At 62.2% G+C, this 109,240-nt stretch carries 96 protein-coding genes, 3 tRNA genes and 1 riboswitch; of the genes, 25 read left to right on the top strand and 74 right to left on the bottom strand.

What is annotated here, in order from left to right:
- Positions 1-642: 642 nt before the first annotated feature.
- The 3 genes from VJ923_RS08525 (at position 643) to VJ923_RS08535 (ending at position 3,295) form a co-directional block, all read left to right on the top strand.
- Positions 643-719: transfer RNA gene (locus VJ923_RS08525), tRNA-Pro, on the top strand.
- 52 nt (positions 720-771) lie between these two features.
- Entirely contained in the window at positions 772-2,067 is a 1,296-nt protein-coding gene (locus VJ923_RS08530) for a hypothetical protein (RefSeq protein ID WP_326440518.1), read from the top strand.
- Between the two features lie 79 nt (positions 2,068-2,146).
- Positions 2,147-3,295, top strand: a complete 1,149-nt coding sequence (locus VJ923_RS08535; protein WP_326440520.1) for a DUF3810 domain-containing protein — start codon at positions 2,147-2,149, stop codon at positions 3,293-3,295.
- Between the two features lie 140 nt (positions 3,296-3,435).
- Here VJ923_RS08535 and cimA read toward each other — a convergent pair whose 3' ends face one another.
- Positions 3,436-5,025 carry a citramalate synthase gene (gene cimA / locus VJ923_RS08540; protein ID WP_326440522.1) on the bottom strand — a complete coding sequence of 530 codons (1,590 nt, stop codon included), beginning with the start codon at positions 5,023-5,025 and terminating at the stop codon, positions 3,436-3,438.
- A gap of 134 nt (positions 5,026-5,159) precedes the next feature.
- Here cimA and VJ923_RS08545 point away from each other — a divergent pair, with 134 nt between their 5' ends.
- The 3 genes from VJ923_RS08545 to VJ923_RS08555 all read left to right on the top strand — a co-directional run bounded on the left by VJ923_RS08545 (position 5,160) and on the right by VJ923_RS08555 (position 8,961).
- Positions 5,160-6,620 (top strand): helix-turn-helix transcriptional regulator, encoded by a 1,461-nt coding sequence (locus VJ923_RS08545; protein WP_326440524.1) that lies wholly within the window; start codon positions 5,160-5,162, stop codon positions 6,618-6,620.
- Between the two features lie 159 nt (positions 6,621-6,779).
- Complete coding sequence (locus tag VJ923_RS08550) at positions 6,780-8,339, top strand: flavocytochrome c (RefSeq protein WP_326440526.1); 1,560 nt, start codon at positions 6,780-6,782, stop codon at positions 8,337-8,339.
- Between the two features lie 337 nt (positions 8,340-8,676).
- Positions 8,677-8,961 (top strand): hypothetical protein, encoded by a 285-nt coding sequence (locus VJ923_RS08555; RefSeq protein WP_326440529.1) that lies wholly within the window; start codon positions 8,677-8,679, stop codon positions 8,959-8,961.
- A 63-nt stretch (positions 8,962-9,024) separates the two neighbouring features.
- On the opposite strand, the gene VJ923_RS08560 is transcribed toward VJ923_RS08555, so the two are convergent.
- The 3 genes from VJ923_RS08560 to VJ923_RS08570 all read right to left on the bottom strand — a co-directional run bounded on the left by VJ923_RS08560 (position 9,025) and on the right by VJ923_RS08570 (position 11,964).
- On the bottom strand, positions 9,025-9,540 hold the full coding sequence (locus VJ923_RS08560; RefSeq protein WP_326440531.1) for a GNAT family N-acetyltransferase: 516 nt from the start codon (positions 9,538-9,540) through the stop codon (positions 9,025-9,027).
- A gap of 60 nt (positions 9,541-9,600) precedes the next feature.
- Positions 9,601-11,073 (bottom strand): RNA-binding domain-containing protein, encoded by a 1,473-nt coding sequence (locus VJ923_RS08565; RefSeq protein WP_326440533.1) that lies wholly within the window; start codon positions 11,071-11,073, stop codon positions 9,601-9,603.
- Positions 11,074-11,301: 228 nt separating this feature from the next.
- Positions 11,302-11,964 carry a TetR family transcriptional regulator gene (locus tag VJ923_RS08570; protein WP_326440535.1) on the bottom strand — a complete coding sequence of 221 codons (663 nt, stop codon included), beginning with the start codon at positions 11,962-11,964 and terminating at the stop codon, positions 11,302-11,304.
- Between the two features lie 108 nt (positions 11,965-12,072).
- On the opposite strand from VJ923_RS08570, the gene VJ923_RS08575 reads away from it, so the two are divergent.
- Both VJ923_RS08575 and VJ923_RS08580 read left to right on the top strand, forming a co-directional pair.
- Positions 12,073-13,260, top strand: coding sequence for an aldo/keto reductase (locus VJ923_RS08575; protein ID WP_326440537.1), 1,188 nt, complete (start codon positions 12,073-12,075; stop codon positions 13,258-13,260).
- A gap of 132 nt (positions 13,261-13,392) precedes the next feature.
- Positions 13,393-13,466: transfer RNA gene (locus tag VJ923_RS08580), tRNA-Gly, on the top strand.
- A gap of 62 nt (positions 13,467-13,528) precedes the next feature.
- Here VJ923_RS08580 and VJ923_RS08585 read toward each other — a convergent pair.
- The 22 genes from VJ923_RS08585 to dnaE all read right to left on the bottom strand — a co-directional run bounded on the left by VJ923_RS08585 (position 13,529) and on the right by dnaE (position 36,284).
- Complete coding sequence (locus VJ923_RS08585; protein WP_326440539.1) at positions 13,529-13,951, bottom strand: HI0074 family nucleotidyltransferase substrate-binding subunit; 423 nt, start codon at positions 13,949-13,951, stop codon at positions 13,529-13,531.
- On the bottom strand, positions 13,929-14,228 hold the full coding sequence (locus tag VJ923_RS08590) for a nucleotidyltransferase domain-containing protein (RefSeq protein WP_326440540.1): 300 nt from the start codon (positions 14,226-14,228) through the stop codon (positions 13,929-13,931). The genes VJ923_RS08585 and VJ923_RS08590 overlap by 23 nt, the downstream gene beginning before the upstream one ends.
- A 55-nt stretch (positions 14,229-14,283) precedes the next feature.
- A tRNA-Arg gene (locus VJ923_RS08595) sits at positions 14,284-14,359 on the bottom strand.
- A gap of 62 nt (positions 14,360-14,421) precedes the next feature.
- Positions 14,422-15,357, bottom strand: a complete 936-nt coding sequence (locus VJ923_RS08600) for a thiamine pyrophosphate-dependent enzyme (RefSeq protein WP_326440542.1) — start codon at positions 15,355-15,357, stop codon at positions 14,422-14,424.
- The gene (gene porA / locus VJ923_RS08605; RefSeq protein ID WP_326440544.1) at positions 15,354-16,550 is read right to left on the bottom strand and encodes a pyruvate ferredoxin oxidoreductase; all 1,197 of its coding nucleotides are present in this window, start codon (positions 16,548-16,550) and stop codon (positions 15,354-15,356) included. Before porA ends, VJ923_RS08600 begins: the two co-directional genes overlap by 4 nt.
- On the bottom strand, positions 16,547-17,023 hold the full coding sequence (locus VJ923_RS08610) for a 4Fe-4S dicluster-binding protein (protein ID WP_326440545.1): 477 nt from the start codon (positions 17,021-17,023) through the stop codon (positions 16,547-16,549). Before VJ923_RS08610 ends, porA begins: the two co-directional genes overlap by 4 nt.
- Positions 17,020-17,655 (bottom strand): 2-oxoacid:acceptor oxidoreductase family protein, encoded by a 636-nt coding sequence (locus VJ923_RS08615; protein WP_326440546.1) that lies wholly within the window; start codon positions 17,653-17,655, stop codon positions 17,020-17,022. The genes VJ923_RS08610 and VJ923_RS08615 overlap by 4 nt, the downstream gene beginning before the upstream one ends.
- Before the next feature lie 92 nt (positions 17,656-17,747).
- Positions 17,748-18,404, bottom strand: a complete 657-nt coding sequence (locus tag VJ923_RS08620; protein ID WP_326440547.1) for a LysR substrate-binding domain-containing protein — start codon at positions 18,402-18,404, stop codon at positions 17,748-17,750.
- A 99-nt stretch (positions 18,405-18,503) separates the two neighbouring features.
- Entirely contained in the window at positions 18,504-19,847 is a 1,344-nt protein-coding gene (locus VJ923_RS08625; protein ID WP_326440549.1) for a phenylacetate--CoA ligase family protein, read from the bottom strand.
- Positions 19,848-20,183: 336 nt separating this feature from the next.
- Positions 20,184-20,492, bottom strand: a complete 309-nt coding sequence (locus VJ923_RS08630; protein ID WP_326440551.1) for a holotricin-3 — start codon at positions 20,490-20,492, stop codon at positions 20,184-20,186.
- Positions 20,493-20,501: 9 nt separating this feature from the next.
- Positions 20,502-22,082 (bottom strand): Asp-tRNA(Asn)/Glu-tRNA(Gln) amidotransferase subunit GatB, encoded by a 1,581-nt coding sequence (gene gatB, locus VJ923_RS08635; protein ID WP_326440553.1) that lies wholly within the window; start codon positions 22,080-22,082, stop codon positions 20,502-20,504.
- A gap of 2 nt (positions 22,083-22,084) precedes the next feature.
- Complete coding sequence (gene gatA / locus VJ923_RS08640) at positions 22,085-23,578, bottom strand: Asp-tRNA(Asn)/Glu-tRNA(Gln) amidotransferase subunit GatA (RefSeq protein WP_326440555.1); 1,494 nt, start codon at positions 23,576-23,578, stop codon at positions 22,085-22,087.
- Entirely contained in the window at positions 23,578-23,889 is a 312-nt protein-coding gene (gene gatC / locus VJ923_RS08645; RefSeq protein WP_326440557.1) for an Asp-tRNA(Asn)/Glu-tRNA(Gln) amidotransferase subunit GatC, read from the bottom strand. Before gatC ends, gatA begins: the two co-directional genes overlap by 1 nt.
- Positions 23,890-24,230: 341 nt before the next feature.
- Positions 24,231-24,902, bottom strand: coding sequence for an asparagine synthase-related protein (locus VJ923_RS08650; protein ID WP_326440559.1), 672 nt, complete (start codon positions 24,900-24,902; stop codon positions 24,231-24,233).
- Positions 24,903-24,907: 5 nt separating this feature from the next.
- Positions 24,908-25,951, bottom strand: a complete 1,044-nt coding sequence (locus VJ923_RS08655; RefSeq protein ID WP_326440561.1) for a TIGR02452 family protein — start codon at positions 25,949-25,951, stop codon at positions 24,908-24,910.
- A gap of 252 nt (positions 25,952-26,203) precedes the next feature.
- A complete protein-coding gene (gene crcB, locus VJ923_RS08660) occupies positions 26,204-26,581 on the bottom strand; it encodes a fluoride efflux transporter CrcB (protein WP_326440563.1) in 378 nt (125 codons plus the stop codon).
- Entirely contained in the window at positions 26,575-27,804 is a 1,230-nt protein-coding gene (locus VJ923_RS08665; protein ID WP_326440565.1) for an MFS transporter, read from the bottom strand. The genes crcB and VJ923_RS08665 overlap by 7 nt, the downstream gene beginning before the upstream one ends.
- A 20-nt stretch (positions 27,805-27,824) precedes the next feature.
- Positions 27,825-28,898 carry a redox-regulated ATPase YchF gene (gene ychF / locus VJ923_RS08670; protein WP_326440567.1) on the bottom strand — a complete coding sequence of 358 codons (1,074 nt, stop codon included), beginning with the start codon at positions 28,896-28,898 and terminating at the stop codon, positions 27,825-27,827.
- 238 nt (positions 28,899-29,136) lie between these two features.
- Positions 29,137-30,504 carry a sodium-dependent transporter gene (locus tag VJ923_RS08675; protein ID WP_326440569.1) on the bottom strand — a complete coding sequence of 456 codons (1,368 nt, stop codon included), beginning with the start codon at positions 30,502-30,504 and terminating at the stop codon, positions 29,137-29,139.
- A gap of 324 nt (positions 30,505-30,828) precedes the next feature.
- The gene (locus VJ923_RS08680; protein WP_326440571.1) at positions 30,829-31,950 is read right to left on the bottom strand and encodes an aldo/keto reductase; all 1,122 of its coding nucleotides are present in this window, start codon (positions 31,948-31,950) and stop codon (positions 30,829-30,831) included.
- 63 nt (positions 31,951-32,013) lie between these two features.
- A complete protein-coding gene (truA, locus tag VJ923_RS08685) occupies positions 32,014-32,826 on the bottom strand; it encodes a tRNA pseudouridine(38-40) synthase TruA (protein ID WP_326440573.1) in 813 nt (270 codons plus the stop codon).
- Complete coding sequence (gene dnaE, locus VJ923_RS08690; protein WP_326440575.1) at positions 32,826-36,284, bottom strand: DNA polymerase III subunit alpha; 3,459 nt, start codon at positions 36,282-36,284, stop codon at positions 32,826-32,828. The genes truA and dnaE overlap by 1 nt, the downstream gene beginning before the upstream one ends.
- A gap of 358 nt (positions 36,285-36,642) precedes the next feature.
- Here dnaE and VJ923_RS08695 point away from each other — a divergent pair, with 358 nt between their 5' ends.
- The 3 genes from VJ923_RS08695 to VJ923_RS08705 all read left to right on the top strand — a co-directional run bounded on the left by VJ923_RS08695 (position 36,643) and on the right by VJ923_RS08705 (position 37,557).
- Positions 36,643-36,900 (top strand): DUF4160 domain-containing protein, encoded by a 258-nt coding sequence (locus VJ923_RS08695; RefSeq protein ID WP_326440577.1) that lies wholly within the window; start codon positions 36,643-36,645, stop codon positions 36,898-36,900.
- An 8-nt stretch (positions 36,901-36,908) separates the two neighbouring features.
- Positions 36,909-37,208: a DUF2442 domain-containing protein gene (locus VJ923_RS08700; RefSeq protein ID WP_326440579.1), complete on the top strand. Its 300-nt coding sequence runs from the start codon at positions 36,909-36,911 to the stop codon at positions 37,206-37,208.
- 145 nt (positions 37,209-37,353) lie between these two features.
- Positions 37,354-37,557, top strand: a complete 204-nt coding sequence (locus VJ923_RS08705; RefSeq protein WP_326440580.1) for a hypothetical protein — start codon at positions 37,354-37,356, stop codon at positions 37,555-37,557.
- Between the two features lie 46 nt (positions 37,558-37,603).
- Here the strand turns inward: VJ923_RS08705 and VJ923_RS08710 are convergent, their stop codons facing one another.
- The 16 genes from VJ923_RS08710 to VJ923_RS08785 form a co-directional block, all read right to left on the bottom strand.
- A complete protein-coding gene (locus tag VJ923_RS08710; protein WP_326440582.1) occupies positions 37,604-38,068 on the bottom strand; it encodes a type II toxin-antitoxin system VapC family toxin in 465 nt (154 codons plus the stop codon).
- Between the two features lies 1 nt (position 38,069).
- The gene (locus VJ923_RS08715) at positions 38,070-38,366 is read right to left on the bottom strand and encodes a RelB/DinJ family addiction module antitoxin (protein WP_326440584.1); all 297 of its coding nucleotides are present in this window, start codon (positions 38,364-38,366) and stop codon (positions 38,070-38,072) included.
- Between the two features lie 196 nt (positions 38,367-38,562).
- Positions 38,563-38,994: an ATP synthase F1 subunit epsilon gene (gene atpC, locus VJ923_RS08720; protein ID WP_326440586.1), complete on the bottom strand. Its 432-nt coding sequence runs from the start codon at positions 38,992-38,994 to the stop codon at positions 38,563-38,565.
- Entirely contained in the window at positions 38,994-40,439 is a 1,446-nt protein-coding gene (gene atpD / locus VJ923_RS08725; RefSeq protein ID WP_326440588.1) for a F0F1 ATP synthase subunit beta, read from the bottom strand. Before atpD ends, atpC begins: the two co-directional genes overlap by 1 nt.
- The gene (gene atpG, locus VJ923_RS08730) at positions 40,440-41,369 is read right to left on the bottom strand and encodes an ATP synthase F1 subunit gamma (protein ID WP_326440590.1); all 930 of its coding nucleotides are present in this window, start codon (positions 41,367-41,369) and stop codon (positions 40,440-40,442) included.
- A gap of 12 nt (positions 41,370-41,381) precedes the next feature.
- The gene (gene atpA / locus VJ923_RS08735; RefSeq protein ID WP_326440592.1) at positions 41,382-42,953 is read right to left on the bottom strand and encodes a F0F1 ATP synthase subunit alpha; all 1,572 of its coding nucleotides are present in this window, start codon (positions 42,951-42,953) and stop codon (positions 41,382-41,384) included.
- On the bottom strand, positions 42,947-43,525 hold the full coding sequence (gene atpH / locus VJ923_RS08740; protein WP_326440594.1) for an ATP synthase F1 subunit delta: 579 nt from the start codon (positions 43,523-43,525) through the stop codon (positions 42,947-42,949). The genes atpA and atpH overlap by 7 nt, the downstream gene beginning before the upstream one ends.
- Positions 43,515-44,126 (bottom strand): F0F1 ATP synthase subunit B, encoded by a 612-nt coding sequence (gene atpF / locus VJ923_RS08745; protein ID WP_326440596.1) that lies wholly within the window; start codon positions 44,124-44,126, stop codon positions 43,515-43,517. The genes atpH and atpF overlap by 11 nt, the downstream gene beginning before the upstream one ends.
- A gap of 54 nt (positions 44,127-44,180) precedes the next feature.
- Complete coding sequence (gene atpE, locus VJ923_RS08750) at positions 44,181-44,399, bottom strand: ATP synthase F0 subunit C (RefSeq protein WP_022739598.1); 219 nt, start codon at positions 44,397-44,399, stop codon at positions 44,181-44,183.
- Positions 44,400-44,545: 146 nt separating this feature from the next.
- The gene (atpB, locus tag VJ923_RS08755) at positions 44,546-45,319 is read right to left on the bottom strand and encodes a F0F1 ATP synthase subunit A (RefSeq protein ID WP_326440602.1); all 774 of its coding nucleotides are present in this window, start codon (positions 45,317-45,319) and stop codon (positions 44,546-44,548) included.
- 13 nt (positions 45,320-45,332) lie between these two features.
- Complete coding sequence (locus VJ923_RS08760; RefSeq protein ID WP_326440604.1) at positions 45,333-45,617, bottom strand: hypothetical protein; 285 nt, start codon at positions 45,615-45,617, stop codon at positions 45,333-45,335.
- 224 nt (positions 45,618-45,841) lie between these two features.
- Complete coding sequence (locus VJ923_RS08765) at positions 45,842-46,300, bottom strand: deoxycytidylate deaminase (protein ID WP_326440606.1); 459 nt, start codon at positions 46,298-46,300, stop codon at positions 45,842-45,844.
- A 185-nt stretch (positions 46,301-46,485) separates the two neighbouring features.
- The gene (gene upp / locus VJ923_RS08770) at positions 46,486-47,127 is read right to left on the bottom strand and encodes a uracil phosphoribosyltransferase (RefSeq protein WP_326440608.1); all 642 of its coding nucleotides are present in this window, start codon (positions 47,125-47,127) and stop codon (positions 46,486-46,488) included.
- Positions 47,128-47,282: 155 nt separating this feature from the next.
- The gene (gene glyA / locus VJ923_RS08775) at positions 47,283-48,539 is read right to left on the bottom strand and encodes a serine hydroxymethyltransferase (protein ID WP_326440610.1); all 1,257 of its coding nucleotides are present in this window, start codon (positions 48,537-48,539) and stop codon (positions 47,283-47,285) included.
- A 15-nt stretch (positions 48,540-48,554) separates the two neighbouring features.
- Positions 48,555-48,989, bottom strand: a complete 435-nt coding sequence (gene rpiB / locus VJ923_RS08780) for a ribose 5-phosphate isomerase B (RefSeq protein ID WP_326440612.1) — start codon at positions 48,987-48,989, stop codon at positions 48,555-48,557.
- A 160-nt stretch (positions 48,990-49,149) separates the two neighbouring features.
- On the bottom strand, positions 49,150-50,076 hold the full coding sequence (locus VJ923_RS08785) for a LysR family transcriptional regulator (RefSeq protein WP_326440614.1): 927 nt from the start codon (positions 50,074-50,076) through the stop codon (positions 49,150-49,152).
- Between the two features lie 194 nt (positions 50,077-50,270).
- Between VJ923_RS08785 and VJ923_RS08790 the strand changes: the two genes are divergently transcribed.
- The 3 genes from VJ923_RS08790 to VJ923_RS08800 all read left to right on the top strand — a co-directional run bounded on the left by VJ923_RS08790 (position 50,271) and on the right by VJ923_RS08800 (position 54,358).
- Positions 50,271-52,955 (top strand): molybdopterin-containing oxidoreductase family protein, encoded by a 2,685-nt coding sequence (locus VJ923_RS08790; RefSeq protein ID WP_326440616.1) that lies wholly within the window; start codon positions 50,271-50,273, stop codon positions 52,953-52,955.
- Positions 52,956-52,968: 13 nt separating this feature from the next.
- The gene (locus VJ923_RS08795) at positions 52,969-53,544 is read left to right on the top strand and encodes a 4Fe-4S dicluster domain-containing protein (RefSeq protein ID WP_326440618.1); all 576 of its coding nucleotides are present in this window, start codon (positions 52,969-52,971) and stop codon (positions 53,542-53,544) included.
- Positions 53,545-53,656: 112 nt separating this feature from the next.
- On the top strand, positions 53,657-54,358 hold the full coding sequence (locus VJ923_RS08800; protein WP_326440620.1) for a TorD/DmsD family molecular chaperone: 702 nt from the start codon (positions 53,657-53,659) through the stop codon (positions 54,356-54,358).
- Here the strand turns inward: VJ923_RS08800 and glpK are convergent.
- The 12 genes from glpK to VJ923_RS08860 all read right to left on the bottom strand — a co-directional run bounded on the left by glpK (position 54,355) and on the right by VJ923_RS08860 (position 67,893).
- Positions 54,355-55,845: a glycerol kinase GlpK gene (gene glpK / locus VJ923_RS08805; RefSeq protein ID WP_326440621.1), complete on the bottom strand. Its 1,491-nt coding sequence runs from the start codon at positions 55,843-55,845 to the stop codon at positions 54,355-54,357. The genes VJ923_RS08800 and glpK overlap by 4 nt on opposite strands.
- A 164-nt stretch (positions 55,846-56,009) precedes the next feature.
- Positions 56,010-57,026, bottom strand: coding sequence for an alpha/beta hydrolase (locus VJ923_RS08810; protein WP_326440623.1), 1,017 nt, complete (start codon positions 57,024-57,026; stop codon positions 56,010-56,012).
- Entirely contained in the window at positions 57,023-57,661 is a 639-nt protein-coding gene (locus VJ923_RS08815; protein ID WP_326440625.1) for an L-threonylcarbamoyladenylate synthase, read from the bottom strand. Before VJ923_RS08815 ends, VJ923_RS08810 begins: the two co-directional genes overlap by 4 nt.
- A complete protein-coding gene (locus tag VJ923_RS08820; protein ID WP_326440627.1) occupies positions 57,639-59,372 on the bottom strand; it encodes an NAD(P)/FAD-dependent oxidoreductase in 1,734 nt (577 codons plus the stop codon). The genes VJ923_RS08815 and VJ923_RS08820 overlap by 23 nt, the downstream gene beginning before the upstream one ends.
- The gene (locus VJ923_RS08825) at positions 59,369-60,616 is read right to left on the bottom strand and encodes an aminoacetone oxidase family FAD-binding enzyme (RefSeq protein ID WP_326440629.1); all 1,248 of its coding nucleotides are present in this window, start codon (positions 60,614-60,616) and stop codon (positions 59,369-59,371) included. Before VJ923_RS08825 ends, VJ923_RS08820 begins: the two co-directional genes overlap by 4 nt.
- 84 nt (positions 60,617-60,700) lie before the next feature.
- Positions 60,701-62,131 carry an alanine/glycine:cation symporter family protein gene (locus VJ923_RS08830; RefSeq protein WP_326440631.1) on the bottom strand — a complete coding sequence of 477 codons (1,431 nt, stop codon included), beginning with the start codon at positions 62,129-62,131 and terminating at the stop codon, positions 60,701-60,703.
- A gap of 348 nt (positions 62,132-62,479) precedes the next feature.
- A complete protein-coding gene (locus VJ923_RS08835) occupies positions 62,480-63,910 on the bottom strand; it encodes an alanine/glycine:cation symporter family protein (protein WP_326440633.1) in 1,431 nt (476 codons plus the stop codon).
- Positions 63,911-64,112: 202 nt separating this feature from the next.
- Positions 64,113-64,538 (bottom strand): pyridoxamine 5'-phosphate oxidase family protein, encoded by a 426-nt coding sequence (locus VJ923_RS08840; RefSeq protein WP_326440635.1) that lies wholly within the window; start codon positions 64,536-64,538, stop codon positions 64,113-64,115.
- Between the two features lie 185 nt (positions 64,539-64,723).
- Positions 64,724-65,536 (bottom strand): energy-coupling factor transporter transmembrane component T family protein, encoded by an 813-nt coding sequence (locus tag VJ923_RS08845; RefSeq protein WP_326440637.1) that lies wholly within the window; start codon positions 65,534-65,536, stop codon positions 64,724-64,726.
- The gene (locus VJ923_RS08850) at positions 65,529-66,443 is read right to left on the bottom strand and encodes an energy-coupling factor transporter ATPase (protein ID WP_326440639.1); all 915 of its coding nucleotides are present in this window, start codon (positions 66,441-66,443) and stop codon (positions 65,529-65,531) included. The genes VJ923_RS08845 and VJ923_RS08850 overlap by 8 nt, the downstream gene beginning before the upstream one ends.
- Positions 66,419-67,252, bottom strand: coding sequence for an energy-coupling factor transporter ATPase (locus VJ923_RS08855; RefSeq protein ID WP_326440641.1), 834 nt, complete (start codon positions 67,250-67,252; stop codon positions 66,419-66,421). The genes VJ923_RS08850 and VJ923_RS08855 overlap by 25 nt, the downstream gene beginning before the upstream one ends.
- Entirely contained in the window at positions 67,252-67,893 is a 642-nt protein-coding gene (locus tag VJ923_RS08860) for an ECF transporter S component (RefSeq protein WP_326440643.1), read from the bottom strand. The genes VJ923_RS08855 and VJ923_RS08860 overlap by 1 nt, the downstream gene beginning before the upstream one ends.
- A 158-nt stretch (positions 67,894-68,051) precedes the next feature.
- A riboswitch (FMN riboswitch) is annotated at positions 68,052-68,218 on the bottom strand.
- A 639-nt stretch (positions 68,219-68,857) separates the two neighbouring features.
- Between VJ923_RS08860 and VJ923_RS08865 the strand changes: the two genes are divergently transcribed.
- The 5 genes from VJ923_RS08865 (at position 68,858) to VJ923_RS08885 (ending at position 74,662) form a co-directional block, all read left to right on the top strand.
- Positions 68,858-70,912, top strand: a complete 2,055-nt coding sequence (locus VJ923_RS08865; RefSeq protein WP_326440646.1) for an LPXTG cell wall anchor domain-containing protein — start codon at positions 68,858-68,860, stop codon at positions 70,910-70,912.
- 66 nt (positions 70,913-70,978) lie between these two features.
- Positions 70,979-71,971 (top strand): heme-binding Shp domain-containing protein, encoded by a 993-nt coding sequence (locus VJ923_RS08870; RefSeq protein ID WP_326440648.1) that lies wholly within the window; start codon positions 70,979-70,981, stop codon positions 71,969-71,971.
- A complete protein-coding gene (gene isdE, locus VJ923_RS08875; protein ID WP_326440650.1) occupies positions 71,964-72,902 on the top strand; it encodes a heme ABC transporter substrate-binding protein IsdE in 939 nt (312 codons plus the stop codon). Before VJ923_RS08870 ends, isdE begins: the two co-directional genes overlap by 8 nt.
- A 1-nt stretch (position 72,903) precedes the next feature.
- Positions 72,904-73,896: a FecCD family ABC transporter permease gene (locus VJ923_RS08880; RefSeq protein WP_326440652.1), complete on the top strand. Its 993-nt coding sequence runs from the start codon at positions 72,904-72,906 to the stop codon at positions 73,894-73,896.
- On the top strand, positions 73,886-74,662 hold the full coding sequence (locus tag VJ923_RS08885) for an ABC transporter ATP-binding protein (RefSeq protein WP_326440654.1): 777 nt from the start codon (positions 73,886-73,888) through the stop codon (positions 74,660-74,662). Before VJ923_RS08880 ends, VJ923_RS08885 begins: the two co-directional genes overlap by 11 nt.
- 72 nt (positions 74,663-74,734) lie before the next feature.
- Here VJ923_RS08885 and VJ923_RS08890 read toward each other — a convergent pair whose 3' ends face one another.
- The 5 genes from VJ923_RS08890 to secD all read right to left on the bottom strand — a co-directional run bounded on the left by VJ923_RS08890 (position 74,735) and on the right by secD (position 80,291).
- Positions 74,735-75,796: a glutamyl-tRNA reductase gene (locus tag VJ923_RS08890; RefSeq protein ID WP_326440656.1), complete on the bottom strand. Its 1,062-nt coding sequence runs from the start codon at positions 75,794-75,796 to the stop codon at positions 74,735-74,737.
- A gap of 3 nt (positions 75,797-75,799) precedes the next feature.
- Positions 75,800-76,633, bottom strand: coding sequence for a hypothetical protein (locus VJ923_RS08895; protein ID WP_326440658.1), 834 nt, complete (start codon positions 76,631-76,633; stop codon positions 75,800-75,802).
- A 132-nt stretch (positions 76,634-76,765) separates the two neighbouring features.
- Positions 76,766-77,008, bottom strand: coding sequence for a response regulator transcription factor (locus VJ923_RS08900; protein WP_326440660.1), 243 nt, complete (start codon positions 77,006-77,008; stop codon positions 76,766-76,768).
- 69 nt (positions 77,009-77,077) lie between these two features.
- Positions 77,078-77,401, bottom strand: coding sequence for a DUF1292 domain-containing protein (locus tag VJ923_RS08905; protein WP_326440662.1), 324 nt, complete (start codon positions 77,399-77,401; stop codon positions 77,078-77,080).
- A 205-nt stretch (positions 77,402-77,606) separates the two neighbouring features.
- Positions 77,607-80,291 (bottom strand): protein translocase subunit SecD, encoded by a 2,685-nt coding sequence (secD, locus tag VJ923_RS08910; RefSeq protein WP_326440664.1) that lies wholly within the window; start codon positions 80,289-80,291, stop codon positions 77,607-77,609.
- Positions 80,292-80,790: 499 nt separating this feature from the next.
- Between secD and VJ923_RS08915 the strand changes: the two genes are divergently transcribed.
- On the top strand, positions 80,791-81,936 hold the full coding sequence (locus VJ923_RS08915) for a hypothetical protein (protein WP_326440666.1): 1,146 nt from the start codon (positions 80,791-80,793) through the stop codon (positions 81,934-81,936).
- Positions 81,937-82,141: 205 nt separating this feature from the next.
- On the top strand, positions 82,142-83,281 hold the full coding sequence (locus VJ923_RS08920; protein WP_326440668.1) for a DNA-deoxyinosine glycosylase: 1,140 nt from the start codon (positions 82,142-82,144) through the stop codon (positions 83,279-83,281).
- A 543-nt stretch (positions 83,282-83,824) separates the two neighbouring features.
- Here VJ923_RS08920 and queA read toward each other — a convergent pair.
- A complete protein-coding gene (gene queA, locus VJ923_RS08925; RefSeq protein ID WP_326440669.1) occupies positions 83,825-84,922 on the bottom strand; it encodes a tRNA preQ1(34) S-adenosylmethionine ribosyltransferase-isomerase QueA in 1,098 nt (365 codons plus the stop codon).
- Positions 84,923-85,202: 280 nt separating this feature from the next.
- Here queA and tgt point away from each other — a divergent pair, with 280 nt between their 5' ends.
- Both tgt and VJ923_RS08935 read left to right on the top strand, forming a co-directional pair.
- Positions 85,203-86,348 carry a tRNA guanosine(34) transglycosylase Tgt gene (gene tgt, locus VJ923_RS08930; protein WP_326440671.1) on the top strand — a complete coding sequence of 382 codons (1,146 nt, stop codon included), beginning with the start codon at positions 85,203-85,205 and terminating at the stop codon, positions 86,346-86,348.
- 359 nt (positions 86,349-86,707) lie between these two features.
- The gene (locus VJ923_RS08935) at positions 86,708-87,076 is read left to right on the top strand and encodes an Hpt domain-containing protein (protein ID WP_326440673.1); all 369 of its coding nucleotides are present in this window, start codon (positions 86,708-86,710) and stop codon (positions 87,074-87,076) included.
- 64 nt (positions 87,077-87,140) lie between these two features.
- On the opposite strand, the gene VJ923_RS08940 is transcribed toward VJ923_RS08935, so the two are convergent.
- Positions 87,141-88,292: an LCP family protein gene (locus VJ923_RS08940; RefSeq protein ID WP_326440675.1), complete on the bottom strand. Its 1,152-nt coding sequence runs from the start codon at positions 88,290-88,292 to the stop codon at positions 87,141-87,143.
- A gap of 9 nt (positions 88,293-88,301) precedes the next feature.
- Positions 88,302-88,994 carry a flavin reductase gene (locus VJ923_RS08945; protein WP_326440676.1) on the bottom strand — a complete coding sequence of 231 codons (693 nt, stop codon included), beginning with the start codon at positions 88,992-88,994 and terminating at the stop codon, positions 88,302-88,304.
- 91 nt (positions 88,995-89,085) lie between these two features.
- Between VJ923_RS08945 and VJ923_RS08950 the strand changes: the two genes are divergently transcribed.
- Positions 89,086-90,153: an acyltransferase gene (locus VJ923_RS08950; protein WP_326440678.1), complete on the top strand. Its 1,068-nt coding sequence runs from the start codon at positions 89,086-89,088 to the stop codon at positions 90,151-90,153.
- On the opposite strand, the gene VJ923_RS08955 is transcribed toward VJ923_RS08950, so the two are convergent.
- The 9 genes from VJ923_RS08955 to rfbB all read right to left on the bottom strand — a co-directional run bounded on the left by VJ923_RS08955 (position 90,150) and on the right by rfbB (position 102,607).
- On the bottom strand, positions 90,150-92,879 hold the full coding sequence (locus tag VJ923_RS08955; protein ID WP_326440680.1) for a transglutaminase domain-containing protein: 2,730 nt from the start codon (positions 92,877-92,879) through the stop codon (positions 90,150-90,152). The genes VJ923_RS08950 and VJ923_RS08955 overlap by 4 nt on opposite strands.
- A 187-nt stretch (positions 92,880-93,066) precedes the next feature.
- A complete protein-coding gene (locus VJ923_RS08960; protein ID WP_326440682.1) occupies positions 93,067-96,198 on the bottom strand; it encodes a S8 family serine peptidase in 3,132 nt (1,043 codons plus the stop codon).
- Between the two features lie 103 nt (positions 96,199-96,301).
- Entirely contained in the window at positions 96,302-97,513 is a 1,212-nt protein-coding gene (locus VJ923_RS08965) for a hypothetical protein (RefSeq protein ID WP_326440684.1), read from the bottom strand.
- 30 nt (positions 97,514-97,543) lie between these two features.
- Positions 97,544-97,897: a DMT family transporter gene (locus VJ923_RS08970; RefSeq protein ID WP_326440686.1), complete on the bottom strand. Its 354-nt coding sequence runs from the start codon at positions 97,895-97,897 to the stop codon at positions 97,544-97,546.
- Positions 97,890-98,261, bottom strand: a complete 372-nt coding sequence (locus VJ923_RS08975) for a transporter (protein ID WP_326440687.1) — start codon at positions 98,259-98,261, stop codon at positions 97,890-97,892. Before VJ923_RS08975 ends, VJ923_RS08970 begins: the two co-directional genes overlap by 8 nt.
- Before the next feature lie 84 nt (positions 98,262-98,345).
- Positions 98,346-99,539, bottom strand: a complete 1,194-nt coding sequence (locus tag VJ923_RS08980) for an ATP-grasp domain-containing protein (protein WP_326440689.1) — start codon at positions 99,537-99,539, stop codon at positions 98,346-98,348.
- An 11-nt stretch (positions 99,540-99,550) separates the two neighbouring features.
- On the bottom strand, positions 99,551-100,567 hold the full coding sequence (locus VJ923_RS08985) for an NAD-dependent epimerase/dehydratase family protein (protein WP_326440691.1): 1,017 nt from the start codon (positions 100,565-100,567) through the stop codon (positions 99,551-99,553).
- A gap of 46 nt (positions 100,568-100,613) precedes the next feature.
- Entirely contained in the window at positions 100,614-101,588 is a 975-nt protein-coding gene (locus VJ923_RS08990) for a glycosyltransferase family 2 protein (protein WP_326440693.1), read from the bottom strand.
- Positions 101,589-101,605: 17 nt separating this feature from the next.
- Positions 101,606-102,607: a dTDP-glucose 4,6-dehydratase gene (rfbB, locus tag VJ923_RS08995; RefSeq protein WP_326440695.1), complete on the bottom strand. Its 1,002-nt coding sequence runs from the start codon at positions 102,605-102,607 to the stop codon at positions 101,606-101,608.
- A gap of 36 nt (positions 102,608-102,643) precedes the next feature.
- Here rfbB and VJ923_RS09000 point away from each other — a divergent pair, with 36 nt between their 5' ends.
- Positions 102,644-104,650, top strand: a complete 2,007-nt coding sequence (locus tag VJ923_RS09000) for a hypothetical protein (RefSeq protein ID WP_326440697.1) — start codon at positions 102,644-102,646, stop codon at positions 104,648-104,650.
- Between the two features lie 66 nt (positions 104,651-104,716).
- Here VJ923_RS09000 and rffA read toward each other — a convergent pair whose 3' ends face one another.
- The 3 genes from rffA to VJ923_RS09015 all read right to left on the bottom strand — a co-directional run.
- Positions 104,717-105,856: a dTDP-4-amino-4,6-dideoxygalactose transaminase gene (rffA, locus tag VJ923_RS09005; protein ID WP_326440699.1), complete on the bottom strand. Its 1,140-nt coding sequence runs from the start codon at positions 105,854-105,856 to the stop codon at positions 104,717-104,719.
- 12 nt (positions 105,857-105,868) lie between these two features.
- Entirely contained in the window at positions 105,869-108,781 is a 2,913-nt protein-coding gene (locus VJ923_RS09010; protein WP_326440701.1) for a YfhO family protein, read from the bottom strand.
- 49 nt (positions 108,782-108,830) lie between these two features.
- Positions 108,831-109,240, bottom strand: a 410-nt coding sequence (locus VJ923_RS09015) for a sugar phosphate nucleotidyltransferase (protein ID WP_326440703.1), incomplete at its 5' end; no start/stop codon positions are given.

A 109,240-nucleotide genomic window follows, 5' to 3' on the forward strand; every position in this document is an offset into this window, starting at 1 on the left:
TCCTCCAGGGTGTTGGGGGTGAGGTTCAGCAGCTCGTCGCCGGGGCGGTGAAGGATGACCTTCTTGAGCTCGCCGATCTCGCTCTTGACGTTTACTCCTTGCATAAAAGCTCTCCTATCTTGGTAGCGGATAGAACTTTTCGCCAGCCACAGAAGATCTCAAGCGCCCTGAAGTTGTTGCCCCAAGTCGTATCAAGGTCTGTTGTGTTTGGACAAGGCCAACTTTGCCACAACTTGTGGTGGGCTTCAGGAAACAGGAGGTTTGGTTGTCGCGGCGGTATCGAGATGACATCAAGCTGTCACTTAAAGCTGAGTTCAAAAGTCTTCTTTTGCCCTGAGCGTTTCACTTTGAGATCATCTTATTGATCAACGATGAGGCGTTTCATCTGGAAAAGGAGCGGGCACTGTTGTGCATCTGGGCATCGAGGGCCACCCAGGGCGCCTCCCCCTCCCAATGTCGATCCCGTAGAAAAGGCGATAGCGCGCCGTTTTCGTTCTGCTATAATCTACGGCGCCGTTTTCGAAGGCAGAACGTCTTCGGAAGACGGGGTTTGCCCCCTGTTTATGCTGGGGCAGATTTCGTCCCTCGCAGGGGCGCAGGCGGGCTTTGCCCTGCGCCGCGATGGGCGACATGTTGAAGCGTCGGGATGTGGCGCAGTCTGGTAGCGCGCCTGCTTTGGGAGCAGGATGTCGCAGGTTCGAATCCTGTCATCCCGACCATTTCCCTATTCCCCTTTTACTCCTTCGCCTCACGCAGCAACATTGTCAGATTTTGCGCAAATCGCACGATAGCGGTGCATCGGCCCGCACTAACCTACCCGTTCATGCAGTTGGAGCGAAATTATCCTGTGCTAAACTGTCGGGCATGGCAGATGGGCGGACATATCAGATCAAGGTTTACGACACACCGTTGGCGCAGTTTCAGTTTGAGAAAACGCTGACAGGATTTCGTGCGCGCAACCTTGAGGTTGACGAGAATCTCGCTCACTTGCTGCCCCTGAACATCATGCAATCCCCCGACGACGTTGAGCTTGCACGTTTTCTCAACAGTCGCCGCATTCCGAAAGGACGCGCCTACCTCGAAGAGGTGCTTCGGCCCTACGGGCTGTCCTCCAACGACACCAAGGGAATCATCGACTTGTCGCGCGGCGTATCCGTCAACGATGCGTACTCCGTCGTCCCCGTCGAAGATGATATCCCCTGGAGCGACTACAACCTTTTCGACAACGACTTCGATGAGGTGCTGCAGGTTATCGCCTACACGGGCGCCATTCCCGAAGGCGTTGTGGGAACGGGCCGCCCCTCGGATTTGACGCCTTCGGGAGCCTTCCCCAAAACGTGGCGCAAAATTGACGGTGAGCTGATTCTGTACAAGGCGGGCTCGGTCATGGCCGCCCCCCATTACGGGCGCGAGCCCTATTCGGAAGCCCTTGCCTGGCAAGTCGCGCAAGCGGGCATGTTCAACGCGGTGCCCTACCATCTGGAAGAATGGCATGACAAGCTGTGCTCGACGTGCGCGCTCTTCAACACAGCCGACGTCTCGTTTGTGCCCTTCGATTTATGCTTGCCATCAGCAACGATGCAGCTTTGCGATTTGGAACTGGCGCTGGCCTACTTCGGGGATATAAGCGAAGAAGCAGCTGATGAGCTCCGCTCGATGGCCGTCTTCGATGCGATTATCGCCAATAGCGACCGGCACACGGGAAACTTCGGCGTGCTACGCGACAACGCAACGGGGCGCGTCTTCGACATGGCGCCCATCTTCGACAACAACGTCTCACTTTTCGCACGCGATTTCGACGAGAGCCTCCAGCTGGACGCCATGCTGTCCCGTGTTGTCGAAGCTCCTGGCATTCTTGACGCTACCCTCGACAAGCAAGCCGCAGTGCTCTTGGGCGAAACGCAGCGCTCGCAACTTGAACGCTTGGAGGACTTCCGTTTCGACGGAAGCGGGTTCATCGACGAATACCGCCACACCCATCCTGCGGGTAAAACCATCGGCGAAGCGCGCCTTGTGGCGCTTGGCGAGTTCGTGCGCGCTCGCGCCCGGCAATTCCTCGCTCAGTAGCACTTGGTCGCCATAGGGCAGATTCGTCAGCACTGCAACAGAACCGTTTGGGGCCTTCGGGTTCTGCCATAATGCGGGTATGGAACGATTTCGGCTGAAAAGACTGTGGCTTTTAGTGCCCGGCGCGGTGGCGCTGGTGCTGACGTGGCTTGCTCAGGGAAACCCGGGGGCGGCCGATGCTATGTTCAGCCGGGGCATCTACCCGTGGATTTCCTCGGCCTGGGGCTTTCTGCCGTCGCTGGCACCGTTTTCGGTAGCGCAGTGGGCGGTAGTCGCGTTTCTGGTTTTCTGCATTGGATGGCTTGCCTTCTACGTTATCGCTTTCGTGCGCGGCAAAGGCGAGCGCGGGCTCGTGGTTTGGAAGGCGCTCGCGACGCTTCTGGCCGTCGTCTCGGTTGGCTACTTCACCTTTGCGCTCATGTGCGGGCTGAACTACTATCGGCACACCTTCGCGGAAGAGGCCGGCTTCACCTTGCAGGAATCGACCACCGATGAGCTGACGACGCTCTGCGAGAGCCTGGCCGAAAACGTGAACGAGACGCGGGATGAAGTTGCCGAGGCCGTCGAGGGCCCTGACAGCGCGAGCAAGGCAGACGGCGTCGCCAACGCGCAGGTGCCCGACGTCTACGCCGAATCCCGCGGCGGCTTCTGGACGTACTCCCACGAAACCGTGGCGAACATGCAGGTGCTGGCCGAGAAGTACCCGGCGCTTTCGCGCCCGCTGTACTCCCCGCCCAAGCCCGTGCTTTTCTCCGAGCTTTTGAGCTATGCCGACATCGCCGGCATGTACTTCCCCTTCACCGTAGAGTCGAACATCAACACCGACGGACCGTTCTTCACCATTCCGGCCACCATGGGCCACGAGATGGCCCACCAGTGCGGTTTCATGCGCGAAGACGAGGCGAACTTTATCGGCTACCTCGTCTGCAAGGACGCCGCCGACCCGCTGACGCGCTACAGCGGCTACTCGCTTGCCTACGACTACGCCATCGGAGCGCTGAACCGCGTCGACCACGAGCGTGCGGTCGCCATCAACGACAGGCTGTCCGAAGCCGTGAAGGCCGATCGCCGGGCCCGCTCGGAATACCTGGAGCAATTCGAAGGGCCCGTGGCTGAAGCATCAAACGCCGCGAACAACGCCTACCTGAAAGCCAACCAGCAAACCGACGGCACCCGCAGCTACGGCCGCATGGTAGACCTGCTGCTCGCCGAGCAGCGTGCCCGATAACATCGAAGCACTTAGAAGTGTCTATTAGCGTTTTTAGCAACTTTAGCGTTTTTAGCAACTTTAGCGTTTTTAGCAACTTTAGCGTTTTTAGTCAGCGCTACCAACGAAGAAGTTCTTGACTCGAAAAGGCGAAGCGGTACCTACTGTTGTCGAGCGCGGTAGAGGCCGTATTCGAGGGAATCGACGAGGGCGTTCCACGAGGCTTCGATGACGTTTTCGGAGACACCGACCGAGCCCCAGGTGTCGCGACCGTTGGTGGTGGTGATGGTCACGCGGGTGATGGCGTCGGTACCCTGGCTCTCGTCCAGCAGACGCACCTTGTAGTCGGTCAGCTCAAGTGCGGCCACCTGCGGATAGGACGGCGCGATGGCCAGGCGCAGCGCCGCATCCAAAGCGCCCACGGGGCCGGTGCTCTCACCGGTGGCCACGAAGCGCTCCTTCCCCACGTGAATCTTCACCGTGGCCTCGGACAGCGCATCCTTCGCCAGGGCGCCGGTATCCTCGCGGTCGTCCACGATGACGCGGAAGCTCTCCAACGTGAACGAGGGCTCGTACAGGCCAAGATGGCGCATGAGCAGAAGCGCCAGCGACCCGTCGGCCACCTCGTAGGTGAAGCCGGCCGCCTCGCGCTCCTTAATGCCGTCGAGCACCGCCTGCACATCGATTCCCGCCGCCTCCAAATCGAACCCGAGGAAGGCCGCCTTCTGCAACAGGGACGCCTTGCCCGCCAGCTCGCTCACGAGCATGCGGTTTGCGTTGCCCACCGCATCGGGCCTCACGTGCTCGTAGGCCTCGGGGAACCGCGCGATGGCGCTCGCGTGCAAGCCGCCCTTGTGGGCGAAGGCGCTCGCACCGGTATAGGGATGGTGGGCCGATACCGACATATTGCACAGCTCGGCCACGTACTGAGACACGCTTGTGAGCTGCGCCAGGCTGCGCTCCCCTACGCACACGTCCCCCATCTTCAGCTCCAAATCGGCGATGACCGTGAGCAGATCGGCGTTGCCGACGCGCTCGCCGATGCCGTTCACCGTGCCCTGCACCTGGCTCGCCCCGCCGCGCACGGCGGCGAGCGTGTTGGCAACGGCGCATCCCGAATCGTTGTGGCAGTGGATGCCGAAGCTCGCATCGGGAAACGCCACGGCGGCCGCCGCGACAATTTCCTCCACTTCGAAGGGCAGCGCGCCGCCGTTGGTCTCGCAGAGGTCCACCGAAGCCGCGCCGGCCTCGAGGGCGGCGCCGATGCAGGCAAGGGCGTAGTCGGGGTTGGCCTTGTAGCCGTCGAAGAAGTGCTCGGCGTCGAACACCACGCGCCGCCCGGCGGCGGCCAGATAGGCCACCGAGTCGGCAATCATGCGCAGGTTCTCGTCAAGGGTCGTTTGCAGGGCCCGTTCCACCTGGGCGTCCCAAGTCTTCCCCACGATGGTCACCACCGGCGCCCCGCAGGCGAGCAAGTCGGCCAACCCCGCGTCCTCGGCGGCGGCGACCCCCTTCTTGCACGTGGAACCGAACGCGGCGATCTGCGCGTGGCGCAAATCCATAGCCGCCACGTTCCGGAAAAAGGCCACGTCTTTGGGGTTCGACGCAGGAAAGCCGCCCTCTATGAAATCGATGCCGAACTCGTCGAGGCGCCGTACAATGGCGAGCTTGTCCTCGAGCGAAAGCGTCACGCCCTCGCACTGCTCCCCATCTCGCAACGTCGTATCGTAGGTGTAGATGTGCCTGCCCATGGCGACTCCCTTCGCTTGGCGAAATCGCAACCATTATAGGGCAACGAGCCATCAAGCCCTTTCTGCGAGCACGACTCTTCGATGCTTGTCTATAATGATGGGCTCTGCCACGAGCCGTGATATGGGAGGGGACCATGGCAACCGGAACCGCACATCTAAACGCCGACGAGAAGCGCCGTTTCGCTCTAGCCTCTCTGGGCTTTGCGCTGTTCTACGCGGTATGCGTCTCTTTCTTCTACTCCACATCGCTCCTAGGACGCGAAGGTTTTGACGTACAGCATTTCGACAACGTGCTCAATCCGACCATGTTTGTCGTAGCCGCTATCTTTTCAGCTCTTGCCGGACGAGCGGCCGCAACCCGCCAGAAAATCTTCGCTTATGCCGGATACGTGCTTCTTGCGGCGGCGCTATGCTTCGCTCTCTGGCACGCATCCGCCGCGCCGGCCGCTTCGCTCTTCGGGATTGCAGCTTTTTGCGCAGGCGCGGGCATGAGCCTAACCGCGCCCTTCTTCTTCGCTTCGCTCGCGGCGTTCCCCCGACGCTTAATCGCCCTCGCTTGCGGCATCATGGCTCTTCTCGGCATGCTCCTCGACATCGGGTGGAGCCTTCTGCCTGCGACGTTTTCGCTCATCGCGCAGCTCGCGGTCTTAGGCGCGTCGGCCTTCTGCCTGAAAGCGTCCACGAACATCAGTTTCGCCCGCGCGCCAAAATCGAGCGAGTCGTCTCCCGCCTCCACGAGGATGGACGCGCGGAGCTTCCTCAACACCTTTCTTGTTTCAGGTGTGGGCACATTCGCTTTGTCCATTGCTTACGGCGTCATAGACATCGCAGCCAGCGGGGCGGGTTCTTCGGTTGAATTCACTACCGGTATTTCGAAATTCGGCGGCGTCTTCGCAGCTATCGCCTTTACGCTCTATTTCGCTGCAGCGAAGCAGTCGTCCGCAACCATGCTATTCAACGTTGTCTTCGGCTTCCTCGCTGCTGCCATGCTTTTTCTTCCGTTTCTTCCTGCAGCCTACGCCGTGGCGCTCAACTCGCTCATTGCCGCTGGCTGGAAGCTCGTCATGCTCTCGCTTTTCTACCTCGTTGTCATCACTTTTGCGCACAATCGCACTCGGCTGCTATCTTCCATTGCTTTGGCCTACGCCCTTCCACGCTTCGGCCTTTTCCTCGGCATGAATATCGCAATTGCCTTCCAGATAGACGGAAGCGCAGATTTCGTCCGCACGACAGCAGTGGCTTTCTTCCTCCTCTACATCATCTTGATGGCCGCTTGGCTCGTAAATGCCCACGAAAGACGCAAGGCCCTTAAAGAAGCAAAAGCCGCTTATGAGCAGCTCGGCCGCTATGCGCAAAATCAGGGGGACCTCAAGAAAACGCGCTGCCAAGATTTGTCTGCGGAATATGGGCTCACCGATCGCGAAGCCGGTATCTTGCTCCTGCTCGCCCAAGGACGTGATGCAGCCTTTATCAGCGAGCATCTCTTCCTGTCCCGCAACACGGTCAAGAGCTACCAAAAGAGCATCTACGCTAAACTCGGCGTCCATTCCAAACAAGAAATTATCGATCTCGCAAGCTCTCTTCCTGTTCGCTAGGTCAAGCCTCTATTTCACGTTTCTCCTGGTCGGACACCCCACCAAAAGGGGGGTATTGGCAAAACCCTCCCAAAGCGGGGTGCATCCAGAGCACCTTTCCTCTACGGTGGTGTCACCGAAAGCAATCGGAGCCATCACAAAGATGAGAAGGAGAGATTCATGAAGGAAACAACAGAAACCGTATCCCGCCGTTCGTTTGTCGCAGGGGCAGCCGCTGCTGGCGCCTTGGCCGCTCTTGGCTTGAGCGGATGCGCCCCTAAGAGCACCCAGGAAAAGGAACTTGCGGCTTCGGGAAATCAAGGAAGCGAGCTGAATTGGGATGAGGAGTGCGAAGTGCTCGTCGTCGGAAGCGGATACGCCGGACTCGCTGCAGCGCTTGAGGCCAAGTCCGCAGGAGCGGATGTCAAGATTATCGAGAAGATGAACCGCATTGGGGGCAACTCCGCCTTCGCTGCGGGAGATATGGCCGTCTGCGGCTCCAGCGTGCAAGAGCGCGAGGGCATCAGCGACTCCATCGATGCCTTTGTGGAGGACATGCTCATTGCCGGGCTTTACCTGAACGACAAGGACAAGTGCCGACTCATCGCAGAGAAGTCCAACGAGACGTGGGAGTGGTCCAATGAAATGGGCGCCACGTGGGATCAGGACGAAAACGGGGAGCCCTACCTGTACCCTTATGGAGGCCATTCCATCATGCGCACCATCTGCCAGGGGGTCGGCGGCGGATCGAACGTAACCACCCCGCTTGCCGCGAAGCTAGGCGAAATGGGCGTCGAAGTTGAAACAGAGCGCATGTTGACGGAGCTAGTCCAGGATGAAAGCGGTCGAGTAGTCGGCGCCAAAGTGCGCGAGGGCGCCATCGATAACGACCCCGAAAGCGGCAAACCACTCGCCATACACGCATCGCGCGCCGTCGTGCTGGCCACGGGCGGATTTGGTCGCGATTTGGAATTTCGCATGGCCCAGGACCCGCGCTTGAACGACACGGTCGATTGCACCAACCAGGAAGGCGCTACCGCGGAGTCGCTCAAAGCCTCTGTTGCGGCCGGCGCTATGGCCGTGCACACCGACTGGATCCAGCTACTCCCCTTCATGAGCCCCGACGAGCAGGGTTACGGCGTTGCCGCCTTCTATACCGATGGGCAGGCCAGCTATGCCCCCACGCTTTGTAAAGCCACAGGAAAGCGCATTGTCAACGAACTCACCGATCGCAAGCGCTACGCTGACGCCATTCTGGAAACCGGAGAGCCCTGCATTCAAATTACTTGCAACAAGGCACTTTACGGCACAGGGCTCCAGAACGCCATTGACGCGGGCATAACCCACGAGTTCAGCACTCTTGAAGAAGCTGCCGAGTTCTACGACATGCCGGCCGACGCTGTCGTTGAGGAGATTGCACGCTACAACACCTTCGTCAAGGATAAGGTTGATGCCGATTTCGAAAAGCCTATTCCCGATGACGCGCAGCCCATCGACGAGGCCCCGTACTACGGTGTCCGCCTTTGGCCCAAAGTGCACCATTGCATGGGTGGTGTCAAGACGGACCTGGACTGCCATGTTCTGGACATGAACTTGTCCCCTATTCTCGGCCTGTTCGCCGCCGGAGAGGCCGCAGGCGGCGTTCACGGCGCATGTCGCCTAGGCTCCTGCGCAACTACCGACTGCCTCGTCAATGGCCGTATCGCCGGCCAGAATGCCGCCGCAGAGCCGATTGACTAAGACCCCCTAACGACTTCTAGCCCTCCCCATGCCCCATGCGCCGCAAGTGCATGGGGCATTATACTTTCCGCTTCTTCGGCGCCGGGTCGGTAAGACCCTCTATGACGCCGTGAGAGACCAGAGCGCCTCGATGGCCTTCGCATAGGACATGGCCTCCACCGCCTGAAGAAGGTCATCCTAAAGCTCGCGCCGGCACAAAGCAAAAGGCCTCTGCTTGACAGTTCAGCCAAAACCGGCGGAGGGACACGCCGAGCCCGAAGATCGCAGCATAGAATGACTGAGAAAGCGCCCTGGATGCAGGCGATGGCGTAAACCCACGGCGATAAGGAGACATGCGGTGAAACTCGTTCCCGTGAAGCAGGCGCAGGCGAAGCTCTTCAACGCCCGGGCCGACAAGGGGCTGCAATCACTAACCCTGCTCACATTCAAAAAGGACCGCTCCCTCACGCTCAAGCGGGACGAGGGCGGTGAAGGCTGGACACTCGCAGAAGACGGATTCCTCACCGAGAGCACGGCCGTGCCCGCAGGTGCGGCTGGCAAGCGCCTGCTGAAAAACGCGTTCAACCGCGAGTTTCCCCGCAGCGCCAACGCCTATCTGACCGAAGTGCGCCGAAGCGCCTAATCGATCACATCAGCAGCCCCAACCAGCATCTTCGCGTAGGGAGACGCCGGCCAACTCGCCCAGCTAAGCGAGAACCTTCTCGAAGGCGATGCGCATAGCGCCGGCCTCCGGACCCTCCGTCAACGTGATGTCGCCGCAGAAAGTGAAGCCGAACTTCTCCGCCGCACGGCGCATGGGAGCGTTGTCGCTGTGGGTGTCGATGCGCACCGAGACCATGCCGTCAGCGGCAGCTTTCTCGCAGGCGAAGGCGAAGAGCTCACCGATGATGCCCCGACCCCGGCAGGCCGGGTCCACGGCGCACCGGTGAATAGTGGCATAGGGGCCGTCGGTCAGCCACGTCCCCTCCAGAGTTTCGTAGGCCGCCTCGGACTCATCGGCATAGCGGAACACGGCCACGACGCGGCCTTCGTCCAAGCCGACGTAGGCCATGCCGGCGGCCACATCGGCCTCCCACGTGCCCCGGTCGGGATAGCCGCACTGCCACTGGTCGATGCCCATGGCGGCCATGTTCGCGCAAGCCTGATCTGTTATGGCGGTCACGGCATCCACATGCTCGGCCTGCGCGACGACGATTTCCATAAGAGCCTCCCTTGGAATGTATCGAAGAGATATTCAAAAAACTTTCTCACTTGTAGGTACTCACTGAATCACCCAATACCCCCTGGTGCCTCCTTCACGCACGATGTAGCTTTTATCACGAAGAGAGCTTAACGTCCTCTCGGCTTGCCGCTTGCTTATGCCAAGACTCTCAGATATAGCCTGCGCGCTGGCCTTGGGATTCTCCTCAATGATCCTCAAGGCATTCGCCTCGGTCTTGCTCAGAACAGTAATGGCATCTCGAATGCTATTGCCGACATCATTACCGACATCATTACCGACATTGCCGACGGGCCCAATTGCGAGCGGCAGGAAAATGCTCGACCGCTCGGGGTTCACACGCTCGCTAAGTACGGGTCTTCCGTAGCCGGCGGAAGTCCACTTCTTCACCATGTCGGGGATGCCACCACCAGCGCGCTCGCCGATGTTGATGAGCGTGAACATCTTCATCATCGTCTCGTTGCGCGGGTCGGAATTGCCGCCGATGTAGGCGTCCTTCAGGCCAACGCGAAAGCCGCCAGGGTTGGAGAAGTGCAGTCCGTCTTCCTTCCAGAGGAAGACCACGCCGCGCCGCTCGTTGTAGTCCGCGTTCGTGAGGCAGTTCGCGATGGCCTCGCGCAGAGCATCGTGCGCCTCGGTCTCGTCGATGCGCTCGCTGTTCTCGTCCAGCTTGAAGGGAACGTTAATGGCCTGCTTCATGTTGTTGAAGACGCGCCGGAAGAAATCGAAGACGTTCCCCGACCAGCTGTCGTCCTGGGAGGTGATCCGAGCCTGCCACCTCTCGTCAACGCCAAGCTCCTGGCGGTAGTCCAGAAAGTAATGCGGGAACTCCGCCATGATCCGCCATTCCTCGCCGAACATGAGCAGGCCGGCACTCGTCGGGTGAACCGCGCCGTCACTTCCGACCTTTGCCGCGCCTATCCGGCAAAGGAACTCCTCATCGGGCAGCTCGGTCCACACATGGGCGCTATGATGAAGCTCGTAGCTTCTGCGGTACGAGCCGATCGTCTCCGCCGACAAGTCGGCTACCGTCAGATTCTCGTGGACGCGAGTGTCGACGGATTCGTCCGAGGCATCCCGGTACATCGCCTGAATCTCGTTTACGGCACAGCGGTAATCGCCCTTGTGGTCGCGCCGATATGTTCCCGTGACGGGGTTGCCGTTCACATACACCGGTCTCAAGCGCCTGCCAGCGCGCGGCACCTCGATGACGATCAGCTCCTTGCCATCGACGCCCTCGATGCGGACATCCCTGTCGGACGTTACGCAATAAGACAGCTTATCGGGGCTGTGCGCGGCATTCCAGAAATCGTCGAGCATCTTGTCCGCATCGCCAAGGCCCGCAATTTCCAAGGTACCGTCTTTGCGCTCCTTGGCCCCAAGCACAATGACTCCGCCTTCGGTGTTGGCGAAAGCGGAAACCGTCTCCCAGACACTTCTCGGCAGGCCTCCTTGGGCGGCCTTGGCCTCGAAACGATTGTTCTCCTTATAGGTTTCAAGCTGAGCGAAATCCATATAGCAACCCTTCTCCGTCTTTCACATTCTAGCGTCCGACATCGCGTCCCGAAACCGTCTATTTCCGAAAATGGAATACTGCCGCAACGGGGCAACTTCCCCCGGCACCATGCCTTTCCGCTTGCATGGCATCACCACATCGAGCGGTTCGGGCCTGTCGTTGCGCTTCGACCTCCTTGCCGTATCCTCGCCTTGGCGGTCCTCTGCGTTAACTGCCAGGGACTACAATCAGCCCCTCCCCTTCTTCAGCGCTCTGTAGCCGACGAGCTGGACGGTCAGGAAGTCGCGTAGCGATTCCTCGTAGGACGAAACAGGGTAGCCCGTCTCCGTACAGGCGGCACGCTGTATGGGAAGCGGGTGGGTTGCGGGATAGAGGCCGGAAACGTAGTTCGACAGATCGAAGAGGAACCCCGCCGCGTCATCTGCATTACCGAACAGGCCGCATGCGACGAGCAGGCCCGACCCCTCGGCCATCATGGCGATGATCTCGCGCTTGCACTCGATAAGACATTCCAAGCTCACATTGGTCTCTATGATGCTCGCGAGAAGCGCCCCGAGCCTCCCGAAGTTCCTATGTGAGGAGAGCATCGACGCCAGCACGGCAGCAGCATCTTTGAGGCCGTCTGCGGAAGACGCATCCAGAGTCGTCGGATCGATCCCCCTCATGTCTTCCAGAATTTCCCCCAGGGACCGAATGTACAGAAGCAGGAGGATCTCCTCCTTCGATTTGACGTAGTGCGACAAGTTGGCGCGCGAGTAGCCCACCCTCTCGGCTATGGCGCTGAGCGTGACGTCGTGGTACGACCCCCTATCCAGGATGGATTCCGTCGCATCCAGAATGTCGTCAAGCCTTTGGTCCTTCTGCTCCTGCGTCCGCGCGCGTCGATACATCTGGTCCCCCTCGGCCACCCTCGCCTCTGTTCCTTGTTGACAAGTTGCACCTTGCAACTTATATTTTAGTTACATCGTGCAACTAATTCTACGCAAGGAGCGACTGCCGTGCAATTCAGAACCGATGCCAAAAACGGAAACGAGCTGTCGGCACTGGGCTTCGGCTGCATGAGATTCCCGTCCACAGCGGGACGCATCGACATAGACGCATCCGAGCGCCTTATCGTCGAAGCCGTTGAGCGAGGCATCAACTACCTCGACACGGCCTACCTGTACAGCGGAAACGAGGCTGCCCTCGGAGAAATATTCGCACGAAACCCCGGCCTGCGAGACAAGGTGCACATCGCCACCAAACTGCCCATGGCAAGATGCGAGGCGGCGACGGATTTCGACAAGTACTTGGAGCGCTCCCTCGAGAGGCTGAGCGCCGACCATATCGACTACTACCTCGTCCACAACGTAACGAGCGCGGCAGCATGGAGCCAGCTGAGCTCCCTGGGTTTCGAAGAGTGGGTGAAGGAGCAGAAGGAAGTGCGCCGCATCTTGAATGTGGGCTTCTCCTACCATGGGCCGAAAGCCGACTTCCCCCTGCTGCTCGACTCCTTCGACTGGGACTTCTGTCAGATCCAGTACAACTACATGAACGAGGAATACCAGGCAGGCACGGCCGGTCTGATGGCAGCGGCGCAGCGCGGCCTTCCCGTTATCGTCATGGAGCCTCTCCTGGGAGGCAAGTTGGCAGGAGAGCTGCCAACCGCGGCGCGAAGCATCCTCTCCGACGCCGGCATCGGCGACGATCCGGCAAGGCTCGCCCTTCGCTGGGTGTGGAACCACCCGGAAGTGACCGTTGTGCTGTCGGGCATGAACACGCAGGAGCAGCTGCTGCAGAACATCGAGACGGCCGACGAGGCGTTTCCGGGATCGTTCGACAGCGCCGAGGCCATGGCCGTGGAGAAGGCGCGGGAGAATATCGCGAAGAGCTATCGGGTCCCCTGCACGGGATGCGGGTACTGCCTGCCTTGCCCCAAGGGGGTGAACATCCCCATGTGCTTCGCCGCGTACAACACATCCTTCGCCCATGGCTGGTACCAGGGCATGCACCAGTACATCACGGCATCGGGGGCCATGGTGGGCAATGCGCGTTTCGCAAGCGACTGCGTCGGGTGCGGGGCCTGCCTCGGGAAATGCCCTCAGCACATCGATATCCCGAACGAGCTGGCGTCGGTGAAAAAACGTCTTCAGGTTCCCGGCCTTCCGACCCTGGTGCGGCTCGGCGTAGGGATGATGAGCCGTTAGCGCGATGACAGGAGCAAACAAGCTCATCGAGCCGTGAGCCTTCTTCGACCCGAGGTCTCGGCCGCTTAATGGATTATTCATCGGAATTGCGTCGAAGGATGAGGCAATTAGGGTATAATCCCTTCTGCTTTTGCGGGCGTAGTTCATTGGTAGAACCTCAGCCTTCCAAGCTGATGAGGCGGGTTCGATTCCCGTCGCCCGCTCCACGAAACACCACGGCCCCGCCATTGACGGGGCCGTTCTTCTTCCATCGATGCGCCGCAGCGGACTACTCTTCGTCCATCTCCTCAATCTGGTCGGCGATTGTCGTCTTCAGCGCGTCCATCAGGGGAAGGTACTCTCGCTTGATAAGGTTGCAGTAATGCTCCTGGTTCACACTCATATAGTCATGGGTGCTCAGATTCCGGTTCTTGAGCATGGCCAGCCAGAGCTCTTGATCGGAGATAAGCCCCACCGCCCCCGATTGCTTGACAACATCGCGAGGAGAAGGCTTCACGTCGGCGAGCCCGTAGAACTCGGAAAGCGAGTCCTTCATGAGCTTCCAAGCGATATCGAATAGGCTGTTGAACGCGTAGATGATTGCGGCACCATCGCGCTTGCGGTACTCGGGCATCTCGTCGATGAACTCGTTCGTGTCGGCGAGAAGGCGCAAGAGCGACTTGAATCGGTCACGCAATGCTAACCCAGGCATTTTCGATTCCTCTCTCGTAGGGAAGCGTGAGGTCGACAAGGTCGATTGGGAAGATCGTGTCCAAGGACTCCACCTCTTCTTCGATCGCATCAAAGTCGTCGCTCAGAACCGCCACGTCGATGTCACTGCCGCAGCGTGCCCTTTGCCGGGCCTGGGAGCCGAAGAGCCACGCCCGCGAGTCGCGCGTCCGGCAGATATCGGCGACCGCCCTCACGGTTTCATCTACGGTGGTGAGAATCGTTGACGGTCGCATTGCTATGTCGCAGTACTCGTACATGGCGCATTCGCTCTCAAAGAAAGAGCCGGGGAGGCACCCCGGCTCGAACCATTTCTGGTGCGCCCAGTAGGAATCGAACCTACAACCTACGGATTAGAAGTCCGTTGCTCTATCCGTTGAGCCATGGGCGCAAGCGTCGAGCCATCTCGACAGTCAGCCCATTATAGCGTAACTTCGCGAAAGGCGAAGAGGGTCATTCCGAGTCGCGTCCCTTCCCCCACTTCTCGCGCATGTAGGACCAGCGGGCGTCGCGGGCGGCTTCGATGGCGGCGAGGTCGGCCGCGTCGTCGGCGCCGAAGCGCTTCTGGCGGCGCAGATAGGGCTCGATGGGCGCGAACCGCTTGGGATTGCGGGTCAGGCGGAAGGCGCCGCCCGGCGCGCCCGTGAGCGCCGGTCCCTCGTACTCGGCCAGATACCACAGACCCGTGTCCACGATCTCACGCGCCACGTCCACCATGTCGGCCGAGGGGAAGCCCCAGCCCACGGGGCACGGCGCCATCACGTGGATGAAGCGGGTGCCCTTGATATCCCGGGCGCGCTCCACCTTCTTGATGAAGTCGTTCAGATACCCCACCGACGCCGTGGCCGCATAGGGAATGCGATGGGCCGCCACAATGTCGAACAGGCTCTTCTTACTTGTGAGGCAACCATGTTCGCGCTTGCCGGCCGGTGTTGTGGTGGTAGAGGCGCCGAAGGGCGTCAGGCTCGACTTCTGGATGCCCGTGTTCATGTAGGCCTCGTTGTCGTAGCAGATGTAGAGCACGTCGTCGTTGCGGTCGATAGCGCCCGAGAGCGCCTGCAAGCCGATGTCGGCCGTGCCGCCGTCGCCGGCGAACCCCACCACGGTGCAGTCGCCGGGCTTGATGCCCTGGGCGCGCAGCCCCGCCTCGATGCCCGAGAGCACCGCGGCCGTACCGCCGAAGGGCGTGATCATGGCGTTGTTACCGAAGGCCAGCTGCGGGAAGTTGAAGCCCGTGGCGCTCATGCAGCCGGCCGGCAGCGCAGATACCGCATGGGGCCCGAGCACCTTGAGCGCCGCTCGCACGGCCAGCGCGCCGCCGCAGCCGGGGCACGCCTTGTGGCCGTAGAAGAACTCCTCGTCGGTGATGGTGCGCACGTTCACGCTCATCGGTCGCCCCCTTCCACGCCGTCCACATCCAGGAACACGACGGGGTTCGCGACTGCGTCGCCTTCCCCTGCCGCCAGGGCCGCCAGGCGCCCGTACATCCCGCGCATTTGGGCGCGGGAAATGTCGGCGCCACCCAGGCCTCCGATGAAGTTCAGCGCCGGCGGAACCGAGCCCGTGCGGGCCAGCGCGCTCATCACGTTCGCGAACACCGTGCCCTCGAAGCCGAAGGAGATGTCCTGCTCCAGCACGCCCACCGCGAGCACGCCCGCCAGGGCCCGGGCCACCTGGCGCGCCGGCATGGGCCGCAGGTAGCGGATGCGCAGAAGCCCCGCCCGTGTGCCGGCGGCGCGCAGCTCGTCCACCACGTCGCGGGCAAGTCCCGCCACCGAGCCCAAGGTGACCAGCACGACATCGGCGTCCTCGGTGCGGTAGGCCTCCACCATACCCGGGTAGGTGCGGCCGCACACCTCGGCGAAGCGCGCCTCCACCTCGCCGATCACCGCCTCGGCGGCCAGCATGTCGCGATGGTGCCAGTACTGATAGTGGCTGTTGTAGTCGGGACCTGCCGAGTACCCGATGCTCACCGGGCGCTCGAAGCTGAACCGGTTCTCCGTGGCGTAGGGCGGCAGGAAGGCGTCGGCCTCATCGGCAGTGGGAATCTCCACCGACTCATAGGTGTGGGTGAGCGCGAAGCCGTCCACGTTCACCATGACGGGCAGGCTCACCCGCGCGTCCTCGGCAACCGCGTAGGCCATGAGCGCCAGATCGAGCGCCTCCTGGTTGTCCTGGGCGTACACCTGGATCCAGCCGTGATCAAGCAGCGACAGCGAGTCGCGCTGATCGCCGTAGATGTTCCACGGCAGCGCAAGGGCGCGGTTCGCGTTCATCATCACGATGGGGAACCGCCCGCCCGAGGCGTAGGTGAGGCACTCGGCCATGTACAGCAGGCCCTGGGACGAGGTAGCCGTGAACGTACGCGCGCCCGTGGCCGCGGCGCCGATGGCAGCCGCCAGCGCCGTGTGCTCGCTTTCCACGTGCAGGTACTCGGCAGTCAGGCTCCCCTCCTCCACCATGGAGGCCAGCGCCTCAACCACAGTGGTCTGGGGCGTGATGGGATAGGCGGAAATCACCTGGGGCCGCGCCAGGCGCACACCCTCGGCGAAAGCCTCGTTGCCCGAGAGGAACTTCCTCATGCGGCACCTCCTTCCGACGCATTGGGGCCTTCGGGCATCTCGATTCGCTCAGACAGTCCTCGCTTGGGGGAACAGGACGTTGCGTCCTGTTCCCGTCGCTGCGGAACTCGCTCGGTCGAGACGCCCGAAGGCCCCTCCACCGTCTCCTCGGCCGCCTGCTCGTCCACCATAGCGATGCAGGGCACGGGACACACCTTCGCGCACACGCCGCAGCCCTTGCAGAAATCGTAGTCCACCGCCAGCGACGTGAGCGTGCCCTCATCGTCGCGCACCTTGAAGACGGTGCCGTCGGGGCAGTACATATAGCAGCTCAGGCACAGCGTGCACTGCGCAGCATCGATGACGGGGCGCACGCTGCGCCAACCGGCGTTCACCGAGGTGAGGTGCCCCGCCTCAAAGCAGGTGGAGCGGGCGAACCGCTCGGGCGCGGAGGCCAGGCCGTCGCGCAGATACGGGGTGAAGTCGCGACTCACAGCGCACCCCCTCCTTCCCCTTCCAGAAGCACGGCGGCGGCCAGGTCGAACAGCCCTGTGCCCGACTCCCCCGCGCGCTCGCCCAAACCGCCCACGTGCGGCAGGCCATCACGCGAGGAAAGCTCCTCGAAGGCCGCATCCACGATGGCGATGTTACGCTCGTGCAGTTTCTCCGGCATAGTGGCGCGGATACCCTCGTGCACGTCGTGCAGGCTCACGGCATCGCAGAGCGCAGGGATCGCACCGAGAAGCACCGTGTTGGGAATGGGCCGCCCCAGCACCGCGGCCGAGATGCCGTCGGCGTCGATGGCCACCACGCGCGGGTCGTCGGCGCCGTGACGGCTGTTCAGCAGCATGAGACCGCCCGGGGCCAGTTCTGCATCCCATCCCTCGGCAAGCAGCGTCTCGTCCAGGTACACCAGAAGCTGGGCGCGGGCCACCGCGCTGCGGTCGCCGATGGGCTCGTGAGATATCTTGGTGAACGCGCGCATGGGGGCGCCCCGCCGCTCGGGCCCGAACGTGGGAAAGGCGAGCGCGCACTTCCCGGCCGACAGCGCCGCCGCGGCCCCCAGGCACCGGGCCGCGGTAAAGGCCCCCTGCCCACCGCGCGCATGCCAAATGACTTCCAACATGATGGTTCCTTACGTGAAACGAAAAAGGGACGGGCCTCTCGCCCGTCCCCTCATTATACCTGTCGCCACCTCACTGGCAGCATCGCTACTCCCTATCGGTTGGCGTAGTAGTCCAAGCTGCGCGCGAGGTGGCTGACGAAGCGCTCGCCCATCACCGACAGCTCGCGGTTGTCGGCGGTCACGTAGCCCAGGTGCAGCTTGATGTCGGTCTCCAGCGGAATGGTGGTAAGGGCGCTGCCGTCGGTGATACCCACCAGAATGCCGCTCGTCACCGTGTAGCCGTTGATGGCCATGATGAGCTCGGTCAGCGACGCGCGGTCGGTGCAGGCCACCTTCTTGGCGCGCGGCACCTCCGACAGAGCCTCCTCGAAAAACGCGATGGGCGCGTCCTCGCCCTGGTCGAAGTACACGTAGGGGTAGTCGGCCAACTGCTCGAGCGTGAGGCTCTTCGCGTTCACGAAGGGGTGGCTCGCCGGCAGCGCCACCAGGGGCGCCGACACGGCCAGCTCGTGGAAGGCCAGGCCCGCCTCGGCCAAAGCCGCGTTCAGCGCGTCCTCGGTCGCGGAGGTCTGCATGATGACGCCCAGCTCGGACGCGCCCGAGGCCACGTCGTCGATAACGCCCTGGGTGGTGCGGTCCAGAAGCGCGTAGGAGTAGGCGTCGCCGCCCGCCGCAAGGATGGTGTGGGCGAAGGACTGCACGTCGAACAGGTAGTGCTGCCCGGAGATGGAGAAGTCGTAAGAGGTCATGTAGGTTCCCTTCTTCGGTGGGATCTCTTCATTTCGAATGGTACGCGATAGCCGGGCGGAACGGCGCCCGCCCGGCCTGGAATTTGCGAATCTGTCGCCTTACTTCGCGCTGGCGCGCTCGTCGATGAAGCGGCTGGCCTTGTGCTCGGAAGAGGTGCCGAGCTTCCCGGCGTCGTACACGATCACGCGGGCCGGCTTCACGCCGGTGTGGGCCTTCAGGGCCGCCGTCACGCGGGCCGCCACGGCGTCGAAGGGCTCATCAGATCCCTGGGCGCGCTCCACGGATACCTCGTAGCGCGTGGAGAAGTTCTCGTCGCACACACGGATGAGGTACTCGCCGGTGAGTCCCTCCTCGGCGCGCACCACATACTCAACATCGGAGGGGAACACGTTCACGGCGCCCACGATGAACATCTCGTCCTTGCGGCCGGTGATGTGGATGCGGCCGAGGGTGCGCCCGCAGGAGCACTTCTCCGTGGAGAAGTACCCGATGTCGCCGGTGCGGAAGCGGATCATGGGGCGGGCCTTCTTCATGAGCGTGGTGTACACCAGCTCGCCCACCTCGCCGGGCGCGAGCACCTCGCCCGTGGCCGGGTCCACCGTCTCCACGAGAATCTGGTCCTCCACGATGTGCAGGCCGTCCTTCGCCTCGCACATGGCCGCGCACGCGCCGTAGATGTCGGACAGGCCGAAGAAGTCGACCACCTTGGCATCCCACAGGTTCTCGATGGCCTCGCGGGTGCTCTTGATGGAACCGCCCGGCTCGCCGGCCACGATGATGGTATGGATGGAGAAGTCGGTGCGCGGGTCGAGGCCCTTTTCCTTGATCTTCTCGCCCAAAGTCCACGCATAGGACGGGCTCGTCCAGATGATGGTGGGCTGGTACTGCTGCAGCACGAAGATGAGGCGATCGGAGGGCACCGCGCCCACCCAGATGGCCAGCGCGCCCAGACGCTGGGCGCCGATGACGTCGGGGCCGCCCACGTACAGGGCGAAGTTCAGGCCGTGCACGTAGCGGTCGGTCGGGCGCATGCCGGCCTGCCAGAACAGGCGCGCCTCGGTGTCCTGCCACAGGTCGAAGTCCTCCTGGGTAAAGGGGCTTACCGTGGGCACGCCGGTGGAGCCGGACGAGGTGGCCATGAAGATGACGTCCTCCTCGGGCACCGAGCACATCTCGCCGAAAAACGTTCCCACGTGCTGGGTCTCGCGCTCGGTCTTCTTGTCGATGAAGGGGAACTTCTCCAGGTCCTTCAGCGTCTTGATATCGGAAGGCTTCACGCCGGCCTCGTCGAAGGAGCGCTTGTAGTACACCGTGTTGTCGTAGGCGTACTGGACCATCTCCTGCAAGCGCTCGAGCTGCATGGCCTCCAGCTCGGGGCGCGGCATGCACTCGATTTCCGGATCGTAGTACTTCTGGTCGTAAGGGATGTTCTTCTTCGCCATCACTGCTCCTTGCTCGCAGGTATCGGGGATTGTTTTCGTAAGCCAGTATGAAACCAGAAGCCCGCCCCCGAGGCAAGACAAAACGGCATACGGAAAGCAGGAAGCCCGCCATCGCCGATTTCGATGACAGGCTTCATCTGGGAAAACGTAGCGACGAGGGACGCCGGGGCCGTTGGCGGCTTTCTCTGAACACCGCCTAATCCGCAGCCGTAGGCTGCCCATAAAAGCATGAAGGAGCGCAGCGCCTGAGCGAAGCGAATAGCGAAGCGAATAGCGAAGCGGGTAAGCCGACAATGGCCCCGGCGCCCCTCGCCGCGGACGGGCCCGAACCCTTGTCTAGCTGAGCGTCCCTTGAGCCGCCAGCACCGCCTGGGACATCTGGTAGGACAGCATCGCCATAAACAATAGCACGATGGTGACGACGACCTTCACCGCCACGTGCCACGTGCAGGCGCGCCGCCACATAAGCACGAGTCCCACGGGCCAGAAGATGACCAAGAAGAAGATGATCCAGAATGTCTGGTCATACCACTTCTTCTCGTCGCCGCTGCTCACGATATCGTTGGCGTTCTCGCGGGTGCGCCCCTGGCCGCGGTGGGTCCAATCGCCGTAGCTGTTGCCGCTCTCGTCCTTGAAGATGCCCATGACGTCCTCCTAGCCGAGCTTCTTCGCCAGAAGCTCGTTGATGATCTTGGGGTTGCCCTGGCCGCGCATGGCTTTCATGCACTGGCCCACGAAAAAGCCGATGAGCTTGTCGTTGCCCTCGCGGTAGCGGGCCACCTCGTCGGGGTTGGCGGCGATGACCTCGTCCACCACAGCCTCGATGGCGCCGGTGTCGGAGACCTGCTTCATGCCGCGCTCCTCCACGATGGCCTCGGGGTCTTTGTCCTCGTCCATGATGGCGGAGAACACTTCTTTGGCCTGCTTGGAGGAGATAACGTCGCCGGAAAGCAGCTTCACGAGCGCCACGGCGCGGGCGGCCGAAAGCGGCGTATCGGCAAGCGAGGCGCCCTCATGGGCGTTCAAGTAGGCTGTCACGTCGTTGATGATGAGATTCGCGAGCGGCTTGGCGAACTTGCCGCCATCAGCCTCGGCCGCGGCCAGGGCCATGCACTCGTCGAAGAAGTCGGCCGTGGCGCGGTGGTCCACCAGATGCCGCGCGTCGTAGGCAGACAGCCCGAAGTCGGCGGCGTAGCGGCGCGCCTTCTGGTCGGGCAGCTCGGGCAGCTTCGCGCGCACGCCCTCGATGAACTCGTCGGAAAGGTCGTAGGGCGCCAGGTCGGGCTCGGGGAACAGGCGGTAGTCGTCGGCCGTCTCCTTCACGCGCATGACGATGGTGCGCTTGGCGCTGGGATCCCAATGGCGCGTCTCCTGGTAGATGACGCCGCCCTCCTCCAGCACCTCGGCCTGACGGCAGATTTCGTAGGCCAGGCCGTCGTGCAGGTTCTTGAAGGAGTTCATGTTCTTCAGCTCGGTCTTGGTGCCGAAGGCCTCGGTGCCGCGGCGGCGCAGCGATACGTTGCCGTCGCAGCGCAGGGAGCCCTCTTCCATGGAGCAGTCGGAGATGCCGATGGCCAGATAGATCTGGCGCAGCTTCTGCATGAACAGGCGCGCCTCCTCGGGCGTGCGCAGATCGGGCTCGGTCACCAGCTCGATGAGCGGCGTGCCGGCGCGGTTGTAGTCCACGAGCGATTGCGTGGCGCCGGCGATGCGGCCCTCGCCGCCGCCGAGGTGCACCATCTTGCCCGCGTCCTCTTCCATATGGATGCGCGTGATGCCCACGTGGGCCACGTACCCGTCCTCGGTGCGCGTGATGTTGCCGTCACACTCGCCGGGCTTCAAATCGTCCAGGCGGTAGCGCTCGGAGGCTCCGCGGCCGTCCACGTCCAAATCCAGATGCCCGCGCATGCAGAAGGCGATGGGGCCCTGGGTGGTCTGGAAGTTCTTGGCCATGTCGGGGTACATGTAGTTCTTGCGGTAGAACATCGAGTGCTTCTCGATATCGCAGTTGGTGGCAAGACCCGCCAGCACGATGGACTCGATGGCCGCGCGGTTGGGCACGGGAAGCGCACCCGGCAGGCCGAGGCACACCGGGCAGGTATGGGTGTTGGGGGCCGCGCCGAACTCCAGCTTGCAGCCGCAGAACATCTTGGTTTCCAGCGTGGTCAGCTCGGCGTGAATCTCCAGGCCGATGACGGCCTCCCAGGTCTCGAATACCTCTTCGAGGGTCTTCATCTTTACGCACCTGCCTTTCCGTCGGCGAAATCCGGTGCGACAGGGGCCGCTCCGTAGACCGTCTCCAAAGCCGCGGCCGCGCGCAGCATGTTCGCGTCCTTGAACGGAGGCGCGATGAGCTGCACGCCCACGGGCAGGTGCGTATCAGCGCCCAGGCCCACGGGCACCGACATGCCGCCGTTGCCCGCGATGTTGATGGAGATGGTGAACATGTCGGAGAGGTACATCTCCGTGGGGTCGCCGATCTCGCCGAACTTGAAGGCCGTGCGCGGGGCGACGGGCGACAAAATCACATCCACCTTCTCGTAGGCGGCGGCGTAATCGCGCGTGATGAGGGTGCGCACCTGCTGGGCCGGATAGTAGTACTTCTCGTACACGCCGGCAGACAACAGGTAGCTGCCGAGCATGATGCGGCGACGCGCCTCGGCACCGAAGCCCTCATGACGGCTGGCCTCGTACTGGCTGCCGAGGTCCTTGTGACCCGGGTCGCAATAGCCGTAGCGCACCGAGTCGAAACGGGCGAGGTTGCTGAAGGCCTCACAGGGGCCGAGCACGTAGTAGGCGCTCATAGCTGCCTGGGCATGGGGAAGATCAACTTCCACCAGCTCCGCGCCCATCTTCTCCAGCGCGGCGGCGGCCTCTTCCACCTTCGCGCGCACCTCGGAGGTAAGGCCCTGGGCGTTCATGAAGGCGGGCACGATGCCGATCTTCATGCCGGCCACACCCTCGGCGAGGTTCGCCGTGAAGTCCACATCGCTCGGCTGGCTCGTGCAGTCCAGCTCGTCGCGACCGGCCAGCGCGTTCAGCGCAAGGGCCGCATCCTCCACCGAGCGGGCGAAGGGGCCCACCTGGTCAAGCGAACTGCCGAAGGCCACCACGCCATAGCGGGACACCACGCCGTAGGTGGGCTTCACGGCCACCAAGCCGCAGAAGGCGCCGGGCTGGCGGATGGAGCCGCCGGTGTCGGAGCCGAGCGTCACAGGCACGAGCCCCGCCGCCACGGCCGCCGCGCTGCCGCCGGACGAGCCGCCGGGCACGCGCTCGATATCCCACGGGTTGCGCGTGGGGCCGAAGGCCGAGGTCTCGGTAGAAGAGCCGAAGGCGAACTCGTCCATGTTCAGCTTGCCGATGGGCAGAGCGCCCGCACGCAGCGTGTTCTCAACGCAGGTGGCGGTATAGGGCGAGACATAGTTGCGCAGCATATTCGACGAGCAGGTGGTGTGGGTGCCCGTGAGGTTCATGTTGTCCTTGTAGCCCACCGGCACACCGGCAAGCGGGCCCATCTCGGCCAAGCGCCCCTCGGCGATGGCTTTATCGATGCGGGCCGCGGCGTCTGCCGCCAGCTCCTCGGTGGTTTCCAAAAACGAGTGCACCACCTCGTCGGCAGCGGCGATGCGCTCAAAGGTGCCGCGGGCCACTTCGGCGGCCGAGAACTCCTTGGCGGCGAGACCGGCCTGGATCTCGCGGATGGACATCTCTCCGAAAGCGCGAACCATTAGCGGTCACCCCCCTCGCCCAAGATGGACGGGATAAGGAAGCTGCCGTCCTCCTGCTTCGGCGCGTTGGAAAGCGCCACCTCCTGAGTGAAGCTGCCGCGAACCGCATCGTCGCGCATCACGTTGGACAGATCGCCGATGGGATGGAACGTGGGCTCCACGCCCTCAAGATCGAACTCCGTGATGGGCGCGAGGCTGTCGATAATGGCGTTGAGGTCGGCGGTCATGGCGACCACCTCCTCGGCGGTGAGTCCGATGCGCGCGTATTCGGCGATGCCCCGCACGTCGGCCTCGGAAAGATGCTGCGTCATAGACACGGGCTCCTTCGAAAGATTCAGTAAGTTAACTGCCCCATGATAGCAAAAAGGCGCGCCCGTCAGACCTATTCGGCCCTCTCTCTGACGGAAAAGCACGATAGCGGTGCAAATCCCGCATGCCGCAGCGCCTTCTCGGCTTCCAAATGCGCGAAAAGAACGATAGCGGTGCGCCGTTCGCTCATTCTGGCTTAGCCGTCGCTCTTTCGTGCACCGATACCGTCGTTTAAGTGCAATTTGAGCCGAAAAAACGCGCCACCTCCCTCCACGATGCACCACTATCGTCGTTTTGATGCAGTAACCTCGAATTCCGTGCGCAAGCCGTCGTTTTGACGCCCCTAAAGTCCACGGGCTGCGGCGGCTTTCGAGAGCGATTCCGCGGTGATGGGCTCGCCGGTCGGCACGTAGACGGCCAAGCAGGGGAAGCTTGGTTTGTCGGACATGAGCGCGCCGGGCGCCAGGCCAAACGATTGCTCGAGGGACGCCAACTGGTGACGCACGTTGGCCTTGGTCATGCCCGCGCGGCGCAACGGCGACACGACACCGCAATCTTCCAGAGACTTGTAGCCGGGCCGACGCGCCGGGTCGTCGGTGGCGTTGGTGCCGTCGACGAGCACCGTATAGCCGTCAGCCGCAGCAGCCTCGCGAATGGTATCGAAGATGAAGCGCTTGCAGAGCCGGCAGCGGTCCTCCGGATTGGCGCAGATGGCGCCCTCGGCGAGCACGTCGGCCTCGATGATGGTGAGCGGCATCTCGAGCGCATCGGCCACGCGTCGGGCATCGCGCAATTCGAAATCGGGTTGGAAGGCGGTCTTCACCAGATAGGCATGAGCGTCGTTGCCGGCGAGTTTGGCGGCCGCCAGCAGCAGCGACGAGTCGCACCCGCCGGAAAACGCCACGGCGAACTTCGGCTCGCGGGACAGATACATCTCCAACGGCTCGACAGCCAAACGCTGTCCCGGACCCACGTCCTCGGTGTCTTCGGCGATAAATGTCTCGAAGTCTTCCATAGTCGTTAGCGCAACGTGATGCCTTCGGGAAGCTCGATGTCGCGCCAGTCCTCGCGCTCGTCATCGTCTTCCTCTTCCACCACCTCAACCGGCTCTTCCACGATGGGCTGGCCAAAGGCCTCCTGAAAGGCGTCGAAGCTGAAGCGCGGCACAGCGAAGACGATGTTCGGAACAGCACCGGGATGCTGGGAAATCCAGGTTTTGATGAGCTCGATCACCTGGGCGACGGGGTAGCCGTTGCGCCCGCAGCCGAAGGCGCCCATGATGAGCGTCTCGATGCCATTGGCCGCGGCGATGCGGAAGATGGTCTCCAGGCGATCGGCCAAAGCCTTGTCGCACTCGCGCTCGGAGCGATGGTTTTCCAGGGCGAAGGCGCGAATGGGCTCGGCGATGGCGAGCACGTCGGCGCGGCGCGTGTCACCCCCACGGGAGAACAGCACGTCGGGCACATAGAGCGCGCGGTCGGTAAACAGCGAGCCGCGGCGGTAATCGCGGTTCTTATCGTAGAAGTCGCGCTTGTGAGCGCAGAGCACCGGATACAGGTTGCTCTCGGAGCAGAGAATCTGCTCGGGGCCGAAGGCGCCGTCCTCGTAGGCGCCGCCGGGACGCGTGAAGGCGGCCGGGTCCACGATCATCGTCTTGCCTGCAGCATCGCGGTAGAGCGCCTCGGGGGCAAAGGACGTCACGACCTCGGTGGTCGTCTCGGCGGCGGGTCCTGCGGCACCTGCGGCCTCTTCAGCCCCTTCAGCTTCCGCAGCCTCGGCAGCCTCTTCGACAAGCTCGGCCTCTTCGCGGGCTTCCTCGTTGCCAGCCTGGGCGCCGTCGGCGTCAGCCTGGGCAGCTTCCGCCGCCGCCTTCGCAGCCTCGGCCTCAGCGCCCCAAAGCAGCGCGCGGCCCTCCCCCTCCTCGTAGATGCGCGCGTTTTCGATAGCCTCGTCGGTCTCCTTGCCGAACGCGGCCTTCATCAGTCCCGTATGGCGCACCGCCTCGCGACGACGCTCCTCGCGCTGCTCCCCTCGATTCGGACGCCTATCGTTGAAACCCGCCATGCCGCACTCCTTCCGTTCGAATGTTCCGCTCGCCATAATAATGCAACTCCGCAAAATAAGGGCCCGATTTTGTCACGAGATTGCGATTGTGCGAGCTTGCACGGCGGCGCATCGCCGCGCATTCGCCCTCTCGCAAGCAAATTGGACGCGAAAATGCGTTTGTGCGAGTTTTTTAGAAGCGCCGGCCATCCGACACGAACTCCGCAACTCGCACAAACGCATTTTCATGTCAAAAAAGCCGATGATTTGTCTCTAAACCTCAAGTAGACGCAGGGCAACCAAACGGCCGCAAAGAACGCCGGCGACGCAGCAGATAAGACTCGCAGCGGCATAGGCGCCGCCGAGCAGCCACGCGCCTTTTTCGAACAAGCCGAGCGTTTCTAACGAGAAGGTGGAAAACGTGGTAAAGCCGCCGCACAGGCCCGTCTTCAGAAATAGCACCGCATTGGGCGACAGCAGGCCGGGGCGCGCGTCAACGGCGCCGACCACGAGCCCGATAACAAACGACCCCAATACGTTCACCACGAACGTCGCCACAGGAAACGCGCTCTCGGGCACCGCAAAGCTCGCCCCGTATCGAAGCACCGCCCCCACAAATCCTCCAGCCCCAACGCACAACGCGCTCAGCATGGCCCTTCCCCATCTTCTCCTCGAAGGACACGATTACCCCGCATGCACCACCTAAGGGCGATGGCGAAGGTGCCGGCAGCGGGAATGAGCATCACAAGCCACATGGTGCTGTAGGCGGCACCGAGACCGCCCAATGTCGGCGCGAGCGCCTCAGCCACCGCACCGCCCACAACAGGACCGACAAGCATGCCCAAATCGAGTCCCGTGAACATGGTATTCGAGGCAGCGCCGCGGCGCGGCACGTCCACCGAAGCGAGACCCATCGACTGCAACAGCGGCGCGCAGCAGCCGAAACCGGCCGAGCCGATAACGGCCGCCAGCAGAAAGCCCGGCAAGTTATGGGCCTGAGACAGCGCCCCATAGGACGCCGCGAAACAGAGGATGCCGAAAACAATCACTTTCGGCGCTCCGACGCGATCGGCCAAACCGCCGAGCACCGGGCGCGTCACCACCAGGCACAACGCATACACCACGAAGAACAGCCCCATGTCCGCAACACCCCGCTCGTAGCCGTAAAGCACCACATAGGACGTCATGCAGGAAAACGATACGGCGATGAGCATGAGCGCGAAGGCCTTGCCCGCCGCTTCGCGCGCGAACATGCGGGAAAGCTTCAGCTGATAGGGCAGCCGCTCGTGATAGGGCTCGCGAATGGCAAAGATGCCACCCATGGCCACCACCAGCAACGCCGCGGCCAGAAAGTACGCCGCAGAGAAACCCACCGCGTCGATCAGATAGAGCCCCGTTGCGGGCCCGATTACCTGGGCGAAAGACTGGGCCAACGCGTAGATGCTGATGCCGCTGGCGAACTTAGAAGCCGGCAGATACTCGGATACGAGCGACATGGCCAAAGGCCCGCTGCACCCGATACCGACGCCATGGAAAAGTCGGATGGCGACGAGCACGCCGAGCGAATCAACGAACCCGTAGGCGAAAAACGACAGGCAGATGACCGCCTGCGAGGCCAGAAGCATCCGCTTGCGCGAGAAGCTGTCGAAGGCGGGGCCGGCGAAGGGACGAACGAGAATAGACGAGAGCGTAAACGAGCTCACCACCACGCCCACCATGGCCGCCGTCGCCCCAAGCGAATCGGCGAATACCGGCAACGTCGCATTGGCCATGAACGCCGCCGTCGACTGAAAGAAGTTCACCGCCATAAGAAAGACGAAAGGCGCGCTCCAAATGGAATCGCGCCCCTTCCGTTGTTCAGTTTCAACCCGCATCGCTTCTCGAACGCAGCGTCTTACACGTTGAACTTGAAGTGCATGACGTCGCCGTCCTGGACGACGTAGTCCTTGCCCTCCTGGCGGAGCTTGCCGGCATCGCGGCAGCCCTTCTCGCCGCCGAGGGCGACGTAGTCCTCGAAGGAGGCCGTCTCGGCCTTGATGAAGCCGCGCTCGAAGTCGGTGTGGATGACGCCGGCGGCCTGGGGGGCCTTGGCGCCCACGGGAATGGTCCAGGCGCGGGTCTCGGTCTCGCCGCTCGTGAAGTAGCTCTGCAGGCCCAAAAGCGCGTAGGCCTCGCGGATGAGGCGGGCCAGGCCACTGTCAGTTAGACCGAGGGCCTCCATGTACTCTTTGGCCTCGTCGGGATCCATCTCGGCCAGCTCGGCGATATCGGCCTCTACCTTCGCGGAGATGGGCACCGGGGTGCAGCCATCGATCTCGGGCAGCTCGGCATCCACAGCGTCCTCGTCCACGTTCGCGATGTAGAGCATCGGCTTCATGGTCAGCAGATGCAGCTCGTAGATGGCCGCCACCTCGTCGTCGGAAAGTCCCAGGGTGCGGGCGCGATGGCCCTCGTTCAGGCCTGCGAGCACCTTCTTCGCAGCCTCCAGCTTCGCCACGCCGGCCTTGTCGCGCTTGGCCTCTTTCTCGAGACGCGGGATGGCCTTCTCCACGGTGGCGATATCGGCCAAGATGAGCTCGGTCTTGATGGTGTCCACGTCAGATGCCGGGTCCACTTTGCCGGCCACATGGGTCACATCCGGGTCGCCGAAGAAGCGCACCACCTCGGCGATGGCGTCGGTCTCGCGGATGTTGGCGAGGAACTGGTTGCCGAGGCCCTCGCCCTGGGAGGCGCCGGCCACCAGGCCCGCGATGTCCACGAACTCCACCGTGGCGGGCACGATCTTCGCCGGATGGTCGATCTCGGCCAGAGCCGCCAGGCGGTCATCGGGAACCGGCACGATGCCGACATTGGGCTCGATGGTGGCAAAGGGATAGTTGGCGGCCAGGCCGCCCTTGTTGGTCATCGCCGTGAACAACGTGGACTTGCCCACATTGGGCAGTCCCACGATACCGATTGAGAGAGCCATTCAAATTCCTAACCTGAAGCCAATTTCGCAGTCGAACCATTATAAGACTTAATTACCAGATTCACAGGTTCGCCCAAGGAAGACAGCGAGGGTCCGACAGGCACCTGCAATTGCCCCGCCTTTCGCCCAAGCGTACTCAGGTACGCGCCGAGGCGAAAACGAGGGGCAAGGACAGGTGCCTGTCGGACCCGCAGCATCGAGCGGTCCGCCCGTCCCGAAGGGCGGGCGGACCAAAAGCTTACATGCTGAAGAAGCCGAACTGCGCGGCGACGTAGGCCACGAGAATCACGATCACGAGCACGGGAGCAATGTACTTGATCATGATGGTCCAGGCGCCGGCGGCCGAGAACTTCGAGGAGACGCGCACCTCGTCGATGATGGTCTTGGGCTTCACGATCCAGCCGACGAAGATGCAGGTGAGCAACGCCACGATGGGCATCATCACCGAGTTGGAGATGAAGTCAGCGAAGTCGAGCATCGACGTTCCCGCGCCAAGCGGCTCGATGAACGCCAGACCGTTGTAGCCGGCGTTGACGAGGGAACCCACGATGACCACGAAAGCGATGACGATGCCGAGCGCCTTGGCGCGCGTGCACTTCAGGCCGTCCTGCACGATGGACACGAGCGTCTCAGTGAGCGAGATGGCGCTCGTGAGCGCGGCGAACAGCACAAGCAGGAAGAACACGAAGCCGATGACGGCAGCCATGCCCTCCATGTCGACGAACACGCTGGGCAGCGTGATGAACATGAGCGAGGGGCCGGCGCTGCCCGCCACCGCCTCGCCCGAGCCCATGGCCACGAAGGCGGCGGGCACGATCATGAGGCCGGCGAGGAACGACACGCCAATGTCGAAGCCGCCGATGCGCACCACCGAGGAGGTGAGGCTGTCCTGCTTGCGCATGTAGGAGCCGTAAGTGATCATGATGCCCATAGCCAGCGACAAGCTGTAGAACATCTGGCCCAACGCACTGATGACCAGCTCGGGCGAGAACTTGCTGAAGTCCGGCGTGAGATAGTACAGCGCACCGTCGATGGCGCCGGGCATGGTCAGCGTGTAGATGGCGATGGCGATGGCCATCACAATGAGCGCGGGCATCATGACGAGGTTCGCCTTCTCGATGCCGCCCTTAACGCCCAGGCCCACGACCACGAACACGAGAACCATGAACACGAGCATCCAGATATAGCTCTCCACGTTGGAGGTGATGAACCCGGTGAAGAACTCGCCGCCGTCGGCCAAAGCCTCGGGGCCGGCGCCCAGGTAAGACACCATGTACTTCGTCACCCAGCCGCCGATGATGCAGTAATAGGGCGTGATGATGAAGGGAACCGCCGAAGCGAGCACGCCGATGAACGTGTACTTCTTGCCGAAGCTGGAAAACGCGCCGATGGCGGACTGGCCGGTCTTGCGGCCGAGTGCCGTCTCAAGCAGAAGCAGCGATACGCCGAAGGTGAACACCAACACCAGATAAGTGATGAGGAAGGTGCCGCCGCCGTACTTCGCCGCCAGATAGGGGAAGCGCCACATATTGCCCAGGCCCACGGCCGAGGCTGCGGCAGCCAGAATAAAGGCCCACTTGCCGGACCAGGAGGCTCTTTTCTCCATACTAGAACCCTTTCTTTCCCATTTCCGAGGCGCCCCCGCGCCTCTGCCCAAGTACAAGGAACGGGCGGCTGCATCGCGCTCGCGGTGCAGCCGCCCGTCGAAACTGTGTGATTATATCGTGAAACCTGCCGCTCGACCCTGCTTTTTTGGGAAAAGGTGTCGAGAGGCTTCCGGAGCGAGGATGCGGGGCGCCCTGATTCGCTCAGACAGTCCTCGCTTTGCGAAACAGCCCACTGGGCTGTTTCGGTCGCTGCGGAACTCGCTCGGTCAGAGCACCCCGCATCCTCGCTCGACTCAACCTCGGCTGATGCGCGGCGCGCAGCGCTACTCGAACAGCTCGGCGGCGCGCTCGAGCTCGCTCACGATGGCGATGTGCTGGGGGCATACGCTCTCGCAGGCACCGCACTGGATGCAGGCGCTCGCCTTGCCGTCGCCGGTGTTCCAGTTGTAGTTCTCGCTCGCGCGGTAGGCATCGCCCATCTGGTCGTAGATGTTGAGCGACTGCATGATGGTGTTGATGCGCACGCCCTCGGGGCAGCCCTTCATGCAGTAGCGGCAGTCGGTGCAGGGCACGCCGGGCAGCGCCGCCAGCGCCGCGCGGGCCGCGTCGATCACCTCGTACTCCCCTTCCGTCAACGGCACGCCGTCGCGCATGATGGCGGCGTTTTCGGCCACCATCTCGGGCGTGTTCATGCCGGAGAGCACCGCGATCACGTTCGGTAGCGACCCGGCAAAGCGCAGCGCCCATGAGGCAATGGGCGCGCCGGGCTCGGCCGCGCGCAGAATATCGGCCACCGTATCGGGCAGCTTCACGAGCGTGCCGCCCTTCACCGGCTCCATGATGACCACGGGAAGGCCGCGTTCCTGGCACACCTCGAAGCAGCGGCGCGACTGGATGATGTCGCTCTCCCAGTCGACGTAGTTGACCTGCAGCTGCACGAAATCCACCTCGGGGTGCGCATCGAGCACCTTCTCCAATTCCTCGGCGTTGTCGTGGATGGAGAAGCCGAACTTCTTGATCTTGCCCTCGGCCTTCTTCTCGGCGCAGAACTCCCACAGGCCGTACTCCTCGAAGCCGGGCGTGAGGCTCTCCCCCAAGTTGTGCAGCAGATAGTAGTCGAAGTAGTCGACGCCGCACTCCTCAAGGGAGATGTCGAACATGGCCCGGGCCTCCTCGGCGTTCTTGGCAAGCCAAGCCGGCAGCTTCGTGGCAATCGTGAACGATTCGCGCGGATAGCGCTCCACCAGGGCTTTCTTCAGAGCCCACTCCGAGCGGCAGCCGTGATAGCCGCGGGCGGAGTCGAAGTAGGTGAAGCCGGCATCCATGAAGATGTCCACCAGCTCGCAGCACTTGTCGATGTCGATGGACGTCGGATCGTCCGAATTGGTCAACGGCAACCTCATGAAGCCGAACCCGAGCGGTGCCAGTTTTTCGGCAGTTTCCATCAGAACCCCCTAGTTTGTGCGCGTGCGCAAATTATCAATGGGGTCATCATAGCAGGTTGGGAATCAGTAGGCTACCGACCAGAAGATAAGGCCCTGGGCGGGAGCGTTTTCCCCGGCGGCCTGGCGATCGCGCGCCGCGAGCACCTCGGCGACCCAATCGGAGGTGCGCTGGCCGCGGCCCACCATGACAAGGGTGCCCACGATAGTGCGCACCATGGAATGCAAGAAGGCGTTGCCCCGCACCGTGATGACGCGATGGGGCTCGCCGAGAATCTCCTCGGAGGCGATGGAAATCTCGCTTACGTTGCGGCACGTGGGCTTGCCGACGGCCGAGGCCGCCATGCAGAAGCTCTTGAAGTCATGCTCGCCGATGAGGTGCGCCGCGCCCCGCTCCATGGCGGCGATATCCAAATCGGGCCCCACGTACCAGGCGGCATGGCTGGTGAACACCGGCGGCGTATCGCCCGTGGCCAGATAGTACTTGTACTCGCGCCACTGGGCATCGAAACGGGCAGAGAACCCGCGCGGCCGCTCGTCCACCGAACGCACCACGATACCCTCGTGGGTAAGCGCGTTCAGCGAGCGGCGCAGGTTGTACAAGCTACGCCCGCGCAGCTCAGCTTCGTCGATATCGAAGGAGACCACCTGGCCGCGAGCATGCACGCCGGCATCGGTTCGGCCGGCACAAACCACATCCACCGAACGCCGGAACAGAAGCTCGAGCGCTTGCTCCAATTCCCCTTGCACCGTCAGCTGCCCCGGCTGCTTCGCAAACCCCGCGAAAGGCGCCCCATCATAGGCCACCGTGCACGAGAGCGTCCGCTCCCGCTCGCACTCCGCCGCCCGCTGCTCCAATGTCGGTCGCGAGATGTCCATTAGGCAATCATGGCCTCGGGGCCGAACAGGTCGCGGATCTCGGATTTCAGCACCGACGACTGGGCGTCCACCGATACCGGCAGTTCGGCGCGGAAGCGGCGCCCGTCAGCCTGCTGCACGAGCAGCACCACGCCGTCGCGGCCGGGGTAGGACTGCAGGATGCGGTTGAGGCGCGCCGAGCGGTTCTGGTCGAAGGAGCGCGAGGGCACCCGCAGCTCCAGGTGGCTCGGGCGCGCGTCCGCATCGGTTAGCTCCAGCGCCTCCAGCTCGAAAGCCATGATCTGGTTGCCGCGGTCGCCGCTCTCGAACTTGCCCTTGATCTTCGCGATGACGTCCTCCTGGATGACCTCGGCGAAGTCGTCGTACTTGAAGCAGATGCACTCGATGGAGCCCGTCGTGTCCTCCAGGGTGAACGTGGCCATCTTCGTGCCGCGCTTCGTGAGCTTCGTCGCCACATTCGAGATCATGCCCACGAACACCGCGCTCTTGATCTCCTTGGTCTGCTCGGAGAGCATGCCCATGTCGTAGCGGGACAGGCGGCGCAGCGTGCCCTCATAGGGAGCCAACGGGTGCTCGCTTACGTAGATCTTCATGATCTCCTTCTCGTAGGCGAGCTTGGTGCGCTTGTCCCATTCCACGCCATCAGGGGCGGGCACGTCCTCCTGGAAGCCGGAGTCGGCGTCATCGGCGAACATGTCGAACATCGACACCTGGCCGGCGTCGCGGTCCTTCTGGCGCTTGGCCGCGCCCTCAAGCAGCGGCGTCTCCTCCACGAAGTACATGAGCTGCTTGCGGGTGTAGCCGGTAGAGTCGAAGGCGCCGCCCTTGATGAGGGCCTCGAGCGTCTTGCGGTTGTAGCACTTTGCGTCGAGCCGGTTCACGAAATCGTGCAGCGACGTAAAGGGGCCGCCTCGCTCACGCTCGGCGATGATCTCGTCGGCGACGTTCTTGCCCACGCCGCGCACGCCCACCAGACCGAAGCGGATGCCGCCCTCGACCGGCGTGAACTCGGCACGGGAGGCGTTGATGTCGGGCGGCAGCACCGGCGTGCCGTTCTTGTTGCAGCTGGCAATGTAGCGGATGAGGCGGTCGGTGTTGCCCATGTAGCTGGTGAGCACGGCGGCCATGAAGTCGTTCGGGTAGTGCGCCTTCAGGTAGGCCGTGCGCATCACCAGGATGGCGTAGGCCGCCGAGTGCGATTTGTTGAAGGCGTACTTCGCGAACTTCTCGGCGTCGTTCCAAATCTGCTGGGCCACCTCCAGGGGATAGCCGTTCTCAACGGCGCCCGCGTCCCAGTCGGCCTGCAGCTGACGCATGATGTCGAGCTTCTTCTTGCCCATGGCCTTGCGCAGCTTGTCGGACTTGCCGGCGGAAAAGCCGCTCATGGCCATGGAGATCTGCATGATCTGCTCTTGGTAGACCATGGTGCCGTGGGTCTCCTCCAGAATGGGGCGCAGACGGTCGTCGTAGTAGTGCACGGCCGCCGGGTTCTTCGCGGCAGCCACGTAGTCGTCCACCATGCCGGACTCCAACGGACCGGGGCGGTTCAGGGCGATGGAGGCCACGACGTCGGAGAACTGCTTGGGGGGAAGGCGCTTGAACAGGCTCACATACAGCGCGCCCTCCACCTGGAACAGGCCGTCCATATTGCCGGACTGCATAAGCTTGAAGGAGAGCTCGTCGTCGATGGGAATCTCCTCGGGGAGGATCTTCACGCCGGTGCGCTCCTCAACGTTGCGGCAGGCGATGGAGAGCACGTCCAGGGTGCGCAGACCCAGAAAGTCCATCTTGAGCAGTCCCAAGTCCGGGGTGTAGTGGCCGTCGTACTGGGTGATGATGCCGCCGCCTTTGGTGTCGCGCTTCATGGGCACGTGATCGCTCATAGGGTCGCGGCAGATGATAGTGGCGCAGGCATGGACGCCCTCGCCGCGCACGTGGCCCTCGATGGACTTCGCCGCATCAATAACGCGCTTGACGTCCTCTTCGGTATCGTAGGCCTTCTTCAGGTCGGGGTTCGTCTCCAGGGCCTTGTCGATGGTGATGCCCAGCTCGTCGCCGATCATCTTGCAGATGCGGTCGCCCACGCCATAGGGGTAATCAAGCACGCGGGCCGAGTCGCGCACGGCGTTTTTGGCCTGCAGCGTGCCGAAGGTGATCACCTGGGAGACATGGTCTTCGCCGTAGACGTCCTTGATGTGGTTGATGACCTCTTCGCGGCGACCCTGCTCGAAGTCGACGTCGATATCGGGCATCTCCACGCGCTCGGGCGAGAGGAATCGCTCGAACATGAGGCCGTTGGGAAGCGGGTCCAAATCGGTAATGCCCATGGCATAGGCCACGATGGCGCCAGCGGCCGAGCCACGGCCCGGACCCACGCCGATGCCCTGGTTGCGGGCCCATTCGATGTACTCCTGCACGATGAGGAAGTAGGCCGGGAAGCCCTGTTGGATGATGATGCCCATCTCGTAGTCGGCCTGCTGCTGCACATTCTCGGGCACCGGGTCGCCGTAGCGCTTAACGAGGCCCTCCTGCACGCGCTTGCGGAACCACGACTCCTCGGTCTCGCCCTCGGGCAGGGGGAACTTCGGCAGAATAGGCTCGCGCTCGAGCACCACGTGGCACTTCTCAGCGACTTCCACGGTATTGTCGCAGGCCTCGGGGAAGTCCTTCATGGCCTCGCGCATTTCCTCTTCGGTCTTCATGTAGAACTGGTCGTTCTCGAACTTCATGCGGTTCGTCTGGTTGACCGTGGAACCAGTGCCGATGCACAGCATGATGTCCTGAGCCTCGGCGTCTTCTTTCAGAAGATAGTGGAAGTCGTTGGTGGCGATGGTCTTGAGCCCTGCGGCCTGAGCCACGCGGGTAAGCTCGTGATTCAGCTCGGTCTGGGTGAAGCCGGCATCGGTGCGAATGCCCTGGTTCTGCAGCTCGATGTAGAAGTCGCCCTCATCGAAGCAGCTGGCGAACTTTTTCGCCCACTCTACTGCGTCATCGAAGCGGCGCTCGTCGAGCAGCTTCGGGATAACGCCGGCGATGCAGGCCGACGAGCCGATGATGCCGTGGCCGTACTTCTGCAGCATGGAGAAGGTGGTGCGCGGCTTGTAGTAGAAGTTGTCCACATGGGACTCGCTGACGAGCTTCAGCAGGTTGTGGTAGCCCTCGTTGTTCTTCGCCAGAAGCAGCAGGTGGTACAGCTTCGGCTTCACGTCCTTGCGCAGGGACTCGTCGGGAGTGAAGTACACCTCGCAGCCGAAGATGGGCTTGACGCGCTTGCCCGTCTCCTTCTCGATGGCGTCGCAGGCGTCGGAAAGCTCCACCATGCCGGACATGACGCCGTGGTCGGTAACGGCCACCGCCGGCATATCCAACTCGGCGGCGCGGCGTACCATGTCCTTGATGTGCGTGAGGCCGTCAAGCAGCGAGTATTCCGTATGGTTGTGCAGATGTACGAATGCCATAGGGTGTCCGCCCCTTCAATCGGGTATCGGCGCACGGGTTCGGTTGTGGTGTGATATGCGCGCGTGTCGTGTCATGCTGGGCCGCGGGAGCTCGACCGCCGCGGGCACTGCCCCGCCGCACCGCTTCCCTTCCGGCCGCTCTCAAGTTCCGTCAATTTCTCGGCTGCCATGATACCAGCCCGCCGCCCCGCGGTGTGCGAACAAACGGTGGGTTTTGGATGGAATGCCCTCCGCGCGGCAAATCGCCGAACGCCTCATCTAGCACGCTGATTTGCGGACAAGGCCCTCGAGCGTTTGCGAAAACCACAAATCTTCGTGGTATCATGCCGGCAGAACGCCGCAAGAAACGAGGTACAACATGCCTGAAATTTCCCTCTTCCGAGGCATTCGCGTAACCATGTACTACACCGACAACAATCCTCCGCACTTCCATGCGGAATACGGCGGGTATAAGTGCCTCGTGGACATCGTGTCGGGCTGCGTCCTCAACGGTTCCCTTCCCGCAAGACAACTGAAGCTCATACTCGCTTGGAACGAGCTGCATCGCGATGAACTCATGCAGAACTGGGAGCTCGCAAAGGAGAACCGCGAACTCAACCAAATCACGCCGCTCTAGGAGGCTCTATGCAATCTGGATACTTCCCCACCGTTGTGCAGGCCATTGCGGGGCCGGACAAGACGGTGTATGCATATTTTTCCGATGGCCGCATCACACAGTTTGATATGAAAGAGATCATCGCTAACGGCGGAGTTTTTGAGCGCTTGGCAGACAATTCGTTCTTCGAGACAGCGCTTACCGTCCTCAACGACACTGTCGCGTGGGATGTAAGCGGACACTACGATCCCGCAACCTGCATCGACGTAGACCCATTTGTCGTCTACGAGGCCAAAAGAGTTTCCGATCCACTCGAGGATGCCGCCTAAGCGCCTAGGAGCGCCGCGCTCGCCCGAATTCGCCGATTACCTCGAAAGCTATCAGGCAAAGCGCACGCATCAATAGGGAGCCGCGCCCCTGCACTTCTCGAGATCGAAATACACGAGCGGCGTCCAGTGCTCGAAGAACTACTGGATGCAGCGGCACATTCCCGAGCAGTTCAACCATCGTCTCGAGGGCATCCACAACGGCGGGGAGGCTTCCAACGCCTTCCAGCATATGGCCGAGTATGCGCCGACCGAGCAGGCCCTCATCCGGGAGCAGCTCCTGCGCTACTGCGAGCTCGACACCCTCGCCATGGTCCGCATCTGGGAGAAGCTACGCGAGGCGGCCGAGTAAGGCCGCAACGTTTGTAGATTTTCAGCCATGGACGCACCCGAGGCCTCTAAAGCTCGACCTCGTCGTAATCGAGGCCGTGCGCATCCCGCATCCATTGGAAGAACTCGTCGCAGTCCATGACGGGGACGAGGCCCTGGGGGAAATCATGCTGGCTTCGCGTGATGAGAGCGTCAGCCCTCAGCGCCAGGGCGATCTCGTAGAGGAGGTAGTCCTCCGGATCGCGCCACGAGGCGGCGAGCGTCAGATCGACCTCCCTCTCGCTCGCCGCGAACACGTTTACGAAGGTACGCAAACCTCGTAGCCGCTCCATGGCAGTATCGATCTCGTTCGCTCGCCCTCCGTTGGAGAGAATGTACACAAGATCGGTTACCTGCGACGAGGAGATCCACAACTCGAACTCTCCCACACGGCCGCCGATCATCAGCAACCGCGCCTTCCCGTAATGCGGTTCGCGCTCGTTCAGATAGTCGATGACCACATTGGTGTCGAGAAGCAGCTTGGCCTGGGCCATGTCACACCAGCCCCTTGGCGGCAAGGCGATCGAGCTTGATCTCCGCCTTCGTCATGGTGCCGAAGCGCGTGACGCGCTTGCGAGGGAGACTGTCGACAAAACGTGCCGCCGATGCCCACCGCTCGTCCGCGGACACATCGTCATCTTGCAGAAGAAAGTCGGCGTTCCCCTCCTCAATCAACCGATCGAACAAGAGGTTCACCGCTTGAGAGGCATTCATGCCTCGGCGCTTGAGCACGCGAAGCCCCTGCTGCTTCTTCCGTTCCGGCATCCGTCCCGTCACCATCACATCAGCCACGACAACCTCCCTTCCACGTTGTACAACATTCTAAGTACAACAGTGGAAATGTCAAGGGCAGGAGCCGGGGGAACTCTCTTTCGCCCTGTCGCGTTGCCTCCAAACGACGAGAGGCGCCCGGGTGGGCGCCTCTCGAAACAGGCTCAAAACGTGGGGCTGCGCGTATCACGGCTCCCCTTCTTGGCTAGACTACGCTTTAGGCGGCAGCTCCGCTGACGTGCTTCAGCTGAGCCTCGCACCAGTCGAGCTTCTTCTGGCTGGTCATGAGCGCCGCCTGGTCCTGCGGGTCGTTCTTCTGCTCGAACTCCGCGATGGCCTTCTTGCACTCTTCGGCCTCGGCGCGCACGGCCTCGGCGTCGATGTCCTCGACGGCCACGCCGAAACGGGCCAGCACCGTCACCTTGTCGTCGAGCACGGAGGTGGCACCGCCCATCACGAGGAACTCGCGCTTCTCGTTCTCATCGATGGTCAGCGTCACCAGGCCGCCCTCGCGGTTCAGCGACACCGTCAGCTCATGCCCGGGCAGCACGCCGAAATAGCCGTCGGTGCCCGGGATGTTGGCGTAGGTGATCTCGCCCTGGAACAGGGCCTTATCGGGAAGAGCCACGACACAGCCCATGGAGGCCATTAGTTACCTTCCTTCTGCATGGCATCGTAGGCCTCGTACACCTGCTCGATGGCGCCCTTGTTCACGAAGCACTGCTCGGGAATGTGGTCGCACTTGCCATCGAGAATCTCCTTGAAGGAGCGCACGGTGTCCTCGACCTTGACGTACACGCCGGGCAGGCCCGTGAAGACCTCGGCCACGTGGAACGGCTGGCCCAGGAACTTCTGCACCTTACGGGCGCGGTTCACGGTCAGCTTCTGGTCCTCGGAAAGCTCGTCCATGCCCAGAATGGCGATGATGTCCTGCAGGTCCTTGTACTGCTGCAGGATCTGCTGCACGCCCATGGCCACGTCGTAGTGCTCCTGGCCGACGATCTCGGGATCGAGAGCGCGGGAGGTGGACTCCAGCGGGTCCACGGCCGGGTAGATGCCGAGCTCGGCGATGGAGCGGGACAGAACGGTCTTCGCGTCCAAGTGGGTGAACGTCGTGGCCGGGGCCGGGTCGGTCAGGTCGTCGGCGGGCACGTAGACGGCCTGCACCGACGTAATGGAGCCGGTCTGCGTGGAGCAGATGCGCTCCTGCAAGTCGCCCATCTCGGTAGCCAGCGTCGGCTGGTAGCCTACGGCGGAGGGCATACGGCCGAGAAGCGCGGACACCTCGGAACCCGCCTGGGTGAAACGGAAGATGTTGTCGATGAACAGCAGCACGTCCTGGCCCTGATCGCGGAAGTACTCCGCCTCGGTGAGTCCCGCCAGACCCACGCGCAGACGCGCTCCGGGAGGCTCATTCATCTGGCCGTAGACCAAGCAGGTCTTCTCGATAACGCCGGAGTCGGTCATCTCGAGATAGAGGTCGGTACCCTCGCGGGTACGCTCGCCTACGCCGGTGAACACGGAGGTACCACCATGCTCCTGGGCCAGGTTGTTGATGAGCTCCTGGATGCAGACGGTCTTGCCGACGCCAGCGCCGCCGAACAGACCGGTCTTGCCGCCCTTAACGTAGGGCTCGATAAGGTCGACGACCTTGATGCCGGTCTCGAAGGTCTCGGTGGTGGTGACCAGCGTGTCGAACGGCGGGGCCGGATGATGGATCGGGCGCCACTCGACGTCTTCGGGCATGGGCTTGCCGTCAACGGGCTCGCCCAGCACGTTCCAGATGCGGCCGAGGGTCTCTTTGCCCACGGGCATCATGATCGGAGCGCCCGTGTCCTGGGCCTCCAGGCCGCGCACCATGCCGTCGGTGGACGTCATAGCGACGGTGCGGACGATGTCACCGGGGAGGTGCGTCTGCACCTCGAGCACGGTCGACACTTCGCCCGAAGGGGTTTGTGCCTTCACGGTAAGGGCGTTGTAGATGGCCGGCATGGCGTCTGCCGGGAACTCCACATCCACAACGGCGCCGACGATTCGGACGATGCGTCCGGTGGCGCCTCCCTTGGCCGCTTCAGTAGAAGTGTTATCAGCCATTTAATCCTCCAAAGCTGCGGCACCGCCGACGATCTCGGTGATCTCCGTGGTAATAGCGCCCTGGCGCACCGTGTTGTAAATGCGCTCCAGGGTGGAGACCATCTCGTTCGCGTTGTCGGTAGCCGATTTCATCGCGTTGCGGCGGGCGCCTTGTTCGCCCGCTGCGGAATCGAGCATCGCGTAGTAGAACGCGTTGTTCAGGTAGGCGTTCATCATGTAGGACATGACCGACTCCGTGCTCGGCTCGAAGTCGATGTCGCCCGGGACGCTGGAATCGTCGCGCTCGCGGAAGGACTTGAACACGTCCTCCTCCTTGGCCTTAAGACCCAGAAGGTCCGCGTAGGACTCCTCCTTGACCGGCAGCACCTGCTGCTCCACCAAGGTCTGCTCGGCGGCGTTCTTCGCGTGGTTGTACACGATGAACACCTCGTCGAGCGAGCCTTCGGCGTAAGCTTGCATCACGTAGCCGGACAGCTCGGCCGCCTGAGCGAACTCAGGGTCAGCCGAATATCCCGCAAAGGAGAACACCGGCTCGATGCCGCGGTAGGTGAAGTACCCGATGGCCTTCTTGCCACAGGCAGCCACCTCCACCTCGGCACCTTCGCGCTGCTTCTCCTTCGAGAGCTTCTCCACATAGCGAAGCACGTTGGTGTTGAAGCCGCCGGCAAGACCGCGGTCGGAGGTGACGGCTACGATGAGCACCCGCTTCACCTCGTCGTGGACCTGCAGCAGCGGCTCATTGTCCAGATGAGCGTACTTGGCCGTGCTGATGAGCATGTCTGAGATGGCGACCGCCCAAGGAAGCGCGCTTTCGACGCGCTCCGAAGCACGGCGAATCTTGGCAGCGGCGACCATTTCCATGGTGCGCGTAATCTGCTTCGTCGAGGAGACGGATTTGATTCGCCGTTCGATGTCATGTAGGTTGGGCATGGTCTACCTACCTTACGCTGCGGCGTCGAAGGACTGCTTGAAGGCGGCGATGGCCTCCTTCAGAGCGGCCTTGGTCTCGTCGGACAGCTTCTTCTCCGTGTTGATCGTCTCGATGATCTCCGGCTTGGAGGCGCGAAGCGAGGCGAGCATCTCGGTGCGGAAACGGACGACGCTGGTCAGCGGCAGATCGTCGAGGAAGCCCTCGTTGCCTGCGAAGATGGCGATAACCTGCTCGGCCACGGGCATCGGGTTGTAGCGGCCCTGCTTGAGCAGCTCGGTCATGTGGGAGCCGCGGGTCAGCTGGTCCTGGGTCGCCTTGTCCAAATCGCTTCCGAACTGGGTGAACGCCTGCAACTCGCGGTAGGACGCCAGATCCAGACGCAGGGAGCCGGCCACCTGCTTCATGGCCTTGATCTGCGCGGAGCCGCCGACTCGGGACACGGAAATGCCCACGTCGACAGCCGGGCGCTGGCCCTGGAAGAACAGGTCGGTCTGCAGGAAGATCTGACCGTCGGTGATGGAGATCACGTTGGTCGGAATGTAGGCAGACACGTCGCCGGCCTGGGTCTCGATGATCGGCAGAGCCGTCATGGAGCCGCCGCCGTTCTCGTCGGACATCTTGACCGCGCGCTCCAGCAGGCGGGAATGCAGGTAGAACACGTCGCCGGGGTAGGCCTCGCGTCCCGGAGGACGACGCAGGGTCAGCGACATCTGGCGGTAGGCCACGGCCTGCTTGGACAGGTCATCGTAGACGATGAGCACGGCACGGCCGCGGTTCTCGGCGGAGGCGGGCTGGCCATCCTCGCCGTTGTAGACGAAGTACTCGCCCATAGCGGCACCGGCCATCGGGGCGATGTACTGCAGCGGAGCGGAGTCGGACGCGGTAGCGGCCACGATGATGGTGTTCTTCATGGCGCCGTGGCGCTCGAGGGTCTCCACCACGCCGGCAACCGTAGAGGCCTTCTGACCGATCGCAACATAGATGCAGATCATGTCAGTGTCCTTCTGGTTGATGATCGCGTCGATGGCGATGGCGGTCTTACCGGTCTGGCGGTCGCCAATGATAAGCTCGCGCTGGCCACGTCCGATCGGCACCATGGAGTCGATGGCCAGAATACCGGTCTGCATCGGCTCGTTAACGGGCTGACGGGAGATAACGCCGGGAGCCTTGAACTCCACCGGGCGCGTGCCCTCGGCCTTGATGGGGCCCTTGCCGTCAATCGGCTGGCCCAGGGGGTTCACGACGCGGCCGAGCATAGCCTTGCCCGCGGGAACCTCGACGATACGACCAGTCGTGCGAACCTGGTCATTTTCCTTGATTGCGGTGACGTCACCCAGAAGCACGGCGCCGACCTCGTCCTCTTCGAGGTTCTGGGCCAGACCATACACGGTCTTGCCGCCCTCTCCGATGAACTCGAGCAGCTCGCCGGCCATGGCATCGCGAAGGCCGTCAACGCGCGCAATGCCGTCGCCGACCTGGATGACCGTGCCCACTTCGCGAGACTCGACGCTGACGTTCAGCTGCTCCAGCTGCTTCTTCAGCGCCTCGTCGATGGACTGTGCGGTGATTTCAGTCACTAGCATTCACCTCCATCTGTTGTGTCCTTGAGGACGTTGCGGGCGCGATTGAGCTGCGAGATCATGCTCGCGTCAATGTAGTTGCCGTCAACATCCATGATGATGCCGCCCAAGATGGACTTGTCGATGCGCTCGCGCAGCACCGCTTTACGTCCCAAGTCGGCCTCGGCTTTTTCCGTAATGAGTTGGCGCAGTCCGTCGTCGAGCGGCACGGCCGTGGTCACATCAACCACGCAAATGCCCAGCTTGTCGCCCAGAAGCTCGCGATAGGCATCGTAGACCCGCGGCAGCAGGTCGGCCTGGCCGCGCTCGGCCATGACCGCGAGCACCTCGCGCAGCGCCAGGTGGCAGTCGGCAAAGGTGCCTTCCACCAGCTCCTTGCGCTGGGCGGGGGTGAAGTCCGGGTTCGACAGGCTCATGGTGAGCTGCAGATCGGCGCGCATGAGGCGAATGATCTCGCCCATTTGCTCGCGCACCTCAAGCACAGCTTCCTGACCGCCGGCGGTATTGGCGGCATCGAAGAGCACCGATGCGTAAACCGCGACTTCCTCTTTCACGACGAGACGATTAGTTGCCATTGAAACTACCCGCCTCTTTGACGTAGCGCTCGATGATGGCGCGGTGCTCACCCTCGGTGAGATCCTCGCCAATCAGGCGCGCGGCCACATCGACCGAGGTGTCGGCCACGGTGGCCTGCAGCTCAGCGACGGCCTGCTTCTTCTCGGCCTCGATGGCGGCCTTCGCCTTCGCGATCATGTCGGCGGCCTCGGACTGGGCCTGGGCCGTGATGTCGGCCTTGACGGCCTCGCCCACCGAGCGGGCGTCGGCGACGATCTGCGCGGACTGGGCCTTGGCCTCGGCCAGCTGCTTCTGGTACTCGGCAAGCACGCGCTCGCTCTCGATCTGAGCCTCCTCAGACTTCTTCAGGGCCTCGCGGATGGTGTTCTCGCGCTTCTCGAGCATGCCGGCAAACATGGGCCAGCCGAACTTCGCGAGGATGATCCAGAGGATGATGAAGGCGATGAGCATGGGGATGAACTCCGCCATGTCCGGGAGAATGGCGGAGATGCCGCCCTCCTCCTCCGCTTCAGCAGCGAACGCGAGCGCCGGGAAAGCAGCGTTGAGTGCCAGGGCGCCGAAGGCGGCCTTTGCAGCTACTTTGTTCGCTCTTGTCTTCACGTGCATTCCTCCTTCCAGCCTTTTGCGGCTATTACAACCGGTTAAAGACTAGAACTAGAGGATGAAGGCGAGAACGAAGCCGATGAGGGCCAGGGCCTCGGCCAGAGCGGCACCGATGATGAAGTTCGTGAACAGACGGCCACCCACTTCAGGCTGACGGGCGGTGCCCACGCAGCAGCCGTAGCAGGCGATGCCGATGCCGAGGCCGGGGCCGATGGTGGCCAGGCCATAGCCGACGAGCTTCAGCGCAGCAATGACGAATACAGTTTCCACAGTTTCCTCCTTTAGGTCGTTTTTGAGCCTGTTTCCCAAAAACACTTACGGATTATGGTTTCCGGCACTTCCTTTTTGCGCCGGCTAAACCCAGATGGGATGGGGCGATGCGCCCCGAACGTGAGCGCCGCGCGGGCGCAGCGTTCCTAGTGCGCGCTCGTGGCGATCTGGACGTAGACCGCGGAGAGCACCGTAAACACGTAGGCCTGCAAGAACGCCACCAGCGTCTCCAGGGCGTACATGGCCACGAGCAGCAGGAACCAGGGCAGCGACAGCACGCCGGTCAGCGGGTCGAGGGCCTGGATGCCGCAGGTGAGGAACACGCTGGACGCCAGGGCGAAGATGCCCAGCACCATGTGGCCGGCGAACATGTTGCCGTAAAGTCGGACGGCAAGCGTCAGCCAGCGGATGACGGTGGAGATGAGCTCCAAGAACCAGATAATCGGCACCATGGGGGCCGGAAGGCCCGCCGGGGCGAAGGACTTCAGATAGCCCAGGCCGCCCTTGGCCTTAATGCCCCAGAAGTTGAAGTAGACAAAGGAGATGGTAGCCAGAGCCCAGGTCACCGAGATAGTGCCCGTCGGCGTCTTGCAGCCGGGGATAAGACCCACGAAGTTCGAGATGAGAATGAAGAAGAACATCGTGGCCAGAAACGGCACATGCTTCTTGAAGCCGTGGCCGATGATGCCCTCGCCCATGTCGTTGCGCACGAACTGGTAGCCGTACTCAACGGTGTTGACGAATTTGTTCGTCGGGATGAGCGTGAGCTTGCGGCCCACCACGAGAATCAGCACCAGTGTGATGATCCAGCAAATGACCATCCACAAGATGTACTGGGTGACGCCACCGAAAACCACGGTGGGGTCGAAGGAGTGCTGAAGATGAGGCACCTCCGCCGAGAGAGTTGAAAGAGCGTCCACGTATCAACCTTTCCTAGCTTTTCCGAGCCAGCCGACTCACGCCGAAAATTATGGCGGTGACGGACAGGGCCCCTGCTTCCGACAGGACAAAGGGCAGCGCGGCATCGCGGTTGACGTTTATGCAGATGATTGCGAAGGCGAACATGAGGACGAAAGAGACGATAAGGCAGAGCATGAGCACACCCATGTGTCCCAAATTGCCCGAGTCCGTCATGTGCTTGACCCGGTGCAAACCGAACACAAGCGGAGCGAACCCCGCGATGCCAGCCAGAACACCGAGTGCGATTGCCAGTGCCATAACCTGCTTTCGTCTGAGCGCTTGCGCGCTGTTATACCCAATGTAAACCGCTGCCTATGATAGCGGTTTGGCTAAAGAAGCTCGATGATTCAATCGATTTCTGGGTGAGCGGTGAAAAGTTCGCGGCGGCGGCTTGCGCCTCTGAGCAGGGAAAATTTGTGCATGTGCACGAAAATAGGGGGAGAGCACGGCTGCGCCCTCCCTCGCGGCTGTCCCGCAAGGGGCTATTCCCCCACATACTCGCGGACGAGAATCCCGGATTCGGCCAGCAGCTCTTTAGACAGCTCGTCGGGATACGGGTTCTGGTAGACGATCTCGGTGATGCCAGCGTTGATGAGCATCTTGGCGCACACCACGCAGGGCTGAGTGTTCACGTAAATGGTGGCGCCGGCAATGTTGATGCCGTAGCGGGCCGCCTGGATGATGGCGTTCTGCTCGGCATGCAGGCCGCGGCAGATCTCATGGCGCTGGCCGCTCGGCACGCCGAGCTGCTCGCGCAGACATCCCGTCTCGCTGCAGTGCGTAAGGCCGGTGGGCACGCCGTTGTAGCCCGTGGCCAGGATGCGGCGGTCCTTCACGATGACGGCGCCGACGCCGCGGCGCAGACACGTCGTACGGGTGGCCACGTCGTTGGCCATCTTCATGAAGTACTCGTCCCAACTAGGACGGTTGTCTTCTGCCATGATCGCTCCCTCCGGGAAGGGGTGCCGGATGCCCTCTGCAGGCACGCCCCGCTCCGCTGTTCGCCTTCGGCTCAGGCGCTTCGCTCTTTCATGCATTCATGGGCGACCTTCGGTCGCGCCTAGTTAGTGTTCAGAGGGTGCCAGCAGAGGGCATCCGGCACCCCTTCCCTACATAAACAGGATAGCTACTCCGTTCCGAAGATGCGGTCGCCGGCATCTCCCAGACCGGGGACGATGTAGGCGTCCTCGTTCAGGCCGTCGTCGACGGCGCAGGCATAGATGAGCAGGTCGTCATCGGCAGCCAGAAGGCGCTCGATGCCCTCGGGGGCGGCGACGATGCACAGGAAGCGAATGGTGCCCGTGACGCCGGCGCCGCGCAGGTACTCCACGGCCGCGGCCGCCGAACCGCCGGTGGCGAGCATGGGGTCGAGCACGTAGACACGACGGCTGGCGATGTCGCGGGGCAGCTTGTCGTAGTAGCTTTCCGGCTGGTGGGTCTCCTCGTTGCGCTGCATGCCCAGATGTCCCACGCGGGCCGAGGGGACAACCTCGAGCGCTCCGTCCACCATGCCCAAGCCCGCGCGCAGGATGGGCACGAAAGCCACCTTGCGCCCGGAGATCTGCTTCGCGTCGAAGGGGGCTATAGGCGTGTGGATGAACACGTTGGTCAGCGGCAGGTCGCGGGTGGCCTCGTAGGTCTCGAACAGCGACAGCTCCCCCACGATCTCGCGAAACTCATTGGAGCAGGTGTGCTTATCGCGCAGGATGGAGAGCTTGTGCTGCACGATGGGGTGGTCGAGGACGACGACGCGATCGTTTGGTTCCATAAGTTCGTTCCTTTCGTCCGGCTGCGAGGCGGGCGGGGGCACCCGCGCTCAAGCAATGGCTCGCTCGGCGGAACAGCCCACCGGACTGTTCCGTTCGCTGCGCAACCTGCGCGCGGGCGCCCCCGCCCGCCTCGCAACCTGCGCAAATGGGCAGGTTAGTATTCCAACCCCGGATAAAGGGGGTGGGCATCCAGCATAGTGTCGACCTTGGCGCGAATGTCGGCGAGCTTCGCCTCGTCGGCGGCGTTGAACACCGCGGCGGCGATGAGCTGGCCCACCTCGTAGAAGTCCTCGGCCGTAAAGCCGCGGGTGGTGGCGGCGGCCGAGCCCACGCGGATGCCGCTCGTCACGAACGGCGAGCGCTTCTCGTTGGGGATGGAGTTCTTGTTCACCGTAAGGCCCACAGACTCCAGCAGCTTCTCGGCATCCTTGCCGGTGATATCGGAGGCGGTGAGATCCACCAGGCACAGGTGGTTGTCCGTGCCGCCGGACACCAGGCGCAGGCCCCCGTCGGTCATGCCCTCGCCCAGGGTGCGGGCGTTTTCCACGACGTTTTCCATATAGGTGCGGAACGACGGCGCGAGCGCCTCACCGAAGGCCACGGCCTTGCCGGCGATGACGTGCATGAGCGGACCGCCCTGGGCGCCGGGGAAAATCGCCTTGTTGATCTTCGCGCCCAGCTCGTCGCTGTTGGTGAGAATGAAGCCGCCGCGCGGGCCGCGCAGGGTCTTGTGGCTCGTGGAGGTGACGATGTCGGCGTGGGGCACCGGGCTCGGGTGCAGGCCCGCGGCCACAAGGCCGGCGATATGGGCCATGTCCACCATGAGGTAGGCGCCCACCTCATGGGCGATATCGGCCATACGGGCGAAATCGATGAAGCGCGGGTAGGCGCTCGCTCCGCCGACGATGACCTTCGGGCGCACCTCCTTGGCGATGCGCTCAAGCTCGTCGTAGTCGATGACCTCGGTTTCCGGGTTCACGCCATAGGAGACGATGTTGTAAAGCAGACCGGAGAAGTTCACGGGGCTTCCGTGGGTGAGGTGCCCGCCGTGATCGAGGCTCATGCCGAGCACCGTGTCGCCGGGCTCGATGATGGAAAGATAGGCGCCGAAGTTCGCGCTCGCGCCGGAGTGGGGCTGCACGTTGGCGTACTTGGCGCCGTACAGCTCGCAGGCGCGGTCGCGGGCGAGGTCTTCCACCACATCGACCTTCTCGCAGCCGCCGTAGTAGCGCTTGCCGGGATAGCCCTCGGCGTACTTGTTGGTAAGCACGCTGCCCACGGCCTCCATGACCGCGCGGGAGGTGAAGTTCTCCGAGGCGATGAGCTCCACCGAGCCGCGCTGGCGGGCAAGCTCGGCGCGCAGGCAGTCAGCCACCTGCGGATCTTCAGCGGCGAGAAATTCCAAAGCCATCTATCGTCTCCTTTACTAATCCAACTGCATTATCTTCTGAACACGGCCGGCGTGGCGGCCGCCGCCGAACTCGGTGGTGAGGAAGGTGTCCAGGATACGTTCGTTGTCCTCAAGCGATACGAAGCGGCCCGAGAGCGTGATGACGTTCGCGTCGTTGTGCTCGCGGCACAGCTCGGCGAACTCGGGCGTGATGATGTTCGCCGCGCGCACGCCGGGCACCTTGTCGGCGGCCATGGCCATGCCGATGCCGGTGCCGCACACGAGCACGCCGCGTTCGGAGGCGCCCTCGGCCACATCGCGGGCCACGGGAACGGCGAAGTCGGGGTAATCGACCCGATCGTCGCTGTCCGGTCCGCGGTCTATCACCTCGTAGCCCTTGCCTTCCAAATATGCCGCCAGGGCCTGCTTCTGCTCGAAGCCGGCATGGTCGGCACCAATGCTCACGCGCATGGGGCGCTCCTTCCCGCTCGAAAGTTGTGCACCTGCCATTGTAGGCGCTCGCGCGCCCCTCCCCCGTCACTTTCCGGCGGGCAGAACTTCTCCATATGCCCAGAGCGCCCGCGCTCCGAGAGCCGACTAGCTGCGCACGCGGGCGATTCTCGCGAACCGACTATTTGCCGGCGGCGTGGGAGCCAAATCGCTCGACGAGGACGTCGGCGACGGTCCGAGCGGCCTCGGTCGCCTCCCTGGGCACGAAAAGAGACACGTCGAGGACCGACCATTCCTCCTGCAGGGGAATGAAGCGAGCGTGGGGGAAGTCGGCTCGCATAGCCGCCAGTCGGCTCCGCGGAACAGCGGCGCCGTGACCCGGCGCAAGCCGCTCGTGCAGCAACGCGAAGGAATTCTCGTACGGAAGGATTTCGATGAGCGCCTCGAAGCCCTCCCTGTTGCATATCTCGTGCAGGTGCGCCTCCATGAGCGACTCGTTCTTCGCGTAAGTATGCAGAAAGAAGAATCCTTGGAGCTGGGAGACGGACACCTCCTCTAGCGATGAGAGAGGGTCTTCCGGATGCACCATGAGGAAAAGCGGGTCGTGGAACAGGGAGCGCACCTCGGTATCGTGCAGGCCGAACACGCGCGTGGCGTAATTCGAGGCCGGCTCGCAGGCGAGGTCGACGTCTCCCTCCTTCAGCAGCGTCAGGCTCGCATCGCTGTCCAAATTGGTGAGGGACACGCGATACTCGGGAAGCGCCCGCTTGGAGTCCTCGAAGACCGGCTGCGCGAGCAAGGTCTTGTCGAGGGATGTGCCAATGCGAACGGCGAGCGAATCCGGCCCCACATGCGCCAGCTCGTAGGACAGCTGAATCAGCCTCAACTGGATTTCCTGAGCCGCCGTGATGAACACCTCGCCATGGGCGGTGGGAGTCACCACGGGCGAGCCCTGGGCCCGCACGAACAGCGTGTGGCCGAACTGCTTCTCCAGCTGAGTTATATGACGGCTCAGCACCGACGGGCTGATGTTGAGGTAGCGGGCCGCCACGCTGATGTTCTCGCACATAGCCAAGGTTGACACTTCATTGAATACGCTGACGTCCACGGCCCCTCCTCCGCATGCTGATAGCCCACGCCTATTCTATCCGCTGCCGCCCTTCTAGCTTATTCCCAATCTGAAAAAGCTGTCTGCGAATTGGGCATAAGCGCTCGACCTCCCTTGAACTTCCCTTAGCAACAAGCGCCTTCGTACACTGGCCCTGCAGTTCGAAGCCAAGAGGCAAACAAGAGGAGGAGAGCATGACTGCAAGCAACGAGAAGCGCACCCTGCTCGATCGACGCGCGTTTTTGGCGGCTGCCACGGCCGCTACGGCGTCCATCGGGTTGGCCGGCTGCGCGCCCGAGAACAAGCTCGGGGATACCGGCGCGTCGTCCAGCGACGCCGCCGAGGGCAACGTCTGGCGCGTCGACGCCGAGCTGACGAGCAAGAACGGTCACTGGCAAACCGCCAGCTGCAACTGGAGCTGCGGCGGGAAGTGCCTGAACCGGGTGTTCGTGGAGGACAACATCGTCCTGCGCCAGAAGACCGACGATGACCCCGGCGACTCTATCGACTGCCCCCAGCGCCGCGCCTGCCCGCGCGGGCGTTCCCAGCAGCAGATGGTATTCGGAGCCGACCGCTTGAAGTACCCCATGAAGCGCAAGAACTGGCAGCCGGGCGGCGGGGAGAACTCCCAGGGCCACCTGCGCGGCATCGACGAGTGGGAGCGCATCAGCTGGGACGAGGCCACCGACCTCATCGCCGAGGAGTTCAAGCGCGTGAAAGAGACCTATGGCAACGAGGCCTTCGTCATGACCCCCGTCACCCACTACCGTGGCGCGGCCTGGTTCATCGACGCCTTCGGAGGCATGACGAACATATTCGACTCGTCCTCGTTCGGGCCCGCCAACGCCGCATGGCCCGCGCTAGGCGTGGAATACGTCGGCCAGTGCGAGATGAACGACCGCTACGACTTCAAGAACATAGAGCATGTGGTGCTGTACGGCATGAACCCGGTATGGGCATCCGCCGGCAACCCCAACTACCACTTGTACACGCACGCCAAAGACGCCGGTGCCGACTTCGTGTACGTGGGCCCCTCCTACAATCCGTCGGCCAACCTGTACGAGGCGCGCTGGATTCAGGTGCGCCCCGGCACCGACACCGCCTTCCTGCTGGCCGTGGCCTACGAGATGTTCGAGCTCGACGCCCGCGAGGGCGACGTCATCGACTGGGAGTACCTGGAGAAGTATACCTACGGCATCGACGGCGACCACATGGCCCCGGGCGTGAAGGCGGACGAGAACTTCCGCGACTATCTGTACGGCGCCTATGACAACCAGGTGAAGAACGCCGAGTGGGCCAGCGCCATCTGCGGCGCAACCCCGGAGGACATTCGCTTCTACGCCGACCTGCTGCGCAAGGGCAACAAGACCTATGTGTTTTTCAGCTACGCCGCGGCCCGCTGCCTGGATGCGGACTGGTGGCTGCACCTGATGTTCACCACCGCCTGGATGGGCGGGCACGTGGGCAAGTCCGGCGAGGGCTGCTCGGGCTCCTACCATGCCGGTGCCTTCCGCCAGTCGAACCTGGCGGGCTTCGTGCAGGGCGGCGCGTCAGCCGACTACATGACGGCGAATCCCGTCACGAAGTTCGTGCCCTCTCACGAGCTGTACGACGTCATCATCGACGGCGCCCCCTACCATGCCGTGAACATGAACAACTGGATGATGGTGGAGGACGGAGACTACAACCGCATGGAGACCGTCGACCTGCACGTCATGGTGTCCGACGGCTCGGCGGGCCTGAACAACGCCCCCAACACCAACCGCGGCATCGAGGCTTGGCGCAAGCTTGACTTCGTGGTGAGCACCGGCTGGAGCATGACGCCCCAATGCTGGTACGCCGACATCGTGTTGCCCATCCAGACCCAGTGGGAGTGGGAGGCCGGACGCGTGTACTCCGAGGGATCCGGCCAGTACACCGACACCGAGTCCATCTACCTGACCAAGCGCGTGGTAGAGCCGCTGTACGAGGCCATGGACAACAAGGACATCTGGGACATGGTGGGCGCGAAGCTAGGCCTGACCGACTTCCGCCTCTCCCCCAACCGCCGCCAGGAGGCCATCGACGAGATTGCCGCAGCCACCTATCTGGACACCGACGGCGAGTGGAAGCCCCTCGTCAGCATCACCCAGGAGGATCTGGACCGCTGGGACGTGACCGGCGAGCCCCAGGAGGGTGACAAGATTACGCTGTCCGAACTGGAGGAGAAGGGCATCTGGAAGCTGCAGCGCGCCGACGGCGACGCCTATAGCGGATACCGCGCCTTCCAGGCCTATATCGACGACCCGGAGGGCAATCCCCGCAGCACTCCCAGCGGCCGTTGGGAGATCCACAGCCAGGCCCTGGCCGACTTCCTGAACGGCATAGACTACTCCGATGGCTTCAAGTGGCGCCCCTACCCGAACTACAAGCCCGCGAAACGCGGCTACGAGGAGGGCCAGGACGGCAAGCACAAGTTCCAGGTGTTCAACCCGCACTACATTCGCCGTCAGCACTCCATCAGCGACAACCTTCCGTGGCTGCGCGAGGGTCTGGAGAACCCGGTGTGGATGAACGCTTCCGACGCGGCCGATCTGGGCATCAAGACCGGCGACACCGTGCGCCTGTTCAACGACACGGGAGCTGTGCTGCGCCAGGCTTCGGTCACCAACGCCATCATGCCGGGCGTGCTCTCGCTGCCCCACGGCGCATGGATCGACATGGACGAGGATCTGGGCGTGGACCGCGGCGGCAACCCCAACACGCTCATCCCCTCGCAAACCTCGGGAACCGGCACGAACGGATACAACACGGCCTTGGTGAGCGTCGAGAAGTGGGCCGGCGAGGCGCTCGAGCGCGACTGCGAGTGGCCCCAGCGCATTATCGACGTCCAGGCATAAGGAGAGATGCACCATGAGTATCGGATTTTACTTCGACGAGGCCAAGTGCATGGGCTGCCGCTCCTGCCAGGTGGCCTGCAAAGACCGCAACAACCTGCCCGTGGGGCAGCTGTTCCGCCACATGATAAGCTACGAGACCGGAACCTACCCCGACGTGAAAGTGTTCCATCAGGCGAAAACCTGCAACCACTGCGCATCGGCCGCCTGCGTGGCGAACTGCCCCACGGGAGCCATGCAATATGCCGACGACGGCGCCGTCGTGCACGACGACGAGGTCTGCATCGGCTGCGGCACCTGCGTGAACTCCTGCCCCTACGAGGTGCCCCTGCTGGACGAGGCCGAGAGCATCGCGCGCAAGTGCGACAGCTGCAAGGCCCTGCGCGACGCCGGCATGAACCCGGTCTGCGTAGACGCGTGCCCCATGCGCTGCCTCGACTTCGGAGAGATCGGCGATCTCAAGGCGAAGTACGGAGACTTCGACGCGAAGCGGCCCTACCTGCCTTCACCCGACATGACGAGCCCCTCCACCATGATCAAGCCCCGGACCGGCATCGGGGCCGACTCAGAGATCGCCTTCGTCATCCTTTAGCCCTCCCTGTTTCCTTCGGCCCCGCACCCCCTCCCTGCGGGGCCGAACTTCCCCATCCGCCAGAACGCGCGGGCCGCTCCTGCAGCCCGCGCCGTCCTTTCCAGGAGGAGTCATGACCGCCATCAATTCCCGCGAGGACCTTTCGGTCTATCTGGCCGCGCGCAGCTACTTGTACCGCTTCTTCCAGAGCCTCTTCGGCGCGGAGCCCACACCAGAAGCGCTGGGCGCTTACAATGCCGAACTCACAGATGCCTGCCTTGAGGCCCTCTCGGTTGACGAGAATGTCCGAGGGCCGTTTCGCCGACGCCTCCAGACTGTGGCGCGCGACGCCCAGAATGTTGCCGCGGACCTGAGGAGCGCCTACACCGTCCTGTTCGTTGGCCCCGGCGAGCCGGCAGGGTCGCCCTGGGAATCCCTCCACCGGGGCGTAGAGCGACGCTTGTTCACAGATGTGACCCTCGCCGTTCGACGCGCTTTCAAGGCCCAGGGGCTCACACCGCAGCTGGGACCGGGGGTGGCCGACGACGCCCTGGCGCTGGAGCTGGACTTCCTGGCCGCGCTTGCCCTGCGTGCCCAATCGGCTCTGAGCGGCGGGGAGGGCGGCGGAGGACTCGTTCCAGAGGACGCTCGCGCGCCGCTGGCCGCGAGCCGCCAGTTCCTCGCCGATCACCTTAACCAGTGGGTCGACGCCCTCCGCCAGTGCGTTGTCGACGCCGATTCCACCGGATTTTACGCGGATGCCACCGGCCTGCTCGTCGACTTCTGTGCCCTCGACGAGCAGGCCCTGGCCCGACTGACGGACGAGGCCGCCTAGCTGCGAATGCGGGCGACGGCCTGATGCCAGGCGGCGAGGCGGGAGGCGCGTGTCGCCTCGTCGAAGGTGGGCAGGAAGCGGTCCTCCCCCTCCCTAAGCGCGAGCAGCTCCTCGATGCTCTCCCAAAAGCCCGTGGCCAGACCGGCGAGGTAGGCAGCGCCGAGGGCGGTGGTCTCGGCGTTGTCCGGGCGGCGCAGGGGCACGCCGAGCATGTCGGACTGGAACTGCATGAGGAAGTCGTTGGCCGAGGCTCCCCCGTCGACGTTCAGCACGCTGGGCGGCATGCCGGCGTCCTCGGCCATGGCCTGGGCCAAGTCGCACACCTGGTAGGCAAGGGCCTCCAAGGCGGCGCGCACGATATGGGCGCGGCCCGTGCCACGCGTAAGGCCCAGAATGGCGCCGCGGGCCTCGGCGTCCCACCAGGGCGCGCCCAGGCCGGTGAAGGCGGGCACGACGAAAACGCCGTCAGCGGAGGGCACGCTGCGGGCGATGGCGTCGGTGTCGGAGGCGCGCTCGATGATGCCGAGCTCGTCGCGCAGCCACTGGATGAGGGCGCCGGCCACAAAGACACTGCCCTCGAGGGCGTATTCGGTGCCAACGGTGCCCGGCGCCGAGGCGGCCACCGTGGCCACAAGCCCGTTACGGCTCGCGCAAACCTCGTGGCCGGTGTGCATGAGCAGAAAGCAGCCAGTGCCGTAGGTGTTCTTCGCCTGGCCCGCATGGAAGCAGCACTGGCCGAAGAGCGCCGCCTGCTGGTCGCCCGCCACGCCGCGGATGGGCACGCCCTGCACGATGCCCGGGTTCGCCGTGGTGCCGAAGTCGCCAGCCGAGGGGCGCACCTCGGGGAGGATGGCCTCGGGAATGCCGAAGAGCTTGAGCAGGAAGGGATCCCAGCGGCCCTCGTGAATGTTGTAGAGCATGGTGCGGCTCGCGTTGGTCACATCGGTGGCGTGCACGGCCCCGTAGGTGAGCTTCCAGATAAGCCAGCTGTCCACCGTGCCGAAGGCGAGCTCGCCGGCCTCGGCGCGCTCGCGGGCACCGGGCACCTCGCCTAAGATCCAGGCGAGCTTGCTGGCGGAGAAGTACGCATCGGGAATGAGCCCCGTGCGCGCGGTAATCTCGGCGGATGTGGCCGCATCACTGGCGATGGCCTCCACCATGGGGGCGGTGCGGCGGCACTGCCAGACGATGGCGTTCATAATCGGCTCGCCGGTGGCGCGGTCCCACACGATGGTGGTTTCGCGCTGGTTGGTGATGCCGATGGAGTCGATTTCGGCGGTATCCACGTTCGACGACAAGATGAGCTCGGTAAGAGCCCCTAGCTGCGAAGAGAGGATGTCCTGGGGGTCATGCTCGACCCAGCCGGGCTGCGGGTAGATTTGCGGAAAGGGACGCTGCACGGAAGCGACGAGGTGGCCGGCATGATCGATGAGCATGGCACGGGAGGACGTGGTGCCTTGGTCAAGGGCGATGATGTACTTCTTCATGGGACTCCTCTTGTTGCTGCTTGCGGCGCACCGCCGGTCGGGCCACGGGGTAATGCTCAGTCGCTCAAACAGTCCTCGCTCGGCAGAACAGGACATTCAGTCCTGTTCTGTTCGCTGCGGAACTCGCTTGGTGAGCACTACCCCGCGTCCCTCTGCGCTCTACCTCAATTGTACAGATTGATCCAGCTCAGGATGTACTCGTACACCTCTTCCTTGCCGAGCTCGTTTAAGATCTCGTGGCGCATGCCCGGAAAGAGACGCAGGGTGACATTCTCGGCGCCGGCGCGCTCCATGGACTCGGCGGCTTTCGCCACGCCGCGGCCGCAATCCCCCACCGGGTCGGCGTCGCCGGCCACGAAGAGCAGCGGCAGGTCGTGGGGCGTGGCGCGGTAGGCCGCCGGGCTGTTGGCGCGGGCCGCCAGCGCGGTCAGGGTGGCGTAGGCGCCGGCCGAGAACATGAAGCCCGCGCGCTCGTCGGCCATGAAGGCATCGGCCACCGCAGGATCGCGCGAGAGCCAGTCGAAGGGCGTGCGGGCGTCCTTCACCGCGCGGCTGTAGGCGCCGTCGGCCAGGCTGTGCAAAAGCTTGCTCTTGTAATCGGCGCCGCGCACCTTCGCGATAGCGCGGGCCAGCACATTGCCCGCCGCGGCCACCACCTCGGGCTGGTTCGCCGTGCCGCAGATGACCGCGCCGGCAAGGCCCTCGCCGAAACGGGGCAGGTAGTTGCGCAGCACAAGCGAGCCCATGGAGTGTCCGAACACGAAGTAGGGCGTGCCGGCAACCACCTGGGCCGTCACGAGGGTGCGCAGCATGTTCGCGTCTTCGATCATGGCATCGGCGCCGGTTTCCGCATCCACCATGCCGAGGTTGTCGGCCGCGGCGGTCCAGCCGTGGCCGATATGGTCGTGGCCGGCCACCAGGTAGCCCTCGCCGGCCAAAAAGCGGGCGAAGTCGTCGTAGCGATCGATGTGCTCGGCCATGCCGTGAATGAGCTGTACAACACCGCGCGGCTTGAAGCAGCCGAGCGTGGCGCCGTCGGCACCCGCATGCGCGCGCTTGAGAGCAGCGGGAATCCACAGCACGGCACGGACCGCGCTTTTCCCGTCGGCGGATTCGAAGGTGAAATCGGTGCGGCCCACCGTGCCGTCCTTCGGCGCGACGGTCTCTCTCGGCTGGCTCATGACAGCGCTCCTTTCAGCACATCCCAGGACAAGGCCCCCTCGCGCAGCATGCGCGGGTGTTCTTCCGTGCAGTCTAGCACCGTGGAGGGCAGCACAGGTCCATTCGTTGGCGAAACGTGGGACGCCGTCAAGGCGCTCTCGGCATCCGACGGCAGATAGAGGCCGGCCGTAGCCGCCACCAGCGCCGGGTCCAAAGCGGAAGCATCGCCAGTGGCAGGCGCGCCGGAGAAGTTGGCCGAGGTGACGGCCAAGGGGCATCCCGCGGCGCGGATCAACGCCAGGGCGACGGCGCTGTCGGGCATGCGCAGACCGATGGTTCCCGCTGCCGATTGGAAGGCCCGGGGCACCGTGTCGGCAGCGCGCACCACCAAGGTGAGCGCCCCCGGCCAGAAAGCGCGAGCCAACTGGCGCGCATAGGTGGGTACTGCCGCGCCGTACACGTCCAAGCTGGCCGACCCGTCCACGAGCCATGCCACCGGCTTGCCACCGTCGCGGTGCTTCAACCGGTACAGCCCGTCGGGCACCCGCGCGGCTGCCACCGACACGCCCACGCCGAACACGGTGTCGGTGGGCAGCACCACCGCCTCGCCCGCGGCCAGGGCCGCGCAGGCCTCATCGAGCGTCAGCATCTTCATCGGATACCCCCTCGGCTACTCGATCGGCCACGATGGCCTCGGCCACGCGCAGGCCGTCCACAGCGGCGCTGGTGATGCCGCCGGCATAGCCCGCGCCCTCGCCGCAAGGGTACAAGCCGGCGATGTTCGATTGGAAGCGATTGTCGCGCACGATGCGCACGGGACTGGAGCTGCGGGCCTCCACGGCGGTCATAACCGCGCCCGGATACGCGAAACCGCGCAGCTTGCGGTCGAGCATCGGCAGCGCCTCGGCCATGGCCTCGGTCACGAAAGCGGGCAGGCAGTCGCGCAGATCGCACCACGCCACGCCGCGCGGATAGGTGGGGTCCACGGCCGCAGGTGCCGATCCGACAGCCGCGGCAGCGACGCAACCGGCACTCGCACCGGCGTCCCCCGCCAGGAAGTCGCCCACGGTTTGGGCCGGAGCCGTGAACGCCGCGCGCGGGGGGCACGCCCCCGCTTCTTCTCTGCCGCCGACGGCAGCGGGCAGGCCGCATCCCAACCGATAAGCGGCCCGTTCCAGCTGCCGCTGAAAGACCACCCCTTCCAGAGGATCGTCACCGGGCAGGTCGTCGGGGCGCACCTCCACCAGCAGCGCTGCGTTCGCGTTCGCGCCGGCGCGGGCATGGCGGCTCATGCCGTTCACGCACAGATGGCCCTCCTCGCTGGCGGCGGCCACCACCTCCCCGCCGGGGCACATGCAAAACGTATACACACCGCGGTCGTCGGCGGTCTTCACCGCCAGCTTGTAATCGGCGGCCCCGAGCGCCGGATGATTCGCCGAGGGGCCGCACTGAGCCTCGTTGATGAGCGCCTGGGGGTGCTCGATGCGCACGCCGACGGCAAAAGGCTTGCGCTCGAGCGCCGCCCCCGCCTCGCGCACCATCGCGAAGGTATCGCGTGCCGAGTGCCCGCAGGCCAGTACCGCGCAGTCGGCGCCGACCGTCTCTTCGGCGCCCGTCCGCTCGTCGACGAGCCGCGCGCCCGCCACGCGCCCCTCCTCGACCTCCAACCCGGCGAGCCGTGTGAGGAACCGCACCTCTCCCCCGGCCGCCTCAATGGCGCAGCGCAAGTTGCGCACGACGCCCACCAGCAGATCGGTGCCGATATGGGGCTTGGCATCCACGAGAATATCCTCGGGAGCCCCCGCCTCGACGAACGTCTCGAGCACGTGGCGAATATGGGGGCTTTTGATACCCGTGTTCAGCTTGCCGTCGGAAAAGGTGCCCGCCCCGCCCTCGCCGAACTGGATGTTCGTGCGCGTATCGAGCGGAGCTCCGTCGTTGAAGGCCTCGACGATTTCCACACGTTCGTCCACTGCGGCGCCGCGCTCTACCACGAGGGGACGCAGCCCCGCACGGGCCAAATACAGCGCGCAGAAAAGGCCCGCGGGACCGGTGCCCACCACAAGGGGGCGCGGGCCGTCCAGCTCAACGCAGGGCACCTCCAAAGACTCGGCGGCCTCATAGACCTTGACGGAAACGCCCTTCGCGGGACGCGCCTCAACACCTTCCGCCAAGGCGACGGCAACCGTCACCACGCCGTGCACCTTCGACTTCTTCCGCGCATCGATGGAGCGCTTGAGCAGCTTGAGCGTCATCAGAGAGCCCGGCTTCACGCCCAGGCCCCGGGCCACCTCTTTTTTGAGCAACGCCGCGTTCTTCGGCAAGAGGGCGTCGAGGGAGACCGGCAGATTCGATACTTGGATCATTGGCACCACACCTCCATCGCGCTCCATCCGGCCAGCAGGCCCGAAGCCCAGGCCCAGTGCAGGTTGTAGCCGCCGCAGGGCGCATCCACGTCAAGTGCCTCGCCGACGACGTAGAGCCCCGGCACGCACCGCAGCTCGCAGGAGCGCGCGTCTACCGCGCCCACATCGATGCCGCCGCGGCGCACTTGGCACTGCCTCGCATCGCCCAAGCCCGTCACCTTCATGCGCAGACCCTTCAGCACAGGCGCCATGCGGGGCGCATCCCCCTTGGCGACAAGGCGATTCTCCTCAAGGCCGGCGGCGTGAAGCAGCACGTCAGCCACGGGCGCGAGCACCATACCGCGCAGCATGTCGCCCCAGCGCACGTCGCGACCGAGACGGGAGCGCAGCATTTTGCGGCGGCGATTGAGGAACGCCTCAGCGTCGTTGGCGCTCACGTCCGGTACGAAATCGACCGCCAGCTCATCGCCAGGATGAGCGAGGCGGCTCAGATTGAAGGCGGCGATGCCCGAGACGCCGTACTTGCGGAACATGACCTCGCCTCTCTCGCGGCTGACCAGGCAATCGCGCCGCCACAGCTCCAACGCGCCACGCACGCGGATGTTGTCGAGCCGGCGACCGATGGAGCCTTCCGTTGCCAAGGGACCCAGGGTCGGCTCGGTCGCCCTGAAGCGGACGCCCACGGGCAGAAGGCTAGAGACAATGGAGCCGCCGACCGCCACGATGACCGCGTCGGCGCGCTCGAAGCGCCCATCGGCAAGGCGCAGCGTGAAGCGACCGCCCTCCCCGCGCGGCGGCTCCACGGCGGCCACCTCGCAGCCTACGTGCTCTTCCACACCGGCAGCGGCGCAGGCCGCGCGCAGGCAGTCGAGCACGGACGTGGCCTTGTTGGCCAGCGGGTACAGGCGCCCCTCGCCCTCTTCGCGCCACACCAGACCGCAATCGGCGAAAAACCCGAGGACGCCGTTGGGATAGGCCGTCGACGGCTCCGCCTGAGACGCAACGTGGCGCCGGCTTGCGCTTTCGAGGCGCGCCAGCACCTCGCCGACGAAAGCGGGGTTGCGGTAATCGTCGGCTGAAACGACGCTGTTGGAGAAATTGCATCGCCCGTTGCCGGTCGCAAGGATAGAACGCCCCACGCGATCGGACGCCTCGTAAAGAGCGACCGGGGCACCGAAGCTCGCCGCGGCCGCCGCGGCCGAGAGGCCCGAAGCCCCGCCACCTATGATTGCGATTCTTTTCATACGCTCAGTATAAAAGATAAGCGGCCCTCCGAAGAAGGCCGCTTGACAGCTCCCGATAATGCGCAAGTTCCGGCAGCGAGGCGCCTACTTGCTTTCCAGCTGCGGGATAGGGGTCTCGTCGCGCTCGTCCAGATGACCCTCATACACATAGTGCTTGGTCTCGCGGGCGATGAGACCCGACAGCAGCAACACCATGATGATGTTGGGGATGGCCATAAGAGCGTTGGTGATGTCGGACACCGTCCACACCACATCGCCCACGCCGATAGCGCCGAGGAAGGCCACCACCACGTAGAGCACCTGGTAAGGACGGATGGCGCGCTTGCCGAACAGATAGGTGACGCAGCGGTTGCCGTAGTAGGACCAGCCGAGGATGGTGGAGTAGGCGAACAGAATCATGCCGAAGATCAGGATGGGCGTGCCGATGTAGGGAATGCTCGCGAAGGCCGCGCTGGACAGCTGGGCGCCGGCGCTGATGTTGCCGGCCATGATCTCGGATTGCAGGTCGGCGTTGCCGAGCATGGTGGACACGAGCACAAGACCCGTGAGCAGGCAGATGATGACGGTATCCCAGAAAGTGCCGGTCATGGAGACGAGGGCCTGGCGGGCCGGGTTGCGGGTAGCGGCAGCCGATGCCACGATGGGCGCAGAGCCGAGGCCGGACTCGTTGGAGAACAGGCCGCGGGCGCAGCCGAACTGCAGGGCCAGCATGAGGCCGCTTCCCAGAGCGCCGCCGAAGGCCGCCTTGGCGGTGAAGGCGCTCTCCACGATCAGGCAGAACGCGGGCCAAACGAGCTCCCAGTTCATGCCGAGGATGACGACGCAGCCCCAGATGTAGGCAATGGCCATGAAGGGCACGAGCTTCTCGCACACATTCGAAATAACCCTCACGCCGCCGAAGATGACGATGGACACCATGATGACGATGGCCAGGCCAATGCCCCAGGCGGGCACGCCGGGCAAGTTCGTGGAGATGACCTCAGTCATGGCCGAGGACTGCACGGCCGAGCCGATGCCGAACGACGCGATAGCCGCGAACAGAGCGAAAGCGCCGGCGCCAAGGAGCGCCCACCAGGGCGTGTTGCCGTCCTTGTCGTTGAAGCCGCGCTTCCACGCGTACATGGCGCCGCCGAGCATGTTGCCCGAGTGGTCCTTCACGCGGTACTTCACCGCGGCGAAGGTCTCGGAGTACTTGGTAGCGATGCCGAACACGCCGGTGATCCACATCCAGAACACCGCGCCCGGGCCGCCGGCGATGATGGCCGTGCCCACACCGACGATGTTGCCGGTACCGATGGTGGCCGAAAGCGCCGTGCACAAAGCGCCGAACTGGCTGATGTCGCCGGGAGCGTCGGGGTCCTTGGTGACGGACAGCTTGATGGCCGTCGGCAGCTTGCGCTGGATGAAGCCCGTGCGGAAGGTCAGGTAGATATGCGATCCCAGAAGCAGCACGAGCATCGGCGGGCCCCAGACGAAGCCGTCGATGCTGTTGATGATGTCGACGATCATATCCATGTAGCGGTTCTCCTCTCGGTAGGCGCAAAGCGGAGCACTTTAACGCACTAAAGTAGCCGCATTATAGGCAGAGAAGATGACCGTTTTTGTTAACAATGGAAGAATTACCAGCGAACGGCGTGCCGCAACTCGCCCCATCGAAAGCTCGTTTTCGTTTTCTGGCCCCAAAATACTTCGAGTGAACTAACGGCAGCCGAATCAAGATCAAAAACGAGTCGCAGACAACCTAAGAGGCCTCGCAGAGCCTTCAAACGGGCCGATTTCTGCCCCAAGAGTCCTCGCTATGGTTTCGAAGAAATGCATTCGGGGCATTTTCGGGCCACTAAACCCGCGCGAGCCTACAGTCGCTTAAAACTGAGGGCCCTTCACTACGGGGACGGGCTCGTCGGCCACTTCATCAAGATGGTCGTCGTAGACGAAGTGCTTGGTTTCCTTGGCGATCATGCCGGAAAGCAGCAGAACGACGATGATGTTCGGAATGGCCATAAGGGCGTTGCCAATATCCGAGATCGTCCACACGACATCTCCCACTCCGATGGCGCCGAAAAAGGCTACGGCTACGTAGATGACCTGATAGGGCTTGATGCCCTTCGGACCGAACAGATAGGCCACGCAGCGGTTGCCGTAGTAGGACCAGCCCAAGATGGTGGAATAGGCAAACGAGCACATGCCCAGCACGAGAACAGGCGTGCCGACGTAGGGGATATCGGCGAACGCTGCCGAGGCCAGCGCCGCGCCGGTGTACACCGAGGGGTTCGCGAGAATGTCAGCGCCGATCTGCGGCTCGACGATCATGGTGGAGACGAGCACGATGCCCGTGAGCGCGCAAATGACCACCGTAGACCAAAACGCGCCGGTCATGGAGACAAGCGCCTGCTCGGCAGGGTTTTTCGTCTTGGCGGCGGCGGCCACAATGGGCGCCGTGCCGAGTCCGGACTCATTGGAGAACAGACCGCGGGCGCAGCCGTACTGCAGGGCCATCATAAGACCGCTGCCCACCGCGCCGCCGAAAGCGGCATGGGGTGTGAAGGCGCACTCAATGATGAGCCCGAGCGTATCTCCCAAAACCGCGCCGTTCAGGCAGATGATAACGATGCAGCCAAGAGCGTAGGCTCCGGCCATGATGGGCACGAGCCATTCGCACACTCGCGCGATAGAGCGCACGCCGCCGAAGATGACCGCGGCCACGGCAACCACGATAACAAGAGCCACGACCCAGGCGGGAATAGCGGGGATAGACGAGGTGACGATGCCGGAAATGGCCGCCGCCTGCACCGCCGAACCGGTGCCCACCGTCGCGACCACGGCGAAGGCCGCGAAGGCCACGGCCCCCAACGTTGCCCACCAGGGCACCGTGCCGTCCCTCTTCGCGAAAGCGCGCTTCCACACGAACATGGCACCGCCGAGCATCTGGCCCGACTTGTCGCGCACGCGGTACTTCACGGCCGCGTAGGTCTCCACGTACTTGGTGGCGATGCCGAAGATGCCGGCAATCCACATCCAGAACACCGCACCCGGGCCTCCCGCCAGGATGGCGGTGGCCACGCCGACGATGGAGCCGGTGCCGATGGTGGCGGCGAGCGCCGTGGCCAGCGCGCCGAAACTGGAGATGTCGCCCTTGCCGCCCTCGCCGCCTTTCACGGACATGCGAATGGCTTGGGGCAGCTTGCGCTGGATGAAGCCGGTGCGGAAGGTCAGGTAGATGTGCGTGCCGAGCAGCAGCGCAATCATCGCGGGACCCCAGACGATGGAGTCGATAGTTGTGAGAAGTTCAATCATGCACGCGATTGTACACCAAGTTCCCTCCGCGCGGGAGGGCGGAGGGGTCATCGTCCCGTCTCCCGCTTCGCTGCTCGCCTTCGGCTCGGGCGCTGCGCTCCTTCATGTTTTTATGGAGCGACCTTCGGTCGCGGATAGGCAGTGCTCAGAGAGACTGGCCGATGGCCCCGCCGCCCTCCCGCGCTGCTCCCTCATTGTTGTTTTATAAATCTACGGGATTCCAGCTGCCGTCGATGTCGCAGATCCAGGCCTCGGCGTCGTCGATGGTGAAGAACGTGAGGCGCTCGTCGTCGGCGCTTTCCCAGGCCTCCCCCAGGCCCACCATGTGCTCGAAGCCGGCTTGGCGGGTTTCGGCGTTGGCTCGGTCGGCGAGGTTCGCCTTGCCGCGCAGGATGACCCAGCCGGCGCCGGGCTTCCAGGCGGTGAGCTCCACGTGGGGGTTGGCCTGCATCTCGCGATAGCAGTCCTTGGTGGTGGCAGTGCAAAACTGGATCTCGCCGTCCTGCAGGGCGGCGAAGCTGAAGGGGCGCACATGGGGCTGGGCACCTTCGGGGGTCTCCTCCACCGTGGCGAGGTACCAGGCGGGAACGCTCGTGAGGTAATCGACGATGGTTTCTTTTCCGGTCATGGAAAATCCTTTCCTTTGTTGTCCGCGGGCGGGGCGGCGCAACCATCGTCGCCCCGCCCGCTTCGCTGTTCGCCTTCGGCTCAGGCGCTTCGCTCCTTCATGTATTTAACGGGCGACCTACGGTCGCGTTTTATGGTGTTCAGAGAGGGGCGCCGACGGCCGCGCCGCCCCTCCCGCTGCTCTCACTAAAACGATAGCGGGATGTAGTTCGTAGCTATTACGGCAACCAGCATCAGGGCCAGGGCGCTGATTCCTACGGCGTCGCGCCACGTGAGGCGCAAGGGCGACAGGCGGGTAGTGCCCTCGCCGCCGTGATAGCAGCGGGCCTCCATGGCGGCGCTCAAGGTCTCGGCGTGGCGAAACGCGCTCGTGAAGAGCGGGATGAGCAGCGCCGTGAGCGACCGGATGCCGCCTTTGAAGGGGTTCGAGTCGAAACGGGCGCCGCGGCTTTTCTGGGCACGGTAGATGATTCCCAGCTCGGTCATGAACTGGGGCAGAAAGCGCAGAGCGATGCCGAGAATCATGCCCAGCTCGTGAGCCGGCACGCCAAGGCGTGCGAGGGGCGCGAGAAGGCGCTCGAAGGCCGCGGTAATGTCGAGGGTGGTGGTCGTAAGCGTGAGCAGGCTCATCCCCATGAGCAGAAGCAGCAAGCGGCAGCCGATGAAGGCGGCCGATCTTAGACCCTCCTCGCTGATGCAGATGATGCCGAACTGGAAGTAGACCTCGCCGCCTTGGACGAACAGCACGTTGAGCGCCGCCGTCAGCACCACGAGCACGAGCAAGGGCCCGATGGCGCGCACGGCCTGCAGCAGCGGGATGCGGCTGGCGGCGTAGAAACCCACGACGAACAGGGCCGCCACTCCAAGCGATAGGGGCGTGGTCCCGCAGAAGACCGCCGCCATGAGCACGAAGGCCAAGATGAACTTCACGCGCGGGTCCATGGCGTGCACAAGGGACTCTTCGGGCCAGTACTGCCCGATGATGGCACGGCTAGCCATTGCCGCCACGCCCCTTCATCTGAGCAGCGATATCTGCAGCCAGCGTCTTCTCGTTGTAGAGGGGGCGGTCCAGCTTAAAGCCCGCCTCCCGCAAGGCGCTCGCGAAGGCCTGGGGAGCCGGGGCCCCCAGGCCCACGGACTTGAGCGCCGGGGCATCGGCGAACACCTCGGCCGGCGTGCCCAGACGAAACACGCGGCCTTCGGACAGCACGAGTATGCGGTCGCAGAGCGCCGCCAAATCCTCCATAGAATGGGACACCATGACGATGGTGCGGCCATCGCTGTGCAGCTCGCGAATAAGGCCGAGGAACTCCTCGCGGGAAAGCGGGTCGAGCCCCGCCACCGGCTCGTCGAGCACGAGCACCGCAGGCTCCATGGCGAGCACGCCGGCGAACGCCACGCGACGCTGCTGGCCGCCGGACAAATCGAAGGGGCTGCGCTCGGAAAGCTCGTCGAAGGACAGGCCCACCAGCTCAAGCCCCTCGCGCACGCGGCGGTCCACCTCCTCGGCGTCAAGCCCCATGTTGCGCGGCCCGAAGGCCACATCGTCATAGACGGTGTTGGCGAACAGCTGGTTTTCCGGATACTGGAACACGAGCCCCACGCTGCGACGCACGTCAGACGCCACGCCCTTCTCGGCCAGATCGCGCCCGTCGGCCAGCACGCGTCCGCAGGTGGGATGCACAAGCCCGTTCATATGCTGGATGAGCGTGGACTTGCCCGACCCGGTGTGACCGGCCACGCCAAGGAACTCCCCCGGCTCCACGGCGAAGCTCACCTGGCGCAGCGCCCACACGGCATCGGGCGCGTTGCCCCAGTCGGCTTGGCGATCGGCGCGCCCCTTGCGCTTCTTCTTCGCCTCGCCGCCCTCGTAGGAGTAGCTCACATCTTCGAACGCAAGGCGCATAGCTCCTCCTTCAGGTCGTCATCGGAGATGCAGGTGGCCACGGGCACGCCGGCGGCCTGCAGCTCCAGGGAAAGGCGGCAGGCGAAGGGCACCTCCAGAGAAAGCGCCCGCAGCTCGTCGGCGCGCGTGAGCACCTCGCCCGGCGTGCCGTCCATGCGCACGACGCCGCCGTCGAGCACCACCACACGGTCGGCCACGGCGGCCTCTTCCATGAAATGGGTGATCATCACGATGGTCATGCCGCCGGCGTGCAGCTCGCGCACCACGCGCAGAAGGCCGGCGCGCCCGCGGGGGTCAAGCATGGCCGTGGCCTCGTCCAAGATGAGGATGGCCGGGTCCATGGCCAGCACGCCGGCGATGGCGACGCGCTGCTTCTGCCCGCCGGAAAGCGCGTTGGTCTCGTGCTCCTCGAAGCCCATAAGGCCCACCTCGGCCAGCGCCCGGGTCACCCGCTCGCGCAGCTCGGGGTTGGGAATGCCCAGGTTCTCGGGCCCGAAGGCCACGTCGTTTTCGATGAGGCTCGCCACGAGCTGATCATCGGGGTTCTGGAAGACGAGACCGGCGTTCGAGCGGATGAAGTAGGTTTGCTCGGCGTCGCGGGTGTCGCAGCCGAACACGTCCACCTCGCCCTCGTCGGGCAAAAGCAGCGCGTTGATGTGCTTCGCGAGCGTCGACTTCCCCGACCCATTGCCTCCCAACAGGCAGACGAACTGCCCCTGGGGCACCGCAAGATTCAGATTGCGAAAGACGAAGCTTGCCCCGTCGTAGGTGAAGCCCGCATCGTGAAATTCTACGAACGACTCTTCCATTAACGGCCCTTAACTTGGTCTTTCTTGGGAGTAATAAGGTTCGAGATGGCCTTGTAGACGATAAGCGTCAGCACGGCGTTCAGCAGGCCCTTCAGCAAGTTGAACGGAATGAGAATGGGCACGATCATGGCAATGACAGCATCGAGCGGCACGCCGAGCCAGGCCGGGGTCACCAGCAGGTTGCCGAGCACGGCCATGGCCACGGCAAACACAATGCCGAACAGAAGGCCGACGATGGCACCGCGCAGCGTATGCAGCTTCTTGTACACGAGCGCCGAGGGCAAGATGAAGCCGATGACCACGAGCAGGTTCATGAGCGCGCCGGTGAAGTCAGCGAACAGGATGCCGTGGGCGATGACCGAGATGATGCCGCAGGCCAGGCCGGCCGCCGGGCCGTAGGCGAAGCCGCAGACGGCCGCGGGCATGATGGAGGCGTCGTAGGACAGCCACGCCACGCCGGGCAGAAGCGGGAACTCAACGAAGGACAGCAGCACCGAGATGGCGCACAGAAGCGCGATGGTCACAAGCACGCGGGTTGACCAGCAGTTCGTGTTCGCCAGGGTCTTTTGGGCCGTGGGCGCCTTGGCCGGGCGCACCGTGGAAGATGCGACGGCGGGGTGCTGGGTGGGTTTCTTGGCCATGAGGGACCTTCTTTCTCTTCGCGAGGAGGCTGTTCCGGAGCCGCATTTCCCCTCGCAAAAAGAAAACGAGCCCGCATGAATTCCAATTCACACAGGCCTCATTGATGTCGCGCTTCCCGTTTTGCCGGGCCCTCGCGGGTGCCGCGAAGGTGCGCGAACGTCTGCCTCTTCCATCCGGACTGTAACCGTTGGCCTCGGAGTTCCACCGAGTCAGCCTGCGCTTGAGCGCAGGGTCGCGGGCTTGCGCGGGCTTCTCGCCCCACCGGGCATGCCGCCCGGAACGCTTACCGCCAGTGAGGATTTCCACCTCGCCCTGAAACAGAATTCACAGGCAGCATTGTAGGCATTGACGCGCCCGCGCGCAACCCCTAAGGCTATCGAGCGCTCCTATCGCTTATCGGAGCTCGTGAGGAAAAGAGAAAAAGAGAAAGGGAAAAAGGGAAAGGGAAAGGGAAACGCCTCCCGATAAGCTCGCTTGGAAGAAAGCAGGAAAAGACCCCCTCCCATGCTGCGGGACATATGCTCGCTGGCACGCCATCTCCCAAATTGGGCAAATAACGCCGATTTGGACAGGTTTTCGGCAGATGCAGGAAAAGCACATCGCCCTGACCTGGTATTTTACAATTCACAAAGAGGCGCTGCGTTGGAAAATCTGTCCAAATCGGCATTATTTGTCACTTTTGAAAAGGGGCATTGAACAATTGGCAACTTCACCAAGGCGGGAATCCCGCAACGGCTGATTGTTACCCATAGAAAACTTTTGCGGGCAGGAAAGTAGGCCATTTGGGCGATTACGGCACGGGGGCGCCTCGCCTATCGTAGTTGTCGTGGAGAGGAGACTCGTTTCGCGAAGCAAGCCGTCGCCGAGGGGAACACGGCTGGCGCCAAGCACCGATGCGCACCCCACGCAAGGTTGTTTCGCGAAGCGGATCGTCTTCGTAACGAGAAGAGAATTGGAGACACCATGGTCAACCCGAAGAACCACCCCGCTCGCCCCGTGCTTGGCAGCCTCGCCCGCAAGACCGGCTCGGTCGCCCTGGCAGCGGCCTTGTCGCTCAGCATGATTCCCTCGCTCGCCTTCGCGGAAGGCGACGGCGCAACCGAGGGAAGCGAGTCTGTCGAGCAAATCGCGCAGGGCGGCGATCCGAAGGACGAGAAGGCGGCGGGCGGCGAGCTGGCCGAAACGACCGCGCCGACGACGGACGACACGCGAACAGTCGACAAGAAAACCGAAAGCTCGCAGAGCACCGGGCAGGACGCCACGCAGGGCAGCAAAGCGGACGACAGCGCAAAGCCCGAACCCGAGAAAACCACTGGGGGCAGCGCCAGCGCGAGCCCCAAAACCGAAGAGGCAACGCCTCAGGACACCACCACCGAGACTGGCACGCGCCCCTCTATGCCCGTCGGAAAGCCCTTCTACGCCGAGGGCGCCTTCACGGTAACCGGTCTGCCGCCCCAGGCGCCCGCGGACAAGGTGGCGCAGGCGTTCGAGAAAACGGTGACCGTCACCAACAACGGGAGCGCCGATGCCCCCTACACCGTCAAATTCTCCCTTTCCGAGATGGGCAAGGAGATGGGGGCTCGCATCGAGGGAGCCCAGGAAGTCCCCGGCGAGACCGGCTCGTACCAGATCGACGCGGCCCATTTCGCCGGCTCTCCCATCAGCTTCAAGGTGGCCGCCATGGGGGCAACGGCCGACGTCTCGCTTTCCATCAACCCCGCTACCATGTCCCCCAACCCGCCCACCGCATCGGTGGACAAGTCGGGACTCCAGGGAATGCTGACGGCGGCGAAAAACATGGAGCAAGGGCAGAAGCCCGATAAGGCTTGGAAGGCGCTGCAGGACGCCATCGCGGCCGCCCAGGCCGTAATCGACAACGAGAGCGCGACCGAAGCCGAGGTCGGCCAAGCCGCCGCCTCGCTCGGCGCGGCGCTCAAAGCCTTCAACGCGAGCGAAGACGTAAAGCCCTCGACCCCCGGCACCGAGAATCCGGGCGGTTCCGACACCCAAAAGCCCGGCGCCGCCGAAGAAGGCGCCGTGAAAACTCCCGGCGGGTTTATGCTCGTCAAAGACAAGGCCTACGAAGTGACCGCCAGCACCACAAGCTCCATGATCACGGGGATGAATCTTCTCTCCAAAGAGGCAACGGTGGCCTGGAATGGCACGGCCTATGTAGTGACCATCGGCTTTCAGGGCAACGCCGCATCGGCACTGAAGTCGTTTAGCTACAACGGCAAGACCGCTCAGGCCCTCGGCAACAATCGCTTCAGCTTCGAGACCTCGAACATCACCAAGCCCATGACGCTCGCGTTCTCGCTGGGCTCTCCGGCCCCCGAAATGACCGTCGAGGGCGACGTGGTGCTGGACACCAGCAAACTGCCCACCGCCTCCGGCCAACCGATCGAGTCGGAGAAGCCCAAAGACGACAACAAGAAGGACGAGGGCACGAACAATTCCAACAACTCCAACAAGACGGACAACTCTGCCTCCAACGCCAAGGCGGCCAAGTTCCAAGTGGGGCACACCTATCGCGTGCCGATCAAGTTCACCAAGGAGAACGGCAGCGAAACCTCCATGGCGGCCAAGTACTTCGGCGGCACGGCCATCGTGCGCCCGAAATCCAACGGCACCTTCGATGTCACCTTCGCGGCCACAAGCGACGGTTTGCAGTACATCACCTCGCTGAAGTACAAGGGCAAGAACCTCTCCCGCTCGGGCGACCAGTTCACCGTGAACATCCCGGCCGTCGATCGCGACACCACCGTGCCCATCGAGATGGACATCACCATGCTGAAGTCCATGGGCATCACCGACCCGGTCACCTCCGATCTGCACCTGTACCTGAGCCGCGCCGAGGATTTGGGCACGAACGCCAGCGGCACCAAGGCGTCCTCGAGCCCCGCTCTGGCCCAGACCGGCGACGAGCAGAACGCCACGGGCCTTATCACCCTGGCGGCCCTGGCGGCGGGCGCCGTCGTGGTGGCGGGACGCCGTCGCTTCGAGGACCTCTCCGAGTAACCCTCCGCTTAACCCCGGGCGCGCCTGTTCGGCAGGCGCGCCTTCGCTGTTTCGAAAGGAGCCCTTATGCAGAACATCTCATCCCGCCGCGCTTTCCGCCTCGCGGCTTTTGCTCTGGCCGCTGCGCTGGTGTGCGCCCTGGCCCTGGTCGGCCTTCAACCCTCCCCTGCCTTCGCGGTTGTCTCCTCGGTCAAGACGGCCGAGGTCGCACCGAGCTACCCCAACCCCATCACGGGAGAGATCGAAGATCCCGGCGACCCGAACATGGTGGCCATGGCCGAATCCATGATGGAGGGCGTAACCTTCCCCTACGCCCTAGTTGAGACCGACGTGGACGGCAACGTCTTCGTGTCGCTGCGCTTCAACTTGGCCGACCAGGAAAACGGCGTGACCATGGAGGCTTCCACCGATGGCGCCGAGTACGTGGCCGCACCGGGCGAGATGGTGGCGAGCAACGCCGAGGACAACACCGCCGACTGGCGCTTCCAGGTGCCGGCGGGCACCCAGTACCTGCGCAGCCATCTGGGCGTCATCCCCATCGAGCGCGAGGTCATCTACTTCCTCACGCTGGGCAATTCCATCGACGGCAACTCCGCCGGCTTCACCCAGACCGTGACTCCGGGCGAGGGTGCCGAAGATCCTGAGCCCGCTGCGACCGCCGCCGACGAGGCCGCCGCAAGCGAGGCGCCCGCAGCCGAGGCCGAGCCGGCCACAACCGACGACGCCGCCCCGGCAGCCGGCGAGAGCGCCGAGACGGGCATTGCGGAATACAACGCCGAGGGACGCGATGTGACCGGCGGCGTTGACGAGCAGCCCGGCCTTGAGGGCGGCACCATCGCGCTTGTGATCGCCATCATCGTGGCCGTGGCCGCTGTGGCCGGCATCGTCGTGTTCGTGGCCTATGTGCGCCCCAAGCGCGCCCGCCAGGCCGCTGCGGCAGCCGCTGCCGCCGGGACAACGACGCCGCGCCCGACCGAGGCTCCGGCTGCGCCGGCGAAAGCCGAGAGCGGCGCCGACTCCCCTGACGAGGACGCGAAGGGCGAGGATTCCCGTGCCTAGCGGAACCTTCCACACCCTGCTTGCCGAGGCCGGCCGCCGCGCAACGGCGCTCGGCCTTGCGGCGCTGCTGGCGGTCAGCGGCGCCCTTGTCGGCTGCGTCGACCAGCACCCCGAGCGCACCGGCGACGGTACAAACGCGCCGCGCATCATCGCCGCCTCCCCGGCCATCGCCGATTTGTGCGATCTTTTGCACCTCGATTTGGTGGCCGTCGCCTCCACGGCCAAGGACCTTCCCGAGCGCTATCAAGAACTGCCGCAGGTGGGCACGGCCATCGCGCCGGATTTGGAGGCCATCAAGGCCCTGCGTCCCGACGTGGTCGTCTCCCCCAAGTCGCTGTCCTACGACCTCAAGCCGAAGTACGCCGGCATCGCCGTGGGCGCTTTGTTCCTCGATTTGCGCAGCGTGGACGGCATGTACGACTCGCTCGCCTACCTCGGGCACCGCTTCAACCGCCAGGAAAGCGCCGACGCCCTTATCGCCGGCTACCGCTCGTTCATCGAGCAGTACCAGCGGTCCCACGAGGGGAAGGAGGGCCCGCGCGTGCTCATCCTCATGGGCGTGCCGGGCTCCTACATGGTGGCCACGCCGAACAGCTACGTAGGCAGCCTGGTGGAACAGGCGGGGGGCGTGAACGTCTACGCCGATTCCGAGGACGAGTTCGTGAACGTGAACACCGAGGACATGCAGGCCCGCGACCCCGACATCATCCTGCGGGCGGCCCACGCGCTGCCCGACGAGGTAACGGCCATGTTCGCCGAGGAATTCGCCACCAACGATATCTGGAAGCACTTCCGCGCCGTGCAGGAGGGCCACGTGTACGACCTTCCCCCCGAGCAGTTCGGCATGAGCGCCACCATGGCCTACCCCGAAGCGCTCGAGATCCTGGACGGGATGCTCTACGGCGCGACAACCGACAACGAGGAGGCCTAGCATGGTGAGCACTCCGCGCAAGGTCGCGGCCTTCATCATTACCCTGCTGGCGCTGTTCGCCCTGGCGCTGATCGCCGTGAACACCGGCAGCTTGCAGGTAACCCCCGATCAGCTTTTCCGCGGCTTGTTCGTCGCTTTTGACGAAGACGTCTCGGTCGTCTACGACCTGCGCTTCCCGCGCATCATCGTGGCCATGGTGGGCGGTGCGGCCATGGCCGTATCGGGCGTGCTTCTGCAGGCGGCCATTCGCAACCCGCTGGCCGACCCGGGCATTATCGGCATCAACGCCGGCGCATCGCTTGTAGCGGTGGTGGTAACGGCGTTCTTCCCCGCGCTTCTGTTCTTCACCCCGGCTTTGGCCTTTGCCGGCGGCATGCTGGCGTTTCTCATCGTGTACAGCCTCTCGTGGCGCGGCGGGCTCTCGCCTTTGCGCGTCATTTTGGTGGGCGTGGCCGTGGGCACCATGTTCTCGGGCCTTATTGCGGCGTTCAGCTCCACAGGCGGCGCCATCTCCTCTACGGTGGCGAGCCTGGTGGACGCGAATATCACCATGAAAACCTGGGCCGACGTGCAGACTATCTCGCTTTACACGGCCGTGGGCCTTATTCTGGCGCTTCTGGCCGCACGCCGCTGCGACATGCTGGCCCTCGAGGACAAAACGGCCCGCTCGCTTGGCGTGGAGGTGAACGCGAGCCGCATGGGCGTCTCGGCAGTGGCGGTGCTTCTGGCCTCCATCTCCACGGCCATCATCGGCCCCATCAGCTTTCTCGGGCTTATCGTGCCCCACATCGCCCGCATTCTCGTGGGCACCTCCCACCGCACGCTCATCGCGTACTCCATCGTGCTGGGCGCCCTGTTCCTTCTGGCCGCCGACACCATCGGGCGCACTGTTGCCGCCCCCTACGAGATCAGCGCGGCGGTCATCATGTCCATCGTGGGAGGACCGGTGTTCATTCTGCTTTTGAGGAAGGCGCGTGCGACCTATGGCGAGTAACATCTTCACCATCGACCGAGTAAGCTTTTCCTATGGGGATGCGCCTCTGTTCTCCGACTTCTCGCTGACGCTGCCCGAGGGGAAGGTGACGACGCTCATCGGAGCGAATGGCTCGGGGAAATCGACGCTGTTCGACCTCATGACGAAGAACCTGAAGCCGCGCTCCGGCAGCATCTTTCTGCGCGGCGGCGACGTGGCCGCCCTTCGCCTGCGCGATTTCGCGAAGCTCGTGGCCATTGTGCACCAGCGCAACATCGCCCCGGCCGACCTCTCTGTGGAGAAGCTCGTGAGCTACGGACGGTTCCCCTATCGCACGTTTGGGCACGCGGGCAACGGCGAGGAAGACGAGGCCATGGTGAACTGGGCGCTTTCCGTCTGCGAGCTGGATGGCTGCCGGCACCAGTCGGTCTCGTCGCTTTCCGGCGGCCAGGCCCAGCGCGTGTGGATCGCCCTCGCGCTGGCCCAGGGTTCGAAGGTGCTGCTTCTAGACGAACCGACGACCTACCTGGACGTGCGCTACCAGCTGGACATCCTGCGCCTCGTGCGGCGCCTGAACGAGGAGTTCGCCATGACCGTGATCATGGTGCTGCACGATATCAACCAGGCGCTGCACTACTCTGATGAAGTGGTGGCTCTCGAGGGCGGACGCCTGATAGCCCAGGGAGCTCCCACCGATATCGTCAGCGAGGAGCTGCTTGCCGAGGTTTACGGCATTCCCCTGCGCGTGGTGGAGGTGGACGGCAAGCCCTTCGTGCTGGAGGTATAGCTGCTTTCGAAAGGGCGCCTGCTTCACGCTTGGGAGTAGGCGCTCTTTTGTTTTGCCGGGACAGTGCGTCTGCTAGACAAGCTCGCGGGCAAAGCGCTGGGTGGCGTCAGCGAGGAGTTTCTCACGCGAGACACCGGCGCCAACGCGGGCCCACGGGGCGTCGCGGGTGATGACGGCCAGATCGTCGGCGGTGTAGAGGAAGACGCCGTCGATGGAGGCGACCTTGCGATCGACGAGCGCGCCATCGCGGCTGCCGTCGACGATGAGCATGGGGCGGCCGCGGCGCAGGCGGGCCACGCCCTTCATGAGGCGGCGATCGATGGCGATGCCCGGCACCGCGCTGCCCACAATCGCGATATCGGCGTTGCCCATCACCACCGACAGGCCCTCCGGCGCGGCCGTGCGCGCGCCGAGCAGGCGGGCGCGCTCGTTCTGCTCGTCGGTTCCCAAGAAGACGAAATCGTCCACCCCGGCGCGGGCGAAGGCGTCGCCCAGGGCGTCGGAAAGGCGACTCGAGCCCACCGCGAGCACGCAGCGGCGTTCGAGATGGCCGAAGACGCGACTCGCCAATTCCACTGCCGTCTCAGCCAAGGCTGCAGCGGTAGCTCCCGTACTTTCCGCCGCTAACGTGCCGGCCAAGGTGTTGGCAGCGTTGGCAAGCCGAGAAAGCCCCTCGCCCAAACAACCCGCCGAGCGCGCTTCTGCCACGGCATGGGCAAGAGAAGTCGAGAGCCCATCGGCGAATGATGAGCCCGACGCCCCCGATGCGGAAATCCCCTCTTCCGCGCGCAATCCGCTTTTTGCACCGGCGAATTCATCGAGTTCGCAGAGAGCAGCAAACAGGTGCGAGGCAGCATCGAGCCCTTCCGCGAAGTAAAGCGAACCTCCCACGTCGAGGGAGGCCGACGTTCCGCCGAACAGGCCGACAGCGATATCATAGGCATCGCAGCCCTCTTCAGCTACGGCATACAACTCTATGCGCCCTTCGTCGGCTACGAGCAGTCCTTCGGTCAGGCCGCGTCGCGCCGCCACGTCGGCCAGCAAGGCCCGGCGCGCACTGACGTCGGTCACCAGATGGCTGGCAGGCAGAAAGACCGGGCGTCGGGGGTTTATGCCGGCAACAAAGAGGGCCATGGCCTACCCCGCCGACACCGCGACGAGCAGTACCATAACCACCAGGCCCGCAATGGCAAGTCCGTCACGCACCTTCGCCGAGGCGACCCAGGGCGCGAGGAACGACAGCCCGTTGAACACCGACCAGACAACCGTGGTGACCAGCGAAAGGGCCACGCGCGGCACAAGGTAGGACAAGTTGCCCTGACAGCCCGTACCGGCCATGGCGGCATAGAGCGCCACCAGATGCGTGAAGCCGATGAGCATGGCCGCAACGAGCACGACCAGGCCCACAAGGCCCGCCAAACGCGAGATGCGGCTCAGGGTGTCGAGAGCCGGCGTATCGAGCTCGAGCACCTTGGCGCTGCGGGCCGCCATGAGGCGGCGCTGGTACAAATCGAGCCCGGCCGAGGCGGCGGACGTGGCAAAGCAGGCCAGCGCGATGAACACGAGCACGATGTGAGGCACGAGCAGCGGCCAGTTGTAGTAGGCGAGGTTGTCGGCCGTGGTCGGATCGAGGATGCGCAGCCACTGGGCGATGAGGATGAGCAGTGCCACCACCGGGGCCGCCATAGCCGCAAACGCCACCCCGCGCTTCGTGACGACCAGCCCCACGGCGGTCACCACCGCCAGCACCCAGGACGCGAGCATCACGATGTTGGGGCCCGACAGCAGCGTGCCCGACGTGCTCACCGACTCCATGCCGATAACGGCGGAGTGCAGGGCCACCGCGGCCAAGTAGACGCCCTTGGCCGCCCGGGCCGCCACGCAGTGGTCGCGCCGCAGGCCATAGGCGCCCAAGGCGCTCGCCGCGCCATAGAGCAGAATGCAGATTATTTCGAAAACGAACAGAACCATTGACGCACTTTCTACCCAGCTTACCGCTTTATTCTACGCAAGAGCTACCGCTTCCCCATCGCCCATTCAGCCTATATCCGCTCGCAAAGGACTGAGGGGCCAATCGCCCCTCAGCGAGCAAGGCCGACTCTCTCAGCGACGGCAGAGGAGGCCCGTCTCGAAGCCGTAGGCCACCAAGGCGGCACGGTTAGCGCGGCCGGACTTGGTGGTCATATGCGACAGATGCGCCTTCACCGTCTGCTCCGAGAGCGTGAGGCGGCTCGCAATCTCCTTATTCGAAAGACCGCCGGCAATGTAGTAGAGAATCTGCTGCTCACGCAAGGTGAACGCAGACTCGGGATCGGCGACAAAAAGCATCTGCGTAACCTTTCTCATGGGTCGCGCCGTCGAAAGCTCAAGAAAAGAACGGCGCCCCGAACCCCGAGGCGCCGTCGTCGTGTGGCTTTAGGCGAAGTCGTACAGATCCTTCGCGGCCTCCTGGAAGTCGGCGTAGGCCTCAGCCGCGATGGCCTCGTCGGTCACCAGCTCGAAGGCGGCAGGCTGGCCGTCCTCGTCGAGCTCGGTCACCTCGAGCAGCACCACCTCGCCTGAAGACGTGGCCGGATGATCCTCATCCACCGGGAAGAAGAACCCGTAGGAGCGGTCGCCCTTCAGCACCAGTCCGAGGAACTCTAGATCGACGGTATCGCCCTTCTCATCGGCGAACGTAAGCGTAATGCCCTCCTCCGTCGGCGGGCAGAAATTAGGAGCAGACCCTTCACGAACCATAAACTTCCCTTTCATGCGCACAATGGCAATGGAGGCGCGGGGCAGGGGGCGTGCCTCCGCGCGGAGTTCCGCAGCGAACGAAGCAGAACTTAATGTCCTGTTTCGCCGAGCGAGGACCGTCTGAGCACGGAGGTATGCCCCCTGGCCCGTGCCGGACGGTCCGAATGAGCGACTGAGCAGTACCCCGTGGCCCGACCCGGAAGAGCTACTGCGCCCTTCCGTGGCGATGCTTCTTTTTCTTGTTGCTCACCGGCTTCGGCTTCGGCGCCGCCGCCACCGCCTCAGCGGTAACGTCGCCTCCCTGCTCCGCCACAAAAGCCTCGGCGCGCGCATTGGCCTCAAGGCGCGCCAGCGGCACCTGGGCGATGCCCGTAGAGGCGGAGTGGTCGAACTCGAAGAGGCCGATCTCTTTGCCGTACTTCTTCTGCAGCTTCGCGAACTTCGGCTCGCGGGTCTTCCACATGCAGTAGAGCGGGCAGGCGATGGCGATGGACGAGTAGGAGCCGGCGATAAGGCCGATGGCCATGGCGAAGGCAAAGTCCTTCAACGTCTCGCCGCCGAACAGCAGCATGGCGAACACCGGGATGAACGAGGTGAGCGTGGTGTTGATGGTGCGGATGAACACCTGGTTCATGGAGTGGTTGGCCATGGTCATGAAGGTGCAGCGGATGTCCTCGCCCTTCATGTTGTCGTTGATGCGGTGGAACACGACCACGGTGTCGTAGAGCGAGTAGCCGAGAATCGTGAGCAGAGCGGCAATGGTGTTCGGGTTCACCTCACGGCCCACCAGCGCGTAGATGCCCACCACCAGGATAAGGTCGTGGAACAGCGCGACGATGGCCATAACGCCCATCTTGTACTCGAAGCGGATGGCGATGTAGATGATGATGAGCAGGATGGACACCAGAAACGCGATGAGCGAGCTTTGGATGACGCTCGCGCCCCAGTCGGGTCCGATGGTGGTGACCTCGAAGTCGCTTGAGGTCATGCCGAGGGCGGCGGCCACCTCGTTGGCGTGGGCCGTGGCGTCCTCGGCCGAGGTGGTGGTGGTGCGCACGAGGAAGCCGGGCTCGCCGTTAGTCTCGGTGGTCTGGATGACGGCGTCGGGCTCGCCGGCTTCGTTGAAGGCATCGCGCATCTGCTCGGTGGTGATGTCGCCGGTGCCGTGGAAGGCCACCGACGTGCCGCCCACGAATTCGATGCCGAAGTTCAGGCCGCGCAGGCCCACAACGGCCAGGCAGGCCACCATGGCCACGGCGGCCACGGTGAGGAACACCTTGCGATAGCCGAGGAAGTTGATGTCGTGCTTGATGAAGCGGCCGCGGATCTTGCGCACAGCAGCCACGGCACGGGAGCCCTCGGCGCCCTCGTCCTCAGCGATGACGCGGGTCTCGGCGGCGTTCATCTGGGCCGCGGTCTCGGCCTCAGAGGTGGGCACGCCCTCGGCGGCGGCCAGCTCGGCGTAGCCGCGCGAGGCCTCAATGGAGTCCTTGATGCCCCAGAAGCCGGGGTTCTTCGCGATGACCTTCGGCGCAAGCAGGCGGATGAGCGGCGCCTTGAAGATGAGCATCATGGCAATGTCGCAGATGATGCCGAGCGCCAGTGTCATACCGAAGCCCTTGACGGAAGCCGCGGCAAGGAAGAACAGGCAGAGCGCCGACACCATGGTAACCAGGTCAGCGTCGATCGAGGTGAAGATGGCGTGCTTCACACCGGTGATGGAGGCGGCCTTCACGCTGCGACCCATGCGAATTTCCTCGCGGAAGCGCTCCACGGTGAGGATGGAGGAGTCCGCTGCCATGCCGATAGTTAGCACGATGCCGGCAATGCCCGCCAGCGACAGGCTGAACAGATGGAAGGCGGAAAGAGCCGCCAGGATGCCCAGGTAGAGCACGGCGAACACGGCCATAGCCGCCGCCGTGATAAGGCCCAGGCCCTTATAGAAGAACAGCAGGTACAGCATAACGAGCGCCAGGCCGATGAGCGCCACAACAACGCCGGAAACGAGCGCGTCCTGGCCGAGGGTGGGGCCGACGACCTGAGACTGGGCGTATTCGAAGGACACGGGCAGCGAGCCGGACTCCAGGATGGTCTGGAGGTTTTTGGCCTCGTCCAGCGTATAGCCACCGGTGATGGACACCTCGCCGTTGGGAATCTCGGACTGCACGGCCGGCGCGGACTGCACTTCGCCGTCCAGGATGATGACGATCTGCCCATGGTCGGCCACCAGATCGCGCGAGGCCTCGGCGAAGGCCTTGGCTCCCTGGGAGTTCAGCGTGATGTTCACCGCGTAATCGATGCTGCCCTCGGAAGCGCGCCCGATAGAGACGTTGGTGATATCGGCACCGGTGACGATGGGCGTGTACGTGCCGGGCTTCACCTCGAGGTTCTGGGTGCGGCCCGACGGGAAGGCGTTGCCGAACTCGTCGGTAACGGTGCCCTCGCCAGCATACTGGCCGCTTTCGATGGCGCTCTTCACCTCTTCGTCGGTGAAGGAATCCAGACGAGCAAACTCCAGCGAACCGGTGCGGCCGATGGTGGCGAGCGCCTCTTCGGTATCGGCCAGACCCGGAATCTGCACGAGAATCTGGTCGGCACCCTGCTCCTGCACCGTAGCCTCGGAAGCACCGAGCGCGTTCACGCGGCTCTCGATGATGGCGCGGGACTTCTCCATATCCTCAGGGGTGACCGGCTGGCCGTCGGTGGATTTCGCCGTAAGCACAACGGACAGGCCGCCCTGAATATCGAGGCCCTGGTTGATCTTCTCGTTGGGCGGGGTGAACAGCACCGCCGAGACGACGATAAGCAGGGTGGTAAGGATGAGCAGCCAGACGTTGCGGCGGTCGGCCGTGCGCGCCGGCTTTTTCTTGACGTTGCGTTCCAATGCCATGGGGCTTCAGACTCCTTGCGCAGGTTCTTCGATTTCCAACTTTCCCCTCGGTGCGGGCCTCCCCGATTCCGCCCCGAGTTCAACTTGCCTATTGTGCCACAAAAGACCAAGCGTAACCAGCTTTTTTCCAGCACGTGCACCCATTAGGCAGAAAGCCCCTCCCCTGCCCTCCATTTGTCGAAAGTCGGAAGAAATTCAAAAAATGGCTTGGAAATCACGATTCTTTGACCTTGCAAGGCTCGAAATCGAACTATCGCCTCGCCTCCCAAAGCATTTCCCCAGGTCACGTTTTCTCCGCAGGAGACCGGAGTGCGATTTTGGTCAAAGAATCGTGATTTCCAAGCCACTTTTCATACCCCGAGGCTGTGATGCCGCTTGATAAGGGACAGCGTTTCGGCCGCCGCCTCGCTGCGCTAGCGCAAAGAGCCCCCGACTCACTCTTCGCAAAGGCGAGCTTTTATCGAATTGTGACCATTTCACTACCTGCAGCGTTATCTTTATGAAGGCGAAAAATGTTGCGAAGATGCCGGTGAAACGCTTTACCATGGGCGCTATGCGTCTATTTACTTATGGCATAACATCATTTTCTCATTGGGTTACGACGCCCTTCGCACCCAGCGACGGCGATCGCGTGAATGCCAAATCCATGCTCGACTGCGAGCCGACCGCCGAATCGCTCGCCCATCTCGAGCGCCTCTTCCCCCATCTTCCTCGCCCGTTTCACCTATCCGCCGCGACACAGCAGAGAAAGCCCGTCGAAGGCGCCGTGAAGCATCTCTGCATCAAGCGACCCGCGGGGAAGGCGTTTTGCCGCATCGGCAGCGGAGTCTACGCCGCGAGTCCCGAGCTGTGCTTCGTGCAGTTAGCCACACAGCTTTCGTTTCACGAGCTGATTCGCGCGGGCAACGCCCTGTGCGGTAGCTTCTATCTGAGTCCAGCGAAAGACGGCCGGCTGGAGAAGCGAAAGCCGTTGACGACCAGGCGGCGCATCGAGGCGTTTGTGCGGGCAAACCCAGGACTTACCGGAGCAAAGAAGGCGCGCCGCGCCGTACCGTGGATCGCTGACGGGGCCGCCTCGCCGCCCGAGGCGTTCCTCGCCATGGTGCTGGGGCTTCCGTTTCGCCATGGCGGATTCCAGGTAGCGGGATTCAAAGTGAACCAGCGCATCAAACCGACTCGAAAGGCGCGAGCCATCGCCGGCCGCGAGACGCTGGTGCCCGATCTGCTGCTGGAGAAAGCGCGTCTTGCCATCGAATACGACTCGACAGCCGAGCATGCGGCGGCCTTGCAGCTCACGCGCGACGCGCAAAAGCGGCTAGCCCTGGAGGCCGACCGCTACAAGGTTATTACCGTCACGACCAAGCAACTAGCAAGCCGAGCGGAAATGGAGCGCATCGCAAGACAGATTTACCGCTATACGGGACAACGATTCCGACCTCAAAGCCAATCTTTTGAGGGACAGCAGGCCCTGCTCTTTCGAATGGGCTGGTCGCTCGATGGCTATTGGAAGGCCTCCGCCGAGAAGGTCGATCGAAACGGTGTCGCCGCGCACATGAACTCTTTTGGCGCCTTTGCTGCGGGCATTGATTTAAGCGAACCCCACCGGGTCGAATGTAGTTATGACAGCTGGGGTAGCGCCTGGTAAGATAAATGCTGCGAAACGGCAGGCGATTTTGCCTTGGCGCGCAGAAAGCACAGCGATGCTGGATGCGCAGGGCATAACGGAGGGAAGCCCAGCGATGGCGAAAGACGTAGAAGTAGACAAGGCAACAGCAGCGTCGACGAATGAAACGCGTGGTGGCAGGAACAACTTGCGGCCCGCGGAACACATCGAACACGGCATTCCGCCCGTGTTCGACGAACGCTCCGAAGTGCTGGTACTGGGCACGATGCCCTCTCCCGCGTCACGCGAGGCGGCGTTCTTCTACGGACATCCGCGCAACCGATTCTGGCCGGTGCTCGCCGCCCTGTTCGACGAACCCGTGCCCGAGGACAACGCCGAGCGAACCGATTTGCTTTTGCGCCATCACATCGCATTGTGGGACGTGCTGGCGTCCTGCGATATACGCGGGGCCTCTGATGCGTCCATCTCCAACGAGCAGCCGAACGACCTCATGCGCGTGATAGGCGCAGCACCCATACGACGTGTGTTTTGCACGGGGGCGACGTCGGCGCGCCTCTATCGCAAGCTGTGCGAGGCAACGTGCGGTATGCCCGCCGAGCAGCTTCCCTCCACGAGCCCCGCAAACGCCGCTTGGTCGCTTCCGCGACTCATTGAGGCGTATCGGCCGCTGGCCCAGACGGTCAGGGCCTTCAACCCGCCCGCGCTGAATGTTCCGGACGTAGTGGCACTCGAGCAGGCCATTGCCGCCGCGGGCACGTCGCTCGCGACGCTCATGCGCCGCGCGGGCCGTTTTCTCGCGTACGAGGCGAAGAAGCTGCTCGGCGATGCGTCTGGCCCCGTGGTCATTCTATGCGGAAGCGGCAACAACGGCGGGGACGGCTGGGTGGCGGGTGAATACCTCGATCGCTGGGGCGTGCCGGCGCGCATCGTCTCGCTGCTCGCGCCCGAGGACCTCGTTGCCGAGCCGGCGCGCACCGAGGCGCTTCGTGCGTCGGCGGCGCTGAGCGACCGTAGCTCGGTGGTGATTGCGCCGCGCTTGGAGGAGCTGGAAGCGCTGCTCGCCGAATCGCCGCTGGCCATAGATGCGCTGTTGGGCACAGGCTTTGCGCGTAGCGAGGTGCGCGCACCACTCGACGGGTGGATTCGTGCCTTGAATGCGGCCCGCAGCTGCGAAACGACGGTGGTCGCCGCCGATGTCCCCAGCGGGATGTCCGCCCAGACTGGTGCCGTGGCAGCCGATGCCGTGCACGCTGACCTGACCGTCACCATGATTGTTCCCAAGCCGGGCTTGGTCGCGCCGCAGTCCGCACCCTTCTGCGGGCACGTCAAGGTCGCGCCGCTCGCCTACATTGAGCCGCTGCTCTGAAGGCTTTCGCAAGTGGTCTTTTGAGGGCTTTTACCAGTAGTCCTTTGCGGGCTTTCGCTAGCAATCGACAGCAGCCCGCACCAACTCGATGCCCCAGAGAATCTCGCGCTGACTGCTGAAAAGTGGCTTGAAAATCACGATTCTTTGACCAGTTTCACTTGCCGTGCGCTTTATTTCGAAATGCGACCTGGGGAAATGCGGAAAACGCAACGCAAACGAACCCCCTCAGTGCCTATTCGGGTCAAAGAATCGCACTTTCCAAGCCACTTTTTGGTTTTGGCCCGAAAGCAGCCCTGGAATTGTGGAGCATGGAAACAAGAAGCTGAGCCGGAACGCGTCGGGGGGCGCTCTACGCTACCAACTTGTGGCGAAGCGCTTGCCAGCAGTGAGATGCTTGCCTGCGGCTAGACGCATGCCGGCAAACGCGGAGCAAGGGCGCAAGGGCAGCCGGGGGAAGAGCGAGACGCCGTCGAACGAGAGCGCAAGGGTAACCGGGAGAAGAGAGACGCCGCCGGACGAGGGGTGGCGTCTCGGCAAAATCATCTAGCGCAAGAACATGGCGTCGCCGAAGGAGAGCAGACGGTAGCGCTCGGCGATGGCGTGCTCGTAGGCGGCCAGGATGTTCTCGCGGGAGCTGAAGGCGGACACGAGCATCATGAGCGTCGAGCGCGGCACATGGAAGTTGGTGATGAGCGCATCCACCACGCGGAAGGTGTAGCCCGGCAAGATATAGAGGCTCGTGGCTTCGCGGTCCCGGGCGACAAGGGCGCCGCGGCCGCCGTCGGCCGCCGGGTCCCAGGCGCTTTCCAGACTGCGCACGCTGGTGGTGCCCACGGCGATGACGCGCCCGCCCGCGGCATGAGTCGCTTTCACGGCGTCCACCGTGGCCTGGGGCACCGTGTAGAACTCCGTGTGGATGACGTGCTTTTCCGGGTCGTCCTCGTCCACCACGCGGAAGGTGTCCAGGCCCACTTCCAGTTCCACCGTGGCCCAGCCAACGCCCTGCTCGCGCAAGCGCTCGATGAGCTCCGGGGTGAAGTGCAGACCCGCCGTGGGCGCCGCCGCAGAGCTCTCGCGGCGCGAGTACACCGTTTGGTACAGCTCCTCGTCGCCGGCGTAATCGCGAATGTAGGGGGGCAGCGGCGTGTGGCCCACCGCGTGCAGCGCCTCGTCCAGCGACGGCAGCGGCGTGGAAAGCCGTGCCACGCGCTCGCCGCGCTGGCCATCGCGCGCCCAGTCGATGATCTCGGCGGAAAGCACCACCGCACCGGCGGCATCCGTGAAATCCACCACCGCGCCCGACCCCGGCTTCAAACGCTTCCCCGGCCGCACGAGCACCTCCCAAAACGCCACCCGGTTCGTTCGCGGCTCGGGCCCGCCGCATTCGCGCAGCAAAAACACCTCAGCCGCGCCGCCGGTGCCTCGCTTGGCCCCCAGCAAGCGCGCCGGCATGACCCGCGTTTCATTAGCCACGAGCAAATCGCCGGGCCGCAGGTAGTCTGCGATGTCCCGGAAGATCCGATCCTCCACTTCCCCACTTTCGCGATCCATCACCAGCATCCGGCACTCATCGCGCACGGCAGCCGGCTCTTGGGCAATGAGCTCCTCGGGCAAGTTGTAGTCGAAATCATCCGTTCTCATGGAAAAGTCTCCTTCGCAAGTAAGTGAGCGCTATACTACCATGACCTTCTTAAGACATGCTTCGTCGGCTGCGGAAGGGGTGCGCGCAGACCTCTGATCGCCCCGCGGAGAACGCGACGTTTAAGAATCAGCTTCCACTTCAGCAGCAGCGATTCCGGGATAGTACCAACTCGCGTGCATCATCTTCGCTGATTCCTTTGTCGCGTTCGCAGCGGGAAACGCGATCAGCGGTCTGCGCGCACCCCTTCCGCAGCCGACGCCGACGACTAAGGACTGCAAGATGGCCCTCTTCGATTGCACCTGCGACGCGACCAGCGGGCACGCCCGCGCGCTCACCTACACCACCGCCCACGGCGACTTCCACACCCCCATGTTCATGCCCGTGGGAACCTCCGCCACGGTGAAGGGCGTCACCACGCCCCAACTGCGCGAACTGGGCAGCCAGGTGGTGCTCGCGAACACCTACCACCTCGCCATGCGACCCGGAGCGGAGCTCGTGGCCGAGGCCGGCGGCATCCACCGCTTCATGAACTACGACGGCCCCATGCTCACCGACTCCGGCGGCTTCCAGGTGTTCAGCCTGGCCGACACGGTGAAGCTCTCTGATGACGGCGTCACGTTCAAGTCCATCTACGACGGCAGCAACATCCATTGGACGCCCGAGGAGAACATGCGCATCCAGGAGCTCATCGGCGCCGACATCGCCATGCAGCTGGACCAGTGCGCCCCCTACCCCGCCACCCGCGAGTTCGTGGCGCGGGCCGTGGACTACTCCAGCGCCTGGGCGCGCCGCTGCCTGGCGGCGCACACGCGGCCCGACCAGACGCTCTTCGGCATCGTGCAGGGCGGCATGCATCTGGATCTGCGTTTGGAAAGCGTGCGGCGCCTTCGCGAGATAGAGGGCGAGTCGCTCGCCGCGGGTGGGAGGCGCTTCGGCGGCTTCGGCATCGGCGGCTATTCGGTGGGCGAGGACCACAAGGTGATGTTCGAAACGCTCGGCGAGGTGGCTCGGGCCTGTCCCGAGGATCGGCCGCGCTACCTCATGGGCGTGGGCAATCCGACGACCCTTGTGCGCGCCGTGCGCGAGGGCGTGGACATGTTCGACTGCGTGCTTCCCACCCGCACCGCCCGCATGGGCACGGCGTTTTCCAGCACGGGCCGCATGAACATGCGCAACGCCAAGTACGCTCGCGACTTCACGCCGCTCGACCCCACCTGCGACTGCCCCACCTGCACAAACTACACGCGCGCCTACCTGCGCCATCTGGTAAAGCAAAACGAGATGCTGGGGGCCATCCTGCTTTCGGTGCACAACCTGTACTTCCTGTTAGACCTCATGCGCCGCGCACGCGAGGCCGTGCTGGCCGATGCCTACGAGGAGTTCTACGCCCGGTGGATGGAAAGCGACGCCGCCGCCGATTACTAGAGGCGCTACCGCCCCAGCACGCTAGCGCCTCGTAGGGTCGCCCTCCCAAGCAAGACTGCCCCGCGCGCAGCAAGGGGCGACTGGGGTCACCCCCTACGAGAAGGGAGACGCGCAACAACGACCGGCGTTATTGAACCTGCGTCAGTAGCATAGCGGAAGCCATCCGTGGTGGCGGGTTTTCGAACTTCTGATTACAGCTTGTAAACAAGTGGCTACGAAACGGAAACGGGGCAGCCTTGCTGACCAGCGGTTTTCCACCGTGCCCTTACACTGTGAAGCAGCATAGACATGCGGCCGGGCCCGGGATGAGGAGAGAGGCGCGGACGCTCGCAAGAGAAGAGATCGGGAAAGGACGCACCATGACCGCAGAGTTGGCAGAAAAGCTTCGCCCCTTCGGCATCGACTACGTAGACGCCATGGACCGCTTCGGCGACAACGCCGATTTGTACGAGCGCCTGGCGCTGAAATATCTGGATGACGGGCACCTGGTGGCGCTGCAGGCCGCCATGGAGGCCAAGGACTTCTCCGAGGGCTACAGCCAGGCCCACGCGCTGAAGGGCGTGGCCGGCAACCTCTCGTTCAAGGATCTGTACGAGTGCGCGACCCTCGCCTCCGACGCCCTGTACGCTGGCGAGTACGACGCCGCCGAGAAGCACCTCCCCGAGGTAGAGCGCGCCCACCAGCTGGTAATCGAAGGCCTGGAAGCCTGGCGCGACAACACCCTGTAAGCGCCCGGCATAACCTTCCGCACGCGAAAGCCCCCGGCGATGGTGAAGTCGCCGGGGGCTTTTTCTAGTTGTCCTTGAAGCCCGCCTGGTCTACGCGGCCCGCGTAGTCGCGCGGGGAGCGGGCGTTGGTGGCGGCGCCGAGCTCCTCGTCGCTCGCCTGGGGCTCGGGGACCTCCGCAGACTCATCAGCGGGGTCGAGGCCCGCATCGACCCGCTGCATCATGGTGCGCCACTCATCGTACATAGTGCCGACGTAGCTGATGCCGTTCTGGCCGAACGAGTAGCTCGGGCACGCCGCCGAATACACCGTAAGCCCCGAATCTTTCAGAGCCAGCGCCGCATCGGCCAGCTCGGCCACGGTGTAGTCGGTGGTCACGCAGGAGGCGAGCGAGCCTACCAGCGAGGGCATCTCGGTCGGCGGGGCGGCGAGCACCTCATCGGCGATGGCCTTGATGATGGTGCGCTGGGCGGCGGCGCGGCTAAAATCGCCCGAAGAGACCGCATGGCGCTCGCGGGCGAAGGCGAGGGCCTGCTCCCCGTTGAGCGTCTGCTCGCCAGTGGCAAGCGTGATGCCGCTCGTGTCGGAGGTGAAGCCCTCGGGCACGTTCACCGTAACACCGCCGAGACGGTCCACCAGTTCCACCAGCTGCTCGAAGCGCAGTTCCACGTAATGGGTGATGGGCACGCCGGCAAAGGCCGACAGCGACCGCACGGCGCCAGCCGGGCCGCCGAAGGCCAAGGCGGCGTTGATCTTCTGGGTGCCGTGGCCGTCGATTTCCACCATCATGTCGCGGGGAACCGAGATGAGATGCACGGTGCCCTCCTCGGTATCGATGCGGGCGAGCATGGTGACGTCGGAGCGCGCAATGGTCTCGTGGGGCCGGGCGTCGCAGCCGAGAATGGCCACGTAGTAGGCAGATGACTCCGGTTCGGCAGACTCGGCAGCAGCGCTATCGGCGCTGGCGGCCCGCTTCGGCTTCGGGGGCTGCAGCGCCTCGGCCAGCTCGTCTTGCTGCTCAGCATCCATGCCGCCGGTAAGAGCCAGGTCAATCGTGTGCACATACAGCGCCGCGGCGCACCCGAGGGAAAGCGCGGCCACCACCGCGCCAATCGCTACCGCGAGCGCGATCTTCTTCCGCGTCCACTGCACAGGGACATAGCCCTGCGCCCCTTCTGCAACGCCCTCTTCCACTCCCCCAGCCAGCACCTCTTTCATGGGGACGTCCTACAGCTCGATACGCTCGAACAGGTCGCGGCCGGCGCCGCAGATGGGACACATATAGCCCTCGGGCAGCCCTTCGGGGTAGCCCTCCTCGATGTAGCCGCAAATAGTGCAGCGCCAGGCGATCTTCTTGCCGGCGGCCGGCTCCCCCGCCGCCGTTTCGGTCACGCCCGCAGGCGAGGCCTCGTCGCCCCCGTTGTATGTGGCGGCCTTCGGCGGCGTCTTGCCGCCCTTCACGGCGTGGTAGTAGGCATAGGTGAGCGGGTCGCCCGCATCCAGCACCTCGGCCTCTTCCACAACGCCCACGAACAGGTAGTGGCTGCCCACGTCAACGGTCTCGGTGACGGCCACAGAAAAACGCGCCAGACCGTGCTCGGTCACATAGGGCACCTCGGCACCGTCGGTCTCCGTCGTGCAGGCCTCGAACTTGTCGATATCGGTGGAGGTATGGAAGCCGAACGTGCCGACAAGCTCCATGGGCGCCGTCTGCGCCAGCACCGTGGCGGCAAAGCGCCCCGACTCGCGGATGGCGCCGGTGGTGGCGTTCTCCTTGTTCAGCGACACCGCCAGCGTGGCCGGCTCGCTCGCCACCTGCGTAAGCGTGTTCACCACGCACCCGCAGCGGCTCTCCCCCGCCTTGGCCGTAATGAGGTAAAGCCCCGAAGAAAGCGTCCGAAACGCCTTGCGATCGATCATAGCTGAGTCCTTTCTGAGCGCCCGAGGACATTGGAAACGTTCACGAGCTTGATTATACTTCTCGCATGTGCCCAATCGCCCGAGGAGGCCCATGCGTAACTCAAACATCGAACTTCTGCGCATCGTGAGCATGATGCTTATCGCCATGTTCCACTTCAGCGTGCACGGCAGCTGGCCCGAGGGCGGCCCGCTTGCCTCGGACACGGCCGTGGAGATGCTCAGCTTCGGCGGCAAGCTCGGCGTGAACTGCTTCGTGCTCATCACGGGGTACTTCATGGTGCACAGCTATCTGAAGGTGCAGTCGCTTCTGCGCGTGGTGCTGCAGACGTGGTTCTACTCGTTTGCCATTCTCGCCATCTTCGCCGTGGCGCAGCCCGACCTCATCACGCCCGAGCGCCTGCGCAAGGCCGTGACGCCCATCACCTCGGGCGAGTACTGGTTCATCACCTGCTACCTGGCGCTTATGGTGGTAAGCCCGTTTCTGAACGTGCTGTACCGCCACCTGAGCGACGAAGGCCGTCGACGCCTCATAATCGTGGGGTTCGTGGCGCTCTCGCTCATCCCCACCGTGGCCGCCCGCAACCCCATCGGCAGCGACCTGGTGTGGTTCTTCTACCTGTACCTGCTGGGCGGCTGGCTGCGCGACCGCCCGCTGTGGACGCGCCGCGGCAACGCCCTCGCTTTCGCGGGCGGCGTGCTGTTCGTCTGGGCGTCCATGGCCGTCATCGGCTGGGCGCAGCGCGCGCTGGGGTTCAGCTACATCGGCCCCGACTACTTCATATGGCAGTACATGGTGCCCACCTTCGCCGCATCGCTCGGCCTGTTCGGCCTGTTCGCCTCCTGGGAGCTGCCGCCCATCCGCTGGATCAACACCGCAGCGAAGGGCGCTCTGGGCGTCTACCTCATCCACGACAACCCCATCATGCGCGCCTGGCTCTGGCCCCATCTGGCGTGGGTGTACGCGCTGGGGCCAGCGGGGATTTTGGCTGTTGGAGTGGTGTCGGGAGCGGTCGTGTACGCAATCGGGGCCGCAATCGACCTTGCGAGAATTGCGCTGTTGGAAAAGCCGCTATTCGATTGGATTGGTCATCGCTTCAAAGGCGCATTCGCAGCGGCGAATCGTTGGATGGACCGCCTAGGGAAGACCGACAGCAACTAGGGCTTGCACACTGAGCAGGGGCCGTAACCCTGCGAGATTGCGTTCTTCTGCTGGATTGCAATCTTACTCTGGCTCAGGTAGCGACAGCCATTCGCGTGGTACTTTTCACCCGTGCTGGTGACATAAACCGTACGCGTCGATCCCGTGATGCTCTGCGAAACAGCCCCTGTTGTTTTATACGTGACAGGGTCGAAGTAGTAGCGCTGACCACCGATGGTTTGCCATCCGGTCCGCGCCTTGCCGTTAGCGTCGAAATAGCTCTTGGTCTTGCCATTGCTCCACGTCAGCCAACCCGTGTGCATCTGCGATGCACCGTTGAAGTAGTAGAACGACCCGCCGATCTTCTGGCCCCAACGCAGGCTCTTGCCGTTGGAAGGGTTGAAATAGTAGGTCTTGCCGCCTATCTTCTGGAAGCCCGTGCGGGCGCGCCCGTTGGAGTCGAAGTAGCTCTTGGACTTGTCGGCACTCCACGTGACCCAGCCGGCCTGCATCTGGGAGTTGCCGTTGAAGTAGTACCAGTAGCCGCCGATCTTCTGGGACCAGCGAAGGCTCTTGCCGGTGGACGGGCTGAAGTAGTAAGTCTTGCCGCCGATCTTCTGGAAGCCCGTGCGGGCGCGGCCGTTGGAGTCGAAGTAGCTTTTGGACTTGTCGTTGCTCCAGGTCACCCAACCGGTCTGCATCTGCGAGTTGCCGTTGAAGTAGTACCAGTAGCCGCCGATCTTCTGGGACCAGCGCAGGCTCCTGCCGGTGGACGGGCTGAAGTAGTAGGTCTTCCCGCCTATCATCTGGAAGCCCGTGCGGGCCTTGCCGTCGGCGTTGAAGTAGCTCTTGGACTTGTCGTTGTTCCACGTGACCCAGCCGGTCTGCATCTGGGATGCGCCATTGAAGTAGTACCAGCTGCCGCCGATCTTCTGGCCCCAGCGAAGGCTCCTGCCGTTGGAGGGATTGAAGTAGTAGCGCTTCCCGCCGATGGTCTGCCAGCCCGTGCGGGCGCGGCCGTTGGCGTCGAAGTAGCTCTTCGTGCCGTCGTTGCTCCACGTCACCCAGCCGGTCTGCATCTGGGACGCGCCGTTGAAGTAGTACCAATAGCCGCCAATCTTCTGCAACCACTTCACTGCTCGGCAGTCACTTCCGTAGTAATAAGTCTTGCCATTGACGGTCTTCCAGGTGTTTTTCGGTCCCACCAGAACCGAGTTCGACACAATATCGTACCCAAGGCTTCGCTGGCCAGAATAGCCTCCCCTGCCCGTAATCGTCATCGAGGCTTTGCCGAGGTACACATTGTTTGCGTAGGATACATCGTAATCAACGCCCTTCTTCAGCGTCCGCCCGTTGTGCTTCACTACCACCGCGGGTTGAATCGCCGACCCCGTAAAGGCATAGGACCCACTTACGCCCGATACGGATATAACGCTGCTCGAGAGTGCGACTTTCGAAATCGTCCACTGATAGCTCCTCGAAGTACGGCTACCACTCATGTCCCACACATATCCAGGCGCCAACTCGACCTTTGCGGTATAGGTACCCGCGGCAGCAGCCTGACCCGTTCCCGAAATCACATAGTGCCCGAGCTTTGAAGGAGACACTCCCACCTTCGTCGAACCGTCATAGGAAAACGCGGTTGTCACCGTCGGCTCCTCTTTCGCGATTCGGTGCTCAACGCCGTCACTTGTCGTGTATGAGGCAACGGACACGACATACTCTCCCTTTTGGCAGCTCGCCTCGATCTTCGCAGAAGCGGCACCATCGTTGTACGTCCATACGCGTCGTGAAAGATCGTAGGCAACGAGACCATTGAGAATATCCTTGTACGCACCCGTTGCCCAACCTTGGGTCGGCCTCAGCGTAAAAGCACTAAGCCCCGCGTCCAAATTGCGCCGAATATCATCGGCCAGCGTATCCGACCACCGGGAAACTTCACCTGTCTTGATAAAGTAGTTATTCTCAAGCGAAACGGACTCCGCACCAGCATTGGGCTTATGGTCGGAATGGGCCAACGCCATAATGCTATCGTTTAATCCGAAGTACAGGTGCCGCAAGTCAACCTCGGAGTCGACATATCCCGGGTCGTCCCAAGTAGGATCAACCTGGTACCATTCGCCATCCATCTTCACGGCGTTCCACACGTGGCCGTTGCCGGTCACGCGTTTGTTTTCTATCCCGGCTTTCTTGAGAAGAAGCGCGTATCCGCTGTAGTACGACTCGCACGTTCCCAGCCCGCGCGGCGAGAGTGCGCCCTCGATGCCGCAATAAACAAAAGGGTTATCAATGGTGATATTGGCGCCGTTCATCACCTTGCCGTCGTAGCTGCAGTTGTCTATGACCCAATCATGAAGCCAAAGCGCCTTCTCGAAGTCCGTCTTGCAACCCGCCGCCTCGCATTGCTCAACAACACTTGCGGCAATCTCGTCCACAGAGGGATAGTCGGAATCCGATATCCGAATTTTCGCTTTAACGCGGGTCGTTTTGGCAGGAAGCGTCCCTTTGTCCATCACATGAAACGTCAGTTCATAAAGACCCGAGGCGTAGAAAGTAAAAGCCCGCTGATTTGAAGCGTGATAGCCCAGGATACGCGAGGGGTCTACAACCCAATTCCAACCGCCTTGGGTTTCAACATTGATGGAACTGATGTAGTACTCGTAGGTACCGCTGCCGCCACTACCCTGCATCGCGAACGTCGTGGGCCCCCCGCAGACCGGGTCATCCCACGTGACGGTAATTCCCAAGCCATTGCTGGTGGCGGAGACAGAATTGGACGGCGAAGCTCCTTGCTGATCGGCTGCAGGCGCAGCGAGTTGCTCCCCAGGGTCGACCGCAAAGGCCGAAGCCGGCAGAAACGTCATAATCAGCAGAGCAGATAAGAAGACGCTCCCAATGCGACGGAATGCTTTTTTCATCAGATACTCCTTGGCGCTAGCGTGTCTTGTACGTCAGGGGGTCGAAGTAGTAGTTCTTGCTGCCGATTCTATGCCAGCCGGCATAGGCTTTGCCCGTCTTCGGGTCGAAGTAGCTTCGCTTTTTGTCGTTATTCCACGTCAACCAGCCCGTGTGCATCTGGGACTGGCCGTTGAAGTAGTAGAACGACCCGCCGATCTTCTGGCCGCAGCGCAGGCTCCTGCCGTTCGCCGGGCTGAAGTAGTAGGTCTTGCCTCCTATCTTCTGGAAGCCCGTGCGGGCGCGCCCGCTGGCGTCGAAGTAGCTCTTCGTCTTGTCGTTGTTCCAGGTGACCCATCCCGTCTGCATTTGGGATTGCCCGTTGAAGTAGTACCAGTGGCCGCCGATTTTCTGGCTCCAGCGCAGGCTCCTGCCGGTGGAGGGGTTGAAGTAATAGGTCTTGCCGCCGATCCTCTGGAACCCGGTGCGGGCGCGGCCGCTGGCGTCGAAGTAGCTCTTCGTCTTGTCGTTGTTCCAGGTGACCCATCCCGTCTGCATTTGGGATTGCCCGTTGAAGTAGTACCAGTAGCCGCTGATTTTCTGGCTCCAACGCAGGCTTCTGCCGCTCGCCGGGCTGAAATAGTAGCGCTTCCCGCTTATGGTCTGCCAGCCCGTGCGGGCGCGGCCATTGGAATCGAAGTAGCTCTTGGTGCCATCGTTGTTCCAGGCTATCCACCCCTTCTGCATTACGCCCGAACCGTTGAAGTAGTACCAGTAACCATCGATTCTCTGGGACCATTTCACCGGTTGACCGTTGGCTCCGTAATAATAGGTTTTACCGCCAATCGTTTTCCAAACATTTCGGTCCACCTTGACGATGCTGAAGTTTGCAGTCTTCGAGCCCGAGAAATTCCCCTTGCCCGTAACAGTAATCTTCGCCGTTCCAGCATTGACGTTGTTGCCGTAGCTCACCGTGTAGTCGGTGCCCGAGACCAGTGGCACGCCCTGCCAGGTGACCTTGGGCTGAGGCGTAACGGCTTTTCCCGTGTACTCTTGGGAGCCTATAGCCTGGATTTGCGCGGTGGAGATGTTGGCGGGGTTGACTTTGAACGACCCTTTTGCGGTCCCTTGATAAGCGCCCACTCCCTCGATAGTCACGGTGTAGGTTCCCGCATTTTTCACCGTTGACGGCGAGATTGTGGCTCGATAGTCTCTCCCCTGCACGAGCGTAGCCCCACCAAGCACAACTGATACGGTGGGCGCCAGCGCTTTGCCCGTATAGGTCATCGTAGACGCCGTCACCTTGGCCGCCGCGAGGCTCGCCGGAGGCTCTTCTTCCGGAGCGTCCGGAACGACGGGCTCCGCCCCCGGATTGGAAGCAGGAAGCGCAGCCTTAACGGCAGCCTCGGCGTTCACGAGGCCCCAGCCGGTCTCGGTGTCTTTGCCAACGACGCTCAAATCCGTCGCCGTACTGCATAGAACGTCCTTCACCTCAGCCGAGGAAAGCTCCGGGTTGGCGGCGCGCACCATGGCGGCCACAGCGGCAACCACGGGACACGCCATCGACGTTCCGTCCAAAACGATATAGCCATCCTCAAGCGTGTCCTCGAGCACGCCCGTGCTGTAAATATTCTCGCCCGGGGCGGCGATATCGCACCACCCCCCGTAATTCGAGAACCACGAGCGCATGTACCCATCCGCCGACTCCCAGGTTTTCCAGCTATAGGTGGTCGAGCTGTTGGAAATTGCCCCTCGCTTCGAGAGACTTATAACGCTCAGCGTCGCATCGCAGGCAGCCGGATAGGCCTTCTGCGATGTCCAGTCGTTGCCCGCCGCGCAAATCTGAACAATGCCCTGATCGTCAAGCTCCTTCGTCTTCTCGTTGAGCACATCGATGACCTGGTCGTTGTCGGTATAGAAACCCAAGCTCATGTTGACGATGTCGCAACCTTTCTCGCGCGCCATCATGAGACCATAGAGAATATCGAGCACTGTTGCCGAGGAGTATTCCGTGCCGTCATCGGCCGTTCCGATGTAAGAGAAAATGTCAATGGCCGTTACGGAAGCAATTTTGTTGGCCAGCGAGGTGCTGCCGCCGCTCGCTACGCCGAGAACGCCGCCGTTGCCCGCCTTGGCGGCAACGATGCCTGCCACATGAGTGCCATGGGTGCTGTAGAAGGGCATCTCGTCGGTGCCGTTCAGGTAGCCGTCTCCGCGAAGCTTCCCATACCCCACCTTGCCATTATCCATATCAATCCAGACGTTCTCGCCACTTCGAGAGAGGTCGAGGGTACCGAGAAGGTCGGGGTGCGTGATAGAGGCGCCGGTATCGAGCACTGCCACCCTCACCGGCTCGTCCACCGCAGCCGACGCGGCCAGCGCGCTCCAGGCCGCAGGAGCCTTAACGGCACTCAAGTACCACTGCTTGCTCGCCATTTCGTCACCCGTCGAAAGCGGCGAGGCACCGATCGCTTGCTCCGAGGCAGCCGGCGCCTCAAAGCTCTCTACGAGATAATTGGGGAAGGCGTATTTCACGGAATCCTCCGCCTTGGCCGCCTCGACAGCGGCGTCGACCGTAATCTCCTCCGCGATTTCAACCACGGCTGCATCGCCGCTCTCGAACGTTGCCGGCTCAAGCTCCTGTTCCGGGCCAAGAACCTCGGCGACTTCGTTCTGCTCGGCTAGCGACGCGTCTTCCTCGTATACGACGACAACCTGCCCGGGCACGTAGCCCAGTTCGACAGCATCGGTCGCGCGCTCCTCGGCAGCCAGCTGCGCCTCCTCAGCATCGACTTGCGCCAAGACGGCATCCGCCTCTGCCCCGTCAGCGTCATCATTGAGCGCATCGTCTGCAGTCTCCGTTGCAGTCTCCGTTGCAGTCTCCGTTGCAGTCTCCGTTGCAGCCTCCGTTGCGGCGCTCGACGCATAATCCGCAGCATTCTCGGCGCTCAGCGCAGCAGAGTCGACGTCTATCCCCGAATCGGTAGCTGAACCATCATCTTCAGGCGACCCATCGCTCATGGGCACCGCATCAACCGAAACCGTGCCCAAAGCCGTCGTCCGACTGAATCCTCCCCCCGTAGGGGAAGCCCACACAACAGTAAACGCGAGCAGCGCCGAAAGGGCCGTCGCGAGCACTTTCCGCCAAAGGCGAAAATCGGCGTTCTTCATGGTTCCCTGCTCTCTATTTCGACGCCCTGCGCAAAAAAGCGGGGCGACTTTCACCTCGTCACCCCGCATTTTACTTTATTTACACCTGTTTGAGAATCGTCAACTAGTACAAAGCCGAAGTCGAAAGCATCCTCCAAGCATACAGGAGACCCGAAGCGAAATGCCACGCGACCAGAATCAACCCGACCGAAACCAAAGGTTTCGAAAGAACCTTGTCTTTGAACGATTGCCGCACAAATAGGGGCAGCAGATACACCCATGAGGCAAACACAGCGCAGTACAGTCCCCAATCGAAATTACCGTGGCCCGCACGCGCTCCCTTTTCGGCTAGAAGCAGAATCTCAAGCAGTCCTACTGCAAGCATTACGCCGAGAAACAGCAGGTCTCTTTTCTTCTCCCCTGCATTTTTCCAGCACGCAATCAAGCCGAACAGAGGGAACGCCAAAAGAAGGAGGATGGACACACCCGCATTCGGAGAGTAACTGCTCCAACCAGAAAAGAGAACTAAGCCAACACCGCCACCATTGTTCGAGCCCTCAACCGGCGGAAGAAAAAAGAGCGTGGCAGCTTGCAGCCCCGCGTAGATAACGGCAGGAGCGAAGGCAAGTGCCATCTTGCCCCAAGGTAGATACTTTTTGCCCATTAACCCCTCAATAGCAGCGAACAAGAGCGCAGCGGGCAACATAACCTGAAAGAAGGAAGGCTTAAGCAACAGGCTTATTAGCATGGCAAACGCGAAAAGCGCAAACTCTTTTGTCGGCGCTCCTTCCTCCAAGCACCCAAAAAACCAATAGACAGCCAGCAAGACAACGGGCTTAACAGCCAAATACGTCGGATTATGCCATACCGTCGGAGACCCTTGCCCGATATAAATGTCGCCGTTAAACCAGGGCAAGTACGCCGCAGTAACAAACAGGCAAACAAGCGTAATGATTGCTATGAGGGAAATCTTCGCCTTCCCCCAACGCCCCAGAAAACGACTAACCACATAGAACGCAACAAAAGCAGCGAGGCCGTTGAACAGCGCACAAGCCACCGCAGCCGCCGTCGACATCGACAGGCCAACGCTCATTCCCGCGGCCATCAGGAGGTGAAACCCGAAATAGGGCACTCGCCTCCAAAAGAAGGCTAAACCGTCAGAAAGCAGAACATCGGGCACCAAGCTTGCATGGCTGTACAAATCAGAATGGGCGTTGGCGGCAATATGCGCGTCTATCAAATAAGTGAGCAACGCGTAACTCGCCGACACAACGAGAGCGCAAAGGATAAACCTTGGATTCCTGCGCGATTCGGCCATTGATGAATTTGAGTTCACAACACTCCCCCGCCCATAGCACACGTCAAATCAAATGCCAGTAGCGTAAATAACAATGCCGATGAGAATAAGTCCCAAAGCAACGGCCTTCTTAGCTGTGATTTTCTCCTTGAAGATGACGACGCCAAAAATCGTTACGTACAAATAGCTCGTCGACTCCAGTACCGGGCCAAACGACAAGGGCACAACACGATAAGCCACAATGCACATTAGCGTCGTGAGGACAAACAGGGTATAAGCAAAGATGACAGGGAAGTTCAAGTACTCCGCAATTTTGGATTCATAAGTTTTTAGCGCGGCCTTCTTGAGAAGAACTTGAGATACTGCGCTGACAAAGGTGCCGAGCAGCAAAATACCCGAATAAAGAATCAGCGAGTTATCCATCGATGACAACCCCTTCCGATCCCACGATATCGGACTCACCGGAAGAGCCCGAACCGGAGCTCTTTGAGCCTGCGTCTTTCTCGGGAAGCTCCGAGTCTGCATGGGAGAAAAGGATAACGCCTGCAATGATGAACAACGCACCTATCACCTTGCCCAGCGTAATGGACTCGCTGAAAAAGAGCGCGCCCCACACGATACCCCAAACGATAGTGACCGCCTTGTTGGAAAACGCCGTAGTCAAGGGCATACGTCGCAGAATCTGCTGCCAACCTATGGCATACAGGCCTAGAAGAGCAATAATCCCCGCATAGAGGCCAACGAACTCCCAGCTCAGAAATGAAACACCCGCCGCAAGCTTGCTCAAAATGCCGCTCGTTGAATACACCATGAGCAGGAGGTGCAATGCGAAAAGCGTCCTTATGCGTGAAGTCATCGCAGCACCCAACCTCTAAGCGGGCAAACGTTCAACATCATGCGAGGGCAGATAGGGCTCAACCTCTTCAAGAGAATCGCCGCTGAATACAAAAAACCCGTAGCGCGAACCGCTGTCAACGATTTCGTGGCCATCGAGGCATATCGGAGTTCGGAGCGCAATACGCTCGGGATTCTGGCTCTCTAGCGCACTCAAGGCCTCCATGTCTTCATCGCCGAACACAAATCGAACAGCCGCACAATGACGCAATCGCTCCCCATCGGTCATCAAGGGTGGCTCCTGCCCCAAAGCAACGTCGATAACGGCATCAACGAAGTCGTAGCCCGTCGACAGCTCTACTAAGTGACTGCCAATGCAGTCACCGCCCATGCGGCTTCCAATCTCGATGATTTTAACGTTACCATCGGCATCCACCTTAACTTCCGAGTGGGAAGCACCATAAGTCACACCGAGGCTATCCAAAGCATGCTCGACGACATCCCTAATTGCTCGCTCGCGACGCTCATCAACGCGAGCAGGCTCAAGATGCCCCAGCTCTATAAACACAGGAGCGCCCGTTGTGAATTTCTCGGTGAGCGCAAGGAACTGATGCTTCCCCTCCCAGGAGATATACTCAACGCTATACTCGTCTCCTTCGGCGAATTCTTCCACCAAAGCCGTCTCGCCAAAGCTCTCCCCAAGCGCTCTCTTTATTGCCTCGGGCAACTGGTCGCCTGTACGCACTTTGGTGATGCCGCGACTCCCCGACCGGTCCGAAGGCTTTACGATAACGGGAAACTCGAGGTCAACACCTTCAAGATCCTCAACACTGCGTACTGCAATGCTTTTCGGAGAAGGGTCTCCTTGCGCTTCGAACGTGCGCCGCATGAGCTCCTTGTTGGTACTGCGCTCTACGCAATCCAGGCTATTGGCCGTCAAGCCCAGGCCGTCTGCCACATAAGCGACCGTGATGTTGGCAAGGTCCGAGGCAATAGTCGCAACGCCATCTATCCCAATTTCTCGACAAGCATCGAGAATCTCTTCCTTGTCCACAATGCTAATCGGATGGAAGAAATCAGCATTCTCCTCACCGATGTCACCGCTTTCCCAAGCGAAAACATGAGTCTTCAAGCCGCGAGCTTTTGCAGCTAGAATAAGGGGGTTCTGGAATTCATTGGCGCCGATAATGGCAATCTTGCGCTTCGCCTCTTTCGGAGCTCCGCAACCCATCCCCATCTCCTTTAAGCCTCACGTTTGCGCGAGTCGACGAGCGCATCCCAACGGCCGCTTTCCAACTCTTCGCGGTAATCGCGCATCATGGTCACGTAATCGGTGAACTCGGGCTCGAAGCCAAAATCGCGCTTGGCTTTTTCCATCGAGTACAGGAAAGACGGCGTGTTGTTGGGCTTGTCGGGGCGGTAGGCAATCTGAGCGCCAGAGCCGTCCCCGAACACTTCGATGACGGCGCGCGCCTGGTCTTCCAAATCAAGCCCAACTCCGCTCGTCATGTTGTAAAGGCCAGAAGTATCAGAAGATGCCAGAGCAAGATAGAACGCTCGGGCCACATCCTTCACGTACACAATATCGCGACTGATATGAGGGTCACCCCAAAGCTCAATGGTTCCGCCCGACTGGGCCTTTTCTATGAACGTCTGAATGCCCGACTTGTAGGGCTTCCCGTTAACGAGGATCGTACCGTGGGGTCCCACGCCATAGACGGGCGGGAACCGGAAGCACGCGCACTGCATCCCATGCTGCTGATTGTAATACTCCATGACGTCGTTGGCGGCGTTCTTGCTGATGACATAGACCGCATGGTCTCCAGTGAACTTGAAGTCGCGAGGCTCATCCTCAGTGATGGGATAGCCCTTTCCCCAAGCACCCGACACATCGGAATAGCTGCAAGTTGAAATCACTTTGCGAATACCATGCTTGCGACACCACTCGATAACGTTGATAAGGCCCACCACGTTCACTTCGAAATATTCGGCAGCGTTTTCAGTGTCATCAAGGTCTGCGGTCGCATTAGCCGGAAGCAAGCCGGCAAGCACAATCACGCCTTCCACACCTTCCGTGGGCAGCTTCTCCAAATCGGCCGGATTGGTCATATCGAAGGAAACGAAACGCGCCCCCATATCCTCCATTTTTGCACCCAGCTGAGTATTGCGCCCTGTAGCCACTACTTCGGTACCCTGAGCCAAGAAATACTCCGTTGTGTACATACCGATAAAACCAGTTGCGCCAATGATGATAACCATGAAACTCCCTTTCGAGACATGCGCGCCATGCGCTTGAATAGCTCTATTATAGCTGGCCCTTCAGCGTTCTCGTATTCAAGATATCCTCGGCGCTCACATCGCCGTTGAGAACTTCGGCAACCACATACAGCGGCCTCCCCTTTGCCTCGTTGAAAATGTTGCCCACGTAAAGGCCAACTACACCAACGGAGGCCAGAACAAGGCCGCCCATGAAGAACACAGCCGCGATGGTACTCGTCCATCCGACAAGCACGTCATCAGGATTGATTGCATGGTTGATGAGCACAACGACAATGTAGACAAATGCCACGAACGCGAAGAAAAAACCGAGGTTGACCGAGAACTTCAAGGGCTTCGTCGACTGCGCCGTAATCAGCTCGAAGGCCATAGCCATCTTCTTTTTGAAGCTGTACGACGACTCTCCCTCAAAGCGCTCGTCACCCTCTAAGTCGATGGCGGTTTGCCGGAACCCCAGCCATTTGATGAACATGGTATAGGCGCGATTCTGCTCGCGCATCGAGCAATAGGCCTGGATTACAAGGCGGCGCGAAATACTGAAATTGCACAGCGAGCTGTCGTAGTTTCCGTCGGTAAAATAGTCGTAGACTTTGTAAAACGACCTCGAGAGCAACTTAGTCAAGCCGGAATCTTTTCGGGCTATTCGTCGGGCGAATACAACGTCATAGCCCTCTTTGGCTTTAGCATAAAGCTGCGGGATGCTCTCCGGACGATCCTGAAGATCGCAGTCCATGACGACGACCCAGTCGCCCCTGCAGATATCCAGCCCCGCGGTAATCGCGCGAATCTGGCCGAAGTTCCTCGACAACCGCACACCAACCACACGCTCATCTAAGGCACACAGGCGCTCGATTTCCTCCCAGGAATTCTGGGGGCAGTTGTCGTTCACCAAGACAATCTCGAACGAGACACCCATACCTTCAAACGTCTCGACAAGACGCCGATGCAGCTCCGGAAGCGCGGCTCGACATCCGTAAACGGGGACGACTACAGAAATGTCCACGATGGCCCCTATCTCAATCATTGGGCAGAGGCGGCATACTTCGCCTCGGTTGCCTCTTTTTCGCTTCGCCACCAAGATTCATTGTCGATATACCATTGTATGGTCTGGCGGAGCCCCTCGTCGAAGTTGGTATGTTCGGGAGACCAGCCGAGATCGCGTCTGAGCTTGGACGAATCGATGGCGTAGCGTCGATCATGACCGGGGCGATCCTTGACCCAGTCAAAATCATCCGCACCCCTTCCCATAACCTCAAGGATGCTTCGCAGCACGTCAATATTGCTCCGCTCGCCATCGGCGCCGATGAGATACGTCTCACCGAGAGCGCCGTTTTCGAGGATCGTCCATACGGCAGAAGAGTGGTCGTCGACATGAATCCAGTCGCGAACATTCCGACCATCACCATACAATTTCGGACGCAGCCCCGAAAGGATATTGGTAATCTGCCGGGGAATGAACTTCTCAATATGCTGGCGCGGACCGTAATTGTTCGAGCAATTCGAAAGCGTCACGGGGACGCCGTAGGTGCGATACCACGCACGGACGAGATGGTCCGACGCTGCCTTGGTCGAACTGTAAGGACTCGACGGGCGATAAGGCGATTCTTCGGTAAACCGCTTTGGGTCATCAAGAGCCAAATCGCCATATACCTCATCAGTCGAAATATGATGGAAGCGCGTGCCATGTTTTCTGGCCGCCTCCAAAAGCGTGAACGTTCCCTGCACGTTCGTCCGCAGAAAGGGACTCGGATCGGCAATGGAATTGTCGTTATGGCTCTCTGCCGCAAAGTGAACGCAGGCGTCGGCCTCGGCGAAAAGGCCGTCCACAAGATCCACGTCGCAGATGTCGCCATGGACGAACCGCATGCGCGCCTCGTCGCACCCCAGCAAATTCTCGCGATTCCCGGCATAGGTTAGGGCGTCAAGCACCGTCACCTGAGTATCGGGCTTATTATCCAATACCCAGTGAACAAAATTGGAGCCAATGAACCCAGCTCCCCCCGTCACAATAATGCTCTTCACGCACGCCCTCACTTTTCCGCGACAAAAGCCGCAAAATTGCATCTCAGCTTCCTTGGTCCTCCAGATGAAGCATCTCTGGATGAACCGATTGTAGCATTAAAGCGCTTCGCAGTTTGTCGCCGCAAGCAGTCGCGGTCTCTCGAAGTCACCTATTTCACAAAACAGGGCAAGCGACGGAAGCCCCAATCGTTATACTATACTTTCGTACAATCAGCATATCTCGCAAAAAACGAGACGCCATTAAAGCCGAAAGACAAGGGAAAACCTTTGCGTAGTCTACCGTTTACACCAATTGCTAAAAGAGCTTGCCATTGCCTGAGCCCAAAAGAGCCGAGAAGCCTAAGGGAATCGCTTTTCGTCGCACTCGCACTCACCATCGTCGTGAATGGCATTCTAATCCTCAATGACAGCTATCGAGGCCCCGATGACGACTTCGGCATCGCGACAGTTCTTTCGGGATACTACCCCGGCAGCGGTCTTTGCCTTTTCACCAATCAGCTCCTCAACAATCTCATTACCACTCTGGGTGCCCTTTTGCCACAGGTTAACGCCTTTCTTATCGTAGAAAGATTGAGCACGATTGTTGCCTATTTTGCCGTTAGCTACTACTCCATGAGACACCTACCCATTCCAGTCGTGGCCGGCCTCCAATCTTTTCTCGTGCTGCTGATAATGCCGGAATGCACCGCGGCAGCAAACTTCACGGTAGTAGCCGCCATGTGCTGCTTTTCTGGAGCAGTTTGCGCCTGCGGCGGCCTAGCTCTCCAGCAGCGCAGCTCCATCGTGGTCGGCTCACTCCTCTTTGTGCTTGGCTTCATGTGGCGAGAAAATGTGGCGCTAATGGCGATTCCCTTCTTCGCCCTATGTCTTGCGTCCGCGATGCTTTATACATCCCGTGAGGACAATTCAAGGGATTATCGCCGGAAATCCGCCCGAAGACTCGTCCTCTGCGTCGTAACCCTTGCTCTCTGTCTGCTAGCACCGATTGCCAGCGACAAAATCGTTTCGCAGGACCCCGAATATATCGCTTGGAGCGACTACAGTAATGCTCGCTCGGGCCTCGTTGATTACCCGGTGAAGCCGTACGACGAGATTGCCCAAGACCTCCAGGCTATCGGTGTTTCAGAAGCGGACTATCAGTGCATGACGCGCTGGCTGACTGCAGACCCCGACGTGCTGTCCGCCGAGAAAATGCAGGCGACACTTGAAATTGCGCGCGCGGATCGCAGCATTAGCCTCATTGATGCAGCCCAGGCAGAAATCAGCTCCATTCTGAGCAAGAAGAGGTTTTTCATTTGCCTTTTCGTGCTAGCCGCAATTAGCATACTCGCAGCCTCGAAGAGGCAATTACCTGTGATTCTATTATCTGTCATAGGGGCATTTGGCGCTTGCGTTCTGCTTCGCTACACAGGCCGATGCCCAACCCGGGTAGAGCACGCTGCTTGGCTGCTGAGCGCAGCCCCCATGATCATTGCAGCGCTTGACCACTACGGTAGCGGACGGGACCACAGCTCCAAAACAATCAGGGCGAAAAGCATTGCGGCCCTTTTGCTAAGCACCACGTCTATCATCGTGTGCATCGTGCTTTTCAGCACGCGATGGCTTCCCTCCATGAACGTAGACCGAATCGACCAGTTCGCAAAGAACAGCGCTCTTGCACAGGAAAGCAGCCTTATCCAGCACTTCTCTTCGGATAAGAGCGTCTATATTTGGGACCCCAACTCCTTCATCTACCCGGAAAGGCAACTTAAATACAAGAATCTGCCACCTGAATCATTTTTCGAATCAAATACGTTTGCGGGCGGATGGACGCAAGGTTCCGGCTTCATGCGCAGACACAACGAAGAGATTGGAGTTCCCAACCCCCTCAAAAGTCTCGTAGACCGTCCCAACACATTTTTCGTGGTAAGGAATTTATCCTTGGCCGACGCTCTTCGAGACTATCTGCGGGAGCACTACGGATCGAGCATAAATTTCGAAATTGCAGACAAGGTAAAGCTCAGCGAGGAATCCGACCTCTACGTTTTGCGTTTCACGAAGTAGTCGGTAGCCGTCGTGAGGTTCGCAAGCCCCGACGGCTACCCGCTCAGCTAAACGCTCAGCGCAACATCAAGCTTCAACACCGAAGTAAGAGACAACAGCTGAAACAACCTTCCCTACTTCTTCCTTCGAAAGACCGTAATAGAGCGGAAGGCGCACGAGACGATCGCTTACCTGAGTCGTCCATTCGTCGTCGCCCCTAAACTCCCCGAAGCGTTCTCCAGCTGGTGCGCTATGTAACGGCACGTAGTGAAAACACGCTTGTATCCCTTGCTCTTTGAGGTGTCCGATAAACTTAGAGCGCTCCTCCAAAGAGGGCAGCAGAAGATAGTACATGTGCGCATTGTGAACTCTGTCTTCGGGAATGACGGGAAGTTCGACAAGCCCTCGCTCTTCCAAAGATTTGAAGGCCTCGTTGTAAGCAGCCCACGTAGCCATACGATTATCGTAGATGGCATCGGCAGCCTGCAGCTGCCCCCACAAATAGGCAGCGTTCATATCGCTCGGCAGATAGCTGGATCCCTTGTCGACCCACGTGTACTTATCCACCTGGCCCCTGAGGAAATTCGAGCGATTCGTCCCCTTCTCGCGGATGATATCCGCGCGATCCGCATAAGCGTCATTGTTTACGAGGATGGCACCGCCTTCTCCCATAGAATAGTTCTTCGTTTCATGGAATGAGTAGCATCCGAAATCTCCGATTGTACCGAGGGGCCTCCCCTTGTAGCTGCTCATAACGCCTTGCGCCGCATCTTCGACAACGAGCAGCCCATACCGACTCGCAATATCCATGATTTCGTCCATGTCGCAGGCCACTCCTGCGTAATGCACTGGCACAATTACCCGCGTTCTATCGGAAATCGCAGCCTCAATGGCCTTCGGGTCGATATTCTTAGTATCCGGCAGGATGTCCACGAAGACCAGCCGCGCGCCCATCATTAGAAAGGCGGTTGCCGTGCTCGAGAACGTAAAGCTGGGAAGAATCACTTCGTCGCCAGGCTTCAAATCGCACAGCATAGCCGCCATCTCGAGCGCACTTGTGCCGCTCGTCGTTAGCAGCGCTTTCTCAGCACCAAACGTGCCTTCCAGCCACGCTTGGCACTTTTTAGTATAGGGCCCGTCACCGCAAATCTTTCGATTCGACTCAACTGCATCGCGCACAAACTCGAGCTCAGTGCCAACATAGGGAGGAATATTGAACGAAATCATCGCGACATCTCCTTAATTTTCGCCGCAGGAGAGCTCACGCTTCTTCTCTCTCCGCGAGAACCATAATACTTCGAACAGAACGAGCAGGACACCGCAAATGGCAGAACACATAAGGCCAAGTGCCTTTCCCGGGGTCTCATAGTGGAATTCTAACTGGTGAGCTTGCCCATCAATTTCGACGCCCATAAATCCTACGTTGGCCTTCGAAATTGCAACCGGCGACCCATCGAGAGTTGCAGTCCAGCCAGACGAGTAAGGAACGGACACGAACACATAGCGCATATCATCAACTTCTGAATTCTTTCCACGACCGACAGCCGCGCCAACTGAAATCGACATGGAGTCATCGCCAAAAGCGATGCTTGCCGTATTGAAAGACTGCAGCTCTTTTAAATTGGCTTCGATGTCGCCTACAGGCTGCATAGCCGCATATAAGTCCTCGAACATGTACACACCGGGAGCGCTAAACGTAATCGTGCACTCATCGAGAGCGTTTTGCGAATAACCGAGATTAACCGCCCAGTCGCTTTTGCCCGAAAAACGGGGATTGGCGCTGGTGACAATATCGAACGTGGTCTCCCTGCCACCATAGCCGCCGTTTGACCAAGAGCCTCTTACCCCAACAACGGAAGACGTACGCGGAGCAAACGACATACCGCCCGATGCGTCCGAGACAGACATCTCCGAATTCTCGGCTAAGGTGCGAAGAGCTCGAGGGGAGGCAGAGATGTAACTAAGACCCTCGAAACAAACATAGCTCTCCGCGTCAGACACGCCACCGAAAGCGAACGCGAGCGAGGCATTCGCCTCTTCGACCACTACTCGATTGGGCTGCAGCGAAGCACCATTTGCCGACTTTAGCTCAAGCTCTCCGACCTCCGACGACAAAGCCAGTCTTTCGCCACGAGCGAAATCTTCCTCTATGACCATTGCGCGAGTAAGGAGCTCTTGCCGTTGAACCATATTAAGGGAATCGTACGTTTGCCGAGAAACAGTCTCATCGTACACAAACGCAATAGGCAAAGGCAGCGAGGACTCATAAAGATCGTACATTTTGCCATTATGAGCTTCGCCAATTTCCCCAACATAGTCATAGCTGTAGGGGACCTCCGCAGCAGCCTCTCGAGAAGCGACATAATATCGTCCCGCCAAGATACCGTCGAGAGCAAGACGCTCTTGAGTTCCGTCAAACATCGTGCTCTTGACATCATCAGCCAAGCCAAGCGATTGCCGAAAATCGTCGACCGCCTGGTTGTAAAAACTCGAGTAGAAATCGATGCCCTTGTATCCGTGCATGTAACTTGCGTTACGCCCATAAGAAGTGTCGGGCCTGTCGACACGATAGGACACGTCAAGTTCCTCTATCGCGCTAGATAGATCAAGCTGCATGCGCGTCCCCAGAACATCACCGGCTTTGTTAAACTCCTCCGCATAGGACGCCCCTCGCGACGACAGATAAAGCCCAGCATGAATCGCGACGTTGGCCAGCATTGCCAATACCAGAAAAATGCACAGTGCTTTTCTGCCGAAAACAGCCGACAATATCCGGCTCTTTGCTCCAGTTGCAGCAAATCTCCTTCGCAAGAACGCCCAAAATGCAGTGCATGCAAAAATCACAACGAGCATCGTAGGCGCCGCAATTGCAGCGAAAGATGGGCGCATAAACGCATAGACGTATGCCCAGGCAGCTAGAACCACCACCCCAAATGCCACGTATGCCCATTGCCTCTTTTCCATAGCCAAAAGTTGGGGCAAAAGCAACGCAACAGCATAAGCAGCACAAAAGCCAAATGCCAGCCCCCAACGATCGGTAGCATAGCCGAATCCGTTCATGAGCGACCCAACAGCTGACAGCAACGAGCCAACCACGCATAGAACAACGCCCCATCGCCAAGCGCGCCTCTCATAGCGATTGACACCCGAGCCGCCCGCAAAAAGCACAACTATCGCCAGTACGGAGACGGCTCCAAGCGCAAAGGAAGTTTGCGACGCGTGGTTTCCGAGTAGCATTGAACTATAACCCTGATAAAAATCAAATGATTGGAAGAATGGCACTTCGCGCGACACACCCACTCGGCCCATGGAGGAGAGTGCCATGAACATGGGGATGGATGAAAAAGCAACAAGGAAAAATGACGCCGCAAGGCTTACGATGAATTTACCAACAAGAACGAAGAAGTCCTTAAAGCAGCGTTCCCGGGGATAAACGAAATAGCCAATCACGCAATAGAAGAAAAGCGTGATGCAGGCCATATAGCCAAAATAGACCGAATACACGAACGGACCTGTCATAGACACAACAAGCAGCAAGGGATTCTTTTTCGCAAAAAGCCTGTCCGCGCCCATAAAAACCAAGGGAAGCAGAATAGCGAAGTCGATAAAGTTGGGGTGTCTTAATACACCCCAAAACAGCACGAAGCCGCACGTTACGTACGCGATAGACCCGCAGAGAGCCTGCGACTTCCCCATACCTCGGCTGAACAGATACAGCGAAAACGTCAAAGCTGCCAGGTAAAAACGCACGAAGATAAGTACGGCGTATACCGCCTCGGCGTTCTCCGGAAACGCGAAAACCGACAAGAGATTCAAAGGCTCATTGAAATTCCCTGATCCGGCCACCAGCTGGTCGGCTCCGAGCCCATAGCTGAACGAATAGGCCGGAACCCCCCCCCGCCCAGAAAGCAGGGCGGCTACACCATCGCGCAGCCATTCTCCCTCCATAAGGAGAAACGGGTAGTACAGCAGACGTCCATCGGTGTTCCAGACTAAAGAGCGGCTATTGACGACCAAAACAAGAATTACTGCAAAGAACGCGATTAGGCAGACACCGAAAAGCACCAGCGAATATTGCAGCTTTCCCTGCACCAACTTCAGTGGACGTGCAAACGCAAAATCATCAGCCTCCGAGACACGCTTACCCTGCATAGGGCGCCCTCCACCGTGCAAGTATAGTATCAAGCAACACGCTGAGACCCTATTCGGGCGACACGGTGAATCTGATGCGGTTTTCCGCAACGCTTTTCAGATGCTGACCATAAGGCGTCTTGGAATGCCTCTCGGCAGCTGCCATGAGAACATCGCGGGTAATCCATCCATTGTTGAATGCGATTTCCTCCAAAGCCGCAATCTGCAGACCTTGGTTCTGCTCGATAGCTTTAACGAATTCCGAAGCACGCGCCAAACTCTCGATGGTGCCCGTATCCAACCATGCAGAACCGCGGTGAAGAATTTGGACGTCGAGGCTCCCATCTTCGAGATACATGCGATTTACGTCAGTGATCTCAAGTTCGCCACGGCCGGAGGGCTGGACTCGTTTCGCGAACTCTACGGCCCGACTATCGTAAAAGTAAAGACCGGTAACAGCATAATTGGACTTCGGGTGTT

The organism is Adlercreutzia shanghongiae, assembly GCF_035830635.1.
Classification (GTDB): domain Bacteria; phylum Actinomycetota; class Coriobacteriia; order Coriobacteriales; family Eggerthellaceae; genus Adlercreutzia; species Adlercreutzia shanghongiae.

Coding starts and splice junctions, on each gene's coding strand:
- VJ923_RS08535 (WP_326440520.1), top strand. CDS start 2,147: ATGGAACGATTTCGGCTGAAAAGACTGTGGCTTTTAGTGCCCGGCGCG.
- cimA (WP_326440522.1), bottom strand. CDS start 5,025: ATGGGCAGGCACATCTACACCTACGATACGACGTTGCGAGATGGGGAG.
- VJ923_RS08545 (WP_326440524.1), top strand. CDS start 5,160: ATGGCAACCGGAACCGCACATCTAAACGCCGACGAGAAGCGCCGTTTC.
- VJ923_RS08550 (WP_326440526.1), top strand. CDS start 6,780: ATGAAGGAAACAACAGAAACCGTATCCCGCCGTTCGTTTGTCGCAGGG.
- VJ923_RS08560 (WP_326440531.1), bottom strand. CDS start 9,540: ATGGAAATCGTCGTCGCGCAGGCCGAGCATGTGGATGCCGTGACCGCC.
- VJ923_RS08565 (WP_326440533.1), bottom strand. CDS start 11,073: ATGGATTTCGCTCAGCTTGAAACCTATAAGGAGAACAATCGTTTCGAG.
- VJ923_RS08570 (WP_326440535.1), bottom strand. CDS start 11,964: ATGTATCGACGCGCGCGGACGCAGGAGCAGAAGGACCAAAGGCTTGAC.
- VJ923_RS08585 (WP_326440539.1), bottom strand. CDS start 13,951: ATGCCTGGGTTAGCATTGCGTGACCGATTCAAGTCGCTCTTGCGCCTT.
- VJ923_RS08590 (WP_326440540.1), bottom strand. CDS start 14,228: ATGTACGAGTACTGCGACATAGCAATGCGACCGTCAACGATTCTCACC.
- VJ923_RS08600 (WP_326440542.1), bottom strand. CDS start 15,357: ATGAGCGTGAACGTGCGCACCATCACCGACGAGGAGTTCTTCTACGGC.
- porA (WP_326440544.1), bottom strand. CDS start 16,550: ATGAGGAAGTTCCTCTCGGGCAACGAGGCTTTCGCCGAGGGTGTGCGC.
- VJ923_RS08615 (WP_326440546.1), bottom strand. CDS start 17,655: ATGTTGGAAGTCATTTGGCATGCGCGCGGTGGGCAGGGGGCCTTTACC.
- VJ923_RS08620 (WP_326440547.1), bottom strand. CDS start 18,404: ATGACCTCTTACGACTTCTCCATCTCCGGGCAGCACTACCTGTTCGAC.
- VJ923_RS08625 (WP_326440549.1), bottom strand. CDS start 19,847: ATGGCGAAGAAGAACATCCCTTACGACCAGAAGTACTACGATCCGGAA.
- VJ923_RS08630 (WP_326440551.1), bottom strand. CDS start 20,492: ATGGGCATCTTCAAGGACGAGAGCGGCAACAGCTACGGCGATTGGACC.
- gatB (WP_326440553.1), bottom strand. CDS start 22,082: ATGAAGACCCTCGAAGAGGTATTCGAGACCTGGGAGGCCGTCATCGGC.
- gatA (WP_326440555.1), bottom strand. CDS start 23,578: ATGGTTCGCGCTTTCGGAGAGATGTCCATCCGCGAGATCCAGGCCGGT.
- gatC (WP_326440557.1), bottom strand. CDS start 23,889: ATGACGCAGCATCTTTCCGAGGCCGACGTGCGGGGCATCGCCGAATAC.
- VJ923_RS08650 (WP_326440559.1), bottom strand. CDS start 24,902: ATGGAAGACTTCGAGACATTTATCGCCGAAGACACCGAGGACGTGGGT.
- VJ923_RS08655 (WP_326440561.1), bottom strand. CDS start 25,951: ATGGCGGGTTTCAACGATAGGCGTCCGAATCGAGGGGAGCAGCGCGAG.
- crcB (WP_326440563.1), bottom strand. CDS start 26,581: ATGCTGAGCGCGTTGTGCGTTGGGGCTGGAGGATTTGTGGGGGCGGTG.
- VJ923_RS08665 (WP_326440565.1), bottom strand. CDS start 27,804: ATGCGGGTTGAAACTGAACAACGGAAGGGGCGCGATTCCATTTGGAGC.
- ychF (WP_326440567.1), bottom strand. CDS start 28,898: ATGGCTCTCTCAATCGGTATCGTGGGACTGCCCAATGTGGGCAAGTCC.
- VJ923_RS08675 (WP_326440569.1), bottom strand. CDS start 30,504: ATGGAGAAAAGAGCCTCCTGGTCCGGCAAGTGGGCCTTTATTCTGGCT.
- VJ923_RS08680 (WP_326440571.1), bottom strand. CDS start 31,950: ATGGAAACTGCCGAAAAACTGGCACCGCTCGGGTTCGGCTTCATGAGG.
- truA (WP_326440573.1), bottom strand. CDS start 32,826: ATGGACATCTCGCGACCGACATTGGAGCAGCGGGCGGCGGAGTGCGAG.
- dnaE (WP_326440575.1), bottom strand. CDS start 36,284: ATGGCATTCGTACATCTGCACAACCATACGGAATACTCGCTGCTTGAC.
- VJ923_RS08695 (WP_326440577.1), top strand. CDS start 36,643: ATGCCTGAAATTTCCCTCTTCCGAGGCATTCGCGTAACCATGTACTAC.
- VJ923_RS08700 (WP_326440579.1), top strand. CDS start 36,909: ATGCAATCTGGATACTTCCCCACCGTTGTGCAGGCCATTGCGGGGCCG.
- VJ923_RS08705 (WP_326440580.1), top strand. CDS start 37,354: ATGCAGCGGCACATTCCCGAGCAGTTCAACCATCGTCTCGAGGGCATC.
- VJ923_RS08710 (WP_326440582.1), bottom strand. CDS start 38,068: ATGGCCCAGGCCAAGCTGCTTCTCGACACCAATGTGGTCATCGACTAT.
- atpC (WP_326440586.1), bottom strand. CDS start 38,994: ATGGCCTCCATGGGCTGTGTCGTGGCTCTTCCCGATAAGGCCCTGTTC.
- atpD (WP_326440588.1), bottom strand. CDS start 40,439: ATGGCTGATAACACTTCTACTGAAGCGGCCAAGGGAGGCGCCACCGGA.
- atpG (WP_326440590.1), bottom strand. CDS start 41,369: ATGCCCAACCTACATGACATCGAACGGCGAATCAAATCCGTCTCCTCG.
- atpA (WP_326440592.1), bottom strand. CDS start 42,953: ATGCTAGTGACTGAAATCACCGCACAGTCCATCGACGAGGCGCTGAAG.
- atpH (WP_326440594.1), bottom strand. CDS start 43,525: ATGGCAACTAATCGTCTCGTCGTGAAAGAGGAAGTCGCGGTTTACGCA.
- VJ923_RS08760 (WP_326440604.1), bottom strand. CDS start 45,617: ATGGCACTGGCAATCGCACTCGGTGTTCTGGCTGGCATCGCGGGGTTC.
- VJ923_RS08765 (WP_326440606.1), bottom strand. CDS start 46,300: ATGGCAGAAGACAACCGTCCTAGTTGGGACGAGTACTTCATGAAGATG.
- upp (WP_326440608.1), bottom strand. CDS start 47,127: ATGGAACCAAACGATCGCGTCGTCGTCCTCGACCACCCCATCGTGCAG.
- glyA (WP_326440610.1), bottom strand. CDS start 48,539: ATGGCTTTGGAATTTCTCGCCGCTGAAGATCCGCAGGTGGCTGACTGC.
- rpiB (WP_326440612.1), bottom strand. CDS start 48,989: ATGCGCGTGAGCATTGGTGCCGACCATGCCGGCTTCGAGCAGAAGCAG.
- VJ923_RS08790 (WP_326440616.1), top strand. CDS start 50,271: ATGACTGCAAGCAACGAGAAGCGCACCCTGCTCGATCGACGCGCGTTT.
- VJ923_RS08795 (WP_326440618.1), top strand. CDS start 52,969: ATGAGTATCGGATTTTACTTCGACGAGGCCAAGTGCATGGGCTGCCGC.
- VJ923_RS08800 (WP_326440620.1), top strand. CDS start 53,657: ATGACCGCCATCAATTCCCGCGAGGACCTTTCGGTCTATCTGGCCGCG.
- glpK (WP_326440621.1), bottom strand. CDS start 55,845: ATGAAGAAGTACATCATCGCCCTTGACCAAGGCACCACGTCCTCCCGT.
- VJ923_RS08810 (WP_326440623.1), bottom strand. CDS start 57,026: ATGAGCCAGCCGAGAGAGACCGTCGCGCCGAAGGACGGCACGGTGGGC.
- VJ923_RS08815 (WP_326440625.1), bottom strand. CDS start 57,661: ATGAAGATGCTGACGCTCGATGAGGCCTGCGCGGCCCTGGCCGCGGGC.
- VJ923_RS08820 (WP_326440627.1), bottom strand. CDS start 59,372: ATGATCCAAGTATCGAATCTGCCGGTCTCCCTCGACGCCCTCTTGCCG.
- VJ923_RS08825 (WP_326440629.1), bottom strand. CDS start 60,616: ATGAAAAGAATCGCAATCATAGGTGGCGGGGCTTCGGGCCTCTCGGCC.
- VJ923_RS08830 (WP_326440631.1), bottom strand. CDS start 62,131: ATGGATATGATCGTCGACATCATCAACAGCATCGACGGCTTCGTCTGG.
- VJ923_RS08835 (WP_326440633.1), bottom strand. CDS start 63,910: ATGATTGAACTTCTCACAACTATCGACTCCATCGTCTGGGGTCCCGCG.
- VJ923_RS08840 (WP_326440635.1), bottom strand. CDS start 64,538: ATGACCGGAAAAGAAACCATCGTCGATTACCTCACGAGCGTTCCCGCC.
- VJ923_RS08845 (WP_326440637.1), bottom strand. CDS start 65,536: ATGGCTAGCCGTGCCATCATCGGGCAGTACTGGCCCGAAGAGTCCCTT.
- VJ923_RS08850 (WP_326440639.1), bottom strand. CDS start 66,443: ATGCGCCTTGCGTTCGAAGATGTGAGCTACTCCTACGAGGGCGGCGAG.
- VJ923_RS08855 (WP_326440641.1), bottom strand. CDS start 67,252: ATGGAAGAGTCGTTCGTAGAATTTCACGATGCGGGCTTCACCTACGAC.
- VJ923_RS08860 (WP_326440643.1), bottom strand. CDS start 67,893: ATGGCCAAGAAACCCACCCAGCACCCCGCCGTCGCATCTTCCACGGTG.
- VJ923_RS08865 (WP_326440646.1), top strand. CDS start 68,858: ATGGTCAACCCGAAGAACCACCCCGCTCGCCCCGTGCTTGGCAGCCTC.
- VJ923_RS08870 (WP_326440648.1), top strand. CDS start 70,979: ATGCAGAACATCTCATCCCGCCGCGCTTTCCGCCTCGCGGCTTTTGCT.
- VJ923_RS08880 (WP_326440652.1), top strand. CDS start 72,904: ATGGTGAGCACTCCGCGCAAGGTCGCGGCCTTCATCATTACCCTGCTG.
- VJ923_RS08885 (WP_326440654.1), top strand. CDS start 73,886: ATGGCGAGTAACATCTTCACCATCGACCGAGTAAGCTTTTCCTATGGG.
- VJ923_RS08890 (WP_326440656.1), bottom strand. CDS start 75,796: ATGGCCCTCTTTGTTGCCGGCATAAACCCCCGACGCCCGGTCTTTCTG.
- VJ923_RS08895 (WP_326440658.1), bottom strand. CDS start 76,633: ATGGTTCTGTTCGTTTTCGAAATAATCTGCATTCTGCTCTATGGCGCG.
- VJ923_RS08900 (WP_326440660.1), bottom strand. CDS start 77,008: ATGAGAAAGGTTACGCAGATGCTTTTTGTCGCCGATCCCGAGTCTGCG.
- VJ923_RS08905 (WP_326440662.1), bottom strand. CDS start 77,401: ATGGTTCGTGAAGGGTCTGCTCCTAATTTCTGCCCGCCGACGGAGGAG.
- secD (WP_326440664.1), bottom strand. CDS start 80,291: ATGGCATTGGAACGCAACGTCAAGAAAAAGCCGGCGCGCACGGCCGAC.
- VJ923_RS08915 (WP_326440666.1), top strand. CDS start 80,791: ATGAAGGCGAAAAATGTTGCGAAGATGCCGGTGAAACGCTTTACCATG.
- queA (WP_326440669.1), bottom strand. CDS start 84,922: ATGAGAACGGATGATTTCGACTACAACTTGCCCGAGGAGCTCATTGCC.
- tgt (WP_326440671.1), top strand. CDS start 85,203: ATGGCCCTCTTCGATTGCACCTGCGACGCGACCAGCGGGCACGCCCGC.
- VJ923_RS08935 (WP_326440673.1), top strand. CDS start 86,708: ATGACCGCAGAGTTGGCAGAAAAGCTTCGCCCCTTCGGCATCGACTAC.
- VJ923_RS08940 (WP_326440675.1), bottom strand. CDS start 88,292: ATGAAAGAGGTGCTGGCTGGGGGAGTGGAAGAGGGCGTTGCAGAAGGG.
- VJ923_RS08945 (WP_326440676.1), bottom strand. CDS start 88,994: ATGATCGATCGCAAGGCGTTTCGGACGCTTTCTTCGGGGCTTTACCTC.
- VJ923_RS08950 (WP_326440678.1), top strand. CDS start 89,086: ATGCGTAACTCAAACATCGAACTTCTGCGCATCGTGAGCATGATGCTT.
- VJ923_RS08960 (WP_326440682.1), bottom strand. CDS start 96,198: ATGAAGAACGCCGATTTTCGCCTTTGGCGGAAAGTGCTCGCGACGGCC.
- VJ923_RS08970 (WP_326440686.1), bottom strand. CDS start 97,897: ATGGATAACTCGCTGATTCTTTATTCGGGTATTTTGCTGCTCGGCACC.
- VJ923_RS08980 (WP_326440689.1), bottom strand. CDS start 99,539: ATGGGTTGCGGAGCTCCGAAAGAGGCGAAGCGCAAGATTGCCATTATC.
- VJ923_RS08985 (WP_326440691.1), bottom strand. CDS start 100,567: ATGGTTATCATCATTGGCGCAACTGGTTTTATCGGTATGTACACAACG.
- rffA (WP_326440699.1), bottom strand. CDS start 105,856: ATGATTTCGTTCAATATTCCTCCCTATGTTGGCACTGAGCTCGAGTTT.
- VJ923_RS09010 (WP_326440701.1), bottom strand. CDS start 108,781: ATGCAGGGTAAGCGTGTCTCGGAGGCTGATGATTTTGCGTTTGCACGT.